Source organism: Streptomyces sp. NPDC042259 (genome assembly GCF_055582085.1).
In genome coordinates this window covers 1-112713 of sequence record NZ_JBVJDW010000011.1, presented here as the reverse complement: position 1 = coordinate 112713, position 112713 = coordinate 1, and the positions used below count along the sequence as shown (strand labels likewise).

107 protein-coding genes, 4 pseudogenes and 6 CRISPR repeat arrays (1 of these 117 only partly in view) are annotated in these 112713 nt (G+C 69.5%); of the genes and pseudogenes, 63 read left to right on the top strand and 48 right to left on the bottom strand.

Annotated elements, in window-relative coordinates:
• The 6 genes from ACZ6MA_RS26415 to ACZ6MA_RS26390 all read right to left on the bottom strand — a co-directional run.
• Positions 1–356: the start of a hypothetical protein gene (locus ACZ6MA_RS26415; RefSeq protein WP_469436489.1), read on the bottom strand. Its footprint begins 511 nt before the window's first position; only the first 356 of its 867 coding nucleotides appear in the window; its start codon is at positions 354–356; its stop codon lies beyond the left edge, outside the window.
• Entirely contained in the window at positions 337–1236 is a 900-nt protein-coding gene (locus ACZ6MA_RS26410; protein WP_466842280.1) for an aldo/keto reductase, read from the bottom strand. Before ACZ6MA_RS26410 ends, ACZ6MA_RS26415 begins: the two co-directional genes overlap by 20 nt.
• The gene (locus tag ACZ6MA_RS26405) at positions 1233–2423 is read right to left on the bottom strand and encodes a cupin domain-containing protein (RefSeq protein ID WP_469436488.1); all 1191 of its coding nucleotides are present in this window, start codon (positions 2421–2423) and stop codon (positions 1233–1235) included. The genes ACZ6MA_RS26410 and ACZ6MA_RS26405 overlap by 4 nt, the downstream gene beginning before the upstream one ends.
• 5 nt (positions 2424–2428) lie before the next feature.
• Positions 2429–2575, bottom strand: a complete 147-nt coding sequence (locus tag ACZ6MA_RS26400; RefSeq protein ID WP_466842276.1) for a hypothetical protein — start codon at positions 2573–2575, stop codon at positions 2429–2431.
• Positions 2576–2675: 100 nt separating this feature from the next.
• On the bottom strand, positions 2676–2855 hold the full coding sequence (locus ACZ6MA_RS26395; RefSeq protein WP_469436486.1) for a hypothetical protein: 180 nt from the start codon (positions 2853–2855) through the stop codon (positions 2676–2678).
• Complete coding sequence (locus ACZ6MA_RS26390) at positions 2852–3172, bottom strand: hypothetical protein (protein ID WP_469436485.1); 321 nt, start codon at positions 3170–3172, stop codon at positions 2852–2854. The genes ACZ6MA_RS26395 and ACZ6MA_RS26390 overlap by 4 nt, the downstream gene beginning before the upstream one ends.
• A 640-nt stretch (positions 3173–3812) precedes the next feature.
• Between ACZ6MA_RS26390 and ACZ6MA_RS26385 the strand changes: the two genes are divergently transcribed.
• Both ACZ6MA_RS26385 and ACZ6MA_RS26380 read left to right on the top strand, forming a co-directional pair.
• The gene (locus ACZ6MA_RS26385; protein WP_469436484.1) at positions 3813–4817 is read left to right on the top strand and encodes a hypothetical protein; all 1005 of its coding nucleotides are present in this window, start codon (positions 3813–3815) and stop codon (positions 4815–4817) included.
• 17 nt (positions 4818–4834) lie between these two features.
• Positions 4835–5401 carry a GNAT family N-acetyltransferase gene (locus tag ACZ6MA_RS26380; RefSeq protein ID WP_469436482.1) on the top strand — a complete coding sequence of 189 codons (567 nt, stop codon included), beginning with the start codon at positions 4835–4837 and terminating at the stop codon, positions 5399–5401.
• 65 nt (positions 5402–5466) lie between these two features.
• On the opposite strand, the gene ACZ6MA_RS26375 is transcribed toward ACZ6MA_RS26380, so the two are convergent.
• The 10 genes and pseudogenes from ACZ6MA_RS26375 to ACZ6MA_RS26330 form a co-directional block, all read right to left on the bottom strand.
• Complete coding sequence (locus ACZ6MA_RS26375; protein WP_466842265.1) at positions 5467–5631, bottom strand: hypothetical protein; 165 nt, start codon at positions 5629–5631, stop codon at positions 5467–5469.
• Positions 5632–5748: 117 nt separating this feature from the next.
• Complete coding sequence (locus ACZ6MA_RS26370) at positions 5749–7002, bottom strand: hypothetical protein (protein WP_469436717.1); 1254 nt, start codon at positions 7000–7002, stop codon at positions 5749–5751.
• A gap of 745 nt (positions 7003–7747) precedes the next feature.
• Positions 7748–8284 (bottom strand): annotated as a pseudogene (locus ACZ6MA_RS26365) (AAA family ATPase); the annotation flags it as partial.
• A gap of 282 nt (positions 8285–8566) precedes the next feature.
• Positions 8567–8961: direct repeats of the CRISPR family, unit length 29 nt; unit sequence CGGCTCACCTCCGCCTGCGCGGAGCGGAC.
• Positions 8962–9981: 1020 nt separating this feature from the next.
• Entirely contained in the window at positions 9982–10485 is a 504-nt protein-coding gene (locus ACZ6MA_RS26360; protein WP_469436480.1) for a hypothetical protein, read from the bottom strand.
• 403 nt (positions 10486–10888) lie between these two features.
• Positions 10889–11711: a CRISPR direct-repeat array (repeat unit 29 nt; unit sequence CGGCTCACCTCCGCCTGCGCGGAGCGGAC).
• A gap of 623 nt (positions 11712–12334) precedes the next feature.
• Complete coding sequence (locus ACZ6MA_RS26355; RefSeq protein WP_466789759.1) at positions 12335–12526, bottom strand: hypothetical protein; 192 nt, start codon at positions 12524–12526, stop codon at positions 12335–12337.
• A gap of 50 nt (positions 12527–12576) precedes the next feature.
• Complete coding sequence (locus ACZ6MA_RS26350; RefSeq protein ID WP_466789733.1) at positions 12577–12852, bottom strand: hypothetical protein; 276 nt, start codon at positions 12850–12852, stop codon at positions 12577–12579.
• A 313-nt stretch (positions 12853–13165) separates the two neighbouring features.
• Positions 13166–13499: direct repeats of the CRISPR family, unit length 29 nt.
• A 280-nt stretch (positions 13500–13779) separates the two neighbouring features.
• Positions 13780–14114: a CRISPR direct-repeat array (repeat unit 29 nt; unit sequence CGGCTCACCTCCGCCTGCGCGGAGCGGAC).
• Positions 14115–16376: 2262 nt separating this feature from the next.
• Positions 16377–17077: direct repeats of the CRISPR family, unit length 29 nt; unit sequence CGGCTCACCTCCGCCTGCGCGGAGCGGAC.
• 14 nt (positions 17078–17091) lie between these two features.
• Complete coding sequence (locus ACZ6MA_RS26345) at positions 17092–17415, bottom strand: hypothetical protein (RefSeq protein WP_469436479.1); 324 nt, start codon at positions 17413–17415, stop codon at positions 17092–17094.
• Between the two features lie 8 nt (positions 17416–17423).
• A protein-coding gene (locus ACZ6MA_RS26340; RefSeq protein ID WP_469436712.1) for an IS5 family transposase occupies positions 17424–18250 on the bottom strand; the annotation gives its coding sequence in 2 pieces (ribosomal slippage) (positions 17424–17911 and positions 17911–18250; 828 coding nt in all).
• A 73-nt stretch (positions 18251–18323) separates the two neighbouring features.
• A CRISPR array of direct repeats spans positions 18324–18962; the repeat unit is 29 nt; unit sequence CGGCTCACCTCCGCCTGCGCGGAGCGGAC.
• Between the two features lie 146 nt (positions 18963–19108).
• A complete protein-coding gene (locus ACZ6MA_RS26335) occupies positions 19109–19339 on the bottom strand; it encodes a hypothetical protein (RefSeq protein ID WP_469436477.1) in 231 nt (76 codons plus the stop codon).
• A complete protein-coding gene (locus tag ACZ6MA_RS26330) occupies positions 19339–20226 on the bottom strand; it encodes a hypothetical protein (RefSeq protein WP_469436475.1) in 888 nt (295 codons plus the stop codon). Before ACZ6MA_RS26330 ends, ACZ6MA_RS26335 begins: the two co-directional genes overlap by 1 nt.
• A gap of 259 nt (positions 20227–20485) precedes the next feature.
• On the opposite strand from ACZ6MA_RS26330, the gene ACZ6MA_RS26325 reads away from it, so the two are divergent.
• Positions 20486–20998: a hypothetical protein gene (locus tag ACZ6MA_RS26325; RefSeq protein ID WP_469436474.1), complete on the top strand. Its 513-nt coding sequence runs from the start codon at positions 20486–20488 to the stop codon at positions 20996–20998.
• A gap of 945 nt (positions 20999–21943) precedes the next feature.
• Here ACZ6MA_RS26325 and ACZ6MA_RS26320 read toward each other — a convergent pair.
• Both ACZ6MA_RS26320 and ACZ6MA_RS26315 read right to left on the bottom strand, forming a co-directional pair.
• On the bottom strand, positions 21944–22345 hold the full coding sequence (locus ACZ6MA_RS26320) for a helix-turn-helix domain-containing protein (protein ID WP_469436472.1): 402 nt from the start codon (positions 22343–22345) through the stop codon (positions 21944–21946).
• A 20-nt stretch (positions 22346–22365) separates the two neighbouring features.
• Positions 22366–22731 carry a hypothetical protein gene (locus ACZ6MA_RS26315; protein ID WP_469436470.1) on the bottom strand — a complete coding sequence of 122 codons (366 nt, stop codon included), beginning with the start codon at positions 22729–22731 and terminating at the stop codon, positions 22366–22368.
• Here ACZ6MA_RS26315 and ACZ6MA_RS26310 point away from each other — a divergent pair.
• Positions 22730–23461: an HAD family hydrolase gene (locus ACZ6MA_RS26310; protein WP_469436469.1), complete on the top strand. Its 732-nt coding sequence runs from the start codon at positions 22730–22732 to the stop codon at positions 23459–23461. The genes ACZ6MA_RS26315 and ACZ6MA_RS26310 overlap by 2 nt on opposite strands.
• A 4-nt stretch (positions 23462–23465) precedes the next feature.
• Positions 23466–24305 (top strand): DUF1932 domain-containing protein, encoded by an 840-nt coding sequence (locus ACZ6MA_RS26305; RefSeq protein WP_469436468.1) that lies wholly within the window; start codon positions 23466–23468, stop codon positions 24303–24305.
• Positions 24306–24312: 7 nt separating this feature from the next.
• Here the strand turns inward: ACZ6MA_RS26305 and ACZ6MA_RS26300 are convergent, their stop codons facing one another.
• The 3 genes from ACZ6MA_RS26300 to ACZ6MA_RS26290 form a co-directional block, all read right to left on the bottom strand.
• Complete coding sequence (locus ACZ6MA_RS26300) at positions 24313–24879, bottom strand: phosphotransferase-like protein (protein WP_469436466.1); 567 nt, start codon at positions 24877–24879, stop codon at positions 24313–24315.
• Complete coding sequence (locus ACZ6MA_RS26295) at positions 24876–25913, bottom strand: AAA family ATPase (RefSeq protein WP_469436465.1); 1038 nt, start codon at positions 25911–25913, stop codon at positions 24876–24878. Before ACZ6MA_RS26295 ends, ACZ6MA_RS26300 begins: the two co-directional genes overlap by 4 nt.
• A 183-nt stretch (positions 25914–26096) precedes the next feature.
• Entirely contained in the window at positions 26097–26852 is a 756-nt protein-coding gene (locus ACZ6MA_RS26290; protein WP_469436463.1) for a GntR family transcriptional regulator, read from the bottom strand.
• A gap of 192 nt (positions 26853–27044) precedes the next feature.
• Here ACZ6MA_RS26290 and ACZ6MA_RS26285 point away from each other — a divergent pair, with 192 nt between their 5' ends.
• The 10 genes from ACZ6MA_RS26285 to ACZ6MA_RS26240 all read left to right on the top strand — a co-directional run bounded on the left by ACZ6MA_RS26285 (position 27045) and on the right by ACZ6MA_RS26240 (position 34147).
• Positions 27045–27242: a hypothetical protein gene (locus tag ACZ6MA_RS26285; RefSeq protein ID WP_469436462.1), complete on the top strand. Its 198-nt coding sequence runs from the start codon at positions 27045–27047 to the stop codon at positions 27240–27242.
• Between the two features lie 319 nt (positions 27243–27561).
• Positions 27562–28380, top strand: coding sequence for a hypothetical protein (locus ACZ6MA_RS26280; protein WP_469436460.1), 819 nt, complete (start codon positions 27562–27564; stop codon positions 28378–28380).
• Positions 28381–28533: 153 nt separating this feature from the next.
• A complete protein-coding gene (locus tag ACZ6MA_RS26275; protein WP_469436459.1) occupies positions 28534–28974 on the top strand; it encodes a hypothetical protein in 441 nt (146 codons plus the stop codon).
• Between the two features lie 5 nt (positions 28975–28979).
• Entirely contained in the window at positions 28980–29246 is a 267-nt protein-coding gene (locus tag ACZ6MA_RS26270; protein WP_469436457.1) for a WhiB family transcriptional regulator, read from the top strand.
• Positions 29247–29652: 406 nt separating this feature from the next.
• Positions 29653–29856 (top strand): hypothetical protein, encoded by a 204-nt coding sequence (locus tag ACZ6MA_RS26265; RefSeq protein ID WP_469436456.1) that lies wholly within the window; start codon positions 29653–29655, stop codon positions 29854–29856.
• Positions 29857–29960: 104 nt separating this feature from the next.
• A complete protein-coding gene (locus ACZ6MA_RS26260) occupies positions 29961–30221 on the top strand; it encodes a hypothetical protein (RefSeq protein WP_469436455.1) in 261 nt (86 codons plus the stop codon).
• A 155-nt stretch (positions 30222–30376) separates the two neighbouring features.
• Entirely contained in the window at positions 30377–31153 is a 777-nt protein-coding gene (locus ACZ6MA_RS26255; protein ID WP_469436454.1) for a hypothetical protein, read from the top strand.
• A gap of 241 nt (positions 31154–31394) precedes the next feature.
• Complete coding sequence (locus tag ACZ6MA_RS26250; RefSeq protein ID WP_469436452.1) at positions 31395–33251, top strand: DUF2637 domain-containing protein; 1857 nt, start codon at positions 31395–31397, stop codon at positions 33249–33251.
• Between the two features lie 114 nt (positions 33252–33365).
• The gene (locus ACZ6MA_RS26245) at positions 33366–33842 is read left to right on the top strand and encodes a hypothetical protein (RefSeq protein WP_469436450.1); all 477 of its coding nucleotides are present in this window, start codon (positions 33366–33368) and stop codon (positions 33840–33842) included.
• Positions 33839–34147 (top strand): hypothetical protein, encoded by a 309-nt coding sequence (locus ACZ6MA_RS26240; RefSeq protein WP_469436448.1) that lies wholly within the window; start codon positions 33839–33841, stop codon positions 34145–34147. The genes ACZ6MA_RS26245 and ACZ6MA_RS26240 overlap by 4 nt, the downstream gene beginning before the upstream one ends.
• Before the next feature lie 409 nt (positions 34148–34556).
• On the opposite strand, the gene ACZ6MA_RS26235 is transcribed toward ACZ6MA_RS26240, so the two are convergent.
• Positions 34557–34727 carry a hypothetical protein gene (locus ACZ6MA_RS26235; protein ID WP_469436446.1) on the bottom strand — a complete coding sequence of 57 codons (171 nt, stop codon included), beginning with the start codon at positions 34725–34727 and terminating at the stop codon, positions 34557–34559.
• A gap of 1272 nt (positions 34728–35999) precedes the next feature.
• Here ACZ6MA_RS26235 and ACZ6MA_RS26230 point away from each other — a divergent pair.
• From ACZ6MA_RS26230 to ACZ6MA_RS26215, 4 genes are all read left to right on the top strand, one after another.
• Positions 36000–36764 carry a hypothetical protein gene (locus ACZ6MA_RS26230; RefSeq protein WP_469436444.1) on the top strand — a complete coding sequence of 255 codons (765 nt, stop codon included), beginning with the start codon at positions 36000–36002 and terminating at the stop codon, positions 36762–36764.
• 21 nt (positions 36765–36785) lie between these two features.
• Positions 36786–37205, top strand: coding sequence for a conjugal transfer protein TraB (locus ACZ6MA_RS26225; protein WP_469436443.1), 420 nt, complete (start codon positions 36786–36788; stop codon positions 37203–37205).
• Between the two features lie 84 nt (positions 37206–37289).
• A complete protein-coding gene (locus tag ACZ6MA_RS26220; RefSeq protein WP_469436442.1) occupies positions 37290–39419 on the top strand; it encodes a chromosome segregation protein ParM in 2130 nt (709 codons plus the stop codon).
• 77 nt (positions 39420–39496) lie between these two features.
• Positions 39497–39685, top strand: a complete 189-nt coding sequence (locus ACZ6MA_RS26215) for a hypothetical protein (RefSeq protein WP_469436440.1) — start codon at positions 39497–39499, stop codon at positions 39683–39685.
• A 1-nt stretch (position 39686) separates the two neighbouring features.
• Here the strand turns inward: ACZ6MA_RS26215 and ACZ6MA_RS26210 are convergent, their stop codons facing one another.
• Entirely contained in the window at positions 39687–39848 is a 162-nt protein-coding gene (locus ACZ6MA_RS26210) for a hypothetical protein (protein WP_469436438.1), read from the bottom strand.
• A 224-nt stretch (positions 39849–40072) separates the two neighbouring features.
• Here ACZ6MA_RS26210 and ACZ6MA_RS26205 point away from each other — a divergent pair, with 224 nt between their 5' ends.
• Positions 40073–40567: a hypothetical protein gene (locus tag ACZ6MA_RS26205; protein ID WP_469436710.1), complete on the top strand. Its 495-nt coding sequence runs from the start codon at positions 40073–40075 to the stop codon at positions 40565–40567.
• A 48-nt stretch (positions 40568–40615) separates the two neighbouring features.
• On the top strand, positions 40616–40942 hold the full coding sequence (locus ACZ6MA_RS26200; RefSeq protein ID WP_469436436.1) for a hypothetical protein: 327 nt from the start codon (positions 40616–40618) through the stop codon (positions 40940–40942).
• A gap of 409 nt (positions 40943–41351) precedes the next feature.
• On the opposite strand, the gene ACZ6MA_RS26195 is transcribed toward ACZ6MA_RS26200, so the two are convergent.
• From ACZ6MA_RS26195 to ACZ6MA_RS26185, 3 genes are all read right to left on the bottom strand, one after another.
• Positions 41352–41969, bottom strand: coding sequence for a DUF6000 family protein (locus ACZ6MA_RS26195; protein ID WP_469436435.1), 618 nt, complete (start codon positions 41967–41969; stop codon positions 41352–41354).
• A gap of 117 nt (positions 41970–42086) precedes the next feature.
• Positions 42087–42749, bottom strand: coding sequence for a hypothetical protein (locus tag ACZ6MA_RS26190; RefSeq protein WP_469436434.1), 663 nt, complete (start codon positions 42747–42749; stop codon positions 42087–42089).
• Positions 42749–43213 (bottom strand): DUF2199 domain-containing protein, encoded by a 465-nt coding sequence (locus ACZ6MA_RS26185; protein WP_469436708.1) that lies wholly within the window; start codon positions 43211–43213, stop codon positions 42749–42751. The genes ACZ6MA_RS26190 and ACZ6MA_RS26185 overlap by 1 nt, the downstream gene beginning before the upstream one ends.
• A gap of 175 nt (positions 43214–43388) precedes the next feature.
• Here ACZ6MA_RS26185 and ACZ6MA_RS26180 point away from each other — a divergent pair, with 175 nt between their 5' ends.
• The 4 genes and pseudogenes from ACZ6MA_RS26180 (at position 43389) to ACZ6MA_RS26165 (ending at position 45925) form a co-directional block, all read left to right on the top strand.
• Positions 43389–43559, top strand: coding sequence for a hypothetical protein (locus ACZ6MA_RS26180; protein WP_469436432.1), 171 nt, complete (start codon positions 43389–43391; stop codon positions 43557–43559).
• Positions 43560–43651: 92 nt separating this feature from the next.
• Positions 43652–44107, top strand: a complete 456-nt coding sequence (locus ACZ6MA_RS26175) for a Pycsar system effector family protein (protein ID WP_469436430.1) — start codon at positions 43652–43654, stop codon at positions 44105–44107.
• A 208-nt stretch (positions 44108–44315) separates the two neighbouring features.
• Positions 44316–44465 (top strand): annotated as a pseudogene (locus tag ACZ6MA_RS26170) (AAA family ATPase); the annotation flags it as partial.
• A gap of 107 nt (positions 44466–44572) precedes the next feature.
• Positions 44573–45925 (top strand): hypothetical protein, encoded by a 1353-nt coding sequence (locus ACZ6MA_RS26165; RefSeq protein WP_469436428.1) that lies wholly within the window; start codon positions 44573–44575, stop codon positions 45923–45925.
• Between the two features lie 235 nt (positions 45926–46160).
• Here ACZ6MA_RS26165 and ACZ6MA_RS26160 read toward each other — a convergent pair whose 3' ends face one another.
• Positions 46161–47240, bottom strand: coding sequence for a hypothetical protein (locus ACZ6MA_RS26160; RefSeq protein ID WP_469436427.1), 1080 nt, complete (start codon positions 47238–47240; stop codon positions 46161–46163).
• A 74-nt stretch (positions 47241–47314) separates the two neighbouring features.
• The gene (locus ACZ6MA_RS26155; RefSeq protein WP_469436425.1) at positions 47315–48784 is read right to left on the bottom strand and encodes a site-specific integrase; all 1470 of its coding nucleotides are present in this window, start codon (positions 48782–48784) and stop codon (positions 47315–47317) included.
• Between the two features lie 3 nt (positions 48785–48787).
• Here ACZ6MA_RS26155 and ACZ6MA_RS26150 point away from each other — a divergent pair.
• From ACZ6MA_RS26150 to ACZ6MA_RS26120, 7 genes and pseudogenes are all read left to right on the top strand, one after another.
• Positions 48788–49706: pseudogene (locus ACZ6MA_RS26150) on the top strand (AAA family ATPase).
• Between the two features lie 238 nt (positions 49707–49944).
• Positions 49945–50643: a hypothetical protein gene (locus tag ACZ6MA_RS26145; protein ID WP_469436424.1), complete on the top strand. Its 699-nt coding sequence runs from the start codon at positions 49945–49947 to the stop codon at positions 50641–50643.
• A gap of 256 nt (positions 50644–50899) precedes the next feature.
• Positions 50900–51085, top strand: a complete 186-nt coding sequence (locus tag ACZ6MA_RS26140; RefSeq protein ID WP_469436422.1) for a hypothetical protein — start codon at positions 50900–50902, stop codon at positions 51083–51085.
• A 90-nt stretch (positions 51086–51175) separates the two neighbouring features.
• Positions 51176–51843, top strand: a pseudogene (locus ACZ6MA_RS26135) (GGDEF domain-containing protein).
• Complete coding sequence (locus tag ACZ6MA_RS26130) at positions 51840–52058, top strand: hypothetical protein (RefSeq protein WP_469436421.1); 219 nt, start codon at positions 51840–51842, stop codon at positions 52056–52058. The pseudogene ACZ6MA_RS26135 and the gene ACZ6MA_RS26130 overlap by 4 nt, the downstream one beginning before the upstream one ends.
• A 106-nt stretch (positions 52059–52164) precedes the next feature.
• Positions 52165–52464, top strand: a complete 300-nt coding sequence (locus tag ACZ6MA_RS26125) for a hypothetical protein (protein ID WP_469436419.1) — start codon at positions 52165–52167, stop codon at positions 52462–52464.
• Positions 52461–52700: a hypothetical protein gene (locus ACZ6MA_RS26120; RefSeq protein ID WP_469436418.1), complete on the top strand. Its 240-nt coding sequence runs from the start codon at positions 52461–52463 to the stop codon at positions 52698–52700. The genes ACZ6MA_RS26125 and ACZ6MA_RS26120 overlap by 4 nt, the downstream gene beginning before the upstream one ends.
• 48 nt (positions 52701–52748) lie before the next feature.
• Here the strand turns inward: ACZ6MA_RS26120 and ACZ6MA_RS26115 are convergent, their stop codons facing one another.
• Positions 52749–53354, bottom strand: a complete 606-nt coding sequence (locus ACZ6MA_RS26115) for a TetR/AcrR family transcriptional regulator (protein ID WP_469436417.1) — start codon at positions 53352–53354, stop codon at positions 52749–52751.
• 230 nt (positions 53355–53584) lie between these two features.
• Here ACZ6MA_RS26115 and ACZ6MA_RS26110 point away from each other — a divergent pair, with 230 nt between their 5' ends.
• Both ACZ6MA_RS26110 and ACZ6MA_RS26105 read left to right on the top strand, forming a co-directional pair.
• Positions 53585–54253 carry a 2OG-Fe(II)-dependent halogenase WelO5 family protein gene (locus ACZ6MA_RS26110; protein ID WP_469436415.1) on the top strand — a complete coding sequence of 223 codons (669 nt, stop codon included), beginning with the start codon at positions 53585–53587 and terminating at the stop codon, positions 54251–54253.
• A gap of 15 nt (positions 54254–54268) precedes the next feature.
• On the top strand, positions 54269–55216 hold the full coding sequence (locus ACZ6MA_RS26105; RefSeq protein WP_469436414.1) for a threonine/serine dehydratase: 948 nt from the start codon (positions 54269–54271) through the stop codon (positions 55214–55216).
• Between the two features lie 796 nt (positions 55217–56012).
• On the opposite strand, the gene ACZ6MA_RS26100 is transcribed toward ACZ6MA_RS26105, so the two are convergent.
• Entirely contained in the window at positions 56013–57263 is a 1251-nt protein-coding gene (locus ACZ6MA_RS26100) for an MFS transporter (protein ID WP_469436706.1), read from the bottom strand.
• Between the two features lie 116 nt (positions 57264–57379).
• Here ACZ6MA_RS26100 and ACZ6MA_RS26095 point away from each other — a divergent pair, with 116 nt between their 5' ends.
• On the top strand, positions 57380–57910 hold the full coding sequence (locus tag ACZ6MA_RS26095; protein ID WP_469436412.1) for an ArsR/SmtB family transcription factor: 531 nt from the start codon (positions 57380–57382) through the stop codon (positions 57908–57910).
• A gap of 314 nt (positions 57911–58224) precedes the next feature.
• Here the strand turns inward: ACZ6MA_RS26095 and ACZ6MA_RS26090 are convergent, their stop codons facing one another.
• From ACZ6MA_RS26090 to ACZ6MA_RS26070, 5 genes are all read right to left on the bottom strand, one after another.
• Positions 58225–58755 (bottom strand): SMI1/KNR4 family protein, encoded by a 531-nt coding sequence (locus tag ACZ6MA_RS26090; protein ID WP_469436411.1) that lies wholly within the window; start codon positions 58753–58755, stop codon positions 58225–58227.
• Between the two features lie 1040 nt (positions 58756–59795).
• Entirely contained in the window at positions 59796–60797 is a 1002-nt protein-coding gene (locus tag ACZ6MA_RS26085; RefSeq protein WP_469436408.1) for a hypothetical protein, read from the bottom strand.
• A gap of 503 nt (positions 60798–61300) precedes the next feature.
• Positions 61301–61777 (bottom strand): hypothetical protein, encoded by a 477-nt coding sequence (locus ACZ6MA_RS26080; protein WP_469436407.1) that lies wholly within the window; start codon positions 61775–61777, stop codon positions 61301–61303.
• A 362-nt stretch (positions 61778–62139) separates the two neighbouring features.
• Positions 62140–63207 carry a hypothetical protein gene (locus tag ACZ6MA_RS26075; protein ID WP_469436405.1) on the bottom strand — a complete coding sequence of 356 codons (1068 nt, stop codon included), beginning with the start codon at positions 63205–63207 and terminating at the stop codon, positions 62140–62142.
• Positions 63200–64084 carry a ParA family protein gene (locus tag ACZ6MA_RS26070; RefSeq protein ID WP_469436403.1) on the bottom strand — a complete coding sequence of 295 codons (885 nt, stop codon included), beginning with the start codon at positions 64082–64084 and terminating at the stop codon, positions 63200–63202. The genes ACZ6MA_RS26075 and ACZ6MA_RS26070 overlap by 8 nt, the downstream gene beginning before the upstream one ends.
• A 1948-nt stretch (positions 64085–66032) precedes the next feature.
• Between ACZ6MA_RS26070 and ACZ6MA_RS26065 the strand changes: the two genes are divergently transcribed.
• On the top strand, positions 66033–66524 hold the full coding sequence (locus tag ACZ6MA_RS26065) for a hypothetical protein (protein ID WP_469436401.1): 492 nt from the start codon (positions 66033–66035) through the stop codon (positions 66522–66524).
• A gap of 95 nt (positions 66525–66619) precedes the next feature.
• On the opposite strand, the gene ACZ6MA_RS26060 is transcribed toward ACZ6MA_RS26065, so the two are convergent.
• Complete coding sequence (locus ACZ6MA_RS26060) at positions 66620–67957, bottom strand: XRE family transcriptional regulator (protein ID WP_469436399.1); 1338 nt, start codon at positions 67955–67957, stop codon at positions 66620–66622.
• Positions 67958–68215: 258 nt separating this feature from the next.
• Here ACZ6MA_RS26060 and ACZ6MA_RS26055 point away from each other — a divergent pair, with 258 nt between their 5' ends.
• The 4 genes from ACZ6MA_RS26055 (at position 68216) to ACZ6MA_RS26040 (ending at position 73020) form a co-directional block, all read left to right on the top strand.
• On the top strand, positions 68216–68341 hold the full coding sequence (locus ACZ6MA_RS26055) for a lasso RiPP family leader peptide-containing protein (RefSeq protein ID WP_466790881.1): 126 nt from the start codon (positions 68216–68218) through the stop codon (positions 68339–68341).
• 98 nt (positions 68342–68439) lie between these two features.
• On the top strand, positions 68440–70299 hold the full coding sequence (locus ACZ6MA_RS26050) for an asparagine synthase-related protein (protein WP_469436398.1): 1860 nt from the start codon (positions 68440–68442) through the stop codon (positions 70297–70299).
• Positions 70290–71000: a lasso peptide biosynthesis B2 protein gene (locus ACZ6MA_RS26045; protein ID WP_469436396.1), complete on the top strand. Its 711-nt coding sequence runs from the start codon at positions 70290–70292 to the stop codon at positions 70998–71000. Before ACZ6MA_RS26050 ends, ACZ6MA_RS26045 begins: the two co-directional genes overlap by 10 nt.
• A 67-nt stretch (positions 71001–71067) precedes the next feature.
• A complete protein-coding gene (locus ACZ6MA_RS26040; protein WP_469436394.1) occupies positions 71068–73020 on the top strand; it encodes an ABC transporter ATP-binding protein in 1953 nt (650 codons plus the stop codon).
• A gap of 23 nt (positions 73021–73043) precedes the next feature.
• Here ACZ6MA_RS26040 and ACZ6MA_RS26035 read toward each other — a convergent pair whose 3' ends face one another.
• Positions 73044–73298 carry a hypothetical protein gene (locus ACZ6MA_RS26035; protein ID WP_469436393.1) on the bottom strand — a complete coding sequence of 85 codons (255 nt, stop codon included), beginning with the start codon at positions 73296–73298 and terminating at the stop codon, positions 73044–73046.
• Between the two features lie 502 nt (positions 73299–73800).
• On the opposite strand from ACZ6MA_RS26035, the gene ACZ6MA_RS26030 reads away from it, so the two are divergent.
• The 5 genes from ACZ6MA_RS26030 to ACZ6MA_RS26010 all read left to right on the top strand — a co-directional run bounded on the left by ACZ6MA_RS26030 (position 73801) and on the right by ACZ6MA_RS26010 (position 76934).
• Positions 73801–74022 carry a hypothetical protein gene (locus ACZ6MA_RS26030; protein WP_469436392.1) on the top strand — a complete coding sequence of 74 codons (222 nt, stop codon included), beginning with the start codon at positions 73801–73803 and terminating at the stop codon, positions 74020–74022.
• Positions 74019–74927 carry a sigma-70 family RNA polymerase sigma factor gene (locus tag ACZ6MA_RS26025; RefSeq protein ID WP_469436390.1) on the top strand — a complete coding sequence of 303 codons (909 nt, stop codon included), beginning with the start codon at positions 74019–74021 and terminating at the stop codon, positions 74925–74927. Before ACZ6MA_RS26030 ends, ACZ6MA_RS26025 begins: the two co-directional genes overlap by 4 nt.
• Positions 74924–75745: a hypothetical protein gene (locus ACZ6MA_RS26020; RefSeq protein ID WP_469436389.1), complete on the top strand. Its 822-nt coding sequence runs from the start codon at positions 74924–74926 to the stop codon at positions 75743–75745. The genes ACZ6MA_RS26025 and ACZ6MA_RS26020 overlap by 4 nt, the downstream gene beginning before the upstream one ends.
• 270 nt (positions 75746–76015) lie before the next feature.
• A complete protein-coding gene (locus ACZ6MA_RS26015) occupies positions 76016–76240 on the top strand; it encodes a hypothetical protein (protein ID WP_469436388.1) in 225 nt (74 codons plus the stop codon).
• Between the two features lie 244 nt (positions 76241–76484).
• Complete coding sequence (locus ACZ6MA_RS26010; protein ID WP_469436386.1) at positions 76485–76934, top strand: hypothetical protein; 450 nt, start codon at positions 76485–76487, stop codon at positions 76932–76934.
• Between the two features lie 68 nt (positions 76935–77002).
• Here ACZ6MA_RS26010 and ACZ6MA_RS26005 read toward each other — a convergent pair whose 3' ends face one another.
• Together ACZ6MA_RS26005 and ACZ6MA_RS26000 are read right to left on the bottom strand one after the other, a co-directional pair.
• Positions 77003–77515, bottom strand: coding sequence for a hypothetical protein (locus tag ACZ6MA_RS26005; protein WP_469436385.1), 513 nt, complete (start codon positions 77513–77515; stop codon positions 77003–77005).
• 79 nt (positions 77516–77594) lie between these two features.
• Complete coding sequence (locus ACZ6MA_RS26000; protein ID WP_469436383.1) at positions 77595–78647, bottom strand: NucA/NucB deoxyribonuclease domain-containing protein; 1053 nt, start codon at positions 78645–78647, stop codon at positions 77595–77597.
• A gap of 565 nt (positions 78648–79212) precedes the next feature.
• On the opposite strand from ACZ6MA_RS26000, the gene ACZ6MA_RS25995 reads away from it, so the two are divergent.
• From ACZ6MA_RS25995 to mobF, 7 genes are all read left to right on the top strand, one after another.
• Positions 79213–79779, top strand: a complete 567-nt coding sequence (locus ACZ6MA_RS25995; RefSeq protein ID WP_469436382.1) for an RNA polymerase sigma factor — start codon at positions 79213–79215, stop codon at positions 79777–79779.
• Complete coding sequence (locus ACZ6MA_RS25990) at positions 79776–80477, top strand: hypothetical protein (RefSeq protein ID WP_469436381.1); 702 nt, start codon at positions 79776–79778, stop codon at positions 80475–80477. Before ACZ6MA_RS25995 ends, ACZ6MA_RS25990 begins: the two co-directional genes overlap by 4 nt.
• Before the next feature lie 1406 nt (positions 80478–81883).
• Complete coding sequence (locus ACZ6MA_RS25985; protein ID WP_469436379.1) at positions 81884–82303, top strand: hypothetical protein; 420 nt, start codon at positions 81884–81886, stop codon at positions 82301–82303.
• 439 nt (positions 82304–82742) lie between these two features.
• Positions 82743–83993, top strand: a complete 1251-nt coding sequence (locus tag ACZ6MA_RS25980) for a replication-relaxation family protein (RefSeq protein WP_469436377.1) — start codon at positions 82743–82745, stop codon at positions 83991–83993.
• A 170-nt stretch (positions 83994–84163) separates the two neighbouring features.
• On the top strand, positions 84164–85495 hold the full coding sequence (locus tag ACZ6MA_RS25975) for a hypothetical protein (protein ID WP_469436375.1): 1332 nt from the start codon (positions 84164–84166) through the stop codon (positions 85493–85495).
• A 231-nt stretch (positions 85496–85726) separates the two neighbouring features.
• Complete coding sequence (locus tag ACZ6MA_RS25970; protein WP_469436372.1) at positions 85727–86023, top strand: hypothetical protein; 297 nt, start codon at positions 85727–85729, stop codon at positions 86021–86023.
• A 689-nt stretch (positions 86024–86712) separates the two neighbouring features.
• Complete coding sequence (mobF, locus tag ACZ6MA_RS25965; protein WP_469436704.1) at positions 86713–88641, top strand: MobF family relaxase; 1929 nt, start codon at positions 86713–86715, stop codon at positions 88639–88641.
• A gap of 243 nt (positions 88642–88884) precedes the next feature.
• On the opposite strand, the gene ACZ6MA_RS25960 is transcribed toward mobF, so the two are convergent.
• Positions 88885–89100 carry a DUF6207 family protein gene (locus tag ACZ6MA_RS25960; RefSeq protein WP_469436371.1) on the bottom strand — a complete coding sequence of 72 codons (216 nt, stop codon included), beginning with the start codon at positions 89098–89100 and terminating at the stop codon, positions 88885–88887.
• A gap of 194 nt (positions 89101–89294) precedes the next feature.
• On the opposite strand from ACZ6MA_RS25960, the gene ACZ6MA_RS25955 reads away from it, so the two are divergent.
• A complete protein-coding gene (locus ACZ6MA_RS25955; RefSeq protein ID WP_469436369.1) occupies positions 89295–89489 on the top strand; it encodes a hypothetical protein in 195 nt (64 codons plus the stop codon).
• A 537-nt stretch (positions 89490–90026) separates the two neighbouring features.
• Here ACZ6MA_RS25955 and ACZ6MA_RS25950 read toward each other — a convergent pair.
• Positions 90027–90287, bottom strand: a complete 261-nt coding sequence (locus ACZ6MA_RS25950) for a hypothetical protein (RefSeq protein WP_469436368.1) — start codon at positions 90285–90287, stop codon at positions 90027–90029.
• 1052 nt (positions 90288–91339) lie between these two features.
• On the opposite strand from ACZ6MA_RS25950, the gene ACZ6MA_RS25945 reads away from it, so the two are divergent.
• The 9 genes from ACZ6MA_RS25945 (at position 91340) to ACZ6MA_RS25905 (ending at position 102448) form a co-directional block, all read left to right on the top strand.
• Positions 91340–92842, top strand: coding sequence for an AbfB domain-containing protein (locus ACZ6MA_RS25945; protein WP_469436366.1), 1503 nt, complete (start codon positions 91340–91342; stop codon positions 92840–92842).
• Between the two features lie 43 nt (positions 92843–92885).
• Entirely contained in the window at positions 92886–93401 is a 516-nt protein-coding gene (locus ACZ6MA_RS25940; RefSeq protein ID WP_469436365.1) for an RICIN domain-containing protein, read from the top strand.
• 92 nt (positions 93402–93493) lie between these two features.
• Positions 93494–94057 (top strand): RICIN domain-containing protein, encoded by a 564-nt coding sequence (locus tag ACZ6MA_RS25935; protein WP_469436364.1) that lies wholly within the window; start codon positions 93494–93496, stop codon positions 94055–94057.
• Positions 94042–95157 carry a hypothetical protein gene (locus tag ACZ6MA_RS25930; protein WP_469436362.1) on the top strand — a complete coding sequence of 372 codons (1116 nt, stop codon included), beginning with the start codon at positions 94042–94044 and terminating at the stop codon, positions 95155–95157. The genes ACZ6MA_RS25935 and ACZ6MA_RS25930 overlap by 16 nt, the downstream gene beginning before the upstream one ends.
• A 226-nt stretch (positions 95158–95383) precedes the next feature.
• The gene (locus tag ACZ6MA_RS25925) at positions 95384–99358 is read left to right on the top strand and encodes a hypothetical protein (protein WP_469436360.1); all 3975 of its coding nucleotides are present in this window, start codon (positions 95384–95386) and stop codon (positions 99356–99358) included.
• Entirely contained in the window at positions 99355–99579 is a 225-nt protein-coding gene (locus tag ACZ6MA_RS25920; protein WP_469436359.1) for a hypothetical protein, read from the top strand. The genes ACZ6MA_RS25925 and ACZ6MA_RS25920 overlap by 4 nt, the downstream gene beginning before the upstream one ends.
• A gap of 220 nt (positions 99580–99799) precedes the next feature.
• Positions 99800–100021, top strand: coding sequence for a hypothetical protein (locus ACZ6MA_RS25915; RefSeq protein WP_469436358.1), 222 nt, complete (start codon positions 99800–99802; stop codon positions 100019–100021).
• A 556-nt stretch (positions 100022–100577) separates the two neighbouring features.
• A complete protein-coding gene (locus ACZ6MA_RS25910; RefSeq protein ID WP_469436356.1) occupies positions 100578–101576 on the top strand; it encodes a Mu transposase C-terminal domain-containing protein in 999 nt (332 codons plus the stop codon).
• Positions 101577–101836: 260 nt separating this feature from the next.
• The gene (locus tag ACZ6MA_RS25905) at positions 101837–102448 is read left to right on the top strand and encodes a hypothetical protein (RefSeq protein WP_469436355.1); all 612 of its coding nucleotides are present in this window, start codon (positions 101837–101839) and stop codon (positions 102446–102448) included.
• A 259-nt stretch (positions 102449–102707) separates the two neighbouring features.
• On the opposite strand, the gene ACZ6MA_RS25900 is transcribed toward ACZ6MA_RS25905, so the two are convergent.
• Both ACZ6MA_RS25900 and ACZ6MA_RS25895 read right to left on the bottom strand, forming a co-directional pair.
• Entirely contained in the window at positions 102708–102950 is a 243-nt protein-coding gene (locus ACZ6MA_RS25900; RefSeq protein ID WP_469436353.1) for a hypothetical protein, read from the bottom strand.
• A 54-nt stretch (positions 102951–103004) separates the two neighbouring features.
• Positions 103005–103664, bottom strand: coding sequence for a hypothetical protein (locus tag ACZ6MA_RS25895; RefSeq protein WP_469436352.1), 660 nt, complete (start codon positions 103662–103664; stop codon positions 103005–103007).
• Positions 103665–103927: 263 nt separating this feature from the next.
• Between ACZ6MA_RS25895 and ACZ6MA_RS25890 the strand changes: the two genes are divergently transcribed.
• The gene (locus tag ACZ6MA_RS25890) at positions 103928–104350 is read left to right on the top strand and encodes a hypothetical protein (protein ID WP_469436351.1); all 423 of its coding nucleotides are present in this window, start codon (positions 103928–103930) and stop codon (positions 104348–104350) included.
• A 211-nt stretch (positions 104351–104561) separates the two neighbouring features.
• Here ACZ6MA_RS25890 and ACZ6MA_RS25885 read toward each other — a convergent pair whose 3' ends face one another.
• The 5 genes from ACZ6MA_RS25885 to ACZ6MA_RS25865 form a co-directional block, all read right to left on the bottom strand.
• The gene (locus ACZ6MA_RS25885) at positions 104562–104723 is read right to left on the bottom strand and encodes a hypothetical protein (protein ID WP_469436349.1); all 162 of its coding nucleotides are present in this window, start codon (positions 104721–104723) and stop codon (positions 104562–104564) included.
• 402 nt (positions 104724–105125) lie between these two features.
• The gene (locus ACZ6MA_RS25880; protein ID WP_469436347.1) at positions 105126–106847 is read right to left on the bottom strand and encodes a UvrD-helicase domain-containing protein; all 1722 of its coding nucleotides are present in this window, start codon (positions 106845–106847) and stop codon (positions 105126–105128) included.
• 23 nt (positions 106848–106870) lie between these two features.
• A complete protein-coding gene (locus ACZ6MA_RS25875; RefSeq protein ID WP_469436345.1) occupies positions 106871–108745 on the bottom strand; it encodes an ATP-dependent nuclease in 1875 nt (624 codons plus the stop codon).
• A gap of 121 nt (positions 108746–108866) precedes the next feature.
• Positions 108867–111536, bottom strand: coding sequence for a helicase associated domain-containing protein (locus ACZ6MA_RS25870; RefSeq protein WP_469436343.1), 2670 nt, complete (start codon positions 111534–111536; stop codon positions 108867–108869).
• Positions 111537–111573: 37 nt separating this feature from the next.
• Complete coding sequence (locus tag ACZ6MA_RS25865; protein WP_469436342.1) at positions 111574–112200, bottom strand: hypothetical protein; 627 nt, start codon at positions 112198–112200, stop codon at positions 111574–111576.
• Positions 112201–112713: the final 513 nt, after the last annotated feature.

Sequence of the window (112713 nt, the reverse complement as noted above, 5' to 3'; positions counted from 1 at the left end):
ACGAGGTCGCACCGGTGGGGGGAGACGACGGGTGTGGTGACCAGGTCGCTCAGTTCGGCTTCGTAGGTGTAGCCGTCGGCCGTCCACGTGGTGACGGCGTGCAGGCGGGGGCGCGGCACTTCGCCGGGGACCAGCTGCTCGGCGCCGGTGGTTCCCTCGCCCGGTGCGCGCTGCGGTCGGCCGGCTTTGCCGGAGTCGACCCGCAGCCACCGGTCCTCGCCGGCGCGGGCGCCGATGGTGCAGCCGAGCCATCCCCAGGCGAGCGGCCGGGCCGTCTCGACGCCGAGGCGCCGGGCGGCTTCGTTGAGCGCGGCCTCCATCCGGGCCCGTGTGCCGTCATCGGGTGGCGCATACATCGGTGATCTCCCTGAGTCGTCGGGCGTCCAACGGTAGAGCGAGCGCGGCGGTGGCCTCGGCCCAGTTCGTGGGGGTGCTGGCGGAGAGGAGGACGACGTCCAGGCCCGGGGTTGACGCGGCGGCCAGCAGGCAGGCGGCGGCCGCCGAGATCCCGGGCCGGATCAGGTCGACCAGTTCCGGCGTCACCAGGCCCAGGAGGTCGCCGCCGTGGAGCGGGGCCGAGCCGAACGTGGTCAGTCCGGCGGCGCGGGCCTGGACGAGGGTGCCCCGGCCGTCGAGGGCGTGGCGGATCGGGCGGTCCATGACCAGGCTCACCGGCTGCTGCAACGCCACGAGATGGTGCCGCCCCGCCCCCGCGGCCTGCCGGGCGAGCCCGAGCAGCTCCCGCACGGTGAACACCGCGTGGTCGAGCCCGGACCAGGTCGCCACCCCGTACCCGCCGATCCGGCCCGCACGGGTGAGGTCTTCGAGCACGGCGAACGCAGCCCGGAGCCGGGTGTGTATGCCGGGGCGGTGCCGGTCGGCCTGCTCGGGGTTGTGGACGAAGACCACGTCCGCGCGCCCGAGTTCCTCCACCGACCGTTCGGCCTGCCACCGGACGAAGCCAGGGTCGAGGCTGTGCCCCACGGCGGCCTGGTCCTCGCCGAGCACCCCGGCCGCTACCGCCTCCCGCCCCTGGGAGGGGGTGAAGAACCCCGTCTTCGTCGAGACCTTCACTGCGGGGAAGTCGGCGATCACCTGCCGGAGCAGGGGGTGGGCGCGGCCGTCCTGGTAGTTGGGCGCGGTGTCCACCCACGCCGCGCCGGCCGCGCACGCGGTGCGCGCCGCCTCCTCGACGGCGCGCACCCGGTACGTCCCCAGGCCCAGGGCCGCGCTCACCGGCCGGTCCCGGTGACGGCGGCGGCCTGGCCTTGCACGAGGGCCGTGGCGATCTGGGCCACGTCTGCGACCGGCAGTGCGGCCTGCTCGGCGAGGTAGCCGAGCGCGACCGGCCGGCCGGGCATCAGGGCCTGCAGCACCGGCCGCGCCGCAGCGGCGAACTCCCACGCGGTTCCGGCACCGGCCAGCACCACCGTCCCGTCCGGGCCGGTATCGAGGTGGGCGCGGGGGCAGGTCAGCCGGACGACGACGCCCGGGTCCGCCGGCACGCCGGTGATGTACGGCAGGGAGGTGCGGGGGTGTCCGGGGTGGGTGGTGTCCACCGATGCCGCCCACCGCCCGACGAGGCCGGGCCGGTCCAGTTCGGCCAGCAGTTCCTTGCGCAGCTCCTCGGTGTAGGCGGTCTGGTCGTGGGCGGGGGCGAAGCGGGGGACGTCCTGGCGCACGGTGAGGCGGGTGCGCAGCTGGTCGACGATCCAGCCCAGGAGGTCGGCTCCAGTGCGCGGTCCCGTCAGCCCGAACGACAGGTGCAGTGAGGGGGTGCCCTGGTCGGCGGTGACCGCGTGCCAGCAGCCGCGGGGCACGTAGAGCAGGTCACCGGAGGTCAGCACCACCTCCTCGACCGGGTCTCCGTTCGGCTCCGGGGGGAACTCGACGTCGCGCCAGTCGGGGGAGGGACGCGTGGGCCCGTACAGGCGCCACCGCTTGGCGCCGTCGATCTGGGCGACGACCACGTCGTGGTCGTCCCAGTGGGTGCCGAAGCCCTCGGTGGGTGTCCAGGAGGCGTAGGCATTGACCTGGACGGAGGTCCGTACGAACCGCTCCAGGCTGTGTGCTGCCGCGGTGATGGGCGGGTGGATCTCCTCGGCGGAGTCCAGGACCAGGGAAGCCCCTTCCGAGAGACGGGTGTGGACGTCGGCGGGCAGGATGCGGTGCCAGGAGGAGCCCCGCCGGTTGGTGACCGGCATCGCGTACCGCTCGGGAGGCAGGGCGTCCCCGCCGGCGGACAGCCGCAGCCGGGGCGGTGCGAGCCGGTGCGTGGCCAGGATCGTGTTCAGCGCGTCCCAGCTCAGCAGCGAGTCGAAGGCCCCGTCGGGGCCGCGGGATACGTGGTGGGAGCGGGAAAGCGTCTGGGCGAGGAAGGTCTCCCCGCCCAGACGCTCCGCCCACAAGGGCGTGTCGGTCATCGGGATCAGGAACCGGTGTCGTTCGAGTCGGACTTGCCGCCGGTGCTGTCCGACGGCTGGTCGGCCCGGGTGCGGGCCGCGGTGATCCGCCGCGCGGCGATAAGCAGGCCCGAGCTGGGCTCGGCGGGCGTGGGTGTGGTGTGGTTGGCCACTGCATCCTCCAAAAGGGTGGGACGAGCGTGCGCGCCCCTTGGGTGACCCCGCCCTCCGGCGGAGGACGGGGAGTTGATGGGGCTCCCGGTGCAAAGCGGTCTACGAGCCGTCGAGGGCGGTGTCCGGCATCGCGGCCGGGAGCGGTTCGTCGGTGCGGTCGAGGAATTCGCCGGCCTGCTGGTGCAGCACTACGCCGGGCCCGGCCAGGCCGAGGACCACGAGCGTGAGCGCGGCCCGCACGGGGTGCCAGGAGATCCCGGCGTCGTGGTCGGCGGTCATCGGGCAGCCACCTCCCGGCGATCGTCGAGGAGCGCCTGGAGGTGTCTGGCGAGCCGGTCCGCCCGGACCAGCGGGGGGCACTCTCCTCGCGGTGCGGAGAGCCAGTCGGCTGTTTCCGAGCCATCGGCGGTGCGGGGCAGCACCAGGTGGATCCCCGAGGAGAGCACCCGCACCCCCGGCACCTCGACCCGGGGAAAGGTGCGGGACGGCACCAGGACGTACAGCTCGCCATGGAGGTGGTCCGCCAGTACCGGGTGGCCGCTTTGGGGGTCCAGCCGCATGCGGTCCAGGGCCTCCAGCCCCACCGTCATCGGCATGACGGCCACCGCGTCCCACCGCACCCCGCACGCCTCCCACCGGCACTGGTCATGAGCTCTGGCCCACGACCGGCGCTTACGGGCATCCGGTGCCGCCAGCGCAACCCAACCCCTGCCCGACGCTTTCGACACCGGAGGCCTCCCCGCACTCGTCGTCCTGACCTGCCCCTCCAAAGAACCAGCGACGGGGCGGGGGGAGCGATGCCAGGCCGATGAAAGACCGATGCAAAACCGAAGCGGCGGGTGAACCATGGCCAACGCCGGGGCAATTGAGGGGCGGGAGCGGTACGGTCACCGCACCCGTCCGCGGATTCCGTCCGGAGCCCGACATGGCTGACCGCCGCAATCCCCCCAACACCCAGCTGCGCGCCGTGCGCGAAGACCGCGTCCAGATGAGCCGCCACGAGTTCGCCGCGCTGATCAACACCACGGGCCAGGAGATGGGCGAGGGCGTCTCCTGCTCCGCCCGGCTCATCGCGGCCTGGGAGGACGGGGACGTGGGGTGCCCCCAGCCGGTGTACCGGCGCATCCTGACAAGGGTGACCGGGCGGACCATCAGGAGCTGGGATTCCGCCCCACCACGCCAGCAAGGCCCGTACAGCCGGCCGACGGACCGTACGAGCCGGACCAGGAGGCACCGGTGCACAACCGCCGTGAGTTCCTGGCCGACGGTACGGGCGCCGTCCTCTCCCTCACCCTCCCCGCACCCGGCCCGGCGACCGCGCCCGGCCGGATCGGGATCCGCGCCGTGCGCGCCGTCGACCAGGCCGTCACCACCCTCTACGCCCACGACCACGACCACGGCTCCGCCGCCCTGCGCCGGGACGCCGCCACCGCCCTGCACACCGCCTACCAGTGGCTCCAGGACGGGACCTACACCGAGAAGACCGGCAAGAAGCTCCGCTCGGCAACCGGCCACCTCTCGATCGCCGCCGGGTGGCTGTCCTACGACTCCGGCCGCGCCGCCGACGCCCGCTCCCTGTACGGCGAGGCCCTGGCCGCCGCCCGAATCGCCGACGACCCCGCCCTGGAAGCACACGCCTTCGGCTGCCTCTCCCTCCTCGCCAAGTCCTCAGGACGCCCCCGCGAGGCCATCTCCGCCGCCCAGGGCGCGCAGAGCGCGGTCCGCACCTACGGCTCGCCGCGCATGCTGAGCCTGTTCGCGATGCGCGAGGCCAGCGGCTGGGCCCTCATGGGCGATACCGCCGCCACCGACCGGGCCATCGTGCGAGCCCACCACCTCTACGCCAAGGGCCCGCGCGAAGAAGCCGACCCGGCATGGCTGGAGTTCTTCACCCCCGGCGAGCTGGCCGGCCTCGAAGCCCTCGCCCGCGCCGACCTCGGCCAGCACGAACGCGCCGCCACCGGCGCCGAACAGGCAGTCCTCCTGCACGGCAACTCCTTCGCCAGAAACCGCGCCCTGTACACCGCAGACGTCGCCATCCAACATGCGGTCAGGGACCAGCCGGAGCCCGAGGCAGCCGCCGAGGCCGCCGGACGCGTCCTCGCGTACCTCCCCGAGGTGCGCTCCGACCGCCTGCTGCAGTCCCTGCACAACATCGAAAGCGCACTCCAGCGACACGACCGCGTCCCCGCGGTCGCCGACTGGCTGGAGGAGTACCGCACCACCGCCAGCGCCAGCTAAAGGAGGAGACGGCAACCTTGAGCACCCGCACGGACGTGGTGATCCGCACCTACGGCCCCGGCCAGGTCCCACCCCTGCTCGACCTGATCGCCGACATCTGGGCCGACGCCCACCCCGAACTCGTCGACACCCCCGGAGCCACCACCGCAGGCCTGTCCGTGCCCGCACTCCACCGGCAGATCAACGGCCACCTCGCCCACCCCGGCTTCACCCTCGTCGCCGCCTACGCGGGCGGCACCGCCGTCGGCTTCGCCTACGCCTTCCCCTGCTCAGCCACCTACTGGTTCGGCCCCGACCTCCTCGACCAGGTCCCCGAAGGCGCCCGCACCGAACGGCTGATGGGCCTGTGCGAGCTAGCGGTCCGACCGCCGTGGCAGTCCCAGGGAATCGGCTCCCTGCTCCACGCGGCACTCCTCAAGACCATCAACCCCCGCTGGTCCTCCCTCCTCGCCCTCCCCTCCAACAACCGCGGCAAAGGCCTCTACGCCCGACTCGGCTACGAGTACGCAGGCCCGTACCGCAACGAACCCGGCGGCCCCGAATTCGACCTGCTACTCCTGCACGTCGACGACCGAGGCCACTGACAGGCCAGCGCGCTGCACCCACTGGGTTGACCCCGTTGGGTCTAACGGGGTCAACCCGGCGCTGATCAGGTCAGCACCCCGGCCGGGTCAGGGACGCGCTCGTCGCTATGCGGGTGGGCCCGCGCTGGGGCTATCCGGTACTTGCCGACCATCTGCGCGACCAGCTGTACGTCCTGGTGCCGCCGGGCACCGGGCAGGTGGCCGTCGGCCTTCCCGGCGTGCGCGTCCACGCAGACCGGCTCCCCGAGGACGACGGCTGCCGCCCGGCTGTTCGCCGAGCTGACCCTGCACCGAGTGCCGCCGGGGGCCTCTCCACGCCTGCTCACGCCCTGTTGGGGCTGTTGGACCTAACAGGTCTTACCGGCCCATGGACGGCCCTCCACGGCCTCGTGAGGGCGGCTGGCGTGGTAGCTGGCCGACTCCTGCGCCCGGGCCCGGGACTGCTCGGCGGCCGCGCGCCTCTGCTCGACGATGTGCGACCGGCGGGCCTTGGTCTCGACGTCGTGGAGCTCGGGGTATTTCGTGGCGATCGTCTTGCGTAGGACCTGTTCGGCCTGCCCGGCCGCCACGGTGGCGCGGCTGCTGTCGGCCGCCTGCTGGAACTTGGCGGCCTCACCGTGCAGGCGGGCCAGTGTCTGGGCGTCGCGGCGGTCCAGGCGCTGCTCGAAGTCGGGCAGCCGCTCGCGCATCGTGGCCGGCCTCTCGGTGACGACGTCGAGCTCCTTCGGGGCGGGCTTGTCGGCGCCGAGGTCGCGGAACTGCCCGGCGAGGTTGCTCTCGCTCACCAGCTTCCACGCCTCAAGCCGGTGGTCGCGGGCGGCGTTCTCGGCCCGGTTCGCCTCCGTCCACAGCGCCGCTCGCTCGGCGGTCACGGCGCTGATGTCGGCCTCCAGCTGCTTGACGGTGAAGCCGAGGCGACGCCGCTCGATGAAGCCCGCCCTCTGCCTGGGCTCCAGGTACTTGCGCAGGTGTTCGTCCTTCTGCTCGGCGGCGGTGCGCGCGTTGAGGGCCTTGGTGTTCTCCTCGGCGGCCTTTCTCGCCTGGACCTCGGCCTGGTCCAGCACGGCGGCGGCGTTGGCGACGTACGCCTGCCCTCGGGTCTGCCCGGCCTCCTTCTCTGCGGCGAGACGCTCCTCGATGACTCGGGCCTCCCTCTCCTTCTCGGCCGCGTACCGGTCGCCGTCTTCGGCGGCCTTGAAGCACAGGCCAATCCTGCGGGCCAGATCGGTGTCCGACTGCCTGCCGAACGGGCGGCGCTTCCAGGACTCCACGGCGGCCATCTCGTGCAGGCGCCGGTTCTCCGTCAGACGCTTTGTACGGGCCTCGTCCTCGTTGGCGAGCTCCAGGCTCACCGCCGGCGCATCGGCACCACGGTCGGTGCCGGTGCTCTCGTGGGCCTCGACGGCGAGCTGCTGCGCCTGTTCGTACGCCGCGCGGGCCCGGGCGGGGGAGACGGTCGTCGCCTCCCGGGCCCGGCGTAGAGCCGCCTCGCTCTCTTCGCGGGCACGGGCCCGGGCTTCGTCTTCCCGGACCGTCTGCGCGGGCACGTAGGCGGGCACGTAGGCGGGCTCGGGCGGCTCGCGCAGCAGGTCCGAGATCATCGAGTCGCCGCGGTCCTGCCCGAGGAAGCGGGCGAACGCGGTGACGGCGCGCTGCAGGCGTTCGGTCTCGGAGCGGGCAGCGCCGAGGCGGGCCTGGGTTTCCTCGTCCTCGATGGCCTCCAGCGGCAGCCACAGGTGATTCTCGGTGCGTCCGCGGGTGATTGCCGGGGTAGGTCGCGAACGCGTTGGAGCCGAACCCGTAGAGCAGGCTGACCTCGCTGGTGAGGCCCTGGCTGGCGGCGACGGTCATGGCATAGCCGAGGGAGAGCGCGCCGGAGCTGATCGCCTTCGGCTCGTACCAGGCGGAGACGGTCTCGCTGGTCTTCTTGTCGCGCCAGGTGATCTCGACGCGGTGGGCGTCGTCGATGGCGGTGACCACGGCGCGGTAGCCGTTGAGGACGTCGGGCCCCTCGCCCCTGCGCGAGCGGTAGTCGTTCTGTCGTACGCGGATCAGGTCGCCGACGGCGAGGTTGAGTTCCGCGCCGCCGGACAGGGCGTAGCGGTGCTCGGCGCCGAGTTCGCCGCGCTGCCGGCGGATCTGCTGCGCGCCGAGGTTGAGAAGCTCGACGTCGCTGTTGCGGGCGGCCAGCACGGTCAGGGAGTCGATCAAGTCGTGCGGGTTCGCCCAGCGTCCGCGGGCCTCGTCCCAGGTGGTGAGGATCTGCTCGTGGGCCTCGATGGCGCTCTCGGTGGCGTGGACGCGGCCGGTGTCGGCGAGGATGCGCAGGGCCTGCTCGTGGTCGCCGGTGCGCCACACCTCCAGGGCGGCGCGCTCGGCGTCGTTGCGCTGGCGCCGGTTCTCGGTGAGCACCAGACCGTTGACGATGCGGTGGACCTCCTTGAACCAGCCGCCCGGGCCGATCGCCTGGAGCTGCTTCGGGTCGCCGATCGCCACGATCTTCGTGCCGGTGCGGGCGGCCTCGGCGAAGAGGGCGGCGGCCTGCCGGTCGTTGGACATGGTGGCCTCGTCGACGACCAGGACGTCGATGCCCGTGAGTCCGTTGCCGTCGCGGATCTGCTGCAGCCAGGAGGCGATCGAGCGGGCCGGGATGCCGGACGCGTCGTCCAGACTCTTGGCGGCGACCGCGCTCACGGTGGCGCCGGCGTAGGTGTGGCCGGTGGCGTCCCACGCGATCCGGCACGCCTCCATCAACGTCGACTTGCCGGTGCCGGCCGCACCGACGTGCGCGTCGATGCCGAGCCCGGCGGTCAGCGTCCTCTCAATCGCGGCGCGCTGTTCGTCGGACAGCGCGAAGCCGTTGGCGACCTCGAAGACGGACATGGCGGCTGCGGCCTGCTCTGCGGTCAGCTGGACCGCACCCTCGTGGACGCGCGCCTGGGCCTGCTCGATGACGAGTTCCTCGGCATCGAGGATGTCGCGGGTGGTGTACCGGTCGGTGCTGCTCATCACCTTGGAGCCGACGTGCGGCAGCGCCACGGCGTACCCCTCGACGCGCAGGACGTCGTCGACCAGGTGCTGGAGGTCGGTGAGGTCGGCGCTGCCGAATCCGTACGGCAGCGCGTTGGCGACGGCGGCCATCAGCGCGGCGCGGGTGAACTCCTTCGGCTCACCTCCGCCTGCGCGGAGCGGACGTCGTGCCGAAGCCGAGCGCCTCATCCATCGCCGGCTCACCTCCGCCTGCGCGGAGCGGACCACAAGGTCGTGCACTATGGCGGGGACACCAACGGCTCACCTCCGCCTGCGCGGAGCGGACTCCGCCTAGTCTCGGTCAGCATTTCGGCGGTTCGGCTCACCTCCGCCTGCGCGGAGCGGACTGCCCCCGGGCCAACGTCAGGTCCAGGCTGATCGGCTCACCTCCGCCTGCGCGGAGCGGACCGGACCTGCCGGGCGAAGCGGCGCACCGCCAGCGGCTCACCTCCGCCTGCGCGGAGCGGACAGGGTCTGGCGCTGCCCGAGCAGGACGGAGGGCGGCTCACCTCCGCCTGCGCGGAGCGGACCCTTCGCGACCTGGGGAGTTTGAGGGGCTTTGCCTATTCGTGATTCAAGGAACGTGGCTCTGTGCCCATTGAATCTGATCGACGACCCCTTGACGGCTGTTCAGCAGTTCCGGACCGGGAGCGCTGGCAGGACGAGGACTGGGCAAGCGTCCTGGCGTCCCCCTCGTCGGAGGCCAGGCCGCCCGGTCCCCTCCGTTTGGCTCGGCGCGGCTGTGGCCAGCCTCGGCCCACCTCCGCTCGCGCGGAGAGCACAGCCGAGCGCGGTCCTCCGTCGTCGCCCCCTTCGGCTCACCTCCGCCTGCGCGGAGCGGACGCGTTGGCGAGCACTACCCCAGGGCTGTAGAGCGGCTCACCTCCGCCTGCGCGGAGACCACAAGGTGGGTCTGCTGCTGGTGCGCCCGGATGCCGGCTCACCTCCGCCTGCGCGGAGCGGACTCCGACGTCAGGACGAGGGTGCGGCGGCTCTTCGGCTCACCTCCGCCTGCGCGGAGCGGACGATGGACCGGGCCTAATCGGTCTGTCGGGGCACGGCTCACCTCCGCCTGCGCGGAGCGGACGCTGTCTCCCTGCACGACGTGCCCTACGCGCTCGGCTCACCTCCGCCTGTGCGGAGCGGACCTTCCCCAGGCCAGGGGGCACGGTCCCGGTGCCGGCTCACCTCCGCCTGTGCGGAGCGGACTGTACGCGGCCCGGCGGCACTGGACGAGAGCCGGCTCACCTCCGCCTGTGCGGAGCGGACCCTTCGCGACCTGGGATGTTGGAAGGGCTTTGCCTATTCGTGATTCAAAGAACTGGGCGCTGCGCCCATTCAATCGCACGCGGAGACCAGGCCTGGAGCATCTGGTCAGAGCGCTTGCCGACTGGCTCACCTCGCATGAGGGTGGCCAGCTCACCCCCGCCTGCGCGGAGAGCGCGCGATGTCGGCGAACATCTCCTCGCACACGGCCGGCTCACCTCCGCCTGCGCGGAGAGCACGATGAGGATCCGCACGCGTGTTATCACCCAGCCTTGCCCGGTGGCCTAACGCCACATATCCGCACCGTCGCGCCCACTCGGGTCCATCGTCAAGAGGTCTTCGTGAAGACCTGAGAGGGGCCGGCCGGTGGAGCATCCGTCCTCGCCAGACTCCATGACCGCCCAGCCGACATCGACCCCAGAGAGGTTCACGTCCCCGCCGCAGTCGAGTTCGTCCACCGCGGCGAACACCGCTTCGTAGGCGATGGCCCGAGCCAGCAGCACCAAGTCGTCCCGGTCTGCCCCCGCGTCCAACAGGCGCTGGGCCGCGGCCACCTGTTCCAGAGCCCCTGGGGCGGCCCAGCCATCGATCGCGTCTCGCCACAACGAGCGGAGCAGCACAAACCGTGCCAGCTGCGGCTGGTTCTCATCGATCTCAGACCGCACCCATTCCAGCGCGTCGGCCACACCAAGGGCCTCGTACTGCCTCCGAAGCGATTCTGCCGCCGCTCGCTTCGACGATGTCAGTCCGGACAACCACGACTGCCACATCGCCTCGACATCATTCATCGCACCAGGATGCCCCACTGGACGCCAGCACCGTCAGCCCAGTGCCGTGCTTGTTCGAGGGCGGGCACGCCTTGGCGCCGGCGGTGGGGGGGTGGCGCCATGCGGCGATGTGGATGCCTGCTGCGCCGGTCCAGGCAGTGAGCTGGTGGGGTACCGGCTGGAGATCGGTGTAGCCGGTGAGGAGGCTGTCGCCGCTGGTGGGGCTGTGGCAGTGGGCGTGGAAGAGGGTGCGGCCGAGGTCGGGCGAATCTGGGCGTCGTCGCCCGTCCTCGTGGCGTTCTCTCTACGCTGGGTTTCATGGCCATTCCGGAGTTCATTCAGCGTCTTCGCGCCGCGCTCGGTAGTGATCATCTCTGTGGCTGCCTGGCGTCACCGCTGTGGTGATGGATGAGGAAGGAAGGATCCGGCTCACCTCCGCCTGCGCGGAGCGGACTCCCCGGCGGCCGGGACCACGCCGTCGTCGGTCGGCTCACCTCCGCCTGCGCGGAGCGGACTCCCCGGCGGCCGGGACCACGCCGTCGTCGGTCGGCTCACCTCTGCCTGCGCGGAGCGGACGACCAGGGCCTTGTCGCCATCCTGACCGCCGACGGCTCACCTCCGCCTGCGCGGAGCGGACTCCTGGTGCAGTTCCTCATGGACGCCAATCGCCGGCTCACCTCCGCCTGCGCGGAGCGGACTCAGGTTGCCGCTCAGGTTGCCCGTCAGGTTGCGGCTCACCTCCGCCTGCGCGGAGCGGACGTGATGAGCGGGGTTCTCAGCAGGTAGACGGCCGGCTCACCTCCGCCTGCGCGGAGCGGACTCAGACGCTGGAGCGTGAAGCGGTGGCCCGCCCGGCTCACCTCCGCCTGCGCGGAGCGGACTCAGACGCTGGAGCGTGAAGCGGTGGCCCGCCCGGCTCACCTCCGCCTGCGCGGAGCGGACAACCTGACGGTCCGCGAACGCGGCCACTACAACGGCTCACCTCCGCCTGCGCGGAGCGGACCCCGAGGAGGGGAGGGCCATGGCCATCACCGACGGCTCACCTCCGCCTGCGCGGAGCGGACGGCGGAAGACTCGTCAGAAGACTGATACATCACGGCTCACCTCCGCCTGCGCGGAGCGGACTGCACCAGCCACAAGAGTATGCGGCGTTTCAGAGGCTCACCTCCGCCTGCGCGGAGCGGACTCCTTGCGGGGCGGCTCGGCGCCAGCCGGGTACGGCTCACCTCCGCCTGCGCGGAGCGGACCCTTCGCGACCTGGGATGTTTGAGGGGCTTTGCTAATTCGTGACTTCGAGGAACGGGCTTCTGTGCCCATTGAATCTGATCGACGGCCTTGTGGCGGCTGTTCAGTAGTTCCGGACCGGGAGCGCTGGCAAGGCGAGGACTGGGCAAGCGTCCTGGCGTCCCCCTCGCCGGAGGCCAGGCCGCCCGTTCCCCTCCGTTGGCGTGAAGAGGATTCCTGCGAGTTTCCCTTGAGCTGCGGCCCCCGGGCTCACCTCCGCCCGCGCGAAGAGCACCCATCGGCAGCGAGCGAGAAGGACAACCTGGGCGGCTCACCTCCGCTTGCGCGGAGAGCACGCCGCGCTGTCGAGGACATCGCGACGTTCCCCTTATCGCCCGGCCACATGCCAGGCCGCTGCACATCGCCAAGAGGACGACGAGCGCCCAGCTCGCCACCGCCGGCTCGGCCGGGGCCCCAGCACGCCTCACCGAAGACCGCGGTCACGGCCCGGTCGGGAAAACTTTGGGACGTGGCCAGGTACCCGCTCCGGTGATCTGGGTGCCGCACGTACGGATGCAGTGCAGCAGCCGATCAGCCCGGCTGGCCGCAGCGGTGCGCCCGCCTGGCACGGGGAATCCACCTGGGGTCAGACATAGACGATGCGGACGACCGTGACGGTCAGAACGGCAGCACTGATGTAATAGCGGACAACAACCCCGCTGACGGTTGCTTCGCGCCGGTCAGCGTCATCCTTGACCGGGGCGGAGCCATAGCCGTACGGGCCGCTGGCTAAACGCCGCATTCCGGCGTCGAAGCTGACCCGCAGGGGCTGTGGCATCGCATTGCGAGCCTGATCGGCCGGCGGCGCGTACTGGATGCGGTAATGGCTCACGCCACCTCCGAGTCGCGGGTATCAGCCGGAACGGCGCCGATGTTCTCGCCGCGGGCAAGGCGCTCGAAAAGACGGTCATCTTCCTCATCGGCGCCGGTGCCGGCCAATGCCCAGCGGACCAGAGCGGCAGGCAGCTCAGCCGCAGGAACATGCTCGATCTCACGGTCGAACTCCCTGGCCTGGTCGGCGGCCATAGTGGCGCGGATAGCCGCAATGGTGCCGGGCAGCTCGACGAGCTCGCCCCCGATGACGGTCTTGAGGGTGGCGTCCACAGTGGTGGCCTCCTTCTTCCAGTCTCGTACGCTACGCCCGCCACGCGAGCCCGCGGGGCGCTTCGGCAACGACGGTCCCATGAGGTGCCAGGCCGGTGTAGTCCGCTCCGCAGTGGGCGGAAGGGTACCCACGCCGTCCGTCCGAGCGGCACCGCTACGGCACCCCAGGGCGCCAGACCCCCCCTCGGCCGCCAGACGCCGCAAGGTCCAGGCGCGGCTGGCGTCGACCGACGACGCCCTCCCCGTGCAGGCCGCCCCGCTCGCGCTGTTCTCGAGCGCCTGGCGGCCCTCGCCGAACAGCTCTTCCGGCTCTCGGCTCACCTCCGCCCGCGCGGAGAGCACCCGACGCCGTGATGAAGCAGGGCAGCACGGTGCGGCTCACCTCCGCTCGCGCGGAGAGCACTCGCACCCCCGCCCCCTGCGAGATCTGCACCCCGGCTCACCTCCGCTCGCGCGGAGAGCACGTCACCTTGCCGGAGCCGTCGACCGAGTGAATCGGCTCACCTCCGCTCGCGCGGAGAGCACACGGTGTGCATCAGGCGGGTCTCCCGGTCGGCCGGCTCACCTCCGCTCGCGCGGAGAGCACCAGGAGGTCGATTCGGTCGACGACATAGTTGCCGGCTCACCTCCGCTCGCGCGGAGAGCACCTTCGCGACCTGGGGTGTTGTGGGGGCTTTGCTAATTCGTGATTCACGGCACCTGGCTCTGTGCCCATTGAATCTGATCGACGACCCCTTGGCGGCTGTTCAGCAGTTCCGGAGCAGGAGCGCTGGCCAGACGTCAGCCTGACGGTCATTTCCTGGCAACCACTTTCGCAGACGAGGCCGACGGCACCCCTGCGCTCTGCGCATGCCCTGGCGGTCCGAAACGGCTTACCCAGCCTGCGCGGAGAGCACGACAGGATCGGACGGACCATCGCGTCGCGGGCCGGCTCACCTCCGCCTGAGCGGAGAGCACATCGTGACCTCGACATCACCGCCGATGACCTTCGGCTCACCTCCGCCTGCGCGGAGCGGACGTCAGCTTAGTAAGAACCTGTGTACCGAACTGCGGCTCACCTCCGCCTGCGCGGAGCGGACCCCGCCAGCCGGGACGACCGTGGCTACCTGTTCGGCTCACCTCCGCCTGCGCGGAGCGGACTCCAGCCGCGCTGAGAGACCAGCTCGATACAGCGGCTCACCTCCGCCTGCGCGGAGCGGACGGCCGGATGCGGAAGCGGCACTCGTCGCCTGGCGGCTCACCTCCGCCTGCGCGGAGCGGACCCTTCGCGACCTGGGGCGTTGTGGGGGCTTTGCTAATTCGTGACTTCAAGGAACGGGCTTCTGCGTCCATTGAATCTGATCGCTTGCCTCATGGCGGCTGTTCAGTGGTTCCGGACCGGGAGCTCTGGCAAGGCGAGGACTGGGCTAGCGTCCTGGCATCCCCCTCGCCGGAGGCCAGGCCGCCCGTTCCCCTCCGTTGGCGTGAAGAGGCTTCCTGCGGGTTTCCCTTGAGCTGCGGCCCCCGGCTCACCTCCGCCCGCGCGAAGAGCACACGTAGACGGGGGTGCGCCCCTTGCCGTCCGGCGGCTCACCTCCGCTCGCGCGGAGAGCACCCCCCGAGCCCGGTGATTCGGTACGAGACGGGCGGCTCACCTCCGCTCGCGCGGAGAGCACACGATGCCGCCGTTCGCGTAGACGTTCCCGCCCGGCTCACCTCCGCTTGCGCGGAGCGGACAGGTCTTCAACGGGGGAGAGTTCGGCGAGAGCCGGCTCACCTCCGCCTGCGCGGAGCGGACACGGGTTCGTACTTCTGGTCCATCCGCGGCGCGGCTCACCTCCGCCTGGGCGGAGCGGCCCCTTCGCAACCTGGGGCGTTGTGGGGGCCTTGCCAATGCGTGACTTCAAGGAACGGGCTTCTGTGCCCATTGAACCTGATTGACGGCCTTGTGGCGGCGGTTCAGTCGTTCCGGAGCAGGAGCGCTGGCAAAACGAGAACTGGGCAAGCGTCCTGGCGTCCCCCTCGTCGGAGGCCAGGCCGCCCGGTCCCCTCCGTTTGGCTCGGCGCGGCTGTGGCCAGCCTCGGCCCACCTCCGCTCGCGCGAAGAGCACGACAGGATCGGACGGACCATCGCGTCGCGGGCCGGCTCACCTCCGCCTGCGCGGAGCGGACCGACGGCGGCCGGGACGCTGGTGGAAGCACGCCGGCTCACCTCCGCCTGCGCGGAGCGGACACACATGGAGCAGATGCCCCCCTGACCAGGGGTGGCTCACCTCCGCCTGCGCGGAGCGGACCGGTGGTCTATGGTGGCCGGTCCGGGGCTTGCCGGCTCACCTCCGCCTGCGCGGAGCGGACCCTTCGCGACCTGGGATGTTGGAAGGGCTTTGCCTATTCGTGATTCAAAGAACTGGGCGCTGCGCCCATTCGATCGCACGCGGAGACCAGGCCTGGAGCATCTGGTCAGAGCGCTTGCCGACTGGGCTCACCTCGCCTGAGGGTGGCCGGCTCACCTCCGCCTGCGCGGAGCGGACTGGGCCGGCACCGCTGCCCTGCTCCGCACCTCCGGCTCACTCCGCTCGCGCGGAGAGCACAACCACGACCGCATCCGGGGGCGGGCGGGCTCCGGCTCACTCTGCTCGCCCGGAGAGCACTGGGCCTCGACCGACCACCACGTGTCGCCGACCGGCTCACCTCCGCTCGCGCGGAGAGCACTGACCCAGCGACGTGTACGGGCCCGCGTAGGCGGGCTCACCTCCGCCTGCGCGGAGAGCACTGGGCCATCTCGTCGATGCTCAGCTCGAAGAACGCCTCACCTCCGCCTGCGCGGAGCGGACGGCGAGACGTGAACACTCATGCTGCTCACCTCCGGCTCACCTCCGCCTGCGCGGAGCGGACGGATTCAGCCTGCGCGGCCTCGCGGAGAAGACCGGCTCACCTCCGCCTGCGCGGAGCGGACTACAGGACGTAGTCGCCCTCTTTGAACGCGGACGGCTCACCTCCACCTGCGCGGAGCGGACAGAAGACGGAAAGACCTGACAGATAATGACGAAGGCTCACCTCCACCTGCGCGGAGCGGACCCCATGAGGCCGGGAGAGGGGCGCGCAGACCCCGGCTCACCTCCACCTGCGCGGAGCGGACGCGCCTCATCCCCGCCCTCCAGCGTGCTCATGCGGCTCACCTCCACCTGCGCGGAGCGGACCGCTGACAGGCCCTCTTCTCGGCGGCCGCCTTCGGCTCACCTCCACCTGCGCGGAGCGGACCCCGTGAGGCCGGGAGACGGGCACCCAGACCCCGGCTCACCTCCACCTGCGCGGAGCGGACCCTTCGCGACCTGGGGTGTTTGAGGGGCTTTGCTAATTCGTGACTTTAAGGAACGGGTTTCTGTGCCCATTGAATCTGATGGACGGCCTTGTGGCGGCTGTTCAGTAGTTCTGGAGCAGGAGCGCTGGCAGGACGAGGACTGGGCAAGCGTCCTGGCGTCCCCCTCGCCGGAGGCCAGGCCGCCCGTTCCCCTCCGTCTGGCTCGGCGCGGCTGTGGCCAGCCTCGGCCCACCTCCGCTCGCGCGGAGAGCACTGGCGCTACCGCTTCGTCCCCGACCTCTGGAACGGCTCACCTCCGCTCGTGCGGAGAGCACGACAGGATCGGACGGACCATCGCGTCGCGGGCCGGCTCACCTCCGCCTGCGCGGAGCGGACCCTCACATTCGACGGTTTATTAGTAGCGGGAGCGGCTCACCTCCGCCTGCGCGGAGCGGACGGCGCCGACCGCCGGGCGCATCGCGTCCACCGCGGCTCACCTCCGCCTGCGCGGAGCGGACTGTCACGTACTTCTCATCAGCTTCTAGTGCACCGGCTCACCTCCGCCTGCGCGGAGCGGACCAAGTAAGGCTGAGTCAGATCGGAACATTTCGCGGCTCACCTCCGCCTGCGCGGAGCGGACCCCCGCCCCCGGCAGATCTCGCACCCCTTCTCCGGCTCACCTCCGCCTGCGCGGAGCGGACGGCCCTGTGCCGCCCATCAGGCGGGACATCCCCGGCTCACCTCCGCCTGCGCGGAGCGGACCTCGTGGCACGGCTCGGGGAGGACTGGGTCGGCGGCTCACCTCCGCCTGCGCGGAGCGGACGTAGCGGAGACAAAGGGGTTGCAGCCCGAAGACGGCTCACCTCCGCCTGCGCGGAGCGGACGTCGGTGGGAACGTCCCCGTCAGGCCACCGCACGGCTCACCTCCGCCTGCGCGGAGCGGACACTAAGAGGTCATCTCATTTGGTGGCTGTCTGCAGGGAATCCGCGACAAGGCGAGCCATCTCGTGCAGGCGGTGCCAGTACTCAGGGTGGTCCGCTTCACTGAGTACAGGTATGACCTGGTCCAGGCGGGCGATGCATCGAAGCAGACCGCTTCGACCTCGCGCTTCGAGCTCGCCGCCGTTCTTGATCCAGACAAAAACCCAGCCTGCGGTGTCCGAGTCCAGCATCACGAGGTCGAAGCCGGCCCGGTCCGCGCCTGCCAATCTGGGAGGAAAGGGCAATTTCATGAACTCTTGGTACAGGCGTGCTACGGCCTCAAGCGCAGTCTCTTTGCTCACGCTGATCATCATGGCGCAGCTTTCACAGCGCATGGAGTCGTCTTGAGTCTGCGGTAGCAGATGAGGGTGCAGGCGAGGCTGGTGAAGGCGAGGAAGTGCTCGGCCTTGCGTTCGTAGCGGCGGTGGAGTCGACGGCAGCCGGCGAGCCAGGCCATGGTCCGTTCGATGGTCCAGCGCTGTCGTCCGAGCCGCTGTGAGGTCTCGACGCCCTTGCGGGCGATGCGGTGCCGGATGCCTCGCTGTGCGAGCCATTGCCGCAGGTGGCGGTAGTCGTAGCCTTTGTCGGCGTGGAGCTTGCCGGGCTTGCGTCGGCGTCGGCCGCAGCGGGAGCGGATCGGGGGTACGCCCTTCACCAGCGGGATCAGGGCCTGGCTGTCGTGGAGGTTGGCGCCGGAGATTCCGACGGAGATGGGCAGACCGGTCCGCTCGGTGATCAGGTGGATCTTCGACCCGTACTTACCCCGGTCGACAGGATTCGGGCCTGTCAGGTCCCCCTTTTCATCGCCCGCATGTTCACCGAGTCGATCGCGCAGCGGGACCAGTCCAGGCCGCCGCGGGCACCGAGTTCGTCGAGGACCAGGCGGTGGAGCTTCGCCCACACCCTGGCCTTCGTCCACTCGGTGAACCGGCAGTGGGCCGTCGCCCCGGACGGCCCGAACGACGCCGCGGGCAGCTGCTGCCACGTGCAGCCCGACGTCGCTACGAACACAATCGCCGCCAGAACCTCCCGATCGCCGTGCCGACGTCGGCCACCACCCTGCGGCCGCGACGGCGCCTCCGGCACCACCCGCTGGAACAACTCCCATAATTCGTCGGGCACCAGCCGCTCAACAATCCCCACCACGGCGAACAGCCTACCCAGCCAAATGAGATGACCTCTAAGATCCTGTCTGACGTTCCGATAGAAACCGGCTCACCTCCGCCTGCGCGGAGCGGACGTGACCTCCAGCAACGAGTACTTGGCCATTGCCGGCTCACCTCCGCCTGCGCGGAGCGGACGCCATGTCATAGCTTCCCAATCCGTTACGTCATGGCTCACCTCCGCCTGCGCGGAGCGGACGATGGGTCAAGTTGAGCTGAACCGGCAGGTAGCGGCTCACCTCCGCCTGCGCGGAGCGGACACCGGATGCTTCCGCACGAAATGACGGAATGGCGGCTCACCTCCGCCTGCGCGGAGCGGACTTGTAGCCGGTGCCCGTCCCGATCTCCAGCACCGGCTCACCTCCGCCTGCGCGGAGCGGACAGAAATCGTCTTTCCCGAACCGGTGGCGCCTGCGGCTCACCTCCGCCTGCGCGGAGCGGACCGTATGAGCTTCCACCTGTAGAAAGGCGCAAGCGGCTCACCTCCGCCTGCGCGGAGCGGACGTTTCAGGCTGCAAGCGCATCCGAAGAAAATCCGGCTCACCTCCGCCTGCGCGGAGCGGACCGTCACATCTACCATCTCTGGCGTGTCATAAATGGCTCACCTCCGCCTGCGCGGAGCGGACGAAGCGGAGGAACAAGAACGCCAACGACAAGCGGCTCACCTCCGCCTGCGCGGAGCGGACCCTTCGCGACCTGGGGTGTTGTGGGGGCTTTGCCTATTCGTGATTCAAAGAACTGGGTGCTGCGCCCATTCAATCGCACGCGGAGACCAGGCCTGGAGGATCTGGAGCGCTTGCCGGCTGGCTCACCTCGCCTGAGGGTGGCCAGCTCACCTCCGCTCGCGCGGAGAACACCTGCGCTCGCGCTCGGCCTGCTCGGCCACCAGCGTCCCGAGCACATCGCCCAAGCCCAGCGGATCGCGCCCGTCGCGACGGGCCGGTCGTGCGGTGCGGGGCTTCGGCTGCTGCCCGCGGCCGCCGTTTACGCGCGCCACCTCCTTCGCAGCCCGCAGGGCAACCCGGGCCAGGTCAACGCCGCTGGGCTGCTGTTCCTGGGACATCAGGCCACCGCCCCGGCGAGCTCCTGGATCCGGTGGCGGGCGCACACGCTGCGGCTCGGCAGGGGTTCGCGGCCGCAGGAGGCGTTCCCGTCCGGGCCCGAGCAGACCGGGGCCTCGGTGACGCCGGAGGCTGCGGGCCCTTGGTCGGCGGCCAGGGCGGCGGCTTCCTCGCGGCACAGCTTGCAAAGGCCGCCCTCGAGGGCCCGGCCGGCCAGCAGGATCCGCACGCCACAGTCGCCGCAGGAGCCGCGCGGCGGACCGTCCGGCACCCCCTGCTGCACCACCACGGCCGGGGCCGGCCGGGCCATCGCGTCGTCCAGTTCGCAAGCTCCGCAGCGCCCTGACGGGCCGGGGCGGGTGCCGTGCTCGGGGCACAGGCCCTGGGCGATGCGCTGCTCGCGCTGCCTCGCGGCGGTCTTGTCCTGGACGACCTCCGCGCAGATCTCGCACGCAGCGCCGGTCCGCCAGATCACCCCGGCCTCGCAGTCCTGCAAGCCGCAGCCCCACCGGGGCAGCGCCACACCCAGCAGCCAGCAGCCAGGGTCCCGGATGTCGGAGAGCATCACCTTGGCCAGCCGAGCGGTCAGCCGGTGCTGCAGCCGCTCGGGCGAGGTTCCCTCACGCAGCTGGCAGCCCACCTCACGGGCCACCTTCCGCGCCACGAAATCGTTCACCTGCTCCAGCAGGAAGTGCACCGGCTCCAGCACGGCGTAGAGCTCCGCGTTCATCGCCAGACGCGGGCCGTCGTACGACTGGGCCGTAGCCCCGTTGCTGCTGCTGCGGTTCTTCGGCTTCGAGGGGGCGAGCTGGGTCTGTCCACCCGCGCGAAGCGCGAGACCACCGTCGCCCGCGACAGCTGGGGCTTCACCACCGGCAGGGTTTTCCACAGGCCCAGCGGCCTTACCTACCTGTACCTCGCCTACGGCGGGTGACAAGAGCACTCGCCCGTCATCAGGTGAGTCAGTCATAGGTACTTCCTTATTCGCGAGGGACCCCTCACCAACCGGGGAACCCGATCCCTCACCAACTTGGGAACTGCCCGCCCCCTCGGAAGCAGTGTCCACAGCCGCTCCAGCAGCCTCCGCAGCAGCGCCGCAGCCGTCGGCCGGGCCGTCCGTACGGGCCTCCGGAGCGAGGTCGTGCGCAATGTACAGGTTCCGGCCCCGCGCCCCCGCACGCCGCTGCACCGTCATCCAGCGCGCCGCCTCCACCTCGTCCACGACCGCCGACGCCGCCGTCACCGACAGCGCCTCGCCGGCCCTCCTGCCCGAGTGGTGCCGCAGACACGACGCGAGCTCCGCCTCCGTCAACGCGATCGCCCCCGCCTGCGCATACGCCACCAGCGCGTACACCCGAAGCTGCCGGGGCGTGAGGTCCTCCGCGGCCGCCACCGGCAGCCACACGAACGCCTCCTCCCGCGCCATCGGCCGCACCGTTCGCACCGCCGACTGCCCCGTCCCGCCCGGCAGCGTCCGGCGCTGTGAACGCAGCTCCACCACACCGTCCAGGCCCGGACGGCGCAGTTGTGTCATTCCCCGCTCCACCGACGCCGCCGACAGCCCCAGGTACGAGCCGATCGTCTCCGTCCGTGCCTGGCAGCCCTCCGGCCGCGATGCCAACGCCTTCACCTTCACGTACACCGACAGCGCCACGTCCTGATAAGCCGCCGACCAGACCAGACGCATCGGCACACGAACCCGCTGCCGACGAACCAGACCCGCCGGCGCAGCCATCGGCTCCACGACAGCACTCACCGGTCCACCGCCCCGGCAGGAGCGGTGGACACCGCAAGGGCCGAACATCCGAACATCGCCTGTGTCGCCATCGGGCCGGTGTACACGCCAAAGCGGACACCTCCCTGAGCAGGTAGAACGCGCGATTGTTCGTCCACCCCGCCACACGGGAAGCTGCCCCCAAAGACGCTCCCGTCGACGGACTTGCAGACGATGCCCGCGAGCGGGTGCACGAGCCGGGCCGACGGAGTCGCGACTGGGGTCGGCGAGACCGCTCCGAAAGCACCGCGCTTGTAGCTTCCTACCGGAAATCCAACTTCCGGTACGAACAGCGCAAAGAGGGAGGAACCGTACGCCGATCCCGTCACACGGGACGATCGCCACGCCCGAACCGGCATGAAACGGACAAGCTCAAGCTGACAGGGGGCGCCTCTGTCGTGCACTATGAGAACGACCTACCTTCCATATAGCTGGACCGACCAGAGCCCCTCGGGGCTGGACCGACCTCCAGGTGTGCGGATGGGTTGGGACCGCCCCCTTCGTGAGAAGAGGGCGGGCGCCGATCGGGTGGGGGGAGATTTCTCCGTCCCTCCCGGTGTTGCTGAACCGCGTGGCCCCTGTGGTGGGGGCCCTGCGGGTGATGCAAGTTACTGATCTGGCTGTGGTGGCCGTGGTTAGTGGCCGGTGGTGCAAGTGGCCCTGATGAGGGGCCGAGGTGAAACGAGCGGCTTGATAAGCCGCAGCTCAGGACCAGCCGCAAACTGGGATCTGAGCAGCCGACGCGGGTGGTTAATCCGGTCGGTAGACGGGCCGCGCGAGGCCAGCGGGTGGTAAATCCGCTTCGTGGCGCGCGCGGCCGATGGCCACTAGGTCATCCCGACCCCCTGGATTCAGAGGCCGGCGTCGTCATGTCCTCATCCGCTTCCGCGGCCGCGGGAAAGCGTTCCGCGAGGCCCTTGAGGAGACGCAAGTAGTTCTCGCGGTGCGGGCGTCGAGGGCTGGTCTGGCCCAATTCCCAGCGTGTGACTGCGACCCTCTTCACGCCCACGGCGTCTGCCACGTCCTGCTGAGTGAGGCCGGCCGCGAGGCGCAGCTTCGCGCGCACATGCGGAGGCGGCAGAACCTCGGGCAGGCCGTTCAGCAGCGCGTCGACCCGCTGCGAGCGGTCCGAGTCGGACATAGCCAAGTCCTCCATGATCGTTGTAACCATGAAAGATACACGATGCAGGTAACCTTTGCCGCCGCCGGACGGCATGTCGGCAGGGTCGTGCACGGGGGCGACCAGACGGGGTGTCATCCCTGCGCTGCCCATTCGAAAGAGTGGTGACCCGGGTGCCTGTCGAACAAGATGCAGACCTCGGACATGACCTGACCTCGGTCCGTTTCCTCCTGGCAGTTCCCCATCGGCACCACATCGCGACGACCGTTGGGGTCGTCCCAGCGGACCCACCAGGTCACGGCCTCGCCGTTGGCCAGTCGGCCGGCACCGAACGAATGTGAGGTGTCCCCGATGGTGTGGTGCGGTCCCTGGTGCCCGGACTGCAGTTCGCATTCCAGAACAAGATCGAGCGATTTCGACCCATGCGGGATCTCCGAGAGGAAGCGGATCTCCCGCTGGTCTAACGTGATGCGCTCTCCGCAAGCACGCAGCTTGGCCATGGCGTTCCTCTCCCGAACCGACGGGGTGGTCAGGCAATTGATCACGCTCGTAGCCGGCCGGGTAAGGTCCGTGACCGTGGTCGGCCGACTCGCGCTCTTTGACCTGGACGGCACGCTCGTTGACCGCCAGGAAGCGTTCAACGTTGCTGTGGCTGCCCTGTGCCGTACAAACAGCTACGGCGCCGAAGTCGAGCGGTGGATGCTCACCGAGCTCGCCGACCGGGCCAACGCCGCAGACTTTGCCCGACTGCGTGAGGTCTTCGGCCTGGACGAGTCCGTAGCGCAGCTCTGGCAGGCGTATGTCGATCGGATGGCCGCCGCCGTCACCTGTCGACCGGCCGTCCTCGAGGGCCTGGCTCATCTGCGCGCGGCCGCATGGACGATCGGCATCGTCACCAATGGGGCCAGCGACATCCAGCGAGCCAAACTCGCCGCTACCGGCCTCGCCGACCTGGTGGACGGCGTCGCAGTCTCGGGCGACCTGGAGATCCGCAAGCCGAACCTTCGCCTTTTCGAACTGGCGGCCACCCGTTGCGGAATGGACCTCGCCGACGGCGGTTGGATGGTCGGCGACAACCCTGTCGGGGACATCGGCGGTGGCGACCAAGCCAGCCTGCGCACCATCTGGCTGCGCGGCCGCCCCTGGCCGGACTACCTTCCCGCCGCGCACCACGTGGTCGACGACGTCACCGACGCCATCACCATCCTGCTCAACGAAACCTCGGAGTAGCACCGTGGACCAGCCCACCGTCGGCATCCTCCACCCCGGCAGCATGGGCGCCGCCGTCGCCGCCTGCGCCGCGCCCAACGCAGCCAAGGTCCTGTGGTGCGAGACAGGGCGCAGCACCGCATCCGTGGAGCGCGCCGCCAAGTTCGGTCTGACGCCCATGGCCACGCTGGCCGCGCTGCTGGACCGCAGCGACATCGTCATCAGCCTCTGCCCGCCAGCCGCGGCCGAGGACCTGGCCCGCGATGTCGCCGAGCACCGCTTCGCCGGGGTGTTCGTGGAGGCGAACGCCATCACCCCTGAACGAGCGCAGCGGATCGCCGGACTGCTCGAACCCGCCGCGACCGTCGTGGACGGCGGCGTTGTTGGCTCCCCGCCGGTTGGCGGTAAGACGCCGACCTTGTACCTGTCTGGCCCTGTCGCCGCGACTGCGCGCACCGAGGTGCTGTTCGCGGGCACTGCCGTCCGGACGGCAGTGCTGGGCACGGAGGTCGGGAAGGCGTCCGCGCTGAAGCTGGCATACGCGTCGTTCCAGAAGACGAGCCGGGTGCTGGTGGCGCTCGCAGTCGGGATGGCACGCGAGCACGGCGTCGACCAGGAGCTCATCGAGGTCGCCTCGAAGCGCACCGAGTCGTACCTCGCGGAGCCGGAGTACGTGGCCAAGGCGGCGGCGCGCGCCTGGCGCTGGGGCCCAGAACTGGGGGAGGCCGCCGACGCACTCGCGGCCGTCGGCCTCCCCCCGGAGATGCTGCGCGCGGCCGCGTCCACGTTGGCACGGTGGAACGACGTCAAGGACGACAGCGAGCTGACGCTCACCGACGCCCTGGACCGGCTCGCCCAGCCGTAGCCCGCGCTCATGCCGTCGCCGCCCCCGCCCGCCGCGCCAGAAACTGGTCGATGAGCCGAGCGGCGTCCTGCGGGGCCGTCGCCGCGGTGTCGACGGTCAGGTCCCAGGTCGTACCCGGGTGCTGGTCCAGGTCCTCGTGGGTTGCGTCCCACGCCGCCAGGCGCGCCTCGGTGTCGCTGTCGCCGCGTGCCGCCGACCGCTGCGCGGTCACCTCGCGCGGGCACCACAGCAGCACCACCGACCAGTCGGCCGGGTAGCCGTCGACCAGCGCGCGGATGCCGTCGATCTGCCCAAGGTGCACTACGGGCACCCCGGCTGCGAACGCCGCGTCTACGCCGGGCCGGTCGATCACGTACGTGTTGCCGTACCTGGTGTTCGCGTAGACGACGCCGCCCGCGGCCTCCAGCTCGCGCAGCTGTTCCGCGGTGCCCATCCGGTAGCCGGCCGACTTGCCGGACCCGACCTTGAGCCGGGCGAACTGCGCGTACTTCGCGTGCAACTGGGTGAGCGCGGCGGTGACGGTGTCCTTGCCCGCCGCCGGCGGGCCGTAAAGGATCACGCCCTTCGGGTTCACGCGTACATCGCCCCCATCGCCTGCCGGGCCTGGTCCGCGAGCGTCACCGCGGTCCCCAGCCGGTTGTCGACGACCAGGTGCGGCACGGCCGGACGCAGGTCGAGGTCGATCGTGGCCATGTACTCGTCCCACCGCTGGAGCTTCCACGCGTCCCGGGCCGCGGAGCGGAATCCGATGTACTCGCGCATCGACTGTTCGTCGCAGCGCACCCACACGGGGAATGCGTCGACTCCCATCGAACCCGCTCGGTTGGTCAGGCGCTGCATCCAGGCCGGGTCGGTCATCTCGGCAATGAACGGCGCGGTGAGCACCGTGGAGATGCCGCACTTGATGTTGGCCATGGCCGACTGCATCAGGCAGTCGTACTCCACCGGCCGGACCTTCTCGCGGTAGAGGTCGGTATGCCGATCGTTCGCGTCGCCGCCCAGCGCGACCAGGAGGCGCTCCACCAGCGGGCGCGTGAGCGGGTCCTTGTCGAGCAGCGGCCAGCCGGTGAGCTGAACGAAGAAGCGGGCGAGCTCGGTCTTGCCGCTGCCCGCGAAGCCGCCGACCAGGATGAGTACGGGGCGGTGCGGGTCGCCGCCCGTGTGCCGGCGCTTCCACGCGTCGATGATCCGCTGCTGCAAGTCGAAGTGGTCGGCCTCGTCCGAGCCCGGTGCAATGCGATGAATGGCGCGCTCAACAGCCAAAACGTGCGATCCGTTGAGGCGGTCGTCCAGCGGCGTGAGCTTGAAGGAGGACTCCTCACCAGGCAGGGCAGTGCGGAACCCCAAGTCGGGTTCGGTGGCTCGGTAGAGGAGGCAGTAGGCCCGCCGGTAGTGGGGACCGGGGAAAACTTCGCCCTGTTCGTGCTGCCACAAGGTCTGAGGATTCGCGGCGGGGATGCCCTTGAGCTTGGCCTGCTCGGCAACCGCTCGGAGGCGTTCGCCGGCTTTCTCCAGGGTCAGGCCGTGGGCCTCACGTTGCTCTCGGAGCCGATCCGGCCTCCACCCTGCTCGCTGCTTCCCCACCCTCTGCCCCTCCGTCACCGTCATGGGCGCGAGCCTAGAGCTCAGGCTCCAAATCCCGTGTGTACGTGGATGTTGAAAACCCGTGAACGGAAGTGCGTACGGGCTTCGACAAGCCGCTGTGATGTTCCGTTTCCACTGCCGCCGGTGTGATTGGCCCCACACAACGAATCGGTTAAAGGAGCGCGCATCGTGGTTGGAGCCCGGATCTCAGACATTGCTGCTATGCCACATGCCCGGGCGAAGGATGTCCTCCCAGACCTCCAGCGGACCGTCCTCGTCGGAATAGAGGGTGCGCAGCACAAGCACCGGGACCCGCACGTCAGGCGGTACATCGATCCCGAACTCGCTGAGCTCATTGTCGGAAGCGAGGCGTGCGGTGCTTCGCTCAGGGCCCGCGGTGACAGCCTTGCCTGTGCGCTCTGCGTACAGGTCGTGACGGAACTTCACCGTGGGCTCGGTTTGGAGAAGCTCCGGAAGAGCAATCAGCGCCCGCATGTGGATCACGTTCAAGGCGAGCACGGTGGGCTTGTCATCCCGTACGAACGTTCGGCTTCTCATCACCACCTCGTCGTACAGGTCGATGCCGAGGAGGTCCGCTATGTCGGGATCTGCGCAGGAGCGAAGGATGGCGCGCGAGTTCACGTAGTCCTCCCGAGGGGCGAGTGCCCGGCCCGTACGTCGGAGTCGCTCAAGACGGGCCGCGCCGGTAATGGTGCTCAAGGGTGCACTGTCGGGGCCCAGGACTGTGGTGCCGCTCCCCTGCAAGGTGCGTACGAGACCCTCGGCCTCCAGTGCTTGGTAAGCGCGATGGACGGTCGCGGTAGCGCCCTTGCCTGCACTGACCTGCGCCTGAACGGAAGGCAGCCGGTCACCAGGTGCGTACACGCCGCCAGCGATCTGCGCCGCGACTTCGTCGGCAAGTTGCCGCCACTTGGGTGGCTGCTTCGGGGCTGCGGGAGGCACTGGCAGCTCCTTCCTGTCGGAACGCTACCCAGTCAACAACATTCTAGAAGACCTTGACAAGTCTTCTAGAAGACTCCATCGTCGTAGGCGTCACGGCGCTCCGAGCGGAGGAACGCCGAAAGCGCTTATTTCGCCTGCCTGAATGCCCCTGACCGCTTCTGCACGGGCCCCTACTGAAGGGAGCACCACCCCATGAACATCACCGCCGCCGTCGCCGCGATCGAGGCCCGCGAGAGCCGAATGCTCGCCTCCTGCGACATCGCCGCCACTGACCCGACCGCCACCGAGCTGGTGCGCGAGCGCCTGGTCGACGTGCTCCTCCCCTACGCCGCGCAGCTGCGCATCGCGCCGCTGGCCACCGCCTGGGAGCCCTTGCCGCTCGCGGCCTAGCTCCAGCCGGGTCCTCACGGACCCGGCTCCCCCACCCGGAACCGCCCCGCGGCGGCGCCGGATGAGGGAGCCGGATCTCGGTCCCTGTTCCACCTGCAATACCAAGCTCCACCGCAAGACCGCAGGAAGGCGTCCGCCTCTCGGGGCGGCCGGGGTCGATAGCACCACCAAATCCCCCGGGCTTCTCGACTGACCTGCATGTACGTCGCAGCGCAGATGCGCTGTCCGTCCGTCAGGACGCCGGGTCTCCCGAGCGGCCTGACGGGCGGAGAGAGCACCGCGACGCATCCCCTGCCCCTCCGTACACAAGGAGCGCCGCATGTCCGTTTCGACCATGGACCCCACCGCCCGTCTCCGGAAGAGCCGGACCCGCACCAAGAAGGTCAGCTTCCGCGAGGCACTCACCATCTCCACCCTCCGCCCCCACCAGTACGACCTCCGTCCCCACTGCGCATCGCTGGTCTGCCCCGACTGCAACACCTGGGTGCCCATCACCGGCATCCAGGCCAAGGTCCACAAGCTGGTCCCGCACCACGCCGGCACCGCCCACGAAGACGCGCCGATCCGCTGCTCGGGCAGCAACCGGCAGGTCATCGTCAACGTGAAGTTCGAGGTGTGGGAGCGGCGGCTGCAGGAAGGCTGCGCGGAGACCAACGGGCGCCACTCGAACCGCGTCACGCGGAAGCCGAAGACCGCAGTCGCCCCGGCCGTCATGCAGATCCTGTCGCCGCTCCTGGACGCGAAGGCCGCGCTCAAGATGTACGAGGCCCACACCAGGAACTGCGCGACCTGCGCCCCGTCCGGCCGCACCCGCTGCGCCGACGGCGGCAAGCTCGCCCACCTGGTCGCGCACAAGCGGCGCACCGAGCCCGCCCGCCGTGCCGCCCTCACGGTCAAGGAAGAGCTGGCCGAACAGCGCGAGCAGGGGCTGTGGCTGCTGCGGGAGCTGAAGTGGGCGTCGACCGCCGACTCGGTCCGCCGGGCCGACCTCCAGAAGGCCCACGACGCCCTGGCCGCGATGCTCCAGTCGCTCACCCCGAAGAAGGCCGACGGCCCGCAGCTCAACGAATGGGAGCGCGCCGACCTCATGAGCGCGATCACGCTGCTCGCGACGACGGTCGAGCAGCTCAGCCGGTAGGCCCGGCACGAACGACCACGGCCCCGGCCACCCGATCACGTGGGGTGGCCGGGGCCGTGGCTGCTCGTACGGGCAGTCAGGTGAACGCAGCAGCCCCGGGGACCGTAATTCCCCGGGGCTGATCTCACGCACTGGACCCAATGGGAGGCCCAGATGACCGTCAGCATGACACAACGCATCCCCGCGGCCGCTTCCGACCCGCTGTTCCTCGAAGGCCTGCGCCGGGTCGTCGATGCCCAGATCGGACCGCGCCGCCCGGGGGCGATCTACCAGAACGTGGACGGGGCGTTCGAGGTCCTCGCCCTGGTCCGAGACCCGGAGGGGGCCCGCGCACTACTCCGACGCCGCGGCGCCCAGTGGGCCGTGATCGTCCGGGACGTGCTCCGTCCGGACAGCCAGCCCGTCGCGGTCGGCTCCGTGTGGACGACGTCGGACCACCTGGTCCGCGAGGCCGACACTCAGGCCTCGGCCGGGCAGGTCTGCAGGGACTGCGACGGGGAGCGCGGCCGGATGGTCGACACCAGCGCTGACGGCGTGACCCGCCAGACCTGGCAGACCTGCACCACGTGCAGCGGTACCGGACAGGCTGGGTGATGGCGGTGGACTGGCGTCATAACGCGGTCTGCCGCGAAGAGGACCCCGACCTGTTCTTCCCCGTCGGCAACACCAGCGCGGCCGTCCTGCAAGCCGAGGAGGCCAAGGCCGTCTGCCGACGCTGCCCCGTCAGGGAGCAGTGCCTGCAGTGGGCGCTCGAGTCCGGCCAGGACGCCGGTGTCTGGGGCGGGTTGTCGGAGGATGAGCGCCGGTCGCTGAAGCGCCGCGCCGCCCGCGCCCGGGCCCAGGCCAGGAACGCGGCGACGGCATGACCGACACCGATCGCCAGCGCCTGGAGGCCGAACTCCGCCGGACGAACGCACAGTCCGCAGCTGATCGGCGGGCCCGTGGCTGAGGACTTGTACGAGCGGTACATGAAGGCCGCGGCTGCGGATCGTGCACACGGTGAGACCTGTGCAGGGTGCTCGCTGGACGCACGGTGCGGCACCGGCCAGCGCCTGTATGAGTCGTTCGCGAGGCTCCAGGAGGCGCACATCAACCAGCTCCGGAAGCGGAGCTGACCCGCGGCGCGGGACGGAGTCGCGAGTCGATGGCCGTTCCGCGCTGCTCCTTTACGGCCGGTCGCCCGCCGCACGGGAGACCCGCCCACCCGATCGTCCTCTCGACCCGGCATGACTCAGGGCCACCCGTCCGCAAGAAAGAGGAACAGAGGAACAGATGACTCCTGCCCAGTTCCGTTCCCAGCACGGCGACAGCGACACCTGGGCCGCCGCCGACTTCGAGTCTTACGAGCATCTGGTCGAAGGCGCTGATCCGGACACCGACCGTGCCACGCGCGACCATCTGATCATCATCGGCCGACACGTCCGCGACGGCCGCGTCGTCGCCGGCCTCGCCGCCGCTCCGCGGTTCGCCGTGTGATCCGGTCTGCCGGTTGCCTGATCCGCCCGCCCCGGCCGCGTGCCGGGTCGCGCGGTGACGGGGAGCCGGACAGCCCGGACACAGCCATCCGAAGGGGCACACCAATGTTTACGGTTAAGCAGTTCCGCGCACGGAAGCGGCACATCCGTCTGATGAACGTCGCCTCGCACTTGGTCTGTGAGGCTGAGTCGCGCCTGATGGGTGAGCCCAGCCGAGTCACCGCCGTTACCGCCGTTGAGGTCGCCACGTTGGCGTTCGGCCGTCACCAGCTGCGCATCGAGGAAGCCGAGGCCGCAGAGTACCTAGCCGCCGCCCTTGTCGAACGGGGCCACAGCATCGATCACCTGCCTGCCGTCTTCACGTGATCAGCCGCTCCCGACGGCCGGGAGCGGCACAGAACCTCTTTCCCTCCCTATGGCACCTTCCGAGGCCGGCCGCCCGCACGACGGGCCGTCGGCCTTTCCGCACGGCCCAGCCCGGGAAAGGCCCGGCCGCTTCCTCTCAACTCACGGAGGGCCTCATGCCTCGCACCATCGCCCTGCAGCACCCCCTGGAAGACACCGGTCTCCCCCACCGGCAGGCCCCCGCCCAGCCGACGCCTGCGCCGGCCCCGGCGGTCGCCGACGTCGCCCGGTATCACCACCCGCACTTCGTGCGCGCTGAGCCCGGCCGGTCTGAGGGCGGGGTCCTCTACTACTTCGCTCTCTTTACCGGCCGCGAGCCCGAGCCTGAGGTGCCGCTCGCCGTCTACAAGGACACGGCGGTTACCTGGGAGCAGAGCCGTGAGCTCAGTAACCAGTACGAGGCGGCGCGGATCATGTGGTCCAAGGCCCGGCTCCGGCTGGAGGCCGCTCCCCTGCTGCGCAGGGCGGCGCCGTTGTGGGAGGCGTGGGCGTCGGCGCTGGCCGAGCTGCGCCGGGTGTTCGGGGAGTTCTGGAGCACTGCGGATGGTCAGTGGCGTGCGCAGTTGCTCAGGCTGACTGATGCGGAGCGTGCCGCGAGGACGGCGGCCGGGGCGTGGGACGGGCTCGCCGAGCAGCTTGCCAAGCTCGCCGACGCGCAGGTCCGGGTCGCCGGTGAGTACGACGAGCTGGAGCTGGGGGACGTCGCCCGGGAGATCGGCCTGGATGCCAAGGGCTGGTGGATCGAGCACATCTCCGAGTACGAGCTGACTCCCTACTCGCGGCACGACACCCCGGTGGTCGGCGACCTTAACCGGGTGATCGAGGAGCAGCGTGAGCGGCTGCGTGAGGTCGCCGGCCTCGCCGGTGACAGGGCCGACCGGGCGCTCGCCTGAGCTTCGCTCCCATCGGGCGGGAGCTGCGGGGCGTTTCGTGCCCGCCCCGCAGCTTTCCTTCAGTCCGGCTGCCCGCTTCCCGGCGGTCGGCCTTTTCGTGCGCTTGGAGCGGGTAGTGCCGGTGCCTGTTTCGCGAGCAACCGTTCGCACCGGCCGCCGTTTCGGGGACGCACTCCCTGCGTTTCGGGAGCACCGGCCGCTGTTTCGACCCCGCCCTGAACGATCCCTTCCGGAGGCCTCCATGACGATCACCGAATGGCCGCAGAGCGCGGTTCCCGACACCCCCGTTTCGCGTCCGCCGGTCCCCATTTCGGATGCGCCCGAGAAGGTTTCGGGTGCGGCCGTGGGCGTTTCGGGACCGGACAAGCGGAAGATGATCAAGCCTGGCCGTGACCGGCTGATGACCGCGCTGTCGTTTGTCGCTGCGATCGGCGGGACGCTGGTCGGCGTCATTGGTTTCGCGATGTCGTACAGCACCCTGGCCAAGGTCGCCCTGAGCTGGGGATTCAGCACGCAGCTGGCTCCCTGGTTCCCCGTTGGTGTCGACGCGAGCATCATCGCGTTCCTCGCGCTGGACCTGTATCTGATCCGTAAGGACATCGGCTGGCCGCTGCTGCGGATGGCCGCGCACGCCATGACCGGTGCGACGATCTGGTTCAACGCCAGCTCACAGGGCCAGATCGGCGCCGACCCGGTCAAGGCCGCTTCCCACGGTGTCATGCCGGTCCTGTTCGTGATCGGTGTGGAGGCCGCCCGCCGCTTGATCATCCAAAGGGCCAGGCTGGAGGCGGGGACGGCGGCCGACCGGATTCCGCTGCACCGCTGGATCCTCTCGCCGGTCGCCACGCCGCGGTTCTACCGCCGGATGCGGCTGCACGGGATCACCTCCTACCCGGAGATGATCCGGCGCCAGCAGGACCTCATCGGCTACCAGCAGTGGCTCAAGCGCAAGTACGACGGCGACCTGGACAAGGCGACCGAGGACGAGCTGCTGCCGATGAAGATGGCCGCCCACGGCTACACCGTCGCGCAGGCCCTGGCGATGCCTGAGCAGCAGGCTCGCGAGGCGGCGGCCCGAGCGGAGGAAGCCGAGCGCCGGCGCCTGGACGCGGAGACGCGCCAAGAGCTCGCGCGGAAGCAGGCGGAGGCCGACCGGCTGGAGGCGGAGGGCAAGCTCGAAGCCGTCCGCGCCCGCGTGGAGGGCGAGACTGGTCAGGCCCGCGCGCACGCCCGAGCCCAGGTCAGCGCTGCAGAGCGGGCCGCTGAGGTGGAGCAGCAGGCGCTCGACAATGCCGTGGTTGCCGAAGCGCGCGCCCGCGAGGCCGAGGCGGAGCGCAAGGAGGCCCAGGAGCGGAAGGCGGCGGCCGCCGCGGTTCTGGAGAAGGCCGAGCTCGAGCGCAAGGCCGCTGAGCAGCGCAGGGCGGTGGCCGAGGCTGACAAGGTCGCGGCGGCGGAGGCCGGCGCGATCGAGACCGTGCGGATCGCCGAGGCACGCAAGGCGAAGGCCGCCGCCGACCTGGAGGCGGCCGAGCTGGAGCGCCAGGCGGCGCAGAAGCGGAAGGAAGCTGCGGAGGCCGACCGGGTCGCTGCGGCGGAGGCGCAGGCCATCGAGACCCAGGCCGTCGCCGAGGCCCGCGAGGCCGCTGCCGAAGCGGACCGGCGTGCTGCCGAAACGGAGAAGGCCGCTGCCGAAACGCGGCGGGCCGCTGCCGAAGCCGACCGCAAGAAGGCGGAGGAGGACCGCCGCCAGGCGGCTGCTCTCGCCGACATCGCGCGCTCCCAGAAGGAGGCTGCCGAAGCCGAGCGGGCTGCTGCCGAAACGCGACGGGTCGTTGCCGAAATCGAGCGGGCCGCAGCCGAAGCCGAAGACGTCGCGAAGCTCAAGCCGCGCGAACGCGCGGTCCGCAAGGTCGCCCGCATGGCGCTGGCGGCCGGCCTCGTCGCCGACGGTAAGGACCTCGCCGGCATCCAGCGCGAACTGTCGGAGCTGGTATCCCTCGCCGACGTCCAGGGAGGTCTGAGCATCTCCTCCCCCGGCACCGCCTCGGAGTACCGCCATGAGGCAGCGGCGCTCCTCGCCGGCGGCTACCGGCCCTGATCCATCGTCCGGCACACACCAGTGAGGGCCAGCCCGCGCGAATCGGGCTGGCCCTCGCTGCGACTGCCGGAAGCAGTCACAGCCCCACCAGTACACCAGGAGGGAATCCCCGCCGTGAACAGCAACAACGACCCGAACTACTCCCCTCTGCGCGACGTGGCGCAGAGCCCGGAGGCGACCGCCCGGTACCTGGCCGATGTCCAGCGGGTCCTGCTGGACATCGGCAAGAACCTGGAGACCCTCGCCCACGAGACCCGCGTGCACCTGCGCGACACGCACGTGGAGGGCGACCGCTGGTACCACGCCAGGCTGCGCGCGCTGCCCGTCGAAAAGGCCCTCGGGAACGTGCTCAAGAATCTGAACAACCTCACCGCGGGCCTGGAAAAGAGCGCCTATAAGCGCCGTGCCCACGACGAGGCCGTTGTGAATACGAGCAAGGGCAGGAAGGAAAAGGAGATTGAAAGGCAGCGGAAGAAGAATCCGCTGACGCTCCAGGCCGCCCCCAACCCGCCCCAGCAGGGTGCGCAGCACCAGAATTCGGGGTACGGTGGGCCCACATCGATTTACGACCTTGGTCGGGAGTCGGCGTGAACCGCCCCCTCAGCAGCGCCGAACGGTCAGCCGAACGGCGTCAGAACTGGCTGAAGGAAGAGGCGAAGAAAGCCCGCGAATCTCGCGGCGAGGCAGGGCAGATGGAATTCTGGCTCCGCCTGGCGCGATCCCGAATGGCCAAGGACGTCAAAGCAAATCGCCAGGACGTGTACTCCGGATTCGCGCTGATCTGCCGCCTGTTCATCACGGCGCTGGACCAGCGAGTGGAGGGCGACGGACGGATCTGGAACGACCTGCTGCGGTACGCGGAGCAGGTCGTGGCGAAGCACCCCCCGCGTAACTGAACGTCACCAGCGAAGGCCCCGCCGGGCTCCGGCGGGGCCTCGCGCGCGTAAAGCGTGCACACGTGCACGTGCACACGCGTGCACACAGGACCCCACGCCCTGTCAAGTCCCAGGAGGGAGGTGCATCGTGTCCGATGTGGACGACCCGAACGGGATCCTGGTCCGCGGTCCCTGGCGCGATGACTCCACATACGTGCCACCGCCGATCCCGGATTACGGCGATACCATTCCATCGCCGGAAGACGTTCCCGAGGCTCCTGCGAAGTCGCCGGAGGAGACGACGATGGAACTGCCCCCGGTCCCCGCTGCCCCGGACCCGTCTACGGCCCTGCGCTCCGAAGGGATTACGTCACCGGAATTCAATGAAGATGACGGCGAATACGAGGAGGGCGAATATGTCCAGCATCGTTCACTCGCCGACCGTCTCGGGGACTGGCTGGAACTCCGGTTGGAAATGGCGCGGGCCAGGCATGAAAGCGAAGCGCCTTTCCGTGAGGCTGAAATAGCACGGAAGGCCGCGCTGCTGGAGGGTCGCACCGCGCAGGAAGTCGCGATGATGGAGCAGAACGGAAAGCTGCACGCCGCGATGATGAAGGCGAAAGGCGACAAAGCGGCAGCGCGCGGGAAGGCCGACGCCGACCGCATGAAGTCGACCGGCTCCGGCCTCGGCGCGGACAAGGGCCGCTCGAAGGCCGGCGGCGGGGGCGGGCCCTCCCGCGGCGGTGGCGGCACAGGGCCGCCCCGCAGTAACTCCGGATCGGGAGCGAACCGGCCTGGGGCCTCGCGCTCCTCCCACTCCGGCGGCACCGGTTCCGCAGCCGGCCGGGGAGCTGGCGGCCGGGGAGCGGGGACGAACAGCTCCAGTGGCACCGGCCCCCGGGGGAAGGGCTCCGGCCGCAACTCCGGGGCGAGCGTCGGTTCTAAGGGCGCGGCGAAGGGCCCTGACCGTCCCGCTGGCGGCCGCAGCGGTGCCGCCAAGGGTCAAGGAACGGCCGGTGGTTCCCAAGGCCGTCCAAGCGGCTCTGGCAGCTCTGGCGGTTCGGGTAAGGGCGGTTCGAAGGGAGACGGTGGCCACAAGGGCCAGAAGCGGAGCTCGAACGCTTCCAGTCCGGCGGCGGAGCGGTCCCGCGGGCGCCAGGAGCGGGCCGGCGCCCGCCAGGCCGCGCGGCAGCAGCGGCGCGCCGCCCGCCAGGCCGCCGGGCTCGCCGACCGCACCAAGGACCGTGAACAGGCCCGGGACAACCGGCAGGCTGCGCGGCAGGACCGGCTTCAGAAGAAGGCCGACCGAACGGCCGCGAGGAAAGCGAAGAAGGCGGCTGCGGCAGCCGCTGGCCCGGGCCGCACCACCCTGGGCGAGGCCCTTGCGGAAGAGGCGCAGCGGCGCTGGAAGAAGCGCCGGAAGAAGCCCGCCCCCCGGCCCGTCATCAGCGCCGCCAAGAAACGCAAGAGGAACAAGAGGAAGGGGAAAGCTGGTTCGGGGCCCGGGGCCGCGGGTTCTGGGGCAGGTGCCGGTACGCCGGGGGGCGGGGCGAGGAAGCCGCCCGGGAAGCCAGGACGCAAGGCCAAGAGGCCCAAGGTCAGGCTGAGGAAGCCGAAGTCTCCGAAGGCGAAGCGGAAGAGGCCGGGGGCTGCCGCCGGGGCTGGAGGCGGGCCCGGAAAGCCCACGGCCGGCCGTAGGAAGCTACGACTGAAGATCAGGCTGAGGAAGGCGAGGAAGCCGGGCCTCCAGCCCAAGAAGCCATGGGTGAAGTGGCCGAAGCCACCGAAGCCGAAGGCGAAGAAGCCGGCGGCCGCTGGGGCTGGAGGCGGGCCCGGAAAGCCTGGAGGTGGCCGCAAGGGGCCGCGCTTGAAAATGCCCAGGATCAAGCTGAGGCAGCAGAGGGTGAAGCGGCCGAAGGCCGGGGCGCGTAAGGGCGGGCCCGGTCCGGCCGGGCCGGGCGCGGCGGGTAAGGGCCCGGCGGGCGGCGCGGGTACGGCCGGCACGACGGGCGCGGGGGCGTGGTTCGCGATGGGGGTCCCCACCGTCGATTTTCCCGGACGGGAGCCGAAGCAGGCGCCGCCCCCGCCGCATCAGGAGCCCGACTACCCCGACGCGGTCATCGTGTCGCCCAGGGCCCTGCCTCCCGCACCCGAGCCGCACACCCAGCGGCCCGGCACCACCCAACCCACCAGCACGGAAGGGAGCAGCGTGAGCAGCGCGCAGGTCAGCAGGCCGTCCGGCGGAGGCGGCCTGGCCGCTCAGCACCGCACGGACATCACGTTCGATGGCTACCTGATGGAGATGGCGACCATCGCCCTCCAGGCCGCCTCCGACCAGGAGCGGGCCGAAGCCCTCGCCGAGGCCCTGGACAAGGTCGCCGACGCCCTGCGGGACATGGCCACCGACCTGGTCGGCGACCACAACGTCAGCACCCAGGTCACCGAGCTGATCTCGGACCTGGCCGACGCCGCGGCCCGCATGAAGCAGCAGGCCGAACGGTGCGCGAGCGAGTGCGCTCTGGCCCTGGAGGCCGCCAAGCTCGCGGCCGCGATGGTCGCGCGCGTGTACGGCGAGGACATGGCCGCGAAGGAAGACGCGGGCCTGACGTACGCGTCGGCCGCCGCCCACCACGACTAGAAGCAGGGAGGAAACCCGCTGATGAGCAGCGACCCCGCACCCCGCACCGGCGGCTCGGCGCCCGCCGTCGCCGACGGCGACAACCGCTACAAGGCCGTCCAGGCCAAGCTCGGCGCCCTCGGGCGCGCGCTGGACGACGCCGGGCTCGGCCTGGAGGAGCTCGTGCGCAGCGTCAGGAGGAACGCCAAGCGGGCCGAGGACGTGGCCCGCGACATCGACAACGCCGGACTCGACGCGAAGTTCGTGGAGCTGACCAGCAACGTCGCCGTCGCCCTCGGCGGCGCCGGGGTGCAGGTCAAGAAGCTCTCCGACACCGCGCAGGAGACCGCCGACCTCACCCACCAGACCCGGCACACCCACGCCCGGCTCTACGGCGCGCTCGACGACATCCGCTCCGGCCGGCGCGAGAAGACGCCCCGGCCCGGGTTCTTCACCCGCTGACCCCCACTCCCCCACCCCCTGCCACGGGCGGCCCCGCGACAACTGCGGGGCCGCCCGTGCCCATTCGCCCCGAAGGAGAAGCCGGTGGCCACGCCGCGCAGTGTCACGCTCGAACGCCTCGCCTACACCCTCGCCGCTCCCGTGCTGGCCATGGCCCCGAACCTCTGCCCCGACAGCCCCGTCAACCAGGTCGTGCAGCTGGCCGGTGCGGCCGGGATCGGCGGCTGGGTGCTCGCCGCCAAGAGCGATGAGCCCGGCGCCGGACGCAAGATCCTGCGCTGGTCCCCGCTGGTCCTGGCCGCCGCCATCGACGTCACTGCCAAGACCACCACCGGCTTCGGCCCGTACTGGATGGACGGGCTGCTCGCCGCCACATGGGCGGCGGCCGGCTACCTGGTGATGCCGTTTTCCCGGCACACCCGCCGCCGTCACCGCCCCGCCCTGGCCGCGCCCGTCGTGCAGCCGGCGCCCGACGAAGTCCTCGAGGAGCCGGTCGTCCAGGACGACGGAGCCGACCTGCTCACCCGCGACGCGCGGATGCTGTGGGAGCAGGCCGGGATGCCCGGCCGTACGTACGTCGTCAAGGCCACCCGGCACCCCGGGCAGCGGCACGACATGACGATCCTGCTGCGCGCCTCGGAGACCGGACGGCCGATCACCGGCCTCACCGAGGCCGCGGTCGCCGCCCCGTTCGCCGTGCACTCCGGCGACGTCGTGCTGTCGGAGGTCGCCATCCAGCCCGGCCGCCAGGGCGGCCCCGGCTGGATGGAGGCCCACATCACCCCCGACGCCAACCAGCGCCGCCGCAAGGCCCCCACCGACCAGGAGCGCTGGACGGACACGGTCGGCTCGCCCAAGGGCGGCGCCCCCGGCTCCGAGCTGGTCCACAAACGCCGCGACGAGGAACGCGGGGTGACGTTCTACCGGGCGAGGATGGCCGACTCCACCGACGCTCCGCGCATCGACCTGCCCAAGTTGTGCCGCGCCCTGGGCTTGCCCGAGGACGACAGCCGCGTCTTCGTGCTGGTCGAAGGAGCCGAGTTCCTGGTCAGCATGTTCGACACCCCGCCGCTGTCCCCGACGTTCCCCGCCACCCGCGAGCTGCTCACCCCGGACGCCAAGGGCATGTACGTGTGCGGGTTCAGCATCACCGGCCAGCCGGTGCACAACTTCGTCTTTCAGCACGACAAGAACGCCGCCAAGCACGGCCTGGTCCTCGGCGTCACCCGCGGCGGCAAGACGCAGTTCTTCGCCGTCACCATGGTGGCCGAGTCCAACGCCGGACAGATCGTGTGGCTGTCGTCCTGCTTCAAGGACGAGAAGACCACCGCCCTCGGTGAGTACATCGACCGCCAGGGCATCACCCCGCTCTACATGGCCCGCCAATTGCGCGCGGCCAAGGCCCTGTGCCAGATCCGGGCGGAGATGCCGTGGGCGCACGACGGCAAGCCGCACGACTACAAGCCCGGCGACCCGCGCTGCCCCTACAAGCAGCTCAACGTCTACGCCGACGAGTTCATGACCGCGAGCCAGGACCCCCAGTACGGCGAGTTCATCCAGGCCGACGGCGACGCCCTGACCGTCATGGGCCTCAAGTACGGCATCGGTTTCAACCCGGCCGGGCAGTCGCCGTTCGCGCACAACGGCTTCTCCACGGAGATGAAGGACAACCTCCGGCAGAACAGCCGCCCGGTCATCTTCAACATGGGGTCGCCCGGCGCCACCCGCAAGGCGGCGGAGGGCACCATGGAGAACGCCTACGACGTCCCGACCATCCCCGCCCGCTACGCCCCCAAGGAAGGCAGCGCGATCGAGCGGGCCATGGCCGGAGAGGCCGAACCCGAGAACGGTGTCTCCACCGGCGGTGTCGCGGTCGTGGTCCTCGACAACGGGCGGGCCGTATTGATGAAGGCGCTGTACGTGGACTTCGACGACGACCTGGCCGACCTGTTCCCCAGCGAGATCAACCGGCTCACCGACTACGAGATCAGCGAGCTGACCAAGCTCGGCCTGTGGTTCGACTGGAGCGAGCCCGAGCCGCGGCCCGGCGAGTTCTGGCCCGAGCCCGACGAGGACGACGACGGCGACGGCAAGCCCCGCCGGCGCGGAGGCGGCGGCAAGCGCGGCGGCAAGCGCGGTAGCCGCTACGCCGAGGAGAAGGTCACCTCGCCCCGCCAGGCGCTGGAGGCCATCAAGAGCCTCACCGACGCCTGAACCACCCACCCATCACCCGGGGCCGGCCCGCCCGAACGGCGGCCGGCCCCCCACTGTTCGTGAAGGAGCACCCCCTCGTGGGCCTGTCCATCTCCACCGCCGCGCTGCTCGCCATCATCGTCGTCGTCCTGGTCAAGGGCGGACACGTCCGCTTCGGCCCCGCGCTGACCTGCACGCTGTTCGGCTTCACCCTCGCCGCCACCGGCCTGGCCCCGGCCATCAACACCGGCCTGGCCGCGCTCGCCGGACTGCTCGCCAGCTTCTGACCTACGCCTCGGTCCACGGCGGGTCGGGCGTGTAGTTGAGCCCCTCGCAGAAGCGGCAGTCCCACTCCGAGGGCACCTCCCACTTGTCGACCCAGAAGCCGACCTGCTTGCCGACGAAGTAGTTGTCCCCGCCGCACCATCCGCACTCGAAGACGAACTCCACCCGTTTCCCCTCCACTGTGTCTGCCGGATTGAGGATGCCCGGGGCGCCGGTGCGGTGACTACCCACCCGCCAGCCTCAAATCACCTGCTGCACAACGCCGAAGGGCGCCGCCGGACACCACTCCGGCGACGCCCTTCCCCGCTGCGCGGCCACTCCCCCACGCGCCCTCCCCGCCACCACGGCCTGGAGGGCGCGCCCCTTTCCGCGTGATCGGAGAACCCCCGATGGACCCCTTGCACACCACCCAGTCCGGCATGCCCGAGTCCGAGGCTGCGGCCGAAGCCCGCCGCCTGCTCGACGAGTGGGCGGCCCGGCCCGTCCGGCAGCACCCCACCTCCTACCGCGACGACACCGCGCCGCCGGCCTTCGGCACCACCCCGCCCGTGCCGCAGCCCGACCAGCGGATCGTCCCGGCCTGGGCGGCCGGGATCGCCGTCGCGAGCATCGGCGTGGGCGCCGGGATCACCGGCATCGGCTGCGGCGCCTGGCTCGTCCTGCAGGGCCTGGCCTCCGTCAGCCTCGCCGGGGTCCTCATGGTCACCCTCCCGTTCGCGGGCCTGGCCATGGCCGCCACCGCCCTCGGCGGCGCGATCAGCAAGGCCCGCGCGGCCGTCACCAAGCACGTCTACGAGGGCCCGGTCACCCACCACACCGAGATCCACAACAACAGCACCACCCGCGGCGCGTTCTTCGCCCGCACCCGCAACGACATCCACTGACCCGCCCACCACCATCACCCGCCACCCGGAACAGGGAGCAGCCACGCCATGACCCACAACGACAAGCAGCCGATCAACGGCCAGAACAATCCGTCCTTCCTCGACCTACTCAACCAGTTGCCGCCCCAGCCGCCGACCCCTGAAAACGAGTCTTGGGTCGGCACCTTCCACGGACGCCACGACGGCGCCCAGGCCAAGGTCACCGCCATCCGCGACGACACCCGGCCCGAGCCCTACGTCTGGATGTGCACCTGCGGCGCGTCCCGGTCCTTCCTCACCGAGGACGCCGTGTTCCCCACGGCCTGGCGGCACACCCACCCCACGCACCTCGACCGGCTGCGGCAGTGGGCCACCCGCCGACTGCGCGCCCGCTGACCTGACGCCCTGCCTGGCCCTCGCCCACCCGCCCCGCGCGGGCCGGGCGAGGACCGGACAGGCCGCCCGGCCGCACGTGGCGCCCCGCCGACACCCGCACAACGTCGGCGGGGCGCAGCGCTGTCCACCAACCACTGGAGGAACCGCTCGTGCTCATTCCCCGCCCGCGCCGCCGGATCGGCCGGCCCCGCCCGCAGCGCCCCGGCCCCCGCTACCCGCCTTGCCCTGGCCTCCGACCTTGCCGGCATCCGTCCTCGCCGACCTCACCGGCACGAGCATCAGCAACGCCACACGGTGGACTGGATACGCCAGACGCGACTGGCTCGACTACATCGCGTCCCGCACGCAGATCTGACTGCTCCCCGGTCGACGGCCATGGTTCAGAGAGACCATCACGAGATGAGGGCGGTCATAGCACCTCTGCACATTCGTCGACGAATGCGCAGAGCCGACGAATGAGGCTCAAGAAGAAGGGGGTGGGGTCCGAGTCGACCCTCATGTGAGGTGCATCCTGGAGCCACTGCTGCCACAGGCCCCCCGGTTCTCGGAAGCGGTCGGCTTGACCACCTCCAAGGTTCAGGTCGATGAACTGGAGAGCGCCCATGACAACGGTCTGGTCGTACGCGAGGTCAGGGCGGCAGAGGTAGCGATCCAGGTAGGCGACGAGCAGATCAGCGTCGCGCGCCGTTCCGAAGCTGGCCAGGGCCACGCAATAGGCCAGCCCAGCGCAGCAGACCTCGCTGGCCAGCAGGAGTTCCCCGAGGTGCTCACGGAACTCGGTCCGGCGGGAGACAGCTACGAGCCAAGCCGCAGTTCTCCGCTCCCGCCAGCCGCCCTGAAGAAGCTTGGCGACCTCATCTGCGGTGATGAGTCCCGCGTCCTCACGAAGGTCTCGCATAAATCGGTCGCACTCAGGACTTTGCATGCGCAGCAAGCCACCGCCGAGCTTTAGGTAGCGCCGCTCGGGCGTGACATAGCGACGAACCAATGCCAGCAACTCAGCATCGTCGTGAGGGTGGTGTATCACACTGGCGATCTTGCCTTGCCGCCTCAGAACAGAGCCAGTCCTCCCTTGCCCCTATGTGAGCGAGTACGGCAGTTGGCACCTGTGCTGAAGTATGCGCTCAGACCCAGGGCCCATAGGTCAGCCGCCGTAGAGGCCCCACTCGTCGAGGCCCCCGTAGATGTGCGCTTCGAGGCATTGCGGGGCGTCAAGGCCCACGGCCTCACCCCGGTACACGGCGATGAGCGAGTCCTTGCCCCGCCACCAGGAGTCGGTTACACCCTGCACTTCGGGTACCGGCTCGAATGCGTTGAGATCCAGCGCGTCGACGGCCTTGCGCGTCACCCTTGTGACGGTCGTGGCCCAGCGGCGGGCATGAGCGGCGAGCGCCAGGGATTCAACCCACCCGTCAGGGCTGGCATGCAGGGGCGTCCAACGATAGGCGTCGATACCGAACGCACCGTCGGAGCCGATCACGAAGCTGTAAGCCATGGACACCCGGCAGTCCCCTGCCGGAAACGACCAGCCGTCCGCGGGCGCCTCCTCGGGGCAGTCGGCGTTCAAGATGCGCGGACCGCCCTCGTAGAACGGGGCTGGCGGCAAGGCGAGGCCGCCCCAGCGGTCCTGGAAGGCAGCAGCCCGTTCGATCTCCGTAGCAGGGATCCCGTGCTCGATCCACGTGTCGCGGAGTCGCCGGATGTCCTGCCGGCGAACGCGTATGCCCTCCGTCTCGATGAACCGCCGGGCCCTGCGGCTCAGGCCGGCAGGCGCGATCGGGACGGACGATACGGGCTGGTCAGCCATTACCGCTGTTCGCCGTCTCCGGAGTGGAGCACGGCCGACGCAATCTCCCGTACGCGCTCCGGGCTGATTCCTGTGCGCTGCTCGATGGCGAGGGGGTGGTCGGTGGGCTCCAGCTCGACGAAGGGGCGCTCGCCGACCGGACGGGTATGGACGCGCGTCTTCAGGTTGAGTGTCGTCGCTGGGTATACCGGAAGATCGGTGGTGAGCCAGCCGAAGTACGGCTCCTCAGCCTCACGGCCGGGCCTGTCCCAGAGATCCGAGGCTCGGGAGAAGCTCTCTCGGCTGAGCGAGACCCAGACGCCCCAGGAGAACACTTCGGCACTGCCGATGACCGGTATCTCGATCAGGCCCTTGACGAAGTAGTGCTGCCCGCGGACCACGCACTGGTCCGCAGAGAGCAAGCAGTCCTCGGCGTCGGCGAAGGCCGGCTCCCACACGGCGGGGGCCTCGGCCGTGTAGTTCATCGGCAGCTCAGGGTGGTGGGCCCCGCAGCATGCGCAGGTGAACCCCGAATCACTGGTCATGGGCCCGGAGCCTAGCGACGGACTCCAGCCGTACCCGAAGGGGGGTTTACTCGGCCACCGCTCTGCGCGGCCAACTAGCACGCTCAGTCACAGCTGGCTCCCCCGAGGACAGGCGATGGCACCTGGCTTCCTTGACGCCGGACTACAGCAGCTACGGAACAAGTGCACTCCGCCAACACCGCTGCGCACCCAGGGCTGCTGCGACCCCTGCGCCCGGGGCTACGAGCCCAGCCCCGACACCTACGTCGCTTTCACGGCCCCGGTCACCCACCGGCTCGCCGCCTGATCAACGAACCGCTCGGACGAACCCCCGCCCTGACCCCCCGGGTGGGCCGCCGCGTGCGGCCCACCCGGCCACCACAAGGAGAGCCACCACCCATGACCGCCACGGTCCCCGCCACCGACAAGAACCTGGACTCCGCCTGCGCCTCGGTCACCAGCGAGATCGCCCGCACGGACAGCAAGGCATCCTTACTGCTCGCCTTCAACGGCGCCGCCCTCGCCGGGCTCGCATCCATCACCGACAAGGAACTTCCGCCGCCGGCCAAGGCCTTCGTGAGCCTCGCCGTCGTCGCCCTGGGCACCGCCGCCGCGCTGCTGCTCCTCGTCGTCAGGCCTCGCCTGCGGGGCCATGACAGGGCTTCCTTCCCGTACTGGGCGACGCTCGACGAAGACCAGATCCGCGTCGGCATGGAAGCCGACACCCGCGCCGCCACCATCCGTGTCCTGTCCATCCTCGCCGTCCGTAAGTACCGCCACCTGCGCCGCGCGGTCGACCTCAGCCTCACCGCCCTGGCCCTCCTCGCGCTGGCCGCCTCCGGCACCGCGCTGTGATGGCAGCCGCGGTGACCGCGCCATCCCGTGCCCGCGCCGACCGCATCCGCGCCCCGGCCGGAATCGCCCGGCCCGCCCTCCAACAGATCGAACCAGACCGCGACGGCGACGCCTCCTGCTAGCTGCACGAGGCCGCCGCCCTGCTCACCGACGCCGGGCAGCGCATGAACTGCGCTGCCCGCGCCCTTAACCCGCAAGGAGAACTCGAATGACCTCGCTGACCTATCCGGAGCTGCCGGAAAGCTGCCTCGTAGTCCTCATCGGGGCCTCCGGCGCGGGCAAGTCGACGCTGGCCACCACCTGGCCCGCCTGCCAGGTCCTGTCCCTGGACGCACTGCGCGAAGCGGTGAGCGGCGACTTCTCTGTCAAGTCCAGCGTGTCGGGCTTCGACGGGCGTCGGTAGCTACCACTGGACATGCCAGACTGCTGCCACGCTGCAGGTTGCGGTGGGGGGAGATCGAACGAGTGCTGGATCTTGAGGAAAGCCTAGGTCGCGTCTGGAACCCGGATGTACGACCGCTCGTGGCTGAGGCCTATCGGAGTTACACCACTGGATCCGCACGCGCCTGCATCCTCCTGACCTGGAGCGCCGTAGCAGCTGACCTCATCGACAAGCTGAGACGCTTGAGCGAGGACGGCGAAGGCTCGGCTACTGCGATCGTCCAAAAGATTGACACTGCACGCGCAGCCAACGACGTTAAGACAATGCAGGAGGTTGAGGCTTCGCTGCTGACGACGGCACGCAGTCTCGAACTACTTGATTTTGTGGAGGAACGTGAGCTACAGCGCCTCAGAGATGACAGGCACCTTTGTGCTCACCCTTCGCTGCGTCCGCTCGGGGACTTTTACGCGCCGACAACGGAATATGCCCGTGCGCACCTGGTTGCTGCGCTACAGGGCATCTTGATCCATCCGCCGAGCCAGGGTCGAAAGGTCGTTGACCGATTTTCGGATCACGTTGCCGATCCTGCTTTCACCGGTAGCAGACAGTACGTCACGCACACGTTCTTCGACCAAGTGAAGCCCACCGTGCGTCGGCAAGTCGTCGACCTTGCGGTCAAGGTCGCGTGCCTGGAGCCAGACGGCCTCCCAGACCCCCCTGGGGCCCATCAGCTAGCAAACCGAATGGCTGATTGCCTGCGACTCTTCATGGAGCGAGACCGTGCCTTGGTTGCGCAGTATATGAACAAGGCCACTGCCCGGTTGGGGGACAGGCCGCGGGATGTGCAGATTCGTTCTGTGGGCCGTCTTGGTGATACTGACGTGTTCTGGGACGCGGTATCAGAGCCGCTGCGAGACCACATCGAAGGACTGATCAGCAGTACGCTGCGCAGCCCCGAAGAGATCAATGTCGAGGAGGCTCGTCTCATCTCTCTCGTTGGGATTGATGAGGCACGTCGAGTTCTGCCTGTCCTTGAGGAGACGTTCATCCGGCTCGACTGGATGCGCCAGATCATGGTGATCGCAAACCGTCCTGGCCGATACTTCGTCCAGTACCTTCCTGGTCTGCTGAGCAGTGACGTAGCGAGCAGTTTTCGGCTGGCTGAGGTTCTGACCCAATCCACAGTTCTGCCGCTCGCGCCTTATCTGGCCCCCTCGGATCTGGAGGCGATTCTGCAGACATGGACTGACAATGGCCAGTGCCTCATGGCTTCTGGGATGCCGCAGCTTGCCGTAACCTTGCATGAGAGCACCCAGCACCTGAGACCGGCCGATGAAGCGGCATGGCGCGGCTTCATCACACGCGTACGCAGTCTCGTACCAGAAGGTGAGCCCTACTACCGGTATCCCGCACTAGCCGCTGCGATCGGTGCTTGAACGACGCCTCGAAATCTCGGGGCAGCCCAGTAGCGGTCACCAGCGGTCTGCCGGGTTGAGCAAGGCAGGGTTAAGGCAGGCCAGCGTCGAAGGCAATCGGCGGGTACCGGCCGCGTACCTGAAGCGTTGCCGACCACTGGCTAGCACTCACTAGGACTGTTCTGCTCCCGTACTGGGCCCGACGGTAAGCCGCACGTGCCTGGAACGCGTCCGCGTCTCGGTCTGCATCGCAGGTTCACCCTCCAACAGCTCGGGAAATACCCGGTTCAGAGAATTGTGATGCTTTGATCGGTTCATGGAGCTGGCTGCCAAGTTCTTCGAAGGTCGTCTGGCGCCAGATCAGCAGTCGGTCGATGTCCGCATCGAGCTGCCCCAGGAGCCGGCGGGCGGCCGCGGTCGCCTCCAGAGCCTCGGTAATGATGCGCCCGGAGGAGTCGGCTCCCGAGTCGGTGAGGTTGCGACTCTCGAACTGGTCGCGGTGCCCCGCTCGGCGCCGCTTCTCCAGCTGCAGCCGGTAGACCGGCACACCCGCTTCTGGCGTCCCCGGCAGCGTCTCGGGCACCGGCATCTCAGAGACCGTCGTGGCGTTCAGCCCTAACTCCGCGACGATGAGCACGGCCAGCGCGACCGCCTCCTTGCGGCTGAGATAGAGCCGCTTCCAGGTGTACTCCGCCCCGCCGCCGACTAGCGCCGCCCGGTAGCGCTTGCGCACCGTGCGGCGCTTCTCATACACCGGGACATCCCCGGTGCGGGCCAGCACGTCCAAAGCCTCACCCAGTAGCCACTCCCGGCTGCCCGGGACGAAGGCGTCCTGACGCCAGGCTGCCAGATGGCCGGTGTTCTCCCTGATCCGCAGCAGCGCAGTGCGGAACGTCCGCCGCGCCGCCAGACGGATCTGACGAAACTCCTCCGGGCTGTAGGCATGTTCGCCGTCCGAGGACCAGGCGAACCGCTGGGCCATGACCTCCCGCACCGGCCGGGCGAGCCGGGCGTCCATCCGTAACAGGCCGGCTACGGTGCAGTATTTGGTGTACCCGTTTGAGGACGGCGGCAGGCTCAGCCGCCACGCCCTCCAGTGTCCGGCCGTCAGCCGGTCGACGTCCACGGGCACGTCGTCCAGCTCGCTGAGGAACTCCGCGAACGGACGCACGACGTACCAGCTCGCCTCGCTGGACTCGACACTGTCCCAGCCGCCGCCCGGAGCGCACTTGGCGGCGAACAGCGCGGCCAGCGACCGCTGCCACGGTTCCGGCACCGCAAGCGCCCCGAAGTCGTAGACGCGAACCCTGCCCTGCGTATCCCCATGCGTCACCACCAGGCTGTCCTCGTCGAGGACCGCCGGCCGCTGATGCTCTCCCCCGGGCAGGCTGGCTCGGTGACCACGTCGGCTCACCGGGCCACCAGCTGCTCGTCCAAGTCCTGGATGCCCTCGCTCTCCCGAGCCAGCCGAGCGAACAACACGGTCAGCTCCTCCTCCCACACCGGACTGCCCGCGGGCACGTAGTCGGCCAGCAGCGAGCGCAGCTGCAGGTCCGCGACCGGCGCCAGGTAGATGTGCTTCGTGGTCTCCAGCTGGGCGTGACCGAGCAGATCCTGCACCATCCGCCACGGATCACCGTAGAGCAGCCGGAAGTCCCGCCGCTCCTCCGGCGTCAGGCCCATGCGCCGGTCCATGACGTGGTTGAGGACCACGAGCATCACCAGCGCGAAGCTGTGCCGGGCCATGTGCGGCGTGCAAAACGGCGGCTGGCTCATCACGGGCGACAACACTGTCTCGCACCGCTCGTTCGCCGTCCGGAAGACGCCCTCCCATGACGCCGGGCGCAACGGCAGCCCGGACTCGCTCAGCCACAACCACAACGGCTCCGGACCGCCCGGGCCCTCAACAAACAAGATCATCCGGTCTTCGACGGTCGCGTCCGTCAGCGATGTTCGTCCCATCACACCGTCCCGGTCCCGCCAGTGCAGCAGGCGCCGGTGCCGGCCGGTCTGGTGGGTCACCAGCCGCAGCGGCAGCCCGTCGTACCGCCCCACCGACTGCGCGCGCCGCACCACCCGGGCGCGCGAGGACTCCACGTACCCCTCGATCTCTCCCACCACCACAGAGGAGGCATAGAAGGTGCGCGCCCGCTTCGACTTCGTCACCGCACGGGCCAGATGCCCCGCGTAATACCGGCCACCCTCCAGCTGCAGACGCGGCACTTCCACCGTCAGCAGCGAGGCGCCCTCCGTCAGCCGCATACCGGAGGAGAACAACAGGTCGGCGAAGGCGGCATTGCGGTCGACCAGCCGCCCCGCCCACCCAGCCGCCGCCAGTCCATCGGCTCCACACCCGCGCATGCCGACATCCACCCAGCGGCGGAACGCCCGCGGTGTCAGCCAGCGCACCTCGCTGGTCCGTGCGTTCTTCGCCCGGGCTGCTGGTACCAATGCGGGTGCGCCGGTCCGGCCAACGACTGATCGCATTAGCACCGGGTTCACCAGCACATACTCGCGCTGCACCGCCCATTCATACAGCCGTGCCAGCGCTGCCAGGCCTCGGTTCCACCGTGCCCCGCCGACCTTGCGCGGATTCCGCGGAGATCGGGTGCGCCAGTCCTCGAAGTCCCACAGATCATCGGCCGCCGCTTCGCTCCACCACCTCCCGCGGCCCCACAGGAAATCGAAAAACAGGCAGTAGTCGTCCGTGTAATTCCGCTTCGTCTCCGGCGCGAGACGGACGAACGACGACCGACACAGATACCGGCTCAGCACCTCATCGATCCGGTAGTCCGGAGCAAGAAGAATTGGATCCCCAGGATGAATCCCAATACGGTCCTCGCGGTCGGCCAGGTCCTCCCATCCGACCAGAACGGGCACACGATCCCTCGCCACCCGGCGATCCGTCGGCACCCAGTACGTACGCCAACCCGACACGCATCCACCCTCGCTCGATCCGCTTCAACACGCCGATCCAACAGGGAAGGCGACGCGGGCGACCAGGAGGCGACCGGCGACGCCGTCGACGTCCTGCACCTGCTCCTGGAGCGCCGGATGGCACGGCGCCGCTTCACCGTCATCGACGCCACGAACGTCTCCAGGGCGGCGAGGGAGCCGTTGACCGCCGCCGCCAAGCGGCACAACATGCCCGCCATCGCGGTCATGGTCACCACCCCGGCCTCCGTGTGTGTCGAGCGCCAGAGCCCGCGGCCCGCCAACCGGACCGTCCCCGACGACACGGTCCACCGGCAGCACAAGGCCATAGTCCACTCGCACCCGCAGCTCAAGGCGGAGGGCTTCAACGAGGTCGTCTTCGCCGACGCCCTGTACCGCCTGGAGCCGTTCCTGAAGCGGCTCTCGCAGGTCCGGGAGGCCGACCTCGGGCGCGACGGCAGCGAGGGCCTGGGCGACCTGTGGCTGCCGCGCCGCTTCTTCGGCCCGGAGGTCCTGCCGCTGTGGCGGTGGCGGCCGGGCTCGGACCTGGTGACCGGCCGGGACCGCGTCGCGGAGATCCGCCTTGCAGTACCTCACCCTGGCGTACCGCGACGATATCGACGGACAGGGCAGCTTCGGCTTCGACGTCCTGCTGCCCTGCCCCGTCGACCCGGAGTGCACCGGCCAGGCATGGGCCCCGGTCTACTCGGTCACCGACCTGCACAAGGCGCTGACCGGCGCCATTGACAACGACCCGGACATCATCTGCACCGTCCACGGCGGCCCCGACGACGTCGACCAGGAGGCCGACGACCCCGAGGGCCGCACCCACCTTCAAGCGCCGTACGCGGACGCGGTCCGCGCGTGAGCCGTGCCGCCGACGCTTCGCCGAACGGCCAGAACCTGCCGCGCCCCGGCCACGCCGGGCGCCCGCTGTTTCCCCGGGAAGGACACCCACTCATGGGCATCACGATCACGAACACGTACGGCACCGCGCACAACGTCAGCGAGACCAACCCGTCCCACGTCACGAGCTGCGACTACTACCGGCTGCCCCTCGTTGGCACCATCACCCCCGGAAACCCCGGTTACGAGGAATGGTCGAGATGCTCAAGGACAACGGACACGACACCCGCCCCGAGGGATACGGGCTGATCTTCCTGAAGTCCGAGGAGTTCAGCGCGACGTACTTCGGGTCGATCGAGCAGATCGAGCAGTACAAGCGCGAGAACGTCGACGGAAAGGCGACCTTCGACGCCTCGCAGGGCGTCATGTACGCCCAGTGGCCTCACGGCAAGGGCTGGGACGACTTCCTCCCCCGCGTCTTCTGGAACCAGGCACAGCGCGGCGCGATCGCGGACGGCGTCGGCCTCGTCACCGCCTTCGCGCACACCGAGATCCCGGGCACCGAGGTCATCGTCTACGAGTTCGAAGGCACGTGGCGCCCCGGCGGCACCCCGGAGCAGCTGGTCACCTACCACTGCACCGCCTGCCACCTGGACACGTTCCACGACTGCGGGCACGTGCACGAGAACACCGGCCCCGGCAGCCGCCGCTGGGCCGCCCGCCAGGCCCGCCAGCACATCATCAGCGCCGCCCGGTACGGCGTCGGCGACACCAACAGCGCCTGCCGCCCCAACAACGGCGAGATGCTGCGTGCCGTGAACGCGGTCGCCCGCGACATGTGGGGCACCACCGGCAACGCCCTTCCGGACACCGACGACGCGTACTGCGCCACCAAGGGCGCCTGCTCGGTCATCCGCGAACTCCGTGCCGGAGTCCGCCCGCCCGTCTACCGCGCCTGACCGCCGACTTTCCGCCCCCCGTCCCGGCTGTTGTCTGACGGACGCTCCGTGCCGCCCTGGCCTCCCCGATCGACGGAGGCCGGGGCGGTCGCGGTGGTCACTCAACGCCGAGAAGAAGGAAAGGAGATAGACGTCATGGCCCTCCTCCCCCTCTATGAGGTCGACGTCCCGATATGGAGTACCGCTGGCCTGCGCGGTGTGCACGTCTTCACCGGGCACGCCGACAGCCGCAGCGCCGCCGTCCGGATCGCACACCGTGGCCTACGACCAGGTCGCCGCCGCGCAGCAGGCCGGCCTCAAGGTTCCTGGCAGGCGGCCGGACGGCTGGACGGCGCGCGCGTGCCGGCCCGGTTGGGAGCTGGACTGGAAAGCGGCGACCGCCGGCCGCTGGAACGACCCGTACAGCTGGACCCGCGCCGACGACGGCGACTTCGAGCTGTAGCTACGCCCCGGGACAGGCGACAAGGCGTCCAAACCAACCGCCTGCCCCGGGCCTATCCACCCCGTACGAGACGAGAGGGAGAACCCCAGTATGGACTCCGTCCTGCGCACACAGGCCCGGATCGGGCAGCGCACACTCCTCCTGACGACCGCGGCCGTGCCGTTGACCGGCTGGGCCGTCCACGCCATCGCCCTGCACAAGAAGATCGCCGCGACCCGCTGACCGGCCTGCTGCGCCGCGACGCCTACACCGCCCGCGCCCGGCAGGTCCTGCGCCGCCACCGCGACAGCGCCGTGGTGGTCCTGGTCGACGTCGACGACTCCAAGGCCGTGAACGACTCGCTGGGCCACGCGGCGGGCGACGCCGTTCTCGCGGCCTACGGTGCCCGGCTCACCGCCTGGGCGGGACCACGCACCGCGCTCGGCAGGCTCGGGGGCGACGAGTTCGCCGTCGTCCTGGACCTGCCCGCTGGTCGCCGCGAGGAGCGCCTCGCGCAGCTGATCCGCATGCTGCGCACCCCGGTCGTCCTGGACGACGGCCAGGTGCTGAACGTCGCCGCCTCGGTCGGCGCCGCGACTCCGGACGCGATCGGCTCCAGCAACCTGAGCGCGCTGCAGCGGGCAGCCGACGCCGCCCTGTACGACGGCAAGCACTCCGGCCACGTCGTTATCGCCACCGCCGCGCACACCACGGTGCCGTCCATCAACGGCCGCCGTGCCGGACGCCCCGGCACAGCGAACTGGGGGCGAGCCGCATGAGCCAGCCCGCCGTGCCCGAGGGCGACTGGATCTGCTGCATCAGCATCAGGCAGCCCTGGGCCGCCTGCATCCTGACCGGTGAGAAGACCGTAGAGAACAGGCCCCAGCCGTCCTGGCGACCAGGCTGGGTACTCCTGCACGCGGCCAAGCAGATCGACCGGGCCGCCCTGCGTCAGCCGCCGGTCGCCCGCATGATCCGCGGCCGCGACCCGTAGCTCCCGGCCCAGGGCACGCGACGCGGGCTCCACCCCCGGAACCTGGTACCACGGTGGCACCAGTCCGCTACCGTGGGCTGGCGAGCCGCCGACGCGTGGAGGACCCATGAACACCGGCCAGCCGTGGACCATCGACAGCATCGCCCACGCCCTGCCCCACCCCGAACTCCGGGCGACCTTCATGCGCGAGACGTCGTTCACCGACGTCCGTAACCTGCCCGGCATCCTCGAGCGCTGGGTCCGATTCGTCGAAGAATTCGAAGCCGGCCGGGACCGCATCGAACGCCTCCGGGAACTCGTCCACGAGAATGGCCAGCTCCCCGACACCTACACGGCTGGCCTCATCGACGTGAGTGAAGACGAGCTTCGCGCTGACGCCGACCAGGCTCGCCGGGGCGCCGCGTGACCTACCGGCTCCACATCGACCCGAGCCTCCACGACATCTACAAGAGCCTCCCCGACGCCGCGCGCTCCGACCTCGCCGTGTGCCTCCTCGACGCCCTCGCCGACCCGCGCGCCCACTCCACGCCCTACGGCGTCGACGACGGTACCTTCCGCACCATCGCCCACGGCCACACAGCCGGCGTCATCCTCGTCGGAGCCGACACCATCACCCTCGTACAGATCAACTACACAGGCTGAGCAGACACACACCGCGACCAGCCAGCCCCCGGCACCAGATGCTGACTCTTACGGCCGGACCGCGTCGATCAGCTGCCGGAGCGCGCTGTAGTACACCTCGTGATCAGTTACCACGGGCAAGACCTCCGGCAAGTGCCCAGCTAGCGCCGGGAACTCCTCCGGATCCAGGGCCGCGATTCCCGCCCGCGTCGCATTTGCTGCGGCCTTCGGATCGCGGTGGTTGACGAACGTCGCACACCCCAGCGTCAACAAGTACATGCGCCGGTACGCCAACGTCGCCTCCCGCGGCGTCATCCCGGCAGCAATGCTGTGGGCCAGGGACGGCTCGACGAGCCGGGCGAGGATCTGCTTGCCGAGCCACGGCCTTGAGCCCCGCAGCGCCACCAGCTCAGGATGGGCGATCAGCAGTTCATAGAAACGGCGAAACCTGACCTCAGTGGCCTCGGCCCAGTCGGTACCCGGCGGGATGTCGGGGAGCTCGCCGGCGAGCCGGTCGGCACAGAGGTCGAGGAGTCCGCCCAGGTCGCCGCAGCGGCGGTGGATCGTCATGTGCGACACCCCGAGCTGCTCTGCCAATGACCGGAAACTGAGGGCCTCTGGCCCGTGTTCGTCGACGAGTGCGATGGCCGCGTCAGCGATCCGCTCGGGTGTCACGGGCTCGGGGGGATTTCCTTGTCTCGACATGTGTTACACCGTAACGTACAGCGTATCCGCACGGTATGCACCACTCCCAACCAAGGAGAAGACATGCCCAGCGCCACAACCACCCTGGACCCCCTCTTCACCACCGCAGACGCCCCGGCATTCACCGACCGGCACATCGCCCACCTCGCCGCCGGCACCCTCGCAGCAGTCCGGATCCCCACGTTCCTCGACAACGCTTCGTGCGCCGCCACGTTGGCAGCGGCCGGGCGGCTGCCCACCGCCGACTACGACCCCGCCCGCGTGCCGACCCCGATCGTCCGGTTCGGCCCCGCCCTCAACGACTACCGCGACCAGGGCGGCGGGCTCGACTCCGGACGGTACTGGCGCAACGCCGAGGCCGCCCGCGCCGCCTGGCAGCGGGCCGGGATGCGCCCGGACCCGATCACCGTCTCCTCGCCCGCCTCGGCACCGCCTGGGGCGCCGCCGTCACCCCCGCCACCATCGCCGGACGCCCGGTCTTCGGCGGCACCCTGCGCGAGATCAACGCCGGGGCCCTGGTCCACTACGACGACATCAACCGCGAGGCCCCCGGCGGTCTGTTCGACCAGGAGGTGCTGGCCCAGCTCGCTTTCAACCTCTGGGTGTCAGTGCCGGAGGCCGGCGGGGCGACCACGGTGTGGCGCCACCGCTGGGAGCCCGCCGACGACCAGCACCGCCAGGCGTATGGCTACCGGCCCGAGGCGGTCGAGCACTGCCAGCGCGTCACCCTCACGCCCGAGCTCGGCGACGCCCTGCTCTTCAACCCCGCCAACTTCCACGCCGTCCAGCCCAACCCCGGCGGCCGACGAATAGCCTTCGCTTTCTTCCTCGGCCTGACCACCACCGGCCAGCTCATCACCTGGTCCTGACCCGAAGGAACCCCTGTGGCCCTCACCTACGGTGACATCAAGCAAGCCGCCGACCGCATCACCGGACATGTGCGCCCCGTCGTCGTCGCCCCCGCCGATGCCGGCGCCATCCCCACCGCCCACGTATGGCTAGCCCTCGAGCAGATGCAGCACACGGGCAGCTTCAAAGCCCGCGGCGCGCAGAATTTCATCCAGGCCCACCGCGACGCCGGCACCCTGCCCGACACCGGGGTGACCATCGCCTCCGGCGGCAACGCCGGGCTGGCGTGCGCCTGGGCCGCCCAGCAGCAGGGCGTGCGCGCCACGGTCTTCCTCCCCACCACCGCCCCAGCGGTGAAGGTCTCCAAGCTCCAGGGCTACGGGGCCGATGTGCGCCTGACCGGCACCGAGTACGCCGAGGCGCTCACCGCGTGCCAGGACTTCGCCGCCACCACAGGGGCGCTCTCCTCCCACGCCTACGACCACCCCCTCATCGCGGCCGGTGCCGGCACCCTCCTCGACGAGATCCACCAACAGCTCCCCGGCCTCGACACCGTGGTCGTCGCCGTCGGCGGCGGAGGACTCTTCGCCGGCATCGCCACCGCCGCCCAGCACCACGGCGTCCACGTCGTAGCTGTCGAACCGGAAAACTGCTGCGCCCTCGACGCCGCCCTCCAAGCCGGTCACCCCGTCGACGTCGCCGTCGAGTCCGTCGCCGCAGACTCCCTCGGCGCCCGACGCATCTCCCGAACCGCTCTCGAAGCTGCTCAGCGCGGCGACGTCACCTCCATCCTCGTACCTGACGCAGCCATCACCAGCGCCCGCCAAGCACTCTGGGACCATCGCCGCCTCGCTGTCGAACACGCGGCAGGCACCGCCCTCGCAGCGCTCACCACCAGCGCCTATACACCAGCGAGCGGCGAAACCATCGCCGTCGTCCTCTGCGGCGCCAACACGAACCCCAGCGACCTCATCGCCGCATAGAACACCACCGCAACCCAAAACCGACGGCACCCCCACCGGACCGTGGGGGCGTTCGTCGTCAACGGCCGCAGCCCGGCAGCCCCGGCCGGTAGGCCGGGCGCGGCGCTCCGTTTGTGCCGCCCCCTTTCCCTACCGAGCAGGAGGCTCCTCCGTACCCGATCCGGCTGATCTCATTCGACCTGCCCACCGGACTGGACGGCCAGCCTGTCCCGCCCGCCCCGACCGGGTCGAGGATGTCCGCGAGCGGCTCCGCGCCCCGGCCGCTGCCCGCCATCCTCGACCTCGACGGCCTCGGCCCCCGCGTCCAGGACGTCGTCCTGGCGGCGCCCGGCGTCCGCGAGTGGCTCATCACCCTTCGCCGATTACGCCGGTCTTCCCGCCGGGCCCCAGCCGCGTCGCCATCGGATGCGCAGGCGGTCTCTAGCCACAAGAAATCGTTGTTGGGATGTCAGTTACTTTGCGTGCCTGCATTTTCACTTGTTGATGATCGATGGACTTGAGGCAGAAGCCGGTCCGTTGGCGCGGTGGCAGGTGCATTGGTGTGACCCACGGCGGGAGGTGTCGTGGTACGCGGCCGATCCAGTGCTGGCGGGCCTGCCGACGCTGGCGGAGTGGGCGCACGCGCACGGTACGCAGGTGGGACAGCCGGTGCTGTTGCGGGCCGATGGTTGGTCAGTGCCTGAGGTCAACGGGTTCTTCGCTTCGGGTCGGGGGGCGTGTATTCGTGGAGAGCCACTACCTGTGGGGAAGGGAGGAGCGTGTGGGTCTCCTCGGTCCTCGGGTCGTCCTGCATCGTTCATCCCTTCTTCGCGGCGTCGGCTTCGTGCGGCTGGTGATTCGCGTTCGGCCCGGCGGGTGGTATAGCGCGGGAACGGCCGGTGATCGCGAGCAGCATCGCCGTCGTCAGGCCGAGCACAGAGGCTGCGAGGAGTTGAACCCGGTAGTCCAGGGTGGCCACCAGTGCTGTGCCCGCGAGGATGGCGAGCCCGGTCGGTGCGAATACCAGCGTGTTCGCGGTGGCCGCCACTCGGCCGAGTAGTTCGTCCGGTGTCTCCTTCTGGACCGTGGTCAGGGCGCTGATGAGTGGCCAGGGCAGGCCCAGACCGATGAGCAGGCTGCCGGCCACCACCACGGGGAGGAAGCCGGTGATCCGGGCCAGTGCCCCGAGGGCGAAGAGCGTGAGGCCGAGTACTGACAGGAGGCGGGCCGGGACGCGGCGCATGAGCGCCCCGGTCGCCAGACCGCCGATGACCGACCCGAGCCCTTGGACCGAGCTGAGAACACCGGCGATCGCCGCGGGCTGCCGCAGCCCGGTATCGAGGAGCGCGTAGGTCGCCGTGCTGCTGAGGCTTGATGCCGCCATGGCACAACCGCCTGCGACGACCAGGGCTCGCAGCGTCCTGTGCCGCCACAGGTAGCGGACGCCCTCCGCGGTCTCGGCCGTCCAGTTCCGCCGTGGCCGACGCGCGGGCGCGGCTTCACGTACGCGGATCAGGCTGAAGGCGGCCGCGCCCAGCAGGAAGGACAGCGCGTTCAGCAGGGCGACGGTCGGGCCGCCCAGAACAGTGAACAGGCCAGCGCCGATCAGAGGGCCGAGCAGGCTGGTGCTCTCGATCGCGGCCCGGGACAGGCCGTTGAAGTCCCCGCGTATGTCGCCCGGTATTGCGGAGGCGATCAACGCGGTCTCGGCGGCGTCCATGAGCACGGTTCCCGTGCCCACCATGGTCAGCACGGCGAAGAGCAGCCAGACATCCTCCGGAGCGCGCACGGCGATGGGTGCCGTCATGACAGCGGCCAGCACCAGGCTCGTGGCGGTCAGGAGCGTGCGGCGGCGTATCCGGTCGGCCACGTTGCCGAGGAACGGTCCCGCAAGGGCCGGTGCCCATGCGCAGAAACCCACCAGGGCGGCCAGGCTGGCGGAACCGGTGAGCTCCTTCACCCAGACCCCGGAGGCCAGAAGCATGGCCGAGTCCCCGAAGCCGGAGACGATCACCCCCATCAGGTAGACACGGGCGTTGCGGTCCCGCAGCACCGTGAACAGTCCCATGGCCACGCTCGGCCCCCTTGATGATCTCGCTCGCTCCACAGGTTTCGGCACCCTACCCCCAACAGAGTGGTTGGGGGTAGGGTGCCGTGGTGGCGGCATGCGCTTTACTGACTGGCGTGACCGACGCAGACCCCGCCCTGAGGGCCCTCGCCCATCCCGTGCGGCTGCGGATGCTCACGCTCATGTGGCCCGGGCCGATGTCCGCCGCCGAACTCGCTCGTGAGCTGGACATCTCGCACGCCCTGGCCAGCCGTCACCTACGGCGCCTGGATGCCGCCGGTCTGGTGGAACTGGCCGAGGAACGCACCCGCCGCGGAGGCCGGGAGCGCCGCTACCGAACCGTCCACGGCTCCCCGCTGTCTGACCGCAGCGATGGGGCCCGGATGCTGGCAGCGACCCTGGCGCACACCCTTCAAGAGCGCGCCGCACGCCGGGCTCCAGACGGCAAGGGGGTGACTGTCGACGCGGAACTGTGGGTGGCGCCGGAGGTATGGGAAGCGGCCAGGCAGCGGCTCGCCGATGTCGCGGCCGAACTCCACGACGCCGCGCAACCGCCACGTGCGCCCGGAACGATACCCGTAGGCGTGAGCCTGATGACCTTTCCTTTGCAAGAGACCCCGCACGCCGACGCTGACCGGGAACCGTGAGGAGCACCGCCCTCCACTTGATCTGACAGCACACCGACTCTGCCCCGCCCTACACAGTCAGCGGAGTGATCAGCGGCTACCGCTGAATTCCGCCCTGATACTCCCCGAGGGCCTACGCGGTCCGCTGGAGCAACAGCTCGCAATTGGGCGAGAGAACAGGCGGTCGCCATAGGGCCAGCGGGCTTACAGATCCTTGCCCGAGCATTCCGCGGACAAGGCCGTGACGTCGAAGTCGAGCACCTCTACGTCCACCTCCCCCGCGGACTGAAGACGGCCACCTCGTGATCGATTCCTTGACCTGGAAGAGGCCATGGTTAACAAATTGGTACGGGGTCCCCAGGAGAGTCGTCACCATAGGTGCTGCCCGCAGTGAGGCCCTCGACGAACGAGCGGAAATCACCAGCCAGGACGAGTTCCGTGTCGAGGTCCGTCTCGAACCATGTGACCGAGGGCTCGCCATCCCGCCCGCAGGTGCGGTAGTCGAGCCCAATCCAGCAGTGCCCGTCGCCGGAGAGCAGCACAAGGGGTGCCGGCAGACCCCACTCCTCAACCAAGTACGGAGTGTCGAGCAACGAGGTCATCCCATTGCGGTGCCCGATGCCCATCAGGTCGTCGAAGGGAACGTGGTCTTCGCTCCACGAGGTCGGCCGGCTGGTGGGGAACGCGTCGTGATCAGTCGTCACGACGCCACCGTTCTGAACCCGCAGAAGATCAAGCAGGGCCGACGGCAGCGTCACACCGAGCACACGTTCGGCTTCTCGCACCATCTCTTCCGTCAGCGGCTGCTGGACGCCGTAATCGCCCTCATCCCAGAACGTTGCCATGACCTCATCAAATTGCGCCATGGTCCGCAGCCTACGGTTCAGCCACGCTGACCCCAGCCACAAGATCATTTCTTAGTCCGGGAAAGAGCGAGCGGACTCACAGAACTCCTGACCCGCGAACTCCAGGACCGCGGCCGCGAGGTCGAAGTCGGGCACCTACGTGTTCATCTGCCGCGCGTACTCAAGACACCCGCCGGTACGCCCCACCCGCCCCGAGCAGGAGACCGCCCGATGATCCGTCGTATGTTCCGCCGCTGTGGCACCACGCCCGATGCCGCCCCCTCCCTCGAGGGCCAAGCCGTCGTCGACGGGTTCCGCGCGATGCTTGCCGCCGTGCGTTCCCCGGAGCCCCCACGTTCCAGTCGCAGGCGGCGCACCAGACAGCGAACCGGATGTCCCTGCGGATCTCCTCACCACATTCCGGGCACGGCTGCGTCGCTCCTTCTGCGGCAGTACGCATGAAGGTTTCCTCTCCCCCTGCGGCCCCTCCCCCAGGGCCGCCTGAACATGACGAAGAGATCTGATCACGCGACTGTGTCCGGGTAAAGCAACGCTCATCCCGCCCGTGGTCCGTCAGCCGTAAAGGTTTCTCAGCCCCCCACCGCGGCGGCGCGTTCAACGCCTACCGCTACACCCGCAAGGGCTGGCTTCTCTGCGAGACCGCTTAGATCCTCGGAGTCGAAATCCGGCCGACGCGATGCTCACGCACTTCGCGGGCCTGCACTTTCCCCGACGGCGTCAGCACGGGCACCGGCTCACTTCGGTGTCCGCGTCAAGGCCCAGCGCACCGACGGAGCCACCTGCCCCCCCTCCTAGCCTCAGTCCGCACTTCAAGACTTGGCTCGCCTCCGGGCAACGTCGACCGTCTCAACAGAGAGGTGGAGTCCTGGGCGACCACCGCCGGCCCCGGGTTAGGTCGCCGCGAGAGCACGCCGTTCGATGCAGCGACTAGGAGCGCTACAGCGACCTGTACGAGGCCGACGTCACCGCCCTCCTGGCGGTGACGTCGCGGGAGTGAGCGCGTGACTGCCAGAGCCCTGCAGAACCAAAGGGGGAAGGCGTCATGACAAGCCTTGTTTGAAGGTGGACGAGGCTGTGAGCCGGATGGCCCGGGCGCACAAGGTGGTCCCGTAGAGGTCGAGTGCATCGTCCGGGTCGTCCGTGTAGTGATCGGCTACCTGGTGGAAGTCGTGCCAGCCTCTGGCGCGGGCTGCCCGGCGGTCATCGTCTGTCCGCACAGCGGACGAGGCCAGGGACTGGAGGACGGATGCGTGGTGCCGGCGTTGCTCGCACATCGCCTGCCAGTGAGGGTTGCTGTGAGGATCGGTGAGCAGTCCGTCGGGGCGCTGGGAGCGCTGCTCACTAAGTTGGGCTCGGATGTAGGCGGCGGGGCGGGTAGGGCGCCAGGTGAGGTACCAGGAGTGAAGCTCCGTGGCGATCTGTTCAGCGTTGAGCCCTTGGTCAATCAGGGGGCGCAGGGCATAGGCGAGTCTCCGGAGGGGCTCAGTTTGGGTCCAGGTGACGCGGGGGCGGACTTGGCGGGCGATCCAGATATCCCGGGCGACCTGGGTGGCGGTGCGGTGTGTAGTCCCTGAGGGTTTTGTGTGCTTGGTGGGGGTGGAGGGTTGGGAGCGGCTCGCGCGCTTGCGCGAGGTGTTGTTAAAACCACTCTCTACCTTCACTCTCCTGTCTTCCTTAACCACGGTCAGGGAAGGGGTCCACGAGGGGGTGGAGGACTTGTCGCTTTGTGGAAGGGGTGAGGGTGTGAGCTGCTGGCGGTGGTCGATGACCACGCGTGCCTGGTAGCCGGTGCCGATGCGGCGGCGGCTCATGGCGCGGTCGTATGCGGCTGGGATGACTGCGGCGTAAACCGTGGCTGTGCCGGCGTACCCGGGTAGCCCCAGCAGCCGGCGGATGTTGGTTTTGGATCCACGGGAGACCCATGCCAGGAGTCCCATCTCGCGCAGGATCTTTGCGTGTTTGGTGATGGTGCTGCGGGCCATGCCGGTGCGGGTGATGGTGCGGTCGATGGCGTAGCGGACGTGGCCGGTGTCGTAGTCCATGCGTGCCGCAAGGTCTTGGGCGAGGGCGAGTGTGGTGTGGGTGGCCTGGGGGTGGGGGCTCGTGGTGAGGGTCCACTCGACGGCGCGGAGCCAGCCCCGGGGTCCGCTGCGGCGGGATGCGGTGTGCTGGATGGTCTGAGCCTGGACAGTAACCGGGGTGAAATGAGGGCTAGTTGAGGAGCCTGTGGTGGGAGTCGCGGGCTTGGTGATGGTGCGCTGGGTGGGGGAGCCGGTTCGGGATTGAGGCATCACAGAACCAGCCCTCGTGGTGGCATCGATGGCCGGCTCCTGGGACGAGGGGCGCATTTTGGGTAAAACAAAACTCGGCTCGGCGGCTCAGAAGAGGCAGCGGTCGAGTTCTGGGGGTGTTCAGTTAGGAGTGGTGGGGTGTGTCACCTCTGGCTGTTGTGCGGCACGTGATCCCGTGAGACTGGAAAGGTGGTGGCGAGCGGCCGGCGCCGGAGCGGAGTCCCATCGGGGCTCCGGTGTTGGTGCGTCAGGGTTCAGGCCGCAGGCTTGGAGGACGGCGAAGTCCGGCGTCGGCGCGTGCCCAGAGCCGCTATGGCCTCGGGCAGCTCGGCGACCCAGAGGCCGACAGGGATCCTGAAGGCGACGCGCCCGTTGAGGTGGTCGAGGTCGAAGGCGGCGCGCTGGCCGGGGCTGGTCACCAGGTGGACGGAATCCTCAAGGACCCACAACGCGGTTTCTGACGTGGTGTTGGGGTCGGATACGGCTTCCCGGGCAGCTTCGACGGCGCTGGACTGCCAGAGCTCGAGGTCCTGGCGCGCGCTGCGGGGGCGTCGGTTGCCGGGCCACACGATCTGGGAGACGAAGGCGTAGACGCGCAGGGCGACGACGGCGTCCTCGAAGTGGGGGGCGTGGAGTACGCCCTGGTCGCGGGCTTTCCATGCCCACGATTCGCTCAGTCCGGCCGCTGTTGCGACGGCGCTGGTGCTGAGCTGAATGCTGGTCTCGGCCATCGAGTTGCTCCGCAGTCATGTGTGTTGATCGTGCTGCACACGCTACCGCATAAGGCCTTGGAATTTCTTGTGTCACTAGACCTGCCGTGTGTCGCCATGGCCGATGAGTCACCCGGTAGTGCCGAGTTTGAGCGGCTTTCAGTCTCCTGACTGCGCCAGAGGTGGCGAATCAGGTCTAGTGACACGGGCGCAGAGAGGCAGAGAGGGTGAGAACTCGATCGGCGGACGACTAGGCATAGAGCAAGATGCATCGTCAGTTAGGGGAATGCACAGCAAGGGATAGGAATACATGCAGATATGCCTGTAGCCAACGCAACAGCGTCGGCTACAGGCATCGGTATATTCAAGGGCTGGGTCGCAGCTCAGGCCTGGGGAGCTCCTCCGGCCGGGCTCCGGCGTTCCGGTCGGCGCAGCTCTCCCTCAGCATTGAGTGCGTGCAGCAGACGCTCAAGCGCAGCGGAGACCACGTACAGCCCCCGCCGACCGTAGTCCGCCTCCTGCAACTCCTGATGCAGGGAGGACATCAGGGCGTGCGCCTGCCGGCCAACACGGTAGGTCGACTGCTTGCCCTTCTCGACATACGCCATCCGGTCGTCGAGGAACTGCTGGGCCCACACGATCTGTTCGTCGACGCTCGTCGGGGCATGCCGCAGCGCCGCATCCAGATAGTGGCCGAATGCCAATCCGCCGTTGCCCGAGGAGCGGCGGTCCCGGGCAATGCGCGCCTTCAGCGCTGCCAGGATCTCGGGCTCGATACGGAAACCGTGCTGCTCCCACTCCTCCGAGCGAATCTTCGCCTGGGCGAAGCTTTCGTGGACCGCATTGTGTGCCCATGGGCCACGCGGGCTCTTTGAGCGGCGCCGGGGAGACGTGGCGGGAGCCAAGGCCGGGCTCGCCGGCTCGCCTTGGGCCGGCGTCTCAGGCGGGGCCTCGGTGATGACGGGCGCCGGATCGGCAACGGGTGCTGGAGCCAGGGCAGTTGCGGGTGCTGGCACGGGTGCGGAAGTGGGTTCCGACGGCGCCTGTGACGACAGACCGGTGCCCGGGCTGGCTGCCTCGACAGCGATCGGGAGGGCATTACTGCCCTGCTGGGCCTCCGAAACACCCCCCTGCGCCGGTTCCACTCGCAGGCCGCCGGTGGTTTCCTGCGGGGCCGGGGCCTCTGCCGGAGAGGCTTCCGGCATCTCTGTCTCATCCCGGCTCTGGGGCGGGACAGGGGCAGCAGGCTCAGCGGCCACCGGGGCACTGGGCTTAATGGACTCGGGCGCGGGCGTGCCTCCGCCGCCGAGGAAGGAACGCTCGGCAACCTCGTCCGCACCGGCGAGGAGGTTCTGCAGCAGCGCCGCCGACTGCCCCTTGCCTCTGGCCGCCGACTGAAATGCTGAGGCGGACTTCTTCTTGCCCTTGCCGCCGGAGGACGAATTACTCATCGGAGGCCCCCGTGGCGATCAGCTCGGGGGTTTCCCACTTCTCGACCGGCTGGTCGATGCGCGTGAGAACCTCTCCCATCAGCCGGGCATACTGCTTGCCCGGGGCGTGGTTCGCGAAGCGGAGAACAGCCGGCTCCCCATAGGCATAGGAACCAGAGATCCGGTCATCCTTGCGGATATCCGTCACAAACGGGTACAGACCGGCTTCGATAACGCCGTTACGGATGTTGATCTCCTGGGCCTTCATCGTCGAGGGAGCGCTCGAACGGTTGAGGACCGCACCCAGGTACTGCGGATCGCACTCGCCACCAGTCCGATCCTTTACATACCCGACCGTCCCCCGGATGGCCACCGCTCCCTTGAGAGTGGAGTACTCCGGGTAGCAGACCGTCAGAACGTGGTCCGCGGCCGCTAGGGCAGTAGCCGCGAGCGAGGAGACCGCTGGCGGAGTGTCGATGACGACGAAATCGAAGAGGTCCTCGATTTCGAGCAGCATGCGGCGGAGAACCGGCGTGGCCTGGTACCCCTTCTTGTGAATGAGGTCCTGGGCCGCGGACATGGTCGACTCCTCTCCCGCCAGGAGATGGAGGGAGCCCCCGCTGTCCCAGTCCTCCAGCAGCTCTCCGCGGTCGAACATGATGGTGGGCAGCTCTATCCGCATGTTCTGCATGCGCGCCTGCAGAGCCCAGCCCAGCGAACGAGCCAGCTGGTCCTCGCCGGAGAGGTTCACGCCGAGGGCCGTCCCGGCCTGAGCCTGGGGGTCGAGATCGACCACGAGCACCCGGTTGCCGGCGAGCGCGAGGCCTGCTCCCAGGTTCACGGTCGTGCTGGTCTTGCCGACGCCCCCCTTCTGATTCGCGACCGCGAGGACCTTCATCGCCCTGTTCCGCCTCTCCTGCTACATCGTCAGTGTCATGCCTGCTGCCTGGAGCCCCTTGTCACCAGGGCCTTGAGGATTCGCGCTACCTGCGAGAGCGAAGGAAATGCCGGATTCGGCGGCCTTTCCTGCGTCCACTGTGTCGCTCGTGGCCCGTTTCGCTCTAGTGACACGGGATCTTCGCGCATGACGATAACAGGACTGCCGACCGCTGATGTAGCCCGACGCGCGGAAGGACCTGGATGAGAGGGGCGTCAGGGTGGCCAGGGTGCCGGACGGTGACGGGGGGTCCGGCAGTGCCAGAGCGGAGCAGCAGAACGGGCGGGCAGGCGCCTCGTGACGTCGCCCGATGGCATGAGGCAGGGAGCGTCCCGTGATGCGTCAGTTCGTAGCCTGCATAACGCGATCCCCAGCAACGTGGCGCGATGGATGGGCACCCTGATGCGGGGCAACGTGAGCCGGTATGAGGAGCACGGGCAAGGGCGGCAGCCTGGCTGCTCGGCACCTGATGGGCCAGTGAGGAAGCTCCGCTGCATGTCCGATGGAAGACCAGCGGGTCGGCTCGCTGGGTAGCCCGTCGGTAAGGCGGCGCGGTATCGGACTCGTCCGCTTGCGCGAGGGCTACGTCGTCAGGAAGGCCTGTAGGGGAATACGGAAGGTGTCCGTCAGTCCACTCGCCAGCGCGTGCATGAGGCAGGTCGTTCAAGACCGGGCAGAGCAGCACCGGAGCGTGCAATGTGGCGAGGGCGTCGGGTCGGTGAAGCGTCCGCTAGGCGAGAAGCTGACGAGCTCGTCAGCTGGGCGGTCAGTGACGTGAGCAGTCGTACATGTCGTTGATCCGTCCGAACGATGGTGGGTCAGTAAGGGCGGTCGGTAGTCCGCAAGAAAATTAGGTGGGCAGGTAGCTGAGCATGTGCGCAAGCAGGCACCTAGGCAGGTGGATCGATGCCTCAGGAACTCGCTCGTATGCAAGGCAGATGCATGCACAAGTGGCGATGCAGCGCGCATGTCCGTCAGTCACCTGGGCCGGTAGCTCGCTGGCGGGTCTGCCAGGTCACCAGGTGATTCGTTCGCCTGTCAGGCGACCACGCGGGTCGAGTGTGGGATCGTTAGCTAGTTAGCTAGTTAGCTAGCAACAGAGCACTACTTATAGGTACTGAATAGAAGATGGGCCTAGATGTAGCAAACGGTTTATTCATGGATGTGCTCATAGGCATGCTCAACGATGCAATAATCGATCTACGTAAGAGTACCCGTCTCGATATATCTATCCCTACATGTATGCGCATATCTATCGGTATATTTGCAGGTCAGAGACGTGAGAGGTGCTGTTCCGCCTCTCTGTGGTGGCGATGCGGACGCGTCCTCGCACTCCCTGCTTTGCTGCGCTAGCGCCCCGCCTGGGAATCAGAGACTGACCTCCTGGGGGTCTACCGCGGCACCATCGTGAAGGTTCTGGTTACAGAGCATCCGAAGTGCGGGTACCGCTGGCACTTTGACGCCCAGATGCCGCGACGGGTCCGCTCCCACACCGGCCGAGTCCCCACCCCGCCTGCGGCACCTTGAGGGAACCGAAGCGCCCATTGCCTTCAAGCGAGGCGACATGATGCCGACGAAGCCCGGCTCTCTCAAGGCCCTGGTGGGTGCCGCCGTCCCGGTGGCTGCCACGGCGACCGGCCAACGTGCCGTTCTCGGAACCACGGTCGTGACCGCCGACGGCAACTCCGTTCACCTGCCGGTTGCCGCCGTCCGGCACCACCGGCACCCGCAGCTCGCGATAGGTACGCAGGGTAGGGAGCCAGCGGCGCGAACACCTCGTCCTCGGTCATGGAGATCACGGCCCGGGTGAGGCTGCGGGTGATCTCAGCGGTCGTGGGGGCGGGGTAGCCGTTCACCCGGTTCGCTCGTACGCGCCGCCGAGGCCGCCGCGGGGACCGGTGTCCCGCTGGTGGCGCGGTCGCTGACGTCGGCCCGGCTGGCGTGGACGAGCGCGCTGGCCGGGGACGACCGTACGGCGCTGTGGGCGATGGGCGAGGCGATGCAGCAGATCACCGACGCCGACCCGCGCGAGGCCGGCGACCAGCGGTGGCTGTACTGGGTCGACATCCCGGAGCAGGAGGTCATGCAGGCCCGGGTCGCCACCCAGCTCCACCGCCCGCTGCGCGCCGTCCCGTTGCTGCGCGGCGTGCTGGCCGGCAACGACCCGGCCCACGTCCGCGAGTTCGCTTTGTACACCTCCTGGCTGGTCACGGCGCTCGTGGACGCGAACGAGATGGAGGAGGCGGCCTCGCAGGCGCACCGCATGTTCGCCATGGCGGCCTCGGTGCCGTCTACGCGCGCGGCCGAGCGCGGCGACGTGGTGCTGGCCGCCTTGCGGCGTCACCGCGGCGTGCCGGAGGTCGCTGAGGTACTGGCCATGTGGGACGCCCCGTCCGCGTAGTCCTCACCGGTTTTGGCAGACGGCTTGGCACACGCCCTGGCACTGCCCCCGCCTGCGGCCGATGTCAGTGCACTTAGTACCAAGCCCACGCGTTGCTAGGCGGCCAGCGTGGTCTTCACGCGTTCGCGGAGGTCCCGGACGGCGGGGATGGTGGTGTGGGTGCGCATGCTGGTGGCGAGGTCGCGCAGCGGGCCGGCGGCCCGGTGGGAGCTGATCTCCTCGGTGAGATCGAGGGCGCGGTGGGCGGTGGCGCAGGCTCGCTCTGGGTCAGCTTGTCGCCACTGGGCGTCGGCCTGGCGGGCGAGGAACAGGGCCTGGGTGCGGATGCGGTCGTCGGGGAAGAGGTCGGCGGTCTGGCTGAAGAGCTGTTCGGCGCGGGCTGGTTCGCCGAGGTCAAGGTGGGTGGATGCCTGGGCGCCGAGGAGTTCGGCCTGGTCGAACCAGGTGACCCATTCGGGGTCGTCGCCGTGGTGCCGGTCGGCGGCGGACAGGAGGCTGGCGGCGCGGTCGAGGTCGGCGAAGGCGGCGGTGTTCTTCTGGTGGGCGCGGGCCCGGGCGCGGCGGGAGAGGAGCATCGCTTCGACCCGGTGGGTGCTGCGGCCGCGGGAGGCGGACAGGGCGGCGGCGGTCATTTCCTCCGCGTCGGCGGCCCGGTTGCTGTTGTAGGCGGCGATGGCCCAGAACGCCAGGACGTGGCTGCCGAGCGTGGGGTCGGCGGAGGCGTGGGCGGCGCGCAGGGCGGCCTGGAAGACGGCGTCGGCGCAGGTGTCCTCGACGTCGAACAGTGCCCAGGCGTGCATGCGGGCGAGGTCGGCGGCCGCGCCGTGCAGGCGCGCGCCGTGGGCGTCGGTGTATGTGCGGTCTTTGAGGAGGGTGGTGACCATCCGCAGGCTGGAGGAGGTTTCGTTCAGCAGCTGGCCGCCGCCGTCGATGTCGTCGGCGTGCCGCAGCTGCCGGACGCGGTTCTCGATGTGGGCGACGGCGGTCTCGCCCAGGCGGTTGCCCTGGGTGATCTGGCCGGCCGCTGCGGGGTCGGCGGTCAGCCACGCCCACAGAGAGGCCGTCAGGGCTACTCCGGTGAGCTGGGTAAATTGCCGTCGTTGCATTTCGATGGTCTCCCTCCCTGACACCTCTTCAAGTGCCTGGATGGTGCCGGGTGCGTCCCAGCTGTGGTGGGTGGGCTGCTGGAGCGGGTCCAGGGACAGCCAGCGGGGCCAGGGGTGCTGGACGACTGCGCTCGCGGGGATGCCGAGCAGTTCGGCGATGAGGTACTGGGTCGGCAGGTCGGGCGTGCGGCCACGTTGCCACCGGTAGACGCCGTCCTTGCCGGTGCCCACCGCGACGTGCCGTTTTTCCCCCAGGTCGCAGATGCGGTGGGCGAATTCGGGCGGCAGCCAGCCGCGTGCGCGTAATGCCCGTGTCAGCAGATGCATCCTGGTTTCGCCCTTCGCTCGCCGAGCCGGGGCCGAACATATCGACGGTAGCCCTGGACCGGGCCTGTACGGAATGGCGGCGGAGGGTGCGCTTGGGGTGCTCGTAGCCGCACCCGGCCGCACCCGGCCCGCGGCTTCCTCCTGCTGCCGGGGGCCGGGATGGTGATGGTGCGCAGCCCGCCGCCGGGGCCTCGCCGGCCGGAGATGCCGGGGTGGCCGGGCGGCGGTCCATCCGAGACAACGACGTCTGGAGACGCCATGGAGTTCATCAAGCAGGCCGAGGAATACATCGCGCCGACGCTGACCGTGCTGGGCACCGTCGCCGAGGTGACCCTCGGCACGGCGGGCAACGACGAGCCGGACGACACCCAGTACTGGAAGTGACCCCGGCCCTCGCGTGTGAGTGAGTGAACCCGGCGCCCGGGAGCTGGCTTCGAGCCCTCCCGGGCGCTGTCGCGTCTACGAGCAGAAACGAGGTGGTGATGGTGCGGTTGATCGCCGGACGGCACGGCCCCGGGGGAGTCCCGGGTGCTGGTGTGCGACTGCGCGGCGGGCGGGAGATCACTGGCCTGGCCGGGACACGGATATGGACGGTCGGCTACGAGAGTGGGGAAGTGCGCTCGGCGTGCTCCCCGGAGGGCGCGGGCCTGGTGGCGGCGGGTTGCTGCCTGGCGACGGAGCAGGAGCTCGACGACGCCCTGGCCGCGCTGGAGCGGGGGGATGCCGCGGGCGCGACGCGGCTGCCCGGCTCGTACCTGGCGGTGGCCCGCACCCGAGGCGGCGTGCGGGTGGCGGGGGACCGGGCCGGGGTGATGACCGTGTACTGGCTGCCGATCGAGGACCAGGTGCTGTGGGCCACGGCAGCCGTGCCCCTGGCGGCAGTGACACAGGCCCGGGCGGACCTGCCGCTGCTGATGGGCTCCTTCATGCTGACCGGGGTGGACGTCCTCGCCGGCCACAGCCTCTTCCACGGCGTGCGCCGGGTGCCGCCGGGCCACGTTCTCGTCCTGCCCGACCGCGGCCCCGCCCGCACTGCCCCCGCCCGCGAGAACTCACCGGCCCTCTCGCCCGAGGAAGGGGCGCAACGGCTGCGGACAGCAGTACGAACAGCAGTTGCGCGCCGCGCGCGGGCGGCCGGCCAGATGTCGGCGGACCTGTCCGGCGGCATCGACAGCAGCAGCGTCACGTGCCTGGCGGCCGCGGAACGCCCGCTGCTCGCCGTCACCTACACCGATGTGCACCTGGCCGGCGACGATGATCTCCGCTACGCCCGCCGCCTCGCCGACACGGTCCCCGTGATCACACACCAAGTGGTCAACGGCCAGGGCACCGGCGGTCACTTCGCCGGCCTGGAGGACGCGGCGGCGCTGCCCCGTACGGACACGCCGTCGTTCACACTCGGCCTGCTCGCCATCAAGGACGCCCAGTTCGCGCCCGTCATCGCCCACGACAGCACCGCACACCTGACCGGACGGGGCGGCGACGACGTCCTGGACGCCGTCCGCAGCCACCCCGTGGACCTCTGCCTCGCCGGGCGCCGGATCGAGGCGCTGCGCAGGGCGGCCGGCTACGCCCGGGCCCGGCGCAGCAGTGTGCACCGGATGTGGGGCGAGCTGCTGCGCACCGCGGCCACCGGCTACCCCCAGGCCCTCGCCACCCTGGCAGCCTCCCTCGCCCGGCCCCCGGCGGCAGTGCGGCCGTACGGGGCGGCGCCGTGGGAGGCGATGCGCTGGTGCTCGACCAGCGGGTCGGAGCCCTGGCTGACCCGGGGCGGCCGGCGGGCGCTGTCCGTCCTGGTCGAGACCCGCGCCGCCCAGGCCGACCCGGACGTCTCGCCCGCGCGGCTGCACGAGCGTCTGGGCCTGGAGCTGATGGCCGACGGCCACGCCACCTTCGACACCATCTCCCGCACCCGCTGGGGCATCCCGCTGCACGCCCCGTTCCTCGACACCGCGGTCGTCGACGCGGCTCTGGCGATCGAACCGGGGGAGCGCGTACGGCCCGGCGTCTACAAGGCGCTCGCCCGCACCGTCTTCGACGGCCTGGTCCCCGACTTCCTCCTGCACCGGCCCACGAAGACCACGTTCGCCTCCAGCGTCTACGCCGGGCTGCGCCGTAACGCCCCCGCCCTGCGGGGCATCATCGGCGGATCGGCGCTCGCCCGCGCGGGCCTGCTCGACGCCCGCCGGGTGCTGGAGGACCTCGAGCGCGCCGTCCAGGGCGTGCCCGCTCCGCTGGCCGGCCTGCACGCCCTGGTGGTCACCGAGCTGTGGCTCGCCACGCTCGACACCGCCCAGCACACCTGGTGGGAGCGCGACGAGGAGGACGTCCCATGCCCGTGAGCCACCGCGTCTACACCGCCATCACGCCGGCCGGAGCCGCCTTCCTCGACATCCGGTGCACGCGCGGCCGGTGGGTGTTCCTCAACCCCACCGGGGCCGCCCTGTGGCAGGTCCTCGCCGCCGGCGTCCCCGCGGAGACCGCCATCAAGGAGCTCACCGCGCACTGGGCCGCGCGCGGTGCCGACCCCGGGCAGGTCCGAGCCGACCTCACCCTGCTCACCCAGTCCTTCGCCGCCGCCCGCCTCGACCCGGCCACCAGCGCACTCCCGACTCTCCCGGCACCGGGCACCATCCGCTTCACCACGGCGGGCTGGCCGCCGAAGACAGCGGACCGCCTGGCCGGCATCACCGGCCTCGCCACCGCGCTCGTCCTGCTGCGCTGCCTCCCCGTCCGGACGGTCATCGCCCTGGCCCGCGTTGTCGTCCGCCTGCCGTTCCCGCCAGCGGCACCGCAGGAGGCCGACGCGGTCTTCGCCGCCGTGCACCGCGCCGCCCGCGCCTGGCCCGGCCGCGCCGCATGCTTCGAGGAGAGCCTGGGGGCATTCCTCGCGGCCCTGCTGCGCCGCCGCCGGGTCCACTGGGTCCTCGGTGCTCGGTTCGCGCCTGCCGCCGCCCACGCCTGGATCGAGACGGCGGAGGCCGTCATCGGGCAGCACGAAGCCGACCGCGCCTGGCCGTACATACCAGCCCTACGTGTGTAGGTCCGCACAGATATTCGCCACCCTTCGCCACCGCATCCACTCGTTCGGGTGAGTCGTTGCGCCGGGCGTGACGACCTCAACCGACCACCAGGACCCCGCTCCCGCCCCGGCGCGGCCCCGGCGCACTCTGCTGCCGTGGCCGCGCCGCCGCAATCCCATGACCGAGCCGCTGCCGCAGTACACCGTCAGCGCCGAACGCCACGACCACGCGCTCGACGACTCCTTCCTGACCATCGCCCGACGCTTGCCCGCCCTCTCCGGCACCGCCCTACGCCTGGCCTGGGCCGCCGACCGGCGGGCCTTCTTACTGACCGCCGTACTGCAGGTGGTCTCCGGGGTCCTCACCGCGACCGGGCTGCACGCCACCGCCGGCGTCCTGACACCGCTGCTCGCCGATGGAGCCACTGCCGACCGGCTGCGCGCGGCCGTCCCCTCGCTGATCCTGATTGGCGCCGCGGCCAGTGCCCGCTCGGTCATCAGCGCGCTCACCGTCGCCACCACCGCCCGCATCGGCCCCAAGGTCGACGGCATCGCCGAGCGCCGCTATCTGGAAGCTGCCACCCGCGTCCCTCTCGCCGCCTATGACGACCCCGCCTGGTGCGACCACTCCGAGGCCGCCAGCCGCGCCGCCAAAGACGCCCACCTCATGGTCGACAACCTCACCACCACCCTCACCACCCTCATGGGACTCCTCGCAGCCGCCGGCGTCCTCTCCCTCCTCCACCCCCTACTACTCCCGCTGCTCCTGCTCGCCGTCCTCCCCCGCGGCTGGGCCGCCGTCCGCACCGCCCGCACCGCCTACCTCGCCGACCGCCACGTCCTTGCCGACCGGCGCCTGCGCCACACCTGGATGTTCCACACCTCCGGCCGCCCCACCGCCCTCGAAGTCCGCGCCGGGACCATGCGTACCTGGCTCCTCGAGCGGTTCACGACGGTCACCACCCGCCTCGAAGAGCATGCCGCGCAGGTCGGCAGCACCAGCGCCCGCTACCTGATCACGGGCGACGCCCTCGCCGGGACCTGCACCGTCGGCGTCTACGCCACCCTGATCTGGCTGACTTCCACCGGCCGCATCCCGCTCGCCGCGGCCGGCACCGCCGTCATCGCCGTCCAGACCAGCCAGCGCCTGCTCACCCAGCTCGTCACCGGCGTCAACGGCGCCTACAAAACCGGCCTCTACCTCGGCGACTGGGCCGACTTCCTCACCGACGCCGACGCCCGCACCCCCACCCCGCTCACGCGCGCCCCCCTCCCACGCCATCTTGAGGTCATCGAAGCGCACGACGTGTCCTTCACCTACCCCGGTGCCACCCGCCCCGCCCTGCACAACGTCAGCATCCGCGTCCGGCGCGGTGAAGTCCTGGCGGTCGTCGGCGCGAACGGCAGCGGCAAGTCCACCCTGGCCAAGCTCCTCGCCGGCCTGTACGCCCCTACCACCGGCACGGTCACCTGGGACGGGGTCAGCCTCGCCGACGCTGACCCCGAACAGGCGTGGAGCCAGCTGGCAATGCTCCCGCAGGACTTCGCCCGCTGGCCCGTCACCGCCCGCGAGAACATCACCCTCGGCCGCCCCGGCGACGACGACACCGTGCTGGCCGCCGCCCGCGCCGCCGGCGCCGACACCGTCCTCAAAGCCCTGCCTGACGGGCTGGACACCAACCTCGCCCCGTCCTGGTGGGGCGGCCGCGACCTCTCCGGCGGCCAGTGGCAACGCATCGCCGGCGCCCGCGCCTTCTACCGCCAGGACGCCGAACTCCTCATCTGCGACGAGCCGACCGCCGCCCTCGACCCCCGCGGCGAGGAAGCCGTCTATGACCGCATCCGGACCCTGAGCGAAGGCCGCAGCGTCGTCCTGATCACCCACCGCCTCGGCTCCACCCGCAACGCCGACCGCATCATCGTCCTCGACGACGGACACCTCATCGAGGAGGGCACCCACGAGACTTTGATGGAGCTGGACGGCGAATACGCGGCCATGTACCGAACCCAGGCCAGGACATACAGCGACCCCGTCACCTGACGCGGCTGTTCCTGACGAATCGCCTACCGGTCGCCGAGCAGGCGGCGCAGCATGCCGCGTAGTCCGCGCGGGCGTTGTTCGGGGAGCGGAGCGGGCGGTGCGATAGGCGGGTACGGCGGCATCGGCGAGCGCGCCCGCTGGACGGGGATGCCCAGCCGTTCGCAGGCCCGCAGGAACGTGTCGGAGATGAACGCCTTCTCGCCGTCGATGACCACGGTGTCCGGCACGATCACCGGCTTCGAGGCGGCCTGGTCCATCCGCGCGTCGATGTCGAGCAACTGTCAGGGGGCATCCGCGGGGCCGCCTCCGAAACCCTGTCGACAGCCCGGCCGCTGGGGGGTGTCAGTGCCCTGCGCTACGGTCGTCTCCCCTGTTAGGGGTGCACCGTTCCCGCCTGGCCTCTACCTCAGGCCGGGCGGGAACGGTCTGGCACGCGCCCCTTTCGTTCTCGGCACGGGGGCGTGCCTCTTCCGGATGGAAGAGCGACACCAAGGTGTCCTGTCTCCATATGACGGGCTCGCCGATGGGATTGCAAGGAAAATCGGGAACTTCACCCGCGACGGGCCACCGGCGTGCCCTACGTGCACCGGAACGCTCAATTACGGCTGCCCGCTGACCGCCCGTGAGACCTAATGTTCCGTGATTTTGTGATCACGTGGCGTAGTGCGTGATGTGCGGTCCATGCTGATGGCCCCTCAACCGCGGTTCGGCACCCGCTGGTTGAACGGGGTCCTGTTGGCGTGGTCTCCGGATGGCTGCGGCATGACACAAAGGAGTGTGATGGACACCAGGAAGATAGCGCTGTTGTTGGCGCTGGCCGGGATGGTGTTCGCCTGGAGCATGGCGATGGCGGCGATGGGCCACGTGGCGCTGATCGCCTCGCTGGCTCCCGTCCTGGGCCTGACCGTGACCCAGGTCCTGCGCGGGTTCCGCTCGCGCCCCGCGCCAGCCTCCGGGCGCCGCGGGGCGGCGGTGCCCGGCAAGGAGGACGGCGCCCTGTGACGACGTCGTTCAACGTGCCGGGACCGGCCTCCGAGCCGGCCCCGGCACGTCCCGGCCGCAAGCTCGGACCCATCGCAGCGACGGTCAGCAGCTCCCATCGAGCCTGGCTGGACCCGACCCGCGACCACTACCTCGGCAGCGGCCGCACCCTCAGCGACCTCAGCCTCCGCGTCCCGCTGGCCAAGTCCAAGCTCTCCGAGCTGCTGCGCGGCGTGGGCCACTACCCGCGCTGGGAGGTCATCCACCGCCTGGCCACCGAGCTGAACATCCCCGGCTGGCCCCTGTACCGGCTGTGGAAACAGGCGGCCCTGGACACCGGCAAGAGCCGGGACTGGGTCGACCGCTCCACTGAGGGGACCACCGCCGTGGCGACCGCCCGGTCCGGACCGCCCCTGGAACACGACGCCTTGCGCTCGATGGTCGAAGAGGACTACCGCCGCTACGCCGAAGCCTTCCTCCAGGGCGAACCCCGCGACGCGGCGGTGGAAGACACCTTTGCCATCCTGTGGCTGTCCTTCGACGACGCCCTCGCCAGCCCGGACGTCCGCCGCTACGCCTGGAGCATCCTGCGCGCCACCGTCAAGGCCAAGGCCGACTACCGGGACCAGCGGCCCATACTGGGCGACGCTGCCTTCGACACTGTCGCCCTGCACACGCATACCTCAGTGGAGGGCCAGGCGGCGCAGCTGGCGGAGAGCCTGGAACTGTTCACCGCGATCAGCAGGCTGCCCGACGCTCAACTCGACGTCATCGTGCTGCGGCGCATGTGCGGCCTCACCCCCGAGAAGGTCTCCGACCTCCTCGGCATCCCGCTGGCCGCCGTACGGTCCGCCGAACGCCACGCCGAACGCTTCCTGGACGACACCATCGAGCTGCCGCCCCAGACCGGAGGACCCACACCATGACCACGCTCGAAGACATCTTGTCCAGGGCACTGCTCGCCCGCGACCGCACCGTGCCCCGCGACACCGTCCCCTCTCGCGAAGCCGGCCCGGGCGCCCGACCGGCCGTCACGCCAGGCTGGGCACCGAACGCGTCGGCAGCCGCAGCAGAGGACCTGCGCGCGCTGTGCGAAACCCTGGTCACTCACACCCCCGCCACCGCGGTCGCTCGCTTCATCACCGAACAGGTGCCCGCGCCTCGCAGCGCGCTGGTCCTGGCCTGCGTCCTGCAGCTGACTGCCACCGACGACGGCGCCCGGTTCTGGTGGCAGTACGCCGCCGGCGCCGGCCAGCCCGCCGCCGCATACTGCCTCTACCTCCACCACCTCTCCCTCGGTGAGACCCACACCGCCCGCTGGTGGCACACCCAGACCGACGACGCACACGCCTCGGCCGAGCCCGTGCGCACCACCTTCCACCGAGACGACAAACCAGTCATCCTCCACCACGACGACAAGGCTCCGACCACCACGATCCTGCGCGTCCTGCGTCACCTCGCCAAAAACACCACCCGCCCCCGCTCCGCCGTGGTCACCGAGTTGATGGACTACATGCCCACCGCCGTTGCAGTCGGCTACCTCCGCGAACCTGAAAGCGAGCTGCCCCTGCCCGGCCCCGACTTCGCCCGCAAGGTCCGTGCCCTGCTGAACACGGCGGCCGACCGGCCCGAGGGGCCCAGCGACCTCCCAGCCCGCCCGCACGCTCGCCCAGAGTTCCGGCGGGACGCATCTCGCCCCGCAATGCAGGTCCACCGCCAGGTCGACGAGGCCGCGACCCACTGAAAGATCTGCTGCGCTGCGCCCCCGGATCCCATCCGGGGGCGCAGCCCGGTTGGGATCCGGGGACTGGGCATGCCGTGCAGGTCAGTGGGGGATCTTTCGGGCAGGTGCATGTGGCACGTGAATCTCGCGTGGCTGGCCCGCAGAAGCTCGGTCGTGCAGCGGCGCCATGTTCGCGCAGCCCCGCCGCCGACGCCCCGGCAACCCCCGCCACCGCGGTCAGGGGGGGTAAGCCGGAGGCGGCACACTGCCGGTGTCCGTCACAGTGGAGTGGTGAATGAGAACCGCCCCATTGAGATCACTGAAGAGATGCGCCAGGCCATGGACAGCGCCCGGCGGCAGGGACTCCAGACAGACCTGCGCACACTGGCCGCCCGTATCCGAGCCGACGCCGAAGGCCGGTACGGCAGCGAGCCCCCTGGCTGGCAGGCCGGCGTCGAGTGGACCCTGCTCTACATCGAGAACCTCGCCAGTGGCCTGACGGAGGGCAGGTCGTAGCGGCGCCGTGTCCGGTGATGGCCAGCCGGTGCCGTCACCCGGGCAGCGGTGCCGGCGGGCATCGCGGCGGCGGCCTTCCTGAGCCGCTCGTGCACGGCGGGGAAGACACCCTGGGCCCACGCCTCTTGCTCGCGGACCCGCTTGCTGCCCTCCTCCCTGTTCGACGTCCTCCAGGCAGGCGAGGTCCTGCTCGGCTGCGCGTACAGCGAGCGCCGCATCATGCCTGCTGATCACGTTCGTGCTGGTGACGTGCGCGGCGCTCGGCGGTCTCTGCGTCGGCCTGCTCCTCGGCGGCAGGACGGCGGCCCTGGTTGCCGCGGGTGCGGCCGGCCTGGGTGCGGGGACCGGTTCGTTCCTCGCCCGCCGCCGGATCGCCGCCCTCTTCCCGCCCGACCCCGATGCCGTCCGGGCCGACGGCTATGCGGAGGGGATCGCCGACGCGGTCCTGGTGAGCATCGCGACGTACCAGGCCGCGGTCTTCCCCCTGACCCCGGACGGCGTGAGCGAAACGGAACGGCAGGCCCGCCGCACCGTGGCCTACCGTGCCGCCGCCTACGACGGCCTCCCCCTCGCGGTAAGGGTCTCGGCGGCCGAAGCCCTGGAAGCCGTCGACCAGGGCCTGAACCCCGAACACGCCCAGGCCGCGATGCGAGCCCTGGCCCTCACGGTCTACGACCACCGCGCCGAGCGCTGACCCTTCCACGCCGCCGCGCTGGCTGGAGAAGGCCTGCGATGGTTCCGTCGGCGAGAGAGAGGGGGTGGTCAGGTGTCGGGTTGGGAGCGCCAGCGGGCACCGAGTGCACTGGTTGCCTTGTGCGTGACGGGTGGGGCGGAGGGGGCGGGCCAGATCTGGAGGAGGTACTGCTCGACGGGGGTGTCTGCTGTTCGGCGGTCTTCGCCGTCATCACGGTGCCGGCCGCAGACGCGGAGTCGGTAGGTGCCCGGTCCGGGGATAGCGAGGGGAAGCTCTTCGTCGGGGGTGTAGCCGGCGCCCCAGACCTCCATCCGCTGGCCTCTCCAGGGCAGCGTCATCTCGGTGACGTCCTGCCAGGACGAGGGGTCGAGGGGAGGTGAGCCGTCCCAGGTTTCCGCAGTGACCTCAATAGTCCCGGTGTGCGTGCCGCACAGCACGGCGGCCCCGCAGTCGGTGACGGCCAGCAGGCCGTTCTCGTCGAACTCGGCGGGCACGTCGTCCATGACGTCAGGGTCCAGCACGGTGAAGACGTTGTGCTCGATGAACAGCTCACCGTTGTCCCGTTGGATCAGTTGGGCCATGCCCGGTCCTTCGTCGCAGCAGGGGAAGGGAAGCGGCAGGCGCGGGCGCGCCTGCCGCTGATGTGCCGTCGTCAGGGTGTCACCCGGGGCACCGGGCGAGGTTCATGGCCGGCGGCATGGCCCGGACGCCGGCCGGCGGCAGCGTGATGCTGACCCAGAAGGCATCGTCCTCCAAGATCCGGTTGGCCTTGTACCAGGGGTTGCGGTAGTCGCGGCCCTCGGCGGTGTTCTGCTTCTCCGGCACCATGTGACACGAGTAATCCGGGTTCTTCGACGCGCCCTGATGGGTCGACGCGAACGGGTACTCGTCACACGACTTGCCGTCCGGACGCGGCATGCTCGACGGACAGGCCGTCTCCCGGTTCTTGTCGATCAGGTCCTTGTCCGCAGTGCGGGTCAGCGCCGGCCCGCGGCCCTTCGCTCCCCACGCCTGCCGCAAGTTGTTCTGCGCCCAGTAGATGTGCCAGGCGACCTGGTCGATCTTCCCGTCGAGCGTGGACAGCTCGTAGGTAGGGGTGTAGCGCGGGTAGACGCAGCCACCCTTGCTCTGCGGGCTGACGTAGGGAGTGTTGTCGCAGCGCACGGCGATGGGCGTGCCCACCGCACCGGTGCCGGCCTCGGCTCCGGGCAGGTTGGGGATGACCGAGACGACGGGCACCATCTGGTCGGTGTTGATCTCTGTGCCAGGAGAGGAGACCGTCATGGTGAAGGTCTGCGTGCTGCCCGACGGCAGCGCCTTGATGCCTCCTGCGGAGGAGGCACGGCAGGCGTCGCACTTCAAGGTGACGCTGCCCGACATGGCCAGGGCCGTGCCCGTGGCATCGTGCAATCTGAGTGTGACCTTGTGCTCCCACGACGTGCGGTCGCGCGGGTTCAGCTTGGCCTCCGACGTCTCATCCAGCAGCGCCCTGCCCGTGATCTGTCCGGTCTTCTTCTCTTTCACCTCCACCGGGACGGTGGCGATGTAGCAGGACTCGGTCCGGTTGTAATCCGGGTCGCCTCCCTGACAGAGCCCGGCCGCCAACTGCTGGGGTGCCTGCTGCAGTGGCTCGCCGAGGGTGACGACCAGATCGTTGCTGTCGGCTGCCGTGGCGGCTACGGCCGCCTGCGGCTGCGTGGCCAGCAGCGGCACCGCGAGCGCTGCGGCCGCTACAGCCGCAGAAAGGCGGATACGTCGACGTAAGTGACCCTTCAAGGCGTGTCCCTTCAATGGGGCCCATGAGCGAACCCGTGCATGCTGTTGCCCGCGAAGCCGATGAGTCAACTGCCCGCCTACGCAACGCATTTCTTCCCGCCACCACAGTCCTGTCCCGGAGGCCGGGCACCCTGGAATACGTACGTTCAGGGGCCGGTGAGGATGGTGTTGGTGCCGATGTGGCGCCGGACGATGTGCCGCTCGCCGCGGGTCTCGGTGCGACCGTGCGGCGCCATCTGTGATCTTGCAGTTACGTTCCGTCAATATTCTTGTGTGACGGGCTGGACGCCCTGTGCCGTTGTGACGGCATGAGGGGCGAGAGTCACTGCTCTCCCGGGCGGCTGGGGACCCCGGACCATCTTGGACAGGACAGGAAAATATCTGTGATGTTCGACGGCACAGCGCCACCCGATGAGCGCCGTGCGGGGGCGACCTCAAGCCGGCAAGAACCCCAGCACCACCTCCACCAGCCGACGACGGCCCGTGTATCGCGAGGCCGGTCATGAACGGCTGGCGCGCCGCGCTGCACGCGGCAGACCGGGAGAGCCTGGTGATGTTCGAGTCCTTCGTCCGGTGCAAACGGCACGGGTACGTGACCTGGGCGTATTCCCGGCTGTTCTCCTGGGAGGACGCGAGAGAAGCGGCCAACGAGGCCTTCTTCAAGATCTACCTGCGGCGCGACGAGGCCTTCGCCAGCACCAACGCCTCCGCCTTCGGCTTCAAGATCCTTCACGACGCCGTGGTCGACATCCTCAGGAAACGCGACCGGCGGCCGGCGGTAGCCATTGGTCTCGCGTTCGAGGAGACCGACCGTCCGATCGCCGGGCTCCCCAACGACGAGTTCGAGCAGATCCCGCTCCGCATCGAGCTCCACCAGGCGGTCCTCCGGCTCGCCGACCGCCAGCGCACCTGCATCTCCCTCCACTACTTCCTGGACTGCTCCGTCAAGGACATCGCCGATACCACCGGCCTGGCCCGCTCCACCGTCCGCTCCCACCTCAAAGCCGGACTCACCGCCCTGGCCGCCCTGCTCCCCACGCCCGCCCACGAGAAAGGCCACCGGCCATGACCATCGAGAATGTCCTGAAGGGGGCACAGACCCAGTTCCCCGCCTACCCCCGCGACCAGCGCGCCGAGGATGACCGCGCCCTGTGGAACCGTATCGAGCAGGCCGAGCAACGCCGCGCCGCGCTGGCCCGCACCCCCAGCGGCTGGCTCACCCCCACCTCCCCCGAGCTGACCGCCCTGCTGCGGCCCGACATCCAGAAGCCTGCGGCATGGCGGCCGCTCAAGCGCCGCCTGCTGCATGACCTGCAGAGCCTGTGCCGCCTCAACCTCAGGGCCCCCGAAGTGAGCCGCCTGACGGCCGGAGTCATTGACGGGGACCACCCGACCGAACCGGTCGGCGCCCGCGGCCTGGGCTGCCTCCTCTACCTCAGCGGAGACGGCGCCGAGGGAGCCCGGTTCTGGTGGCGCTACGCCTCCGGCATCGGCGACTCCACCGCCGCCTACCTCCTCTTCCTCGAAGCCATGCTGCGCGGCGAACCGGAAGAAGCACTGCACTGCTACCGCGAACTGCGCGGCGGCGGCTTCCTGTGTGATCAAGACTGGGAGAACCCCGCCCCGCACACGGCCGCCACCCCGCCGCCACCATGGAAGGCAACCTTCGGCAACGCTGAAACAGAGGAAGAACACGGCGCCATCCCCGAAGGCCACCTCTACGAGCTGGCCCAGGCCAAACTCGACAGCCCCCTCTGCCACCAATGACCCGCCGCCCGCGAACAGTCCGGCCACAGCCAACCACTCCACCCTCCGCGACCTTCGCCTCCCCGAGGCCACCTGCACGGAGAACCTCGCATGCCGACCAGCCGACAACAGCCGGACACGCGCTGGCCTGGACGCAGACCACCATCCTCACCATGTGCGTCGTGGCCGCAGTCGTCATCGGATTCACCGGGCCGCTCCCGCTGGCCCTGGCCATCGCCGGAGCCGGCGCAACCATGGCCGGCGGCATACAGGTGACCGTGCACATCCGTCGGTAGCCCAAGCCAGTGGCCGGGAAAGGGTGGTGTGCATCGTGGTGCGCAGGGATGGACGGGGTGCGCACCGGGCGGGTGCGCACCACGCACCGGGCGGCTCGTGGTGCGGCGATGCGCCGCACCCACTGCCGTCGCCCCGGTGCGCACCGAGCGCACCGCACCGTCCGCCCGGCGCGGCATGCGGACACGGAGAGTGAGATGGTGCGGGTGCGCCAGGCGGCGGCTGCCCCTTGACCATCCCCTGGTCCTCACTGAGCCGCCCCCCTTGACCAGGTTCGCTGGCGGGCGCGTTTCTCCTGGACAATGCTCGCTGGAGGTCCGCATCATCCCGTTATGCGTGCTCGATGCGGTGCACCGAGAGGAGATCTCTCCCTCCCGTACCCGAGCCGTGCGCCGTCACCCTGCGTCAACGGCTGAGTGGTGGCGGCCACTCCCGCGCCGGGTGTGCTCCACCGAGGGGAAGCGTGTGCGCATCGTGGTGCGGTGCACCGCACCAGGTGCATACCGCGGTGCACGCCCGGTGCGGTGGCCGACGGCATCGTGCAGGACATCGTCGGCTGCGCCCGGCCGGCGGGCGATGCAGCGCACTCCCTGTCGTCGCACCGGTACACCTCACGATGCTCAGGCCGGTGCGCACCATTCTCGGGGTGGGAGTACGCAGAGTGACGACGTGTCGGTGCGGTGCAGTGGATCCGGACCCCTTGACCAGGGTGCGGCGCACCCGGTGCGTACCCCTTGATCAGGTGCTCTAGCGCGGCATTTCCCCTGAACAACGCTCGCTAGAGTCCGAATTGTTCGGCTATGTGAGCGCGATGCGGTGCACTGAGGGGACGCATCTCCCGCCCGTACCCGGCCCGGATTGTCGTAACGCCCCGTCAACGGTGCGCGTGCGCGGTGCAATGTCCACCACGCACCAGGATGCGCACCACCGGGAGGGAGCGCGCGGGCATCGTGCTCACTCGACCGGGAGTGCACCGCACCCGGTGCGCACCAGCCAGCGGGGGAGTGCAGTGCACCGCGCACTCCGCATCGCCTCGGTGCGCACCATGATGCGCACCGAGGCGCCGCCGGGCTTCCTGCGAGGGTGCGCGTGGCGCGCCGCCGTCGCCGTAGCGCGGCTCTACATTTCCGCCCGTGGGACAGACCCGGGGGCGGAGAGCCGCCAAGGCGGCGGGCGGCCAGCAGCCGAAGAAGAAGTGGCCCGGCAAGGCGCAGCGCGAGGCGGTCCAGCGGTCACGGGCAGCGAAGAAGAAGACCGGCGGCGGGAAGCCGGCCGGGGCGACGAAGGCGGTGTCGCTGCCGCGCGGCGCGATCCGGGCCGCATACCGGGGAACCTGCCCCGCCTGCCTCAAGGACTACGACAAGGGCGTCGTCATCACGAAGGTGGCCGAGGGCTGGGGCCACCTGGCGTGCACTCCTAGGAAGATGTCGGCGGCCGAGCGGGAGTTCGCGCGGAACAAGGCGGCGATCGAGAGCGGGGAGACGTTCCGCTCCCGCAAGCCCTCCGACTGGCGGCTCGGCTCCTCCCCGTCCAACACCCGTCCGGCCCGCTGACCGCTCGTCGGAGGGTGTGGCGTCGGCCACGGGCAAATCGGTTGCGCAAGGGGTTGTCAAGGGCATACCGGACACCGCTAGCGGAGGTGAACAGACCGCGGTCAAGGGGTCCTTCGCACGGTGGATACCGGCCCGGCGCGCGGCTTCGCGTACGGGCCGGACGACTGCCGACCCGGCCAGCAGGCCGGAGAATGCCGAGGACACCGTGCCCGCCGACCTCACGCCCGCCCCCGCCCGCAAGCCGCACGACACCGCCGGCCGGATACCCGCGGGCGGCATGGACCAAGCCCCGCAGGCCCCCTCCACGGGCCCCTCCATCGCCCCCTCCACGGCCCCTTCGCCCGCCGGACGCGTATCCGCAGGTCAGCCCCGGAGGGCAAGGGACCGCAGCGCGTTCGACAACCCTCTTAGGTCGACACAGGTCTGGAAGCCGACCGGAGTGCGACGACAGGAAGTGCTGAAGGCTCTCGGGATCTTCCAGCGAGCCACCCCGGAACACCTGTGGCGGATGTTGCGCCCCACCGACCGGCACGACCGATGCACCAGGGACACCCTCAACGCGCTCAAGGAGCAGGGGAAGGTCCGGGTGGAGACACGACTGAAGTCTGGACACCAGCTGTGGGTGCTCACCGAGAAGGGCCGCAAGGAAGCCAAGCAGCTGCTGCCGAGGAACGTACGGGTCTCCGCGCTGCTCAAGCCGGAGTACGACGCCAAGGGCAGGCCGGTCCCGGGAGAGGGCTACGACGAACACGCCGCTGCCGTCACCCTCACAGCCGCCGTGCTCACCGGGGCCGGCTACGGCACCCCGCTGTCCTGGCAGACCGAGATCGCCCACTGCCTCCCGTACGGCTACACCCAGTACGCCGACCTGACGATGCGCGCTCCGGACGCCGGGGTGCCCGCGATGCTCCTGGAAGTCGACCGCGTCAACGAGTCCGTCGACGACCTGGTGGACAAGCTGCGCCGCTACCACGACTGGTTCGAGCTCCCGGCGCCGAAGGCGGACGAGACCAAGGCGAAGGCGGCCCGAGGAGCGACGGTGCATGACTTCCGGCTGTGGTCGTGCCTGTACCCGGCGACCGGCCACGAGGGCTACGTGCCGGTGGCGTTCGTGTTCACCGGGAAGACCGCCGCGCAGCGCGAGAGCCGGATGCAGCGCCTGGAGCAGGCCGCCCGTCGCTACTTCGCCGGGGAGCTGCACCCGGGGTGGGGTGCGGGCATCACGGCCGTCGACTACCACCAGGCGGTGCCCGTGGTCGTCACCGAGCTGGAGCGGATCACCGCCGACCCGGCCGGGGCCGCCGGGAAGGTGTGGCGGCGGCTCGGCAGGAATGAGTGGCAGACGCTGGGCGAGGCCCTGGACAACCCCGACGGCGACCGGCTGTACGCGGTGCAGCGGGAGCAGGCCCGGCGACGTAAGGCGGAGCGGGAGGCCGCCGAGCGGGAGGCACGGCGACCGGTGTGCGCGCGGTGCGGCGCCAAGTTCACCGACGAGCGCTGGCAGGAGACCATGCGGTCTTCGTGGCCGGGGGAGTGGGACCGGCTGTGCGGGCCGTGTGCGACGGAGGCCGCCGACCGCGCGGAGGTTGAGCGCGTCGCACGCCGCCAGGCGGAGGAGGCCGACCGCGCGGCGGCCGAAGTGCCGGCGGTGAAGCCGCGCAGCCGGTTCGGCATCACGCGCCGCCGGTAGCCGTGCCTCCGGCCGGACAGGCGGCCCGGCCGGAGGCGAGGATGCGCACCGCGAACAACGACGTGTTCGCGCTGTCCGCTGATCGGTTTAACGGAGCCGGTGCTGCCGCAGGGATGGGGGGACCTAGCCCCGCGCTGTGCGGGGTTTCATGCCGCAAGGGAGAGACGATCTTGGGTGAGTTCCGTCCGGTGGCCAACGGACTTCGTACCGATCATCCTGTGCCGGGCCTGCCGTTCATCAACGACGAACGGCTGCCGCTCGACAATCCGGACGCGATCGAGCGCACCGGCCGGGACCAGGGCGAGGGGCTGTGGGGCCGCACCGACCCGTTACCGGGAGGCGGCTGGGTGGCGTTCACCACCGAGCCGAAGAACCGCGCGTACGCGTGGGCCGTCCACTACCACCCCGAGCACGGCCGCACCGTCGTGCTGGTCACCGACGGCAGCTGGAGCGGTCTCCACCACGACTGGGTGTACGAGAACACCGGCTTCCTCTACCGGCACGGCGGTTACTGGTGGGACGGCACCGCCTGGCACCGGCCCGGCGTGGTCTTCGACGGCGCCTACGAGCGCTACGACGCCCGCCGCGTCGAGGACGCGCTCACCGTCACGGCCGCAGACCTCCTGGTCCACCCCGCCGACCCGGGCAAGGCGAGTATCGCCACCATCGCCGGGTTCACGGCGCCCAAGTCGGCCCTGCCCAACTGGCGTGATCATCTGGCGCTGTGGGCGGAGCACCGTCGGCGCGTGCCGGACGCCAGGCCGCTGGACGCGTGCGTCGTCGACTTGAAGGCCCCCGAGCTGGAGCCGGGCTTCCTAGTGGACCGCGCCGGGCTGGCGAAGATCGCGAACATCGCCGAGGACGACCTCCCGATGCCGGAGTACGCGGACCACAAGATGCCCGAACCACAGGCCCACGGCGCAGGCGGGCCTCTGTGGTCGAAGCCGGTGGCCCGGGACTGGGCTGAGCAGCATCACCGCGACCACGGTCCCGGCGCACTCCTCTCCGCCACCACCTCTTTCGGCACCCCGCAGCCCCAGGGGCTCGTCGCCGACCACAACCGCCTCACCAAGGTCATCCACATTGACGGGAAGCAGACCGAGGAGACGGCCAAGACCCTCGCCTGGTGGCCCGCGGTCTCCCTCACGGTGGGAACCGACAGCCTCGTCCCCATGTCGGCGCTGCGCACGACGCTGATCGAGGCCGTGATCTCCCATCTGGCCCGAGGCGTCCAGAAGGGGAGGAGCGGAATCTGGCTCGGCACCCTCCGCCGTGACGTGGTCAAGATCTTCGACTGGTACGTCCAGCGAAAGCCGGACCGCATCGCAGGACTCCTGAGCGAGATCTGCCTGAACGCCCACACACGGCTGGACGTGGACCCGCAGACCGTGGGACAACTCATCCGCCGGTCCCTCCACCACGACAGCACGCTGGGCCAGGAAACCATCGACGCACTCCTCGACATGGCCCTACCACCGTCCGCGAAACCCTCCGAGAGCTAGCCAGAAGGCCCCAGCCGGCTGCGCCCTGTGGCGGCGGCCGGGCCCTGATCCCGACACCCGCCCGGCCCACCGGGTAAGCCTCCCCGTCTGTGGCTCTGGCACGAAAAGTGATCCAGAGCCACGCGGCGATGTCCGTGACAGCGGTGAGCACGCGGGCCCGGCCCCCACCGGGCAGGGCCCGCGCGGGCCATCGCGGCCCGCGCTGTCGGTGGCGGCTGGAACGCTGGTCTGATGAACGGAGACGAGCAGTTGCTGCGCGGCCGGGTCTACGGCCGCGACCACGACGACCCCAACCCCGGCCCTCTGCCGCACCGGGCGTACGCCGTACTGATCGGCGGACCGCTGGACGGGCTGCTGCTGGACATCCACGGATGGCGGCCGGAGGAAGTCGATGACGGCGTCGCCCTGATCACCGAACTCTCCCGGTGGCCCGGCGGCCGCGCCCTGTATGACCCGCGCCCAGGCGAGCCGCGCACACCCGGCCCCGGCGTCAGCTGCCGCTTCTACTACTCCGGCGACACGCCCTGACGCCCTGCACAGTCGGCCGCACGGCGCTCGCCGTGCAAGCTGCTGCCGGCCACGGGCCGGTGAGGATTGCGTGGGTGCCGACTCGGCGCCACACGATGTGCTGCGAGCCGGGGCGGAGTTCGGGCCCGTACTCCCAGGTAGCGCGTCCTGCGGGGCCAGCACCCATCGACCAGGTCAGTTCGTAGATGCCTGGCGCGCGCTGGACGCGCTTGACTCGGAGGCCGGCGCGGAAGCGGCCGGTGCGCAGGTCCTCTACGAAGGCCGCCACGGTCTGGCGGAATCGACGGCGCTGTTCCGGGGTGAGGCGGTCCAGGTCGGTGGCGAAGCGGGGCAGGGTCTCGTAGGTCGGCACGTCGGTCCTCCAGGAAGCACGAGGCCCCCGGCGTTGCCGGGGGCGGAGAGTCGGTGACGTGGTGCAGGGCGCGGCGTCTTTGGCCGTCGGATGGGGGAGCGGTACGAAGATGTGCGCTGGTTGACGGTGAAGTCGTCTGCTGGCGGTTTTCGGGGTGTGTGAGGCGTGTGTGACTGGGTGCCGCGCAGCATTTGCATGGCCCTGGTGGTGTCCGCCGGGCGGGAACAGTCCCGCCGCGAACGCCCGCCGTGCGGGTTTGGCCGTGAAGTTCCGGTGAAGTCTCCCGCCCCACGGGATCGCGCTTTTTCGCAGCTCAGATCCGGTGTCGTCTGTGGGGATGCTGAGTGTCGCGAAGGTCCAGAGGCGTAATGCGTGGCGGTACTACGTGCGCGGAGTGGCGTTCGGGGACGGCCGCCGACCGGTCGGCCAGTCCCTCAAGGACGCCCAGGAGATGGCCGGCCTCCCGCCGGGGAGGTGGTTGGGGCGCGGCCTGGCCGCGCTCGGGCTCACCGCGGGCGCGGAGGTATCCGAGCGACAGACGGAGCTCGTCTTCGGGCAGGGTCGGCACCCGGACGCCGACCGGATCGAGCGGCACCTCCTGAACGGCGGCGCCGACCCGGCCACCGCCCGGCTGGCCACCGTGCTCGGGCAGCCGATCGAGGAGATCGAGGCCCGCAAGCAGACCCCGCTGCTCGCCCTCGACTTCACCTTCCGTCCCCAGGCGTCCCTGATCGTGCTGTGGGCGCTGGGAGACGACAGGACACGCCGGATCATCGAGCGGGCACACGAACGGGCCATCACCAAGGCACTGCGCTGGCTCGAGGATGAGGTCGCGGAGACCCGGTGGTCCTCCGGCCGCGGCCGCGCGAAGACGCCGGCATTGGTGGTCGCGGCTTTCCGGCACTTCGACAATCGCGACGGCTTCCCGCTTCTGCACGACCACTGCCTGGTCCTCAACCGCGTGCAGCGCCTGGACGACAACGGCGAGCCGAAGTGGGGCGCGCTGGACACGCTCCGGCTCTACCGACATGTGGTGGCGGCCGGGACGCTCTACACCCTCGCGATGACGACCGAGGCGTGTGAGGAACTGGGACTGGCGACGGTGCCGAGGGAGGTGACGCCAGGCCTGCGCCCGGTGATGGAGATAGCCGGTGTCGACTCCGAGCTCATCGACTGGTCCGCCACCCGCCGTCAGCGGATCGAGGACGTCCTGGAGGGCCTCACCTGCAAGTACGCGCAGAAGAACGGACGGCTGCCCGGCGAGCGCGCCCGCCACGGCCTGGCCTGGCAGGCAGCGCAGGACACCCGCCCAGAGAAGAAGACCCCGCGCCCGTTGAAGCAGTTGCTCGCGTGGTGGCGGGCGTCCGCGCTGTTGAGGTTCGGCAAGCAGATAGTCGACGGGGTCGTGCAGCGCTGCCGCGCGGCGGGTGCGGCGATCCGGGCCCGGGTGGATCCGCACGTGGACGCCGTACTCGCCGCCGTCGACGTCGCCGCGGTCGTGTCCACCGTCCGCGGCAAATTCGCCCGCCGCCACGTCCTGGCCGAAGCCCGCCGGCATCTGCTGGAAACCCTGCGCGGCCAGGAGTTCACGCACGGCCTGGACGACTACATCGCAGGCCGCGCCCTGTCCGACCACAGCCGTCAGTCCACCGTTCCCCAGCCCGGCCGCCGGACCCCAGCTGCCGACCAGATCTTCTACACTGCCGACTTCGCCGAGCCCGATCGCTGGTGGATCGCCGGCGCCGACGACAAGCCGCCCCGCGAGTCGAGCCGGTACGAGCGAGCCCGGGTCGCCAGCCTCGCCGTGCAGAACGCGATCCGCGCCGCCCGCCCCACGCACGCCGCCGCCGCGCTGGACGAAGCCCCGGACGCGACCGCGTCAGCCGCCGCGCACGCCGAAGACCAACAGCGCGACCAGCCGCCAGGCGCGCCACACGCCGTTGACCACCCGGGCCGGGACGCCGCGCTCACCCCGGCGCAGCGGGCCGCCGCCATCCAAGCCCACCAGCAGGCCGCGATGCCGCAGGAGCACCTGGAGGGCCGGACGACCGACCCGGCGACGTGGATGCGCACACCGGAGAACCTGGAACGGCTCGCCGCCATCACCCGCGCGGCGAATGCCCGCCGCCGCGCCATCGAGGAGGGGGAGATCCCGGCCCCGGCCCCGGCCCCGGCCGCCGACCCGGCCGGGCCGGTCGACCGGCGCCGCCAGGAGCACGAGCAGCAGCACCAGCAGCCCGGCCCCGGCCAGAGCCTCCAGCCGTGACGGCTGCGGACCCGTCCGGCGGGACGGAGGACGAAGTGGCCGCTCCAGCAGTCGGGACGCGACCGGCCGCCCAGTCTCAAGGCCGGCGGAGAGAGGTGAGTGTGCGGGGGACCGACCCTTGAGAGCGGAGGCCCCGATGGTCAACATCGCTGAGTAACGCCCGGATACAGCCCGGGGCACCGCCCAACCGACGCACGAGGAGGCCGATGCTGCGGACTGCGCCGCCGGTAGTCGGCCGAGGCGTTAGTCGGTGGCGCCGGGGCGTCGTCGGAGGTCCGCGTAGATGCGGGCCTTGACCCCGGGCTCGCCGGGCTCGCGTCGTACGGGGCCGATACCGGAGGTGGCCCACCGCTGCTCGAGGGCGGCCATCACCGCGTGTGCGGTTGCTTCGTCGTGTGCGGTGACGTCCAGGACCACTAGGCCGGGCTCGGATACGTGCACGTCGTCGATGTGATTCATGACCGCGCAGACGCCCCGGGCAGCGGGTCGGTTCGCCGTCGGCAGCTGCACCACCCCCACGGGCGACTGCCCGCGCGAAGTTGCCCGCGTCACCGCCGGCGGGAACGCAGTCTCGCGTGCGATCGAACAAAACAGCGCACCCTGACAAGTGTGCGCTCTATCGTCGAACTTCTCTGGTGATCAGGGGAGGGCAGATGAGCGAGCGAGACCTCGCGATAGGAATCGGTCTGCTGCTGGCGGCGGGCGGTGCGCTGGTCCTGAGGGAGATGGTCGGCCCCTGCGAGGCCTTCGCCATCGTGGCCTCACCGGTGGTGGCCGGCGCAGCGGGCCCCACGTTCGCCCGTCGGCTGGCGGTGCGGCGGCTTCGCCGGTGGCTACGCTGCCTCTGACCGCCCGAAGCTCGCTCGCCTTCATGCCCGGGTCGCGTGCAGAGAACGCTTCGCACTGCCGCCGCACGCTCGTGCAGCCAGCTGGCTCAGCTGTGCCCGGCAGCACTTGCGCGGCGGCCACGACCGGCGTGCGTCAGGCGCTGTCGGCGGTGTAGGTCAAGACGCCTACGGGAGATCAAAACGGCCACTGACCATCGTCCGCCGTCGAGCGAGCCTCGAACGTCATCGGTGAACGCATGCTGCTGAATCAGGAGAGAGTTCCATCTGAGGCATCCTCTGTATGGAGTGCGATGGCTCTTGTCCGGCTGTCGAACAGGAGTCGAAGAGCCTTCTGGATGGCTTCGCGATCCAGCTGAGTCTCTTGTGCCAGAAGTAGGCGGGCTCCCGCTTCGACCTCGGCCCATGCCAGCCGACTGCGTCGGTTGGCGGCTCGTCTTACGTCGCTGCGGAGGAAGCCAGCCCTCCTGAGAATCCGGCGGAGACGAAGGCCATCAATGCCGCAGGGACACGGGCACCCGGTCTGGTGCGGTGGTGCGGCTACCGGTGCGCACCGGGTTCGGAGAGCACCGTGTGAGCCACCGCCAGGCGCGCGTCGCGCAGCGCCTCCAAGGTGCTGGCGGTGTCCGCGTGGTCGGGGTCCGGGATAACGCTCACCATGAACCGGATGATGCTGCGGGTGATGCCCGGCACCGCCGTGGTGGGAGAGTCCCGCGCCCAGTCGCGCAGCGCGGACAGCAGCACGCACCCGACCTCGTCCAGGGCGAAGAAGTCCGCGCATAGGTCGGCCTCTGCGCCCACGGCCGTGACGGGCCAGACGATGTCCTCTGCGAGCCGCAGCAGGATGAACGCCAGCCGAGCTTGTTTCTGGACACCTCTCGAAGTGTCAGTGGGCCCGGGACGCCGCCGGGCTGACGCCCGCCACCCTAGACGCGGACGCGGAAACCACGCGCAGGGCACTGCCGCCCAGAACTCCGGCAGGCCACGAGGACATCAGCCGGCCAGCCTCAGCCTTGCGGGACCTGCTCTTTTTCGCGGTAGGGCTGCGTGGTGTCCGTCTGATGGGGCGTGCTGGCGTCTGCGTAGACGCTCGAAGCGGTGCCCAGTCGTGTTGTGGTCGCCGGGCCTCGCACTCAACTCCGCTGATTTAGGACCCATTTAGGGACGCATCGCAAGCTTTTAAGTACCGGCTGATTGCGAGTTCGAGGGGGGCGTCGCGGCGGGGGCCTGGAATGGGTAGTTCAGCGAAGGACGAAGATTATTGCACTGTGTGTCACCTATCGGATACGGTTTCGGTGGCCAGCCAAGCTGGTGGGCATGCGGGAGGGGAGTGGCGGGGTGAGTGCACCACGCCATGCCATGCATGCTGCGAAAGGTTGCCAAGTGGGGGAATCATGCGTGGAATCGTCCGAGGGTCGCTCGTAGCCTCTAGGACTTGTTGACGTTCCTTGATTCCTGCTACGGCAGGTTCGCGCAAGGGGCGTCCAAGGAGCCGTGGAACCTGCAAGGCTGGTTCACGGGTCTAGCCCGCCATGAGCGGATTCTGAGAGCTGAGCGAGCCGAGGCAATGGCGAGAGATCGCCGGATGATGCCCGGGGGCCTATACGGCGCTGGACGTGTCCGTGGGGTAGCGGTGTAGGGGCGCCGCGTTCGAAGAGATCGACGCTAGATGGATAGCTCCGCCCACCTTTGAGGCATCTCTTGCCATGCCTCAAAGGTGGGCGGCGGACTGTGCGGCGCCGGTCCTGTACACATTTTGGGCGCCTACGGGGCGCCAGAGGGGTTCTGAAGCCAGCATGCACAAGAGACGCGTTACCTCCGTCCGGATACGCGGGGTGGTCATCCGTGGGATCGTGGCAGCCACCGCGTTAACTGCCGTTACAGGCGTGATCACGCCCTATGCCGCGGTTGCCGCGCCGTCAGACGCGGTGGCGCAGGCGAGTGGTATCGGCACCAGCGACACACAGCGGGTGGAGGCAGCAGCTGTGGTCCGCCTCGACCCGAGCCCGGAAGTCCTCCTGCTCAGCGATTACGACTTCATTCACGCGCTGTGGCAGAAGGCCAGGGACGCCGGCGAGAAGTTGGGTGCGGTCCGTACGGCTGCCGAGGTGGCGATGACTACCACCTCCGCCGAGATTCATGTGCGGTTCATCACTACCGGCATTCACGAGGCGTACAAGCTCGATCAGCAGCGGGAGAAGGACCAGGCGGACGCCGATCGTGCGGCAAGACTCGCCAAGTCCCAGGCCCTCATTGCAGTGGGTATCCCCAGCACCCCGGAGCTTTTGGCCCTCAGCGAAGATAATTTTATCCGCGCGATCGCGGTGCACGCCGCTTCCGGACCGGAGGTCCGTGCCGCAGCCGCGCGTGTGCTGGTCGGCGATGCGGCCGCATGGCGCGCGTTCATTACCAACGGGGTCCGGGAGGCCCACCAGCGCGACGTGGCCAACAAACTCAAGGAACTGGAGGAAAGGGACCGAGAGGAATCCGAGCGCCGAAAGGCGCTGGCTGCCCGCACGAAGGCCGCAGCCCTATTCCGCATCACCCCCTCCGAGGCCATGCTGGCTCTCAGTGATGACAACTTCATTCGTGAACTGCTGCGGAACGCTGCCGCCGATGTCCAGAAGACCGAACTTTACGCCGCAGGCCAGCGAGCTGTGCTGAGCTCTGACCCGGTTGAGTGGAAGAAGTTCATCTACACCGGTGCAGAGCAGGCCTACAAGCGTGACGACGAGACGCGTCGTAAAAAGATCGCTGAGAATAACCGCAGATTGGCATTGCAGATTCAGGCTGCGGCAGAGAACGGCGGGGTTAATCCCAATCTGGTGGCCGAGGCCAAGAAGGCACTGGCGGGCAGAGACGAGGACGTTGCTGAATTCCTCAAGGACGACAACCAGTACCGGGCGAAGCGACAGTCCCTCCAGGGTCTTGCCCCCAAGCGCGAAAACTGGTACATCCGCCGTTCCCATGCTGTTGAGGACCGTGACGGAGCCTTCATCGCTCCTGTGGATGCGAAGAGCAAGCAGGCCGATCGTGAGGATGCCACCTGGGTCGTCTTGCCCGCGCTGGCCAATAGTCCTGGTTGCTATTCCTTCGAGTCGGTGAGCGCACCCGGTCACTACCTGAAGACGGGGGATGGGCATACGTTGCTCGTCTCCCCCGACGATGGCAGTGTGAAATTCCGGAAGGATGCCACCTGGTGCCCTCGCAGCGGACTTATCGGATACGGGAAATCCTTTGAGGTCGCATCTGATCCAGGAGCTTGGATGATGGAATACAGGGGTGACCTTTACACCTTGAGTCATCCCAATGCCCGCGACGCCAGTTGGGAGGTATCTTCCCCTCTTGCCCGCTGACCTCTTTCCTGTCGAGTCCTCACCCGAGAAGAATGGACCCACGATGTCCCGGACCATCCGAGCCGCACTGGCCGCCAGCGCTGGCATTGCTCTACTGGTCAGTGGCGCAACCACCGCACACGCCGATACTGGTCCGTCACTTGTGCGCCTGCAGGAGGATGTCACTGGCATGTGTCTAACGATCGATGACGGCGGCCTGCGGAATGGAGCCAAGGCGAGGCAGAGGCCATGTGCCGACGGCCTCGACAGCCAACTTTTCGAGCTGGCTCCGGTCGGTTCAGCGTCGTTCGAATTGCGAGCCAAACATAGCGGTAGATGCCTGGAGGCCAACCCGTCGGACAGCGTCTGGCAATACTTCTGTGACGAAGCAACCGGCAGGCGCTGGAGATTGATCATGGTTGATGTTTCCAAGGAGCTGTACCAGCTGCGCCCCGCGCATAAGCCAAACTACTGCCTTTTCGCTCCGGGAGGCGAGGGCTCCGAACTGGACGTTGCTGTCTGTGAAAGAGACGGCCTCCGTCTCTGGGATCGCTGGCGAATTCAGTCGGTCGCGCGCTAGATTCGCTAACTCGTGGGTGAATCATCGATGATGTCACGGGAATGGTTCTATTGTTTTAGGCAGAATCCTCAGTGAGAAGAAAAGGTTCTAAGATGGCGCGGATAATTCGAGGGCTGCTGACTGTTTGCGTCGGTTTTGCCGCCACGGCAACTGGCGTGACCACTGCACACGCAGAAGGGACCCCTTCTGCTGCGGCCGGCATCTCAGGGGAAACGGTCGTACAGCTGGAAGCGTCAGACAGTGGCCTATGCCTAGGCGTCCCCCCTAAAGCGGCCAAAAATGGTGCGCGAGCTGGGCTGGGTCTTTGCAACACCGACGCGAAGCACTTGCAATGGCGCGTGGTTGCCACCGAATCCGCTTTCGAAGTTCGTTCGGTGCCCAGTGGCAGATGTCTTGAGGTGGAGAACAGTGGCACCCAGGCCGGTGCTGTCGTTCAGACATGGGACTGCACCGGCGGTAAGCAGATGCGTTGGCAGCTGGTTCTTGTCGACCATGTCCGGAAGCTTTTTCAGTTGCGTCCCACACACACTCAGGACCGTTGCCTGGACGTGATCAACGGCGACCTGAGTCCCGACGCGAAGGCGCAGCAGTGGTACTGCAACCAGACCAATGCCCAGCTGTGGCAGATCAAGCCGGTCAATTGGCCAGCGCCGTGAATCGCCAATGGTGGGTCGCATCGGCGCTGACTGTCAGCTTCCTAGCTGGTGGTGGTGCGCTCGCGGGAGCGGCGCCAGCATGGGCTGACACCCCGGCTCTGGCCCCGGTCTCGGCGAACCAGCCGGCCGAGGAACTCGTGCGTATTACGGCCGCGGCGGCGGAGGAGGCACGTAATCGCGTTCTCGGAATGGCGAAGTCGCACCTTCCGGCCGAGATACGAGTATCGGCATGGAACGCGTTGCGCAACTCCCGGGGCGATGAGGCCATCGCGGAGTGGCTGGCCCCTGGCGGTGGCTACGACGCCGCCAAACAACGGACGCGGGACACCAGGTCAAGGAACAGGGCCTTCTGTGAACGGGTGGTGCGGACCCACACTGTCGAATTCTCGCCCGAGGTACGTGCTGCAGCTGAGCGCGCTGTGAAGGGCACGGATGCTGACCGGGCGGCGTTCGTTAAGTCTGGTTACGCCGAGGCTCAGCGGCGTGACCGGGCTGCCGGGAAGGCCGGCACGCAACACCAGCAGGAGGCCGCGGCGAAGGAGCGGGACTTCGTACGCGCGCTTGCGGAGCGTGACCCGGGTGAGCAGGTGCGGATCGCGGCGCAGTGGGCGCTGCGGCCTGGTGCTGCTGACGCGGATGTTGCGGAGTTCTTCGGTTACGGCTGGATGACAGGCGCGGCCTTGGACGTGGAGAGGTATCGGATACGGGTCGCGGATGCGGAGGTGCTGCGGCACCATGCCTTGTCGCTCCTGATCAGGGATGCCGTGGCGGCCGAGGAGGCTCTCAAGGGGGCGACCGACGCGGCGAAAGCCCGGGCCGAGGCTGAGCGGGCGTGGGAAGCGGTGGCCGAACATGCCGACGCGGCGCAGAAGGCATGGCTGGCGGAGCAGGAAGCGGCTGCGGCCCAGGTGACCAACTGGGAGAACATCGCGGACGCCGCCAGGGCAGGTGCAGATGAGCTCTGGAAGACCATTGCCGAGCCGGCCAAGGCCAACCAGGACACCTGGGCCAGGGAGCAGGGTGAAGCGGTCGAGGCAGCCAAGTCCTGGAAGGGCATGTTCGACCGGGCTCAGGACAGCGCGAAGCGTGTGAAGGGCTGACCCTCGGTGTGTTCGTTCGCCAGACTTACCTGCTGAACGAACGCACCTCCTGCTGCGTTTTTATTTCCTTTCCTTCAATTACCCTGCCCTGTTCATGTCAGAACAGGGGGTATTTGTCATTTTCTTTTTCTGGGGGTTTCGTATGCATCGATTGCGGCCGAAAACTGGAAGACCGCACGGTGGCTTAACCGAAATAGCGAGAACGGTAGCCTGCGCAGCGGTCGCCATGGCCCTGCTGGGTGGTACGGCTGGAGCAGCCGCTGCGACATCCACCCAGGCGGCCACGGCCGCCCAGATGCCATCCGCTCTGAACCACCTGCCTGCAGCGCCGCCGAAGCCGGCACCGATGGGCGTTCCGCGCTCGGAGCTGGACAAGCTCAGCGCGGAGCGGGACCGGCAGTTGGTCGAGGACTTCGCAGAGTTCGACGAGGAGGACGAGGTCCGCGAGGCCGCCAAGGCGGCTCTGGCAAGCAAGGATCCCAACGCGGTTCGGGAGTTCCTGGAACGGGGTGAGGCGGAGGCCCGCCGGAAGGCCACAGAGAAAAGGGCGGGCACCGATACCAAGAATCGCGAGCAGATCGAGGCGATGCGCGGTACCGGCGGCGCCTACTTCAAGGCGGAAGTCGACCGTGTCCTGAAGGGGACGGCTAGGGATCGGGCCGACTTCCTGGCGTTCGGCGCTGAAATCGCCCGGCAGCGGGACAAAAAGACCGAGCAGAACACCCAGAAGCTTGCGGAGGAGAACCGCAGACGGGTGGAGATGCTGCTCGGCGCCGGTGGCCCGGAGGTGAAGAAGGCCGCCCAGGCCGCGCTGGCCACCAACGACGACGCCAAGATCGCGGAGTTCCTCGAAAAGGGCTACCTGATCGCCGCGAAACAGGACGCGGACAACCGGGCGGCCCACGAGAAGGCCCAGAAGGAGGCCCTGGAGGCCGCGGAAAAGCTGCGGAAGCTGGCCGAGCAGACCGCCCGAGCAGCCGAGGCTCGCACCCATTTGATCGCTGCTCACGGGGACGCCGTCAAGGCGCTCAAGAATGCCTCCAACGCGATGAGCTCGGCAGCCGCGCAGTCGCGTCAGGCCGACCGGATGCTGGCCGCAGACCGGGCCGGCAAGCGGGTCTCCGACTACGACCAAGTCAAAACTGAGGTTGCCCGTCAGGTCAAAAATGCGGACCAGGCCGCCAAGCAGGCCCAGGTCGCGTCCCTTCTGGCCAAGGCGCAAGCCGATGTGCTGGTGGAGACCGGCCTGACCTACGGCACCCAGTGGGCTGAGGTTGCCTTGGGTATCGCCTCGGCGGCGGACGCGGCGGTCAAGGCAGCCGGGACCGCCCAGCATGCCGTGGACGCCACCGAGGCTGACGCCAAGGGGCTGAATGCCCAGAACCAGGCCGAGTTGCATGAGCAGCAGGCCAGTAAGTGGCGAGCCAACGCCGAAGAGCATGCCAAGGCTGGAGCCAAGCTGGCCGAGGCCGCTGGCAAGCAGGCGAAGATCGCCGCAGAGGCGGCCGCCAGGACGAAGCAGGCCCGCGCCGACGCGGAGAAGGCCGAGCAGTCCGCGTGGGAGCATGCGAAGAAGACCCGCGAGGCCCGGGTGGAGGCCCAGCGACAGGCGAAGATCGCGGCTGAACAGCGCAAGGTGGCCGAACACGAGCGGACTCTGACCGCTGAGGCGCGGGAGAGGGCCGAGAGCGAGCAGGCCACGGCTGCGGCTGCACGGGGGCGGGCGCAGAGCGAAGCGCGAACGGCGTCAGAGAAGCGGGCGGAGGCCTACGAGGCCGCGGCCGCCGCGGCCAAGGCACGTGAGTACGCCGCCGATCAGGAAGGTAAGGCGGCCAAGGGGGCCGAGCGGGCCCGTAGTGAGGAAGCCAGCGCCCGCGACGCCCGGAACAAGGCGTTCGAGGCCGAACGTCAGCGCAACGCTGAGGAAGCCCAGGCGCAGGCCGCTGAGGCACTGGAGGCAGCGCTTCGCGGTACCTCGGAGGCTGCGGAGGCGCATGCGCACGCGGTCGCGGCGCGGGCTGACGCCAGAACAGCCGCTACTGCGGCCGGTGAGGCCCGTAGCGCTGCCGACGCCGCCAGCGGTGCAGCGACGAGGGCCCGTTCTGCGGCCATCGAGTCCGCAGGAGCCGCTGCCCGTGCCCGGGCAGCGGCGGCGGAAGCCACCGCGCACGCCGCGCGTGCCAACGCGGCGGCGTCCAAGGCCGAGTCAGCGGCCGCTGGCGCCAACGCGGCAGCGAACAAGGCCCAGGCCGAGGCAACTGCCACCCGCGCCGCGGCGCAGCGGGCGAACGCCAAGTCCATGGAGGCCACCGCTCAGGAGGCCCGTGCCGGCATGGCCGCGCACGAGGCCGCGCGTCTGGCCGGGCTGGCCGCGATCGAGGCCAGCGGAGCCCTGCAGGCGGCCAACCGCACCAGAGACGAAGCAGGCGGCGCCGTACGAGAGGCCGCGATGGCCAGGGTCCAGTCCGCGATCGCGGTGCAGGCATCCACGGCCGCCCGGGCCACTGCTGCCGGTATCGCTGATCCTGCCAACACCGCAATCGCCCTGACGGCGCCCTTCTCCGGTGCAGATGTCGACGCCGACTTCGCCGCCACGGTGGCCAGCGCCGCCCTGGAGATAGGGCAGGAGCAAGTTGCCTCGGCCGAGGCCAAGGCGACCGAAGCGCTCAAGGCTGCCAAATCCGCCGAGGAGACCGCCAAGCGCGCTAACGCCCAGGTGGCACCCGCGTTCAAATCTGCCGCCGAGGCGGCGCAGTCCACGGTCCGCGCGGCACGTTCCACAGCTGCTGCGATGAAGTCCGCCGCCCAAGCCGCCGAGGATGGGGCCGCAGCAAGGACTGCCGCAGGGCGGGCTGGTCAGGCCGATGCTCAGGCACAGGCCGATACCGTACTTGCCCGCCAAAGTGCCAACGACGCCTACGCGGACGCGGCAGCGGCACGCCAGGCCGCTACACAGGCTGAGTCGGAAGCCGAACGGGCCCGCGAGGCAGCCGCCGACGCCGACAACCAGGCCGCAGCCGCCACCAGCGCCGCCCACCTGGCCGAGAGCGAAGCCACCACTGCCCAGGGCGCAGCAACCCAGGCCACGCAGGACGCCACAGACGCCGGCAAACTCGCCGACTCTGCCGAAACCCACGCCAAGTCTGCAGAAGACGCAGCAAAGAACGCAGGCCAGTATGCCAAGGAAGCCGACGAGGCAGCCAAGAAGGCCGAGGAATACCAGCGCGAGCTGGAACGCCAGGCCCGCGCAGAAGCCGCAAAAAACGACGGTAAAGACAGCAGCCCCAAGCCGACCAGCGAAGAGGAAAAGGCCCTCGAAGAGCTCGGAATCTCGCCCGAGGAATACGAAAACGACCGCAAGATTGCCGACAAGAAGTTCATCGACCTCCTCGTCGACATCGGCAGCGACACCCTCCTTGAGTTTATCCCGATCGAGGAGATCAAGAAGTGCTTCGAGCAGGGCGATGTCGTCAGCTGTGCCATGGCGCTGATTAAGTCAATCCCCGCCAGCAAGGCGTATCAGGTCTTCAAAAAAGCCCCCGAACTCTATAAGGCCGCTAAGCGACTTATTGGGATCAATAAAGCCCTCGAAAAATCCGCTGAAGCGAAGAAGCGGGTCAAAAAGGTTGAAGAAGTCCTGGAGAAGATTCGGAAGAACCTTCCTGGTTGTGACCTACCCAGGAGGGGGAAAACCGGTCCGGCCAATCCCAAACGTGCCAGCTTCGTGCTGGCGGACGGCGGCACCCAACGGAAGGTGAAGGATGTTCGGGTCGGGCAGCTGGCTCCTGACGCTGGTAACATCCAGACCCAGGCGGTATATGGCCTGACCGCCAGTGCAGCGGATGACTGCGACGGCGGCACCGTTCGAAATGACATAATCTCCGAAACGAAGTCGACAGCCGAAAGCAACGTTGACATCGTGGCCCACAAGCGAAAGTCGAGCCTCATCAGTCAGTACACGATCACCATGAAGGACGCGATGGAAACTGGACGCGAGTTCCTTGGTGAGGGTGCGCGAGACGTGGCCAACGGCAGAGGAATCTTCCGGAGCGCTGATGGGCGCCTCGGGTTCCGTATTGATCCCGCATCACTTGCCGGAGCTCACTGGCCGAACGTGCCGCACGTGCACTTCGAAATCTTTGACGAAGCTGGGAAGCCATTGGCCAATAATCACGTCCCGCTCTTGCCGAGTCGCAAATGACGGAAATCAAGCTGGAGATATACGGGCGCATTCTGTCTGGGTTTTATGAAGGTTACTTCGTGAAGCTCCAGGATGATTCCAACATCACGGGCGGATACTATATCTTTCTCGTCGACGATCTGTCCGCGCCGACAGACGGGGGTGATTACTGGGTGGAGAGCATAGCGGCACTCGAATCATTCGTAGAGTCATCCCAGTGGGAGATCGAGTGGGTCGAGTGAGCCCCACGGAGTGATCCGGCTATATCACTCCGCGACAGCGTCGAGGGACGCCTGACATGGGCGCCTCCTTGCAGGTCTTCGACTGCGCACTCTCCGGACCCGGGGAGTGCGCAGTCGTCCGTCGGGCAGGTGCCCGACCGAAGGGTTCACACAGGGTGAGGCGCAGAGGTTCGGCCCAGTGGTGTGGTCCATGTGGCCGGTCGGCGTGAGGTCCTTGCTGGTGTCGGTGATGCCTTGCGTGATGGCGGCCTTCCACCCTCTGTGGGAGGACGTGACCGAGGACGATGTCGCGTGGGTGGACGAGCATGTGGGGCACGACAATTTCCGGACCTGGGCGAAGCTGACCTCGCACCTGACCGCCGAGACCTATGGCAAGAGCCGGGCTGTGGTGGACCGCCGGATGCTGGAGCGGGTCTGCTCGCGGCTCATGGGGCCGCTTTGACCGGCGCGGCCGGGCCGGGAGAGGGTGCTTCCCGTTCCGGCATGCACGGGGAGGGCCGGGGCGTGCGGGGAGGCCTGCCTCCTTCCTCCCTGTCGGTGCTGCGCGGCCTGCCGTGCGCAGGCTGCTCGCCCTGCGGCAGGAGCAGAAACTGACGACACGACATGTGCAGCTGATGGCCGAGTCGTTGGAGGTGACCGAGCGCACGGTGTGGTGGTGGCTGGCCGCAGCCGAGCGTGATGAATCAGCGGCTGAGGAGCCTGGGGCGTGGGCCCAGAGCCGGGACCGATTTACTGTCACCCCGGAAGTACGCAGCCTGCTCGCATTGTGGAGGGCAACGTCGCGGCGGTGCATCGTGAGCTGACGGCCCCGGGCTGCCCGGCAGTCTCCGCCCGCGGTTCCGCCGCCGTCGCTGCCCACCTTGCACCGGGCGATCCAGCGGGATCTGACGCCGGGGGAGCGGGCGGGGCTCGCGGGAGGAGAGCGCGCGGCGCGTAAGCATGATGTGTTCCTGGCCCGGCCGCGGGGCTGGTGTAACCAGGTGTGGGAGACCGACCACATGCAGGCCCCGGTTCTGGTCGAGGTCGACGGCCATGCCCGCAGGCCGTGGATCACCTGGTTCACGGCCTGTGCCACCAACGCGATCACCGGCGTTGCCGTCACGCCCGGGCATCCGTCGCGGGAGTCGGTGCTGGCCGCGCTGCGCTCCGCGGTCTTGCGTGAAGACCCCTACGGCCCGTTCGGCGGTCTGCCGGAGAAGGTGCGGGTGGACCGTGGCAAGGATTTCCTGTCCAGGACGGTAACCGCCGCGTTCGATCTCCTGGACGTCACCGTGGAGGGCCTGCCCACCTACACCCCCCATCTCAAGGACACGGTGGAGGGCCTGAACCGGGCGGTGGAGCCGATGTTGCTGGCCGCGCTTCCCGGCTACGCCCGACAGCCTCGTCCCGGCAAACGGGCTGCCCGTCCGAAGGACGAGGTGCTGCTCAGTTTTGAGGACTTCACCGCTCGGCTGCTGGATTGGACGCTGTGGTGGAACACCGAGCACCGTCCCGCGCCGGTGCAGGGAAAAACCCTGCTTCAGGCGTGGCAGGACGATCCCACCCCGCTGCGGGACGTGGCCGCGGCGGATCTGTGGACGTTCACCCTGGAGGACGCTGGCACCCGCACGCTGACCACCCGGGGTGTCCGCAAACGCGACTACGTGGGTGCCTGGATGACCGGTCAGGCTGGGAGCCAGGTCAGGGTCCGCTTCATGCCCCACCATGACCACCGCATCGAGGTCTACCACGCCGCCACCGGCCGCTACCTCGGTCCCGCGGACCTGGCCGACCAGGCAACCGAGGAACAGATCAGCGCCGTACGGCGGGCACGGTCCGCCCGCGCCCGCCGTCTGAAGAAGGACCTCGAAGCTTCCCAGCGCGAGCGCTACGCCGCCACCATCCGGGCCGAGCCCCCTCGGCGGCTCGGTGCGCTGACCGGTGCGCAGGCCCACGCCGAACTTGCCCAGAGTTCCGGCGTCAGCTGCCACCTCTACTACTCCGGCGACGTGCCCTGACGTCCTCGGTGTCGCTGCCTACGGCCTGCCCTCGGCCAGCTGACCCGGCGGGTGTTCTCGATCCACAGCAGTCGATTCGACTCCGGCCTGCCACCCGGGACACCCTCGCACCGTTCTTGGCCGCGGCTCGGCGGAGCTTTCTGTCTCTTTGGCGATTTCGGTGGTACGGCTCCTCCTGGCTGCGGCATCGTCGGTCCTGGCGCGAGGTGATCCGTTTCAGGAAGAGCTGGGGAACGGGCGGAACGATTAGAGGGGTGGCTATGGGTACGGCTGAGCGGGAGACGTGGACGACGGGTGAGTTCGGGCCCTCACACGAGGGGGCGGTCGGCGTGCTCTTGGCCGACGGCACGGTCCCACCGCCGGTGTTCTTCGGGATGGACTCCGGTGGGGGCGGCCAGTCGGTGTCGCAGTGGAGTGTCTATGACGGCCGTGGTGGGTACGGGCCCCGTGCAGCTGCCCTGCGCGCTGTGTGCTCCTGTGGTTGGACCGGCCCCGAGCGCCCGCTGGACTGGGACGACATCGGTGACCGAATGCTGGCCCAGGCCGCCGGAGACACGGCAGACACCTGCACACAGGACTGGGACACGCATATCGGGGAGGTGGAGCAGTCGGTCATCCCTTTACCGGAAACGGTCACTTCTCTGCTGGACCAGTTACAGGAAGAAATTGAGAAGTTGGCGAAAAGCTCGCCCTTGGCGGCCTTGCGTGCTGCCCGCCAGATGGAGATGACCGCTGTGGACGTCGCGTACTGGCCGGCCCGTGACGCCCGGAAGGACGCGCCCCCTGAACTGGCCGCCGTCGCCCTCGGATTGAACGAGGACGCCGCACGGGCGCTGATGGCGCGCTACGGCCGCTGGAGCCCTTACCAGTAAGTCAGGTCCTCTTGGCTCAACGCCAGACGTCAGGGGAAGACCTGACTTTGCCGCAGACGCGCCACGGACCCCCGGAGGGAGGGGCCCTGTCGTCGCCGGGGCCTGGTTCCACGCAACAGCTGTGCGTTGCATAAATCGCGCCCCATGGGCGCCGTGCGGTGTCACGGGGTGGGGAGGACCGGCACCTGGTGCCGGCCCTCGGCCCATCGGGACTTCTCAGCAGTTTCGTAGCAGGAAGCGGCAGGACTTGAAGCGGGTTCTATTCAGGCGGGCTGCTGTGGCTGTGGGGCGGCTCTTCGTCCATCATGAGGTGCAGGGCGCGCCACAAAGTCTGTAGGCGGTTGCGGAGGTTGCGCTGCCGCTGCGCGGCCCGCTGCAGGCGGGGGCGTATGCCTTTCGCGTACCAGGAGACTGCTGGCGGCAGAGTTGCGGTGATGTACACGCCGACGCATCCTGCCCAAGCAGGATGCTCTTTGATCAGTTGTTCCAGCACGCTGGTCATTGCGTATTCCTCGGGGTTGAGGGGGCGGCCGCTGCCCCCTCCCCGGGAGGAGGGTTACGCAGCCGTGGGCACCAGGGGCTGGGCCCCAGGCCGAGAAGCACGCGGGATGATGGGCGTGGCTAGGCGCACTACTCCGCACGGCGACGTGTCGTGGATGGGTACTGCGTCGAGGAACTCGTAGTGCATCAGATTGCCGGGGACATCGAGGTAGCGACGCAGGTCCTGCATCCGGTGCTGGAGCGCCGCGTGTTCTTTCTGCAGGGCCGTGATGCGCTCCGTGCCCTGCGTGGCTGCCTGGTCTCCTGCGTGAAGGCTGGCGGCAGGAGCAAGAGACGTAGTGATCTGCGGGACGCCGTTGTCCTCCTCGGCCTTAGCCAGGAGAGTCCGCTCCGATACCGACGGTCCGACCGGGAAGTTGAGGGTGTCGAGCTCATGCTGGATTGCGATGGCAGCTCGGTCTGCTCGGAGCAACTCGGCCAAGGCGTTCACGCCGAAGCCGAAACTGCCGCAGGCGCGGTCACGGAACGGAGCCGGGGATCCGTCCAGGCCGACCACCAGGGCTTCGACGGCCGCGGCGACAGTCTCCGGGGTGTAGTGCGCTGCTGAGGACCGCGCAGGAATCGGCTGGAACGCTGGCCTGCTCAGGCGAGCGACAGCCCAATGAGACGGTCCGCGGTCGGCGATCGCAGTCTCCTTGGGCGTCCTGAAAGGCATGAAGGCAGCGTACGAGGAACAGCAAGGGCGCCGGGACAGAATCCAGAGATCTCGAGCAGGTTGGCGTTCCTCAGCCGCAGTGTTGCCCTGCCCGCTGCGGTGGTCCAGAGCATGCCCAGGGTATCGAGGCGGATGATGTGCGGCTGCTGCTGCTGGGACCGGACACGGACCGGCCTGGGCTTGTCGACGGCATGGGGCCGTTCGACTGGGTAAGGATCCGCGCGCGGCGGCCGGGGCGGGGCGGGTGAGGCGGCGGACCGATCATGGTCCATGACGGCGCGGCGACCGGCCTCAAGTTCGGCGGGCTGGTGCGCCGGCTCGAAGCGGACTTCGGTGCCTTGTGCGAGTCCGAGCGGGACACCCAGGACTCCAGCGAGTACGGGCGCGTCCACGTGCCTGCGGACGCGACGGTCTGCGGGACCCGGATCGTGGTCTGCGTGAGCAAGTTCGGCTTCCTCGCCGAGGTCTGCGCCGACAATCCGGGGGCCTATTTCGGCACGGACGACGCCCGGGAGGAGGGAGCGCTGGACCCCGCCGACCTCGCCATCGTGGAAGGGGCCCTGGCCGAACTCGGCTACGTGAGCGTCCCCGAGGAACTCCTGGAGAGCGACTACGAGGGCCCCAGCGCGCTGGAGCGCTTCGCGGCGCGGCCCACCTGGTGGACACGGTTCTTCGGCCTCTGGTGACCCACCCGCCCGACCTCCACCCTCAGCCGGCCTCTGCACGTCGGCTGGGGCCCAGGGACGGACCCTCGGCAAGATCTGAAGGGGGATGGCCCCCGGCTTGACGGCTGAACTGCATGAGGTGTCTTTCCACGCGATAGCCGAGGGGAGAGGTGTCGCTCCGCATCCAGGGGCCGGGTGGGCAGACCGGAGCTGCCTGGGCGTGGGTGAGCGGTCAGCTCCAGGTGACGGAGTGGAGGTGGGGCACGGGTTCGGCAGCGGCCGATTCGGCGGCCAACTGCAGGTGGGTGGCCAGCCGCACCGGCGTGTGCGGATCGGCCCCGGCCGTGGACTTCGGGTCGAGGAAGGGCGCCAGGAGCATCACGGCCCTGCTCATGTCCTGGCATGCGTCGCCCAGGCTTGCCGCGGGGCCCGGCGGTGGGGCGGCCGGTGACCCCGAGTTCGTCCGCTGCGCTTGCCAGCGCCTTGTACGCCTCGTGGAAGCGTGCCGTCCGGTCCTGTGGCAGGCCGATCCGTAGACGCGCGAGGGCGTAAACGAGCAGGACGTGGTCGCGGGCCTGCCCGATCAGCTCGCGAGTCTCGCCGAGCCCGTCGCCCGCCTCGGCGTGCGCCCTGTCGCCTGCCCGGCTCACCGAACCCGCAGCGAAGAGGGTTGCACCGGCAGGTGGCTGAACCGTTGGCTGGACCATCGCCCCCAGCGGGGGGACCGAAGGCGGACGCTGTCCGCCTCGGGCCTGCTTTCCCAGGCCCCAGACCTTTGGCTCAGGTGGAAGAGTGGTCAGACGAGGCGGACTGGAACCCGACGTTCTGCCAGCAGGTGCGCTAGCGCGTCGGTCTCTTCCTCAGGCAGGGCGATGGCGGCCAGGCGGCGGGCGCGGGTGACGGCGACGTACCAGATGCGCAGCACTTCGTCGGTGGCCGAGTCCGAGGTGGCCCAGCGCTGGACGCTTCCGCGTTCGGGCAGCAGCAGCAGGACCCCGTCGGCTTCGTCGCCCTTGAGCTGGTGGACGATGTTGGTTCGGATGCCGGTGGCATGCTGGGGGCGGGGCAGGGTGGGTTTTCCTGCCGGGCGGCCCTTGCCGCCCTGCGGAGCGGCCCCAGGCAGAGAGGGCCAGGCCTTCAAGGCCTGCCATACCTGCGGACCCCATTCCTTGTGGGGCGGGGGCAGGCTGTGTAGGAACGCGAAGGCCGTGCGGTTGACCTGGCTGGCCGACAGGCGGTGGGCAGCCATGATGCGGTCGGGGCCGCCGGTTTCGCCTGGATACCAGTAGCCGAACAGGACCCGCACGGCAATCGCACAGGCCCGGGTGAGCTCGTCGCTGGAGGCACCCAAGGTGTAGGCGACGGTGCGGGCCCAGGCCAGGCTGGTGATGGCCTTGGTGTACGGCTTTTCCCGGGTGATGCCTGGCAGGGTGGCGTACTTGTAGGCGGTTACTAGGCAGTCCTGGGCCTCGATGGCGTACTCCTGGGCGAGTGCGCGGAAGGCGTCGACGATGCCGTCACCGGTCGGGGCGTGCAGGTGGCGGCTGCCGGAGGCTGCGAACTGGGTGGGCAGCAGCAGGACAGGGATGTCGTCGTCGCGCACGACGGACGTGTCCGGCGGGCGCTGCCCCGCGCGCAGGGTGGCCGCCAGACGGCAGATGACGGGGGAGCTGCGCCAGTTGCCAGTCAGTCGGTGAGGGGTGGGGGACAGGCGGGCCGCGAAGGCACCCAGTGCCTGCGGTTCGGCGCCACGCCAGGCGTAGATAGCCTGGTCCGGGTCGCCGACGAGGATCAGCGGCAGGCCAGCGTCGTGCAACAGTTGGAGTATTGCCAGGTCTGCGGCGGAGCAGTCCTGTGCCTCATCGACGACGACTTCCGAAAACCGGGAGCGCAGCGGGGCCAGCAGCCCGGCGGAGGCCTCGGCGTTGCGCAGGTTCCACAGGGCCAGAACCCGCACCTCGTGCCCGGTGAAGTAGCCCTGCTCGCACCACGACTTGCGGGTGGCGAAGACCTTTTCCTCCCATGCCGGTCGGTTGTAGGAGCTGGCCTCGATGGCCTGCCGGGTGTCGTAGTCGAGTTTGTCCCAGACCACCACCTCGCTCGCCGAAACCTGCGAGGGGTCCAGGGACATGGGGAAGCGGTGTAGGGAGATCTCCCGGTCCACGCCCTCCACTGGGGCCTTGATGCTCGCCCACGACTCCAGCAGGCGGGGTACAGGATCGGCTGCCCGCCGAGGCTTGACCAGGAACTCCCACAAGAACGAGTCGAGCGTGCCGATGAAGTGCGGTGCCTGGATCAGGTCGGCGCGGCCCGCTTGGCGGCAGCGGCGGGCCATCTGATCCCGTGCCACCCGTGTGAATGAGATCAGGGCCCGGCCCTGGCGCAACAGCCGCCTGGGTGACTGCAGATGCCGACTGGTGATCACATGCGTCTTGCCCGCTCCCGGGCAGGCGGGCACGTAAGCGGGAGCGGTCACGGCCATCGCGGTCTCCTGCTGCGCCTCAGCGTCGGCTCGCACGGCCCTTGTCTGCCCCGGCTCGCTCATGGCGCGCTCACCCCGTTGATTTCGGGGGCGGTGATGAAGCGGATGGCGTCTGCGAGGTAGGCGGGCACGGTGAACCCCACTGTCGGATCGGCCAGCACGTCGGCGAGTTCCTGTGCAAACCGGCCCTTGGAGATCTCGGTGCCCTTCAGGATCTCCCCGTCCGCGCCGGTGACGGTCCGGCTGGTCTTCGCGATGAACGACTCCCCGAACGCCAGGGCGGGATCCGCCGCCTTAACGATCTGCTCCCAGCGTTCTTGCGAGCGTGGTGCACAGCGCAGGAACGCCGCCTCCAAGGCGGCGATGTTATCGGCCGACCACAGAGCCGGTTCCAGCGTGCGGGGCGCCGCGGCCAGATGCAGCTCGCCAGGAGACCCCCAGCGCAGGGGCAGCGCCCGCAGCGACTGCAGCCGGCGTGGTTCCGGCTGGTCGGGTGCCACATCCGTGTCGGTGATCAGCGCCACCCGCCGTCCCAGGCTCATGCCGTCCACGGGCGCCAGAAGCACCCGCAGATAGACCTCGAACCCGACGCCATCCACGATCACCCGGGTGGTCCCGAAGAACCGTTCCAGCGCCTCGGACGCCTCCCGGGCCGCCGGGGCGCTGGCACCCGCACCGGCGGCAAGAACACGTTCAGCCAGGGCAGGCAGCACAAGCAGCTCGGAGATGCCCTCCACCAGGATCGCCCGTGAGCCGAACAGCAGGGCACTCTTGGTGGCATCCAGGTAGCGGTCCAGGTGCCGCACTCGGTCCGGGCTCAGACGCAGCCGGGGAATGGGCAAAGGCCGTGCTTGCCAGCCATTAGACAGTCCAGCCGGGCACCGGGCCATGACCACCAGATTCTCCACGCCGGCCGCGGCCGACAGGATCGGAGAGTGAGTGGTGACCACCACCTGCAGATGCCCGGCCGGCTGGGACGGGTCACCGGCTGGCTGACGGCGCGAGGCCCGCGCCCGCTGCCGCAGGTAGCGCAGCAGCAGCGTCTGCAACTGCGGATGCAGGTGTGCCTCGGGCTCCTCGACCAGCAGCACGGTCAGGTCAGCCTCCGCCGCCGCGTCCAGTTCTGCTATCACCGTGGCGATGAACAGCGCGTTGGCGTAGCCCAGCCCCGAAGCCGACAGCCGAAACGGCTGGCTGGCGGCATCACCCAACAGCACCCGCAGCGACCGGGCGATCGACGCGAAGGTTGGCTCGGCCAGGGCCAGTTCACTCATCTGTGGATGCGCACCCACGGTCAGGTCCCGCAGAGGCTCGTTGATCTTTTCGCTGACCCTGGCCACGTCGGGGTCAGCGGCCACCTTCTTCAGCTCGGTGCCGATCCGTTCCACGAAGGCATCGACCTGCTCGTCGTCCCCCAGCAGCCCGCGCAGGATCATCCGCACCCGGTCCCCACCCGCCGAGGCCAGCTCCCGCTCCGCGTCGCGCAGCGCAGGCAGGTAGACATGTCGCACGCCGCGGCGCACGGGAGGCTCGCCCGTGACGGGTAGGCCCGCGCCCTGCGCCCAGACGGCGCTCCCGCGGCGACCGCTCGGCTGCGGCGGTGTCCAGGACACCTGCCATCGCGCGGTACGGCTATTGGGAGTTCCCTGTAGCAGCGCCTCCAGATATGCGCCACTGTGCTGCGGGCCAATGTCGGCCACGTCCAGCTGCAGGACGGGGCCGCCCAGCGCGGCCGCTGTCTGCAGGACGTCGGCTTCCTCGAAGTACCGCGTCCGGCGCCCGTCCAGGGGATCCGTGAGCAGCCGGAGTGCATCGATCACGCTCGACTTGCCCGCGTTATTCTCCCCGACCAGTACCGTCACTTCCGGCCGCAGCGGGATCTGCACCCGCTCGCACGACCGGAATCGCTCCACCAGCACATCGGCCACGTACACCGCTCGCCCCCCTTGCCTGCCACCTACAGCAACAGTGATCAGATGATGGTAGGTGTTGGATGACGTGGCCTGTCTTGCTGTTCCAGCATTCCCAGCACAGCCCTACAGGCACCCAGCAGGCCTATGTCCACTGCACGCCGAGTCGAGCGAGTGCGTCCAGCTGGTCCGCGGTGAGTTTGTGGCGTCGGGTTTTGGTGTTCGAAATCCATACGCCCAGCTTCACGATCACCGGCTCCGTCTCGTCGTCGACCGTGATCTGTTCGCTGTGGCCCCTCGGTACCGGTCGATCGCCCTCCCGTTCCACCCACTGAGCGAGGGCGGCGAGGCCGCGCTGGAACGCCTGCTGCGCCTTGTTCGGCCCCTTTGCCGTACTCGTGGTCGCCGGGGCGGGAGACGGGACGTCAGCGCCCTTGATGCCCAGCTTCGACAGCCGTTGCTGCTGTTCGGTGGACAGCTGGGCCCAGGTGCCCGGCTCTTGCTGCCGCCACCGCCACGTGCCCACGTCATCGCCCTCGAAGACGACGCCCGGGGCGATGTAGGGCAGGGCACCGTCGGTGTCGACCAGGTCCGCGAGCACCTTGTAGTGCCGCTGCCAGTCGAGTGGCCAGGGGCAGTTCCAGTCCGGGTCGATCGCCGTCAGCTGCGCCGCGCGCACGGCGGCCCGCTGCGGGTCCTTGCCCAAGCCGTTCTTCGTGCCCTTGCGGCGGAGGTTGGCCATGTGCTGCCCGATGGGCACCATCGCCTCGCCCTCGCCCCACACGGCGTCCTGACGCGGCGCGAGGTGGCCGGTGGCCCGCCGGTAGGACCGGAGCGCGGCGAGCTTGTTCTCCCACGCTTCCTCGCCGGGCTCCCAGACCATGCCGGCCTCCGGGGCGTCCAGCAGGGTCTTGCGTCGCTCCTCCAGCTCACCGGCCCGCAGCGCCTTCCGCTGCTGGTGCACCCAGCGGCCAAGCGGAAAATCCTTCGTCACGCCCACTTCGACCTCGGCGTCGTAGGGCACGGCGTAGAGGCCGGTGATCTCGTTCTCCTTCCGCCACCGGAGCAGGGCCTGGTAGCCCTCCAGCCACACCAGGGACTCAGGCCGGTACACCCGGGTGCGCAGGAAAGCGGCGATCGTGGCGGCGTCGCGCGGGCTGGAGAAGTGCAGAAGCGCCGCTTCGGCGGCGGCCTGCGTGTCGTCCTCCTGGTCCTCGCCGTCGCCCGCGCCGCCGGCCCCGACGATCTGCCCGTCCTCGTCACGCCGGACGTGCACCTTGCGCTTCCCGCTCGTGAGCGCCCGGGAAGCGAGCTGCTCGACGAGTTGTTCATCATGCGAGCGCAGGCCCTGGAGGACCGCTACAAGGGGGCGGAACGAGGCGCTGGCGACCATGTCGGTGGGGTCCTCGTTCGGCTCCAGGAACACCGGCACGATGATCCTGGCCACCTTGGTGGAGCCGTCGCGGTTGAGCCGGAGCGCCCGGCCGATGTTCTGCACGATCTCGACCTGGGAGCCGCGGGTGTCGGCGAAGCAGACGGCCTCGACTCCCCGCTCGCCGGTGATGTCGACGCCTTCCCCGAGCACGCGAACGCTGGCGAGGAATGCCCGGTGGACCCGACGCCCGGCCGCGTCGATGCCGTTGGCGAACTGGCGCAGCACCTCGCGCCGCTCGGACACGAGGTGGTCGCCGCACAGCCACGCCGACCACACCCGGTCCGGCGGGACGTGGCGGCCGGCTTCCAGCTCGTAGAACTCCGCGTCGATCGACGACGCGGGCAGCTTCTCCGCCTTCGCCAGGTCCTCGTCCGAGGCGTCGTTCATGTAGAGCTCGGTCGCCGTCTCCGGCAGCTTCTCCGCGAACGCCGCGGCCTCCTCCACCTTCTGGTGGAACGTCATGACGGTGCGCAGGTTCCAGGCGGCGGCGTGCTCCAGGAGCGCCGTCTGCAAGAGCGCCAGGCGCCGGCCCCGTCGCGCCTCCTCCGACTCCCCGAGAGCGGGGGAGGGGTCGCGGATCTCCAGCACGTCGATCTCGAATCCCGCAAGGATTTCGCGCTCGATCGCCTCGCTCAGACCGAGCTCGGCGAGCCACGCGCCGTAGGTCCCGTTCGGGTCGTCGGCCATGGTCGCGAGCTCCGCCTCCTGGCCGTCCGCGCCTTTCTGCGGCCGGGGAGCGGCGAGGATGCGCGGGGTCGCGGTCAGGTAGAGCCGGAAGTCCGCCGGGATCCGCTGGTTGTCGTGGATTGCCGCCCACGGACGGCCAAGATCACCAGCGGTTCCGTGGGCCTCATCCACGATCGCGAGGTCGAACCCGTCCATGCGCTGCCCGTAGAGCCGCTCCCCGCCCGCCAGAGCGGCTTCCAGCGGCCCGCGAACCTTCCGCTGACCCAGCGGGTCCTCCGGGTCCTCGCGGTCCACGAGAGAGGCGTACGTGGCGAACACGATGACTGGGCCGCGCTCGGCCCACAGGGCGAGCTGGATGGGGTTGGTGGTGGTCCGCACCCCCAGCGAGTTCAGCACCGCGTCGTTCTCCAGCGAGCACACCGCGACCATCGGGGCCCGGTGGCCCACCAGGCGCCACGCCTGAGCGGTCTGGGCGAGCAGGTCCAGGGTCGGCACGGTCACGAGGATCCGGCCGTCCCGGAAGCTCTCTAGCGCGCACGCGGCGGCCGTGATCGTCTTGCCCGAGCCGGTCGCTGACACGATCGTGCCCCGGGCACCCTGCGGGGGCACAGATGACCTTGCAGGGAATCCCACCCACCTACGAAACGCGGAGCGCTGGTCTACCTGGTGTTCCTTGAGCTGAATCGCTGACATTTCCTTGCCTCCCCTGAGCCTGAATTCCCGTGGTCTTTCAGATGGCCGCGTGCGGAATGCAGGCCGCACCAAGGTCGTTCCAGATCGACGCATCCGCCTTGTGCCAGCCGCCCGGCTTCCCGTCCTTGAAGGGCGGCTTGTCGTCCGGGTCGTAGTGCCCGGCATCGAGCGTGCAGACCACGACGTCCCCGTCCGCGTTCCGCGTCCGCGCGGTGCACAGACCGCCGGCCTCACCCAGCGCCTCCAACACCCGACGCCGCGCCGTGGTGTGCGGGTGGGTGCCCGGCAGCACGGCCTCCCGGACGAACCTCTCCAGCCGCACCAGGGAAGCCCGCTCACGCTCCCTCACGTCCGCAATATGTACAGCCAGCTCAGCAGCGAGGGCAGACCGACCGCCACGCCGTGACCAGTCCCGGTCCGCGCGGCCCACCAGGATCTCGCCCACAGCCGTCACGCCGCCGTCCCACCCATCCGCGATTGCCTCGCCCCGAAAGCCCGGCGCCATGCTGTACAGCGTGACTACTTCGCTCTGTGTCCCGGCGACTGCTCCCGCCTCCAGTGCCGCCACCAGGTCGTCCGCCTCACTCGCGGGCACGCCTTGTGCCTCTAGGAGCGCGAATACCTTTAAGCGGGCGTTCACGCCTGCTGTCTGGTACTGCGTCACCCGGCGCACAGGATCGCTGCTCAGAGCTGGATCAGGTCCGGTAGATTCGAGGTGACCAGTCATCTGCAGTCGTTCCTCTCAGAATCCCGGGAAGCTTCCCGAGCGGTTGGGGGTGTCCTGTATTTTCACCAACGGTACATGCTGCATCAACCTGATGCACACGGTACACTGGAACCCACACGAACGAGCGACCCCCATCCCTGGCAGCCAGCCAGGCCCGCGTCAGCGGGCCCCAACGGTTCTGGAGGCGTAGCCGGAAGGACCGTTGGGGCGGGGGAGCGCAGCGGACCCGCCGACCCCGGGCTGGAGCGAAGCGGAAGCCCAGTAGCGGGACGAAGTCCCGCCCGGTCCGGGAGCGCAGCGGACGGACCGTCACCCCGCCTGCGCAGCAGGCGGGGTGTGCGAGTGGCGCAGCCACTCGCCAGCGCTCCCGCGGAGCGGGAGCGCAACACCCCCGCGCCGCGGGGGTGTTCGCTTGCACATCGCGCAGCGATGTGGTACCCGCTCCGCGGG

Bases quoted from the DNA above. Each gene is read 5' to 3' on its own strand.
- ACZ6MA_RS26405 (WP_469436488.1), bottom strand. From the start codon at position 2,423: ATGACCGACACGCCCTTGTGGGCGGAGCGTCTGGGCGGGGAGACCTTC.
- ACZ6MA_RS26395 (WP_469436486.1), bottom strand. From the start codon at position 2,855: ATGACCGCCGACCACGACGCCGGGATCTCCTGGCACCCCGTGCGGGCC.
- ACZ6MA_RS26390 (WP_469436485.1), bottom strand. From the start codon at position 3,172: ATGCCGATGACGGTGGGGCTGGAGGCCCTGGACCGCATGCGGCTGGAC.
- ACZ6MA_RS26370 (WP_469436717.1), bottom strand. From the start codon at position 7,002: ATGATCTCGGACCTGCTGCGCGAGCCGCCCGAGCCCGCCTACGTGCCC.
- ACZ6MA_RS26360 (WP_469436480.1), bottom strand. From the start codon at position 10,485: ATGAATGATGTCGAGGCGATGTGGCAGTCGTGGTTGTCCGGACTGACA.
- ACZ6MA_RS26355 (WP_466789759.1), bottom strand. From the start codon at position 12,526: ATGCCACAGCCCCTGCGGGTCAGCTTCGACGCCGGAATGCGGCGTTTA.
- ACZ6MA_RS26335 (WP_469436477.1), bottom strand. From the start codon at position 19,339: ATGTCCCAGGAACAGCAGCCCAGCGGCGTTGACCTGGCCCGGGTTGCC.
- ACZ6MA_RS26325 (WP_469436474.1), top strand. From the start codon at position 20,486: ATGTACAGGTTCCGGCCCCGCGCCCCCGCACGCCGCTGCACCGTCATC.
- ACZ6MA_RS26310 (WP_469436469.1), top strand. From the start codon at position 22,730: ATGGCGTTCCTCTCCCGAACCGACGGGGTGGTCAGGCAATTGATCACG.
- ACZ6MA_RS26315 (WP_469436470.1), bottom strand. From the start codon at position 22,731: ATGGCCAAGCTGCGTGCTTGCGGAGAGCGCATCACGTTAGACCAGCGG.
- ACZ6MA_RS26295 (WP_469436465.1), bottom strand. From the start codon at position 25,913: ATGACGGTGACGGAGGGGCAGAGGGTGGGGAAGCAGCGAGCAGGGTGG.
- ACZ6MA_RS26285 (WP_469436462.1), top strand. From the start codon at position 27,045: ATGAACATCACCGCCGCCGTCGCCGCGATCGAGGCCCGCGAGAGCCGA.
- ACZ6MA_RS26280 (WP_469436460.1), top strand. From the start codon at position 27,562: ATGTCCGTTTCGACCATGGACCCCACCGCCCGTCTCCGGAAGAGCCGG.
- ACZ6MA_RS26275 (WP_469436459.1), top strand. From the start codon at position 28,534: ATGACCGTCAGCATGACACAACGCATCCCCGCGGCCGCTTCCGACCCG.
- ACZ6MA_RS26265 (WP_469436456.1), top strand. From the start codon at position 29,653: ATGACTCCTGCCCAGTTCCGTTCCCAGCACGGCGACAGCGACACCTGG.
- ACZ6MA_RS26260 (WP_469436455.1), top strand. From the start codon at position 29,961: ATGTTTACGGTTAAGCAGTTCCGCGCACGGAAGCGGCACATCCGTCTG.
- ACZ6MA_RS26255 (WP_469436454.1), top strand. From the start codon at position 30,377: ATGCCTCGCACCATCGCCCTGCAGCACCCCCTGGAAGACACCGGTCTC.
- ACZ6MA_RS26250 (WP_469436452.1), top strand. From the start codon at position 31,395: ATGACGATCACCGAATGGCCGCAGAGCGCGGTTCCCGACACCCCCGTT.
- ACZ6MA_RS26230 (WP_469436444.1), top strand. From the start codon at position 36,000: ATGCCCAGGATCAAGCTGAGGCAGCAGAGGGTGAAGCGGCCGAAGGCC.
- ACZ6MA_RS26225 (WP_469436443.1), top strand. From the start codon at position 36,786: ATGAGCAGCGACCCCGCACCCCGCACCGGCGGCTCGGCGCCCGCCGTC.
- ACZ6MA_RS26205 (WP_469436710.1), top strand. From the start codon at position 40,073: ATGGACCCCTTGCACACCACCCAGTCCGGCATGCCCGAGTCCGAGGCT.
- ACZ6MA_RS26200 (WP_469436436.1), top strand. From the start codon at position 40,616: ATGACCCACAACGACAAGCAGCCGATCAACGGCCAGAACAATCCGTCC.
- ACZ6MA_RS26190 (WP_469436434.1), bottom strand. From the start codon at position 42,749: ATGGCTGACCAGCCCGTATCGTCCGTCCCGATCGCGCCTGCCGGCCTG.
- ACZ6MA_RS26185 (WP_469436708.1), bottom strand. From the start codon at position 43,213: ATGAACTACACGGCCGAGGCCCCCGCCGTGTGGGAGCCGGCCTTCGCC.
- ACZ6MA_RS26180 (WP_469436432.1), top strand. From the start codon at position 43,389: ATGGCACCTGGCTTCCTTGACGCCGGACTACAGCAGCTACGGAACAAG.
- ACZ6MA_RS26175 (WP_469436430.1), top strand. From the start codon at position 43,652: ATGACCGCCACGGTCCCCGCCACCGACAAGAACCTGGACTCCGCCTGC.
- ACZ6MA_RS26145 (WP_469436424.1), top strand. From the start codon at position 49,945: ATGCTCAAGGACAACGGACACGACACCCGCCCCGAGGGATACGGGCTG.
- ACZ6MA_RS26130 (WP_469436421.1), top strand. From the start codon at position 51,840: ATGAGCCAGCCCGCCGTGCCCGAGGGCGACTGGATCTGCTGCATCAGC.
- ACZ6MA_RS26125 (WP_469436419.1), top strand. From the start codon at position 52,165: ATGAACACCGGCCAGCCGTGGACCATCGACAGCATCGCCCACGCCCTG.
- ACZ6MA_RS26100 (WP_469436706.1), bottom strand. From the start codon at position 57,263: ATGGGACTGTTCACGGTGCTGCGGGACCGCAACGCCCGTGTCTACCTG.
- ACZ6MA_RS26090 (WP_469436411.1), bottom strand. From the start codon at position 58,755: ATGGCGCAATTTGATGAGGTCATGGCAACGTTCTGGGATGAGGGCGAT.
- ACZ6MA_RS26085 (WP_469436408.1), bottom strand. From the start codon at position 60,797: ATGGACTACGACACCGGCCACGTCCGCTACGCCATCGACCGCACCATC.
- ACZ6MA_RS26080 (WP_469436407.1), bottom strand. From the start codon at position 61,777: ATGGCCGAGACCAGCATTCAGCTCAGCACCAGCGCCGTCGCAACAGCG.
- ACZ6MA_RS26075 (WP_469436405.1), bottom strand. From the start codon at position 63,207: ATGAGTAATTCGTCCTCCGGCGGCAAGGGCAAGAAGAAGTCCGCCTCA.
- ACZ6MA_RS26070 (WP_469436403.1), bottom strand. From the start codon at position 64,084: ATGAAGGTCCTCGCGGTCGCGAATCAGAAGGGGGGCGTCGGCAAGACC.
- ACZ6MA_RS26060 (WP_469436399.1), bottom strand. From the start codon at position 67,957: ATGCATCTGCTGACACGGGCATTACGCGCACGCGGCTGGCTGCCGCCC.
- ACZ6MA_RS26055 (WP_466790881.1), top strand. From the start codon at position 68,216: ATGGAGTTCATCAAGCAGGCCGAGGAATACATCGCGCCGACGCTGACC.
- ACZ6MA_RS26050 (WP_469436398.1), top strand. From the start codon at position 68,440: ATGGTGCGGTTGATCGCCGGACGGCACGGCCCCGGGGGAGTCCCGGGT.
- ACZ6MA_RS26045 (WP_469436396.1), top strand. From the start codon at position 70,290: ATGCCCGTGAGCCACCGCGTCTACACCGCCATCACGCCGGCCGGAGCC.
- ACZ6MA_RS26030 (WP_469436392.1), top strand. From the start codon at position 73,801: ATGGACACCAGGAAGATAGCGCTGTTGTTGGCGCTGGCCGGGATGGTG.
- ACZ6MA_RS26020 (WP_469436389.1), top strand. From the start codon at position 74,924: ATGACCACGCTCGAAGACATCTTGTCCAGGGCACTGCTCGCCCGCGAC.
- ACZ6MA_RS26005 (WP_469436385.1), bottom strand. From the start codon at position 77,515: ATGGCCCAACTGATCCAACGGGACAACGGTGAGCTGTTCATCGAGCAC.
- ACZ6MA_RS25995 (WP_469436382.1), top strand. From the start codon at position 79,213: ATGAACGGCTGGCGCGCCGCGCTGCACGCGGCAGACCGGGAGAGCCTG.
- ACZ6MA_RS25990 (WP_469436381.1), top strand. From the start codon at position 79,776: ATGACCATCGAGAATGTCCTGAAGGGGGCACAGACCCAGTTCCCCGCC.
- ACZ6MA_RS25970 (WP_469436372.1), top strand. From the start codon at position 85,727: ATGAACGGAGACGAGCAGTTGCTGCGCGGCCGGGTCTACGGCCGCGAC.
- mobF (WP_469436704.1), top strand. From the start codon at position 86,713: ATGCTGAGTGTCGCGAAGGTCCAGAGGCGTAATGCGTGGCGGTACTAC.
- ACZ6MA_RS25960 (WP_469436371.1), bottom strand. From the start codon at position 89,100: ATGAATCACATCGACGACGTGCACGTATCCGAGCCCGGCCTAGTGGTC.
- ACZ6MA_RS25955 (WP_469436369.1), top strand. From the start codon at position 89,295: ATGAGCGAGCGAGACCTCGCGATAGGAATCGGTCTGCTGCTGGCGGCG.
- ACZ6MA_RS25940 (WP_469436365.1), top strand. From the start codon at position 92,886: ATGTCCCGGACCATCCGAGCCGCACTGGCCGCCAGCGCTGGCATTGCT.
- ACZ6MA_RS25935 (WP_469436364.1), top strand. From the start codon at position 93,494: ATGGCGCGGATAATTCGAGGGCTGCTGACTGTTTGCGTCGGTTTTGCC.
- ACZ6MA_RS25925 (WP_469436360.1), top strand. From the start codon at position 95,384: ATGGCCCTGCTGGGTGGTACGGCTGGAGCAGCCGCTGCGACATCCACC.
- ACZ6MA_RS25920 (WP_469436359.1), top strand. From the start codon at position 99,355: ATGACGGAAATCAAGCTGGAGATATACGGGCGCATTCTGTCTGGGTTT.
- ACZ6MA_RS25910 (WP_469436356.1), top strand. From the start codon at position 100,578: ATGCAGGCCCCGGTTCTGGTCGAGGTCGACGGCCATGCCCGCAGGCCG.
- ACZ6MA_RS25905 (WP_469436355.1), top strand. From the start codon at position 101,837: ATGGGTACGGCTGAGCGGGAGACGTGGACGACGGGTGAGTTCGGGCCC.
- ACZ6MA_RS25900 (WP_469436353.1), bottom strand. From the start codon at position 102,950: ATGACCAGCGTGCTGGAACAACTGATCAAAGAGCATCCTGCTTGGGCA.
- ACZ6MA_RS25895 (WP_469436352.1), bottom strand. From the start codon at position 103,664: ATGCCTTTCAGGACGCCCAAGGAGACTGCGATCGCCGACCGCGGACCG.
- ACZ6MA_RS25890 (WP_469436351.1), top strand. From the start codon at position 103,928: ATGGTCCATGACGGCGCGGCGACCGGCCTCAAGTTCGGCGGGCTGGTG.
- ACZ6MA_RS25885 (WP_469436349.1), bottom strand. From the start codon at position 104,723: ATGAGCAGGGCCGTGATGCTCCTGGCGCCCTTCCTCGACCCGAAGTCC.
- ACZ6MA_RS25870 (WP_469436343.1), bottom strand. From the start codon at position 111,536: ATGTCAGCGATTCAGCTCAAGGAACACCAGGTAGACCAGCGCTCCGCG.